This is a genomic window from Curtobacterium sp. KBS0715 (assembly GCF_005938005.2).
Classification (GTDB): Bacteria; Actinomycetota; Actinomycetes; order Actinomycetales; family Microbacteriaceae; genus Curtobacterium; species Curtobacterium flaccumfaciens.
Genome location: NZ_VCCA02000001.1, coordinates 903,696 through 1,015,525, shown reverse-complemented (window position 1 = coordinate 1,015,525; position 111,830 = coordinate 903,696). Strand labels below are relative to the sequence as shown.

General features: G+C 71.6%; 118 protein-coding genes, 1 tRNA gene and 1 pseudogene (2 of these 120 cut by a window edge). 44 read left to right on the top strand and 76 right to left on the bottom strand.

Features of this window, described 5'->3' with window-relative positions; translation table 11 throughout:
• On the top strand, positions 1-764 hold the 3' portion of the coding sequence (locus tag FFG40_RS05025) for a cytochrome c oxidase assembly protein (protein WP_138802450.1). The gene continues 1,282 nt to the left of window position 1, outside the view; the window shows 764 of its 2,046 coding nt (coding positions 1,283-2,046); its start codon lies beyond the left edge, outside the window; the stop codon is at positions 762-764.
• 36 nt (positions 765-800) lie between these two features.
• On the opposite strand, the gene FFG40_RS05020 is transcribed toward FFG40_RS05025, so the two are convergent.
• Both FFG40_RS05020 and FFG40_RS05015 read right to left on the bottom strand, forming a co-directional pair.
• A complete protein-coding gene (locus FFG40_RS05020) occupies positions 801-1,148 on the bottom strand; it encodes a hypothetical protein (RefSeq protein WP_027464937.1) in 348 nt (115 codons plus the stop codon).
• Entirely contained in the window at positions 1,138-2,247 is a 1,110-nt protein-coding gene (locus tag FFG40_RS05015) for a DUF6177 family protein (protein ID WP_138802449.1), read from the bottom strand. The genes FFG40_RS05020 and FFG40_RS05015 overlap by 11 nt, the downstream gene beginning before the upstream one ends.
• A gap of 195 nt (positions 2,248-2,442) precedes the next feature.
• Here FFG40_RS05015 and FFG40_RS05010 point away from each other — a divergent pair.
• The 8 genes from FFG40_RS05010 to FFG40_RS04975 all read left to right on the top strand — a co-directional run bounded on the left by FFG40_RS05010 (position 2,443) and on the right by FFG40_RS04975 (position 10,346).
• Positions 2,443-2,516: transfer RNA gene (locus tag FFG40_RS05010), tRNA-Gly, on the top strand.
• 14 nt (positions 2,517-2,530) lie between these two features.
• A complete protein-coding gene (locus tag FFG40_RS05005) occupies positions 2,531-3,145 on the top strand; it encodes a GntR family transcriptional regulator (RefSeq protein WP_138802448.1) in 615 nt (204 codons plus the stop codon).
• A gap of 179 nt (positions 3,146-3,324) precedes the next feature.
• Entirely contained in the window at positions 3,325-4,770 is a 1,446-nt protein-coding gene (locus FFG40_RS05000) for an MFS transporter (RefSeq protein ID WP_260678791.1), read from the top strand.
• Between the two features lie 79 nt (positions 4,771-4,849).
• On the top strand, positions 4,850-5,752 hold the full coding sequence (locus FFG40_RS04995; protein WP_138802447.1) for an ABC transporter substrate-binding protein: 903 nt from the start codon (positions 4,850-4,852) through the stop codon (positions 5,750-5,752).
• On the top strand, positions 5,749-6,738 hold the full coding sequence (locus FFG40_RS04990) for an ornithine cyclodeaminase family protein (RefSeq protein WP_138802446.1): 990 nt from the start codon (positions 5,749-5,751) through the stop codon (positions 6,736-6,738). Before FFG40_RS04995 ends, FFG40_RS04990 begins: the two co-directional genes overlap by 4 nt.
• A 46-nt stretch (positions 6,739-6,784) precedes the next feature.
• Positions 6,785-7,906 (top strand): FAD-dependent oxidoreductase, encoded by a 1,122-nt coding sequence (locus FFG40_RS04985; RefSeq protein ID WP_138802445.1) that lies wholly within the window; start codon positions 6,785-6,787, stop codon positions 7,904-7,906.
• Between the two features lie 210 nt (positions 7,907-8,116).
• Positions 8,117-9,163: a glycerate kinase gene (locus FFG40_RS04980; protein WP_260678790.1), complete on the top strand. Its 1,047-nt coding sequence runs from the start codon at positions 8,117-8,119 to the stop codon at positions 9,161-9,163.
• A 136-nt stretch (positions 9,164-9,299) separates the two neighbouring features.
• Positions 9,300-10,346 (top strand): NAD(P)-dependent alcohol dehydrogenase, encoded by a 1,047-nt coding sequence (locus tag FFG40_RS04975; protein WP_071404920.1) that lies wholly within the window; start codon positions 9,300-9,302, stop codon positions 10,344-10,346.
• A gap of 72 nt (positions 10,347-10,418) precedes the next feature.
• Here FFG40_RS04975 and FFG40_RS04970 read toward each other — a convergent pair whose 3' ends face one another.
• From FFG40_RS04970 to FFG40_RS04955, 4 genes are all read right to left on the bottom strand, one after another.
• Positions 10,419-11,864 (bottom strand): hypothetical protein, encoded by a 1,446-nt coding sequence (locus FFG40_RS04970; protein WP_138802443.1) that lies wholly within the window; start codon positions 11,862-11,864, stop codon positions 10,419-10,421.
• The gene (locus FFG40_RS04965) at positions 11,854-12,714 is read right to left on the bottom strand and encodes a TIGR03943 family putative permease subunit (RefSeq protein WP_138802442.1); all 861 of its coding nucleotides are present in this window, start codon (positions 12,712-12,714) and stop codon (positions 11,854-11,856) included. Before FFG40_RS04965 ends, FFG40_RS04970 begins: the two co-directional genes overlap by 11 nt.
• Positions 12,701-13,714 carry a permease gene (locus tag FFG40_RS04960; protein WP_138802441.1) on the bottom strand — a complete coding sequence of 338 codons (1,014 nt, stop codon included), beginning with the start codon at positions 13,712-13,714 and terminating at the stop codon, positions 12,701-12,703. The genes FFG40_RS04965 and FFG40_RS04960 overlap by 14 nt, the downstream gene beginning before the upstream one ends.
• A 73-nt stretch (positions 13,715-13,787) precedes the next feature.
• Entirely contained in the window at positions 13,788-14,366 is a 579-nt protein-coding gene (locus tag FFG40_RS04955) for a TetR/AcrR family transcriptional regulator (protein WP_260678789.1), read from the bottom strand.
• 106 nt (positions 14,367-14,472) lie between these two features.
• On the opposite strand from FFG40_RS04955, the gene FFG40_RS04950 reads away from it, so the two are divergent.
• On the top strand, positions 14,473-14,787 hold the full coding sequence (locus FFG40_RS04950) for a multidrug efflux SMR transporter (RefSeq protein ID WP_138802440.1): 315 nt from the start codon (positions 14,473-14,475) through the stop codon (positions 14,785-14,787).
• A 1-nt stretch (position 14,788) separates the two neighbouring features.
• The gene (locus FFG40_RS04945) at positions 14,789-15,142 is read left to right on the top strand and encodes a multidrug efflux SMR transporter (protein ID WP_071246233.1); all 354 of its coding nucleotides are present in this window, start codon (positions 14,789-14,791) and stop codon (positions 15,140-15,142) included.
• Between the two features lie 207 nt (positions 15,143-15,349).
• Here the strand turns inward: FFG40_RS04945 and FFG40_RS04940 are convergent, their stop codons facing one another.
• Both FFG40_RS04940 and FFG40_RS17030 read right to left on the bottom strand, forming a co-directional pair.
• Entirely contained in the window at positions 15,350-16,489 is a 1,140-nt protein-coding gene (locus FFG40_RS04940; protein WP_138802439.1) for an LLM class flavin-dependent oxidoreductase, read from the bottom strand.
• An 86-nt stretch (positions 16,490-16,575) separates the two neighbouring features.
• The gene (locus FFG40_RS17030) at positions 16,576-17,373 is read right to left on the bottom strand and encodes a phosphatase PAP2 family protein (protein ID WP_185974091.1); all 798 of its coding nucleotides are present in this window, start codon (positions 17,371-17,373) and stop codon (positions 16,576-16,578) included.
• Positions 17,374-17,713: 340 nt separating this feature from the next.
• Between FFG40_RS17030 and FFG40_RS17025 the strand changes: the two genes are divergently transcribed.
• A complete protein-coding gene (locus FFG40_RS17025; protein ID WP_185974090.1) occupies positions 17,714-18,160 on the top strand; it encodes a DUF4383 domain-containing protein in 447 nt (148 codons plus the stop codon).
• Positions 18,161-18,447: 287 nt separating this feature from the next.
• On the opposite strand, the gene FFG40_RS04925 is transcribed toward FFG40_RS17025, so the two are convergent.
• From FFG40_RS04925 to FFG40_RS04870, 12 genes are all read right to left on the bottom strand, one after another.
• Complete coding sequence (locus tag FFG40_RS04925; RefSeq protein WP_071246239.1) at positions 18,448-19,770, bottom strand: ATP-dependent RecD-like DNA helicase; 1,323 nt, start codon at positions 19,768-19,770, stop codon at positions 18,448-18,450.
• Complete coding sequence (locus FFG40_RS04920; RefSeq protein ID WP_138802436.1) at positions 19,767-21,809, bottom strand: cytochrome c oxidase assembly protein; 2,043 nt, start codon at positions 21,807-21,809, stop codon at positions 19,767-19,769. The genes FFG40_RS04925 and FFG40_RS04920 overlap by 4 nt, the downstream gene beginning before the upstream one ends.
• A gap of 190 nt (positions 21,810-21,999) precedes the next feature.
• The gene (locus tag FFG40_RS04915) at positions 22,000-22,287 is read right to left on the bottom strand and encodes an HU family DNA-binding protein (protein WP_017886454.1); all 288 of its coding nucleotides are present in this window, start codon (positions 22,285-22,287) and stop codon (positions 22,000-22,002) included.
• 290 nt (positions 22,288-22,577) lie between these two features.
• On the bottom strand, positions 22,578-22,883 hold the full coding sequence (gene rpsN, locus FFG40_RS04910) for a 30S ribosomal protein S14 (protein ID WP_017886455.1): 306 nt from the start codon (positions 22,881-22,883) through the stop codon (positions 22,578-22,580).
• A gap of 2 nt (positions 22,884-22,885) precedes the next feature.
• Entirely contained in the window at positions 22,886-23,056 is a 171-nt protein-coding gene (rpmG, locus tag FFG40_RS04905; RefSeq protein ID WP_017886456.1) for a 50S ribosomal protein L33, read from the bottom strand.
• A complete protein-coding gene (rpmB, locus tag FFG40_RS04900) occupies positions 23,056-23,292 on the bottom strand; it encodes a 50S ribosomal protein L28 (protein WP_027464952.1) in 237 nt (78 codons plus the stop codon). The genes rpmG and rpmB overlap by 1 nt, the downstream gene beginning before the upstream one ends.
• 375 nt (positions 23,293-23,667) lie before the next feature.
• On the bottom strand, positions 23,668-24,363 hold the full coding sequence (locus FFG40_RS04895) for an alpha/beta fold hydrolase (RefSeq protein WP_138802435.1): 696 nt from the start codon (positions 24,361-24,363) through the stop codon (positions 23,668-23,670).
• A 10-nt stretch (positions 24,364-24,373) separates the two neighbouring features.
• Positions 24,374-24,799, bottom strand: coding sequence for a Fur family transcriptional regulator (locus tag FFG40_RS04890; RefSeq protein ID WP_027464954.1), 426 nt, complete (start codon positions 24,797-24,799; stop codon positions 24,374-24,376).
• A complete protein-coding gene (locus tag FFG40_RS04885) occupies positions 24,796-25,734 on the bottom strand; it encodes a metal ABC transporter permease (protein ID WP_071246245.1) in 939 nt (312 codons plus the stop codon). The genes FFG40_RS04890 and FFG40_RS04885 overlap by 4 nt, the downstream gene beginning before the upstream one ends.
• On the bottom strand, positions 25,734-26,579 hold the full coding sequence (locus FFG40_RS04880; RefSeq protein ID WP_051596603.1) for a metal ABC transporter ATP-binding protein: 846 nt from the start codon (positions 26,577-26,579) through the stop codon (positions 25,734-25,736). The genes FFG40_RS04885 and FFG40_RS04880 overlap by 1 nt, the downstream gene beginning before the upstream one ends.
• A gap of 47 nt (positions 26,580-26,626) precedes the next feature.
• Positions 26,627-27,538 (bottom strand): metal ABC transporter solute-binding protein, Zn/Mn family, encoded by a 912-nt coding sequence (locus FFG40_RS04875; protein ID WP_111039737.1) that lies wholly within the window; start codon positions 27,536-27,538, stop codon positions 26,627-26,629.
• A gap of 127 nt (positions 27,539-27,665) precedes the next feature.
• Positions 27,666-28,934: a PTS transporter subunit EIIC gene (locus FFG40_RS04870; protein WP_176708081.1), complete on the bottom strand. Its 1,269-nt coding sequence runs from the start codon at positions 28,932-28,934 to the stop codon at positions 27,666-27,668.
• Positions 28,935-29,112: 178 nt separating this feature from the next.
• Between FFG40_RS04870 and FFG40_RS04865 the strand changes: the two genes are divergently transcribed.
• Together FFG40_RS04865 and FFG40_RS04860 are read left to right on the top strand one after the other, a co-directional pair.
• Entirely contained in the window at positions 29,113-29,349 is a 237-nt protein-coding gene (locus tag FFG40_RS04865; protein WP_111056696.1) for a PTS transporter subunit EIIB, read from the top strand.
• On the top strand, positions 29,346-29,798 hold the full coding sequence (locus tag FFG40_RS04860; protein ID WP_138802434.1) for a glucose PTS transporter subunit IIA: 453 nt from the start codon (positions 29,346-29,348) through the stop codon (positions 29,796-29,798). Before FFG40_RS04865 ends, FFG40_RS04860 begins: the two co-directional genes overlap by 4 nt.
• Positions 29,799-29,877: 79 nt before the next feature.
• Here the strand turns inward: FFG40_RS04860 and FFG40_RS04855 are convergent, their stop codons facing one another.
• Positions 29,878-30,612: a GntR family transcriptional regulator gene (locus FFG40_RS04855; protein WP_027464961.1), complete on the bottom strand. Its 735-nt coding sequence runs from the start codon at positions 30,610-30,612 to the stop codon at positions 29,878-29,880.
• A gap of 227 nt (positions 30,613-30,839) precedes the next feature.
• Here FFG40_RS04855 and FFG40_RS04850 point away from each other — a divergent pair, with 227 nt between their 5' ends.
• The 3 genes from FFG40_RS04850 (at position 30,840) to FFG40_RS04840 (ending at position 33,937) form a co-directional block, all read left to right on the top strand.
• Entirely contained in the window at positions 30,840-31,211 is a 372-nt protein-coding gene (locus tag FFG40_RS04850; RefSeq protein WP_138802433.1) for a lactococcin 972 family bacteriocin, read from the top strand.
• A 63-nt stretch (positions 31,212-31,274) separates the two neighbouring features.
• On the top strand, positions 31,275-33,302 hold the full coding sequence (locus FFG40_RS04845; protein WP_138802432.1) for a hypothetical protein: 2,028 nt from the start codon (positions 31,275-31,277) through the stop codon (positions 33,300-33,302).
• Positions 33,299-33,937, top strand: a complete 639-nt coding sequence (locus tag FFG40_RS04840) for an ABC transporter ATP-binding protein (protein ID WP_138802431.1) — start codon at positions 33,299-33,301, stop codon at positions 33,935-33,937. Before FFG40_RS04845 ends, FFG40_RS04840 begins: the two co-directional genes overlap by 4 nt.
• Positions 33,938-33,941: 4 nt before the next feature.
• On the opposite strand, the gene FFG40_RS04835 is transcribed toward FFG40_RS04840, so the two are convergent.
• The 5 genes from FFG40_RS04835 to FFG40_RS04815 all read right to left on the bottom strand — a co-directional run bounded on the left by FFG40_RS04835 (position 33,942) and on the right by FFG40_RS04815 (position 39,619).
• Positions 33,942-34,523: a GNAT family N-acetyltransferase gene (locus FFG40_RS04835; protein ID WP_035807952.1), complete on the bottom strand. Its 582-nt coding sequence runs from the start codon at positions 34,521-34,523 to the stop codon at positions 33,942-33,944.
• A 140-nt stretch (positions 34,524-34,663) separates the two neighbouring features.
• The gene (locus tag FFG40_RS04830; protein ID WP_138802429.1) at positions 34,664-36,292 is read right to left on the bottom strand and encodes a dihydrolipoamide acetyltransferase family protein; all 1,629 of its coding nucleotides are present in this window, start codon (positions 36,290-36,292) and stop codon (positions 34,664-34,666) included.
• A gap of 41 nt (positions 36,293-36,333) precedes the next feature.
• Positions 36,334-37,293, bottom strand: coding sequence for an alpha-ketoacid dehydrogenase subunit beta (locus tag FFG40_RS04825; RefSeq protein WP_111123571.1), 960 nt, complete (start codon positions 37,291-37,293; stop codon positions 36,334-36,336).
• 86 nt (positions 37,294-37,379) lie between these two features.
• Positions 37,380-38,516 (bottom strand): thiamine pyrophosphate-dependent dehydrogenase E1 component subunit alpha, encoded by a 1,137-nt coding sequence (locus FFG40_RS04820; RefSeq protein ID WP_138802428.1) that lies wholly within the window; start codon positions 38,514-38,516, stop codon positions 37,380-37,382.
• A gap of 23 nt (positions 38,517-38,539) precedes the next feature.
• Positions 38,540-39,619, bottom strand: a complete 1,080-nt coding sequence (locus FFG40_RS04815; RefSeq protein ID WP_071246258.1) for a histidinol-phosphate transaminase — start codon at positions 39,617-39,619, stop codon at positions 38,540-38,542.
• A 61-nt stretch (positions 39,620-39,680) separates the two neighbouring features.
• On the opposite strand from FFG40_RS04815, the gene FFG40_RS04810 reads away from it, so the two are divergent.
• From FFG40_RS04810 to FFG40_RS17365, 5 genes are all read left to right on the top strand, one after another.
• Positions 39,681-40,079: a phage holin family protein gene (locus FFG40_RS04810; RefSeq protein ID WP_027464967.1), complete on the top strand. Its 399-nt coding sequence runs from the start codon at positions 39,681-39,683 to the stop codon at positions 40,077-40,079.
• A 47-nt stretch (positions 40,080-40,126) separates the two neighbouring features.
• Positions 40,127-40,639, top strand: coding sequence for a low molecular weight protein-tyrosine-phosphatase (locus FFG40_RS04805; protein ID WP_017886476.1), 513 nt, complete (start codon positions 40,127-40,129; stop codon positions 40,637-40,639).
• Positions 40,636-42,021: an adenylosuccinate lyase gene (gene purB / locus FFG40_RS04800; protein WP_111053913.1), complete on the top strand. Its 1,386-nt coding sequence runs from the start codon at positions 40,636-40,638 to the stop codon at positions 42,019-42,021. The genes FFG40_RS04805 and purB overlap by 4 nt, the downstream gene beginning before the upstream one ends.
• A gap of 180 nt (positions 42,022-42,201) precedes the next feature.
• Positions 42,202-43,320, top strand: a complete 1,119-nt coding sequence (locus FFG40_RS04795; protein ID WP_138802427.1) for a hypothetical protein — start codon at positions 42,202-42,204, stop codon at positions 43,318-43,320.
• Positions 43,321-43,421: 101 nt separating this feature from the next.
• Positions 43,422-44,240 carry a L,D-transpeptidase gene (locus tag FFG40_RS17365; RefSeq protein WP_313900833.1) on the top strand — a complete coding sequence of 273 codons (819 nt, stop codon included), beginning with the start codon at positions 43,422-43,424 and terminating at the stop codon, positions 44,238-44,240.
• 114 nt (positions 44,241-44,354) lie between these two features.
• Here the strand turns inward: FFG40_RS17365 and FFG40_RS04785 are convergent, their stop codons facing one another.
• Positions 44,355-45,269: a LysR family transcriptional regulator gene (locus FFG40_RS04785; protein WP_138802426.1), complete on the bottom strand. Its 915-nt coding sequence runs from the start codon at positions 45,267-45,269 to the stop codon at positions 44,355-44,357.
• 72 nt (positions 45,270-45,341) lie between these two features.
• On the opposite strand from FFG40_RS04785, the gene FFG40_RS04780 reads away from it, so the two are divergent.
• Entirely contained in the window at positions 45,342-46,316 is a 975-nt protein-coding gene (locus FFG40_RS04780; protein ID WP_138802425.1) for an EamA family transporter, read from the top strand.
• On the opposite strand, the gene FFG40_RS04775 is transcribed toward FFG40_RS04780, so the two are convergent.
• Together FFG40_RS04775 and FFG40_RS04770 are read right to left on the bottom strand one after the other, a co-directional pair.
• Entirely contained in the window at positions 46,285-47,262 is a 978-nt protein-coding gene (locus FFG40_RS04775) for an epimerase (protein ID WP_138803428.1), read from the bottom strand. The two genes, FFG40_RS04780 and FFG40_RS04775, sit on opposite strands and share 32 nt — an antisense overlap.
• Before the next feature lie 303 nt (positions 47,263-47,565).
• A pseudogene (locus FFG40_RS04770) lies at positions 47,566-47,901 on the bottom strand (DUF4166 domain-containing protein); the annotation flags it as partial.
• Positions 47,902-47,988: 87 nt separating this feature from the next.
• On the opposite strand from FFG40_RS04770, the gene FFG40_RS04765 reads away from it, so the two are divergent.
• The gene (locus FFG40_RS04765; RefSeq protein WP_138802424.1) at positions 47,989-48,903 is read left to right on the top strand and encodes a cation diffusion facilitator family transporter; all 915 of its coding nucleotides are present in this window, start codon (positions 47,989-47,991) and stop codon (positions 48,901-48,903) included.
• A 99-nt stretch (positions 48,904-49,002) separates the two neighbouring features.
• Here the strand turns inward: FFG40_RS04765 and FFG40_RS04760 are convergent, their stop codons facing one another.
• A complete protein-coding gene (locus tag FFG40_RS04760; RefSeq protein WP_138802423.1) occupies positions 49,003-49,608 on the bottom strand; it encodes a hypothetical protein in 606 nt (201 codons plus the stop codon).
• Positions 49,609-49,738: 130 nt separating this feature from the next.
• Complete coding sequence (locus FFG40_RS04755) at positions 49,739-51,028, bottom strand: MFS transporter (protein WP_138802422.1); 1,290 nt, start codon at positions 51,026-51,028, stop codon at positions 49,739-49,741.
• A gap of 81 nt (positions 51,029-51,109) precedes the next feature.
• Here FFG40_RS04755 and FFG40_RS04750 point away from each other — a divergent pair, with 81 nt between their 5' ends.
• The gene (locus FFG40_RS04750; RefSeq protein WP_027464977.1) at positions 51,110-51,988 is read left to right on the top strand and encodes a LysR family transcriptional regulator; all 879 of its coding nucleotides are present in this window, start codon (positions 51,110-51,112) and stop codon (positions 51,986-51,988) included.
• Between the two features lie 72 nt (positions 51,989-52,060).
• Here FFG40_RS04750 and FFG40_RS04745 read toward each other — a convergent pair whose 3' ends face one another.
• From FFG40_RS04745 to FFG40_RS04720, 6 genes are all read right to left on the bottom strand, one after another.
• Complete coding sequence (locus FFG40_RS04745) at positions 52,061-52,813, bottom strand: hypothetical protein (RefSeq protein WP_138802420.1); 753 nt, start codon at positions 52,811-52,813, stop codon at positions 52,061-52,063.
• Complete coding sequence (locus FFG40_RS04740; RefSeq protein ID WP_081827229.1) at positions 52,803-53,342, bottom strand: RNA polymerase sigma factor; 540 nt, start codon at positions 53,340-53,342, stop codon at positions 52,803-52,805. Before FFG40_RS04740 ends, FFG40_RS04745 begins: the two co-directional genes overlap by 11 nt.
• A gap of 136 nt (positions 53,343-53,478) precedes the next feature.
• A complete protein-coding gene (locus FFG40_RS04735) occupies positions 53,479-53,742 on the bottom strand; it encodes a hypothetical protein (protein WP_027464979.1) in 264 nt (87 codons plus the stop codon).
• Complete coding sequence (locus tag FFG40_RS04730) at positions 53,739-54,398, bottom strand: DUF308 domain-containing protein (protein ID WP_051596596.1); 660 nt, start codon at positions 54,396-54,398, stop codon at positions 53,739-53,741. Before FFG40_RS04730 ends, FFG40_RS04735 begins: the two co-directional genes overlap by 4 nt.
• A gap of 143 nt (positions 54,399-54,541) precedes the next feature.
• Positions 54,542-56,524, bottom strand: a complete 1,983-nt coding sequence (locus FFG40_RS04725; protein ID WP_138802419.1) for a lectin-like domain-containing protein — start codon at positions 56,522-56,524, stop codon at positions 54,542-54,544.
• A gap of 101 nt (positions 56,525-56,625) precedes the next feature.
• A complete protein-coding gene (locus FFG40_RS04720; protein ID WP_138802418.1) occupies positions 56,626-58,272 on the bottom strand; it encodes a glycoside hydrolase family 13 protein in 1,647 nt (548 codons plus the stop codon).
• A 106-nt stretch (positions 58,273-58,378) separates the two neighbouring features.
• On the opposite strand from FFG40_RS04720, the gene FFG40_RS04715 reads away from it, so the two are divergent.
• The 5 genes from FFG40_RS04715 (at position 58,379) to FFG40_RS04695 (ending at position 62,286) form a co-directional block, all read left to right on the top strand.
• Complete coding sequence (locus FFG40_RS04715; RefSeq protein WP_027464982.1) at positions 58,379-58,945, top strand: NADPH-dependent FMN reductase; 567 nt, start codon at positions 58,379-58,381, stop codon at positions 58,943-58,945.
• A 174-nt stretch (positions 58,946-59,119) separates the two neighbouring features.
• Positions 59,120-59,632, top strand: coding sequence for a MarR family winged helix-turn-helix transcriptional regulator (locus FFG40_RS04710; RefSeq protein ID WP_027464983.1), 513 nt, complete (start codon positions 59,120-59,122; stop codon positions 59,630-59,632).
• Between the two features lie 113 nt (positions 59,633-59,745).
• Positions 59,746-60,252 (top strand): Dps family protein, encoded by a 507-nt coding sequence (locus FFG40_RS04705; protein WP_017886495.1) that lies wholly within the window; start codon positions 59,746-59,748, stop codon positions 60,250-60,252.
• A gap of 8 nt (positions 60,253-60,260) precedes the next feature.
• On the top strand, positions 60,261-61,061 hold the full coding sequence (locus FFG40_RS04700; RefSeq protein WP_111101471.1) for an SDR family NAD(P)-dependent oxidoreductase: 801 nt from the start codon (positions 60,261-60,263) through the stop codon (positions 61,059-61,061).
• A 31-nt stretch (positions 61,062-61,092) separates the two neighbouring features.
• Positions 61,093-62,286: an NAD(P)/FAD-dependent oxidoreductase gene (locus FFG40_RS04695; protein ID WP_138802417.1), complete on the top strand. Its 1,194-nt coding sequence runs from the start codon at positions 61,093-61,095 to the stop codon at positions 62,284-62,286.
• A 136-nt stretch (positions 62,287-62,422) separates the two neighbouring features.
• On the opposite strand, the gene FFG40_RS04690 is transcribed toward FFG40_RS04695, so the two are convergent.
• From FFG40_RS04690 to FFG40_RS04675, 4 genes are all read right to left on the bottom strand, one after another.
• Entirely contained in the window at positions 62,423-63,493 is a 1,071-nt protein-coding gene (locus FFG40_RS04690) for an alpha/beta fold hydrolase (protein ID WP_138802416.1), read from the bottom strand.
• Positions 63,494-63,563: 70 nt separating this feature from the next.
• A complete protein-coding gene (locus FFG40_RS04685) occupies positions 63,564-64,439 on the bottom strand; it encodes an SMP-30/gluconolactonase/LRE family protein (RefSeq protein WP_138802415.1) in 876 nt (291 codons plus the stop codon).
• Between the two features lie 160 nt (positions 64,440-64,599).
• The gene (locus FFG40_RS04680; RefSeq protein WP_027464986.1) at positions 64,600-65,433 is read right to left on the bottom strand and encodes a DUF1206 domain-containing protein; all 834 of its coding nucleotides are present in this window, start codon (positions 65,431-65,433) and stop codon (positions 64,600-64,602) included.
• 127 nt (positions 65,434-65,560) lie between these two features.
• The gene (locus FFG40_RS04675) at positions 65,561-66,727 is read right to left on the bottom strand and encodes an RtcB family protein (protein ID WP_138802414.1); all 1,167 of its coding nucleotides are present in this window, start codon (positions 66,725-66,727) and stop codon (positions 65,561-65,563) included.
• Positions 66,728-67,262: 535 nt separating this feature from the next.
• On the opposite strand from FFG40_RS04675, the gene FFG40_RS04670 reads away from it, so the two are divergent.
• Positions 67,263-69,083, top strand: coding sequence for a glycoside hydrolase family 15 protein (locus FFG40_RS04670; protein WP_138802413.1), 1,821 nt, complete (start codon positions 67,263-67,265; stop codon positions 69,081-69,083).
• Between the two features lie 46 nt (positions 69,084-69,129).
• The gene (locus tag FFG40_RS04665; RefSeq protein ID WP_138802412.1) at positions 69,130-69,732 is read left to right on the top strand and encodes a DUF1992 domain-containing protein; all 603 of its coding nucleotides are present in this window, start codon (positions 69,130-69,132) and stop codon (positions 69,730-69,732) included.
• Between the two features lie 211 nt (positions 69,733-69,943).
• Here FFG40_RS04665 and FFG40_RS04660 read toward each other — a convergent pair whose 3' ends face one another.
• The gene (locus FFG40_RS04660) at positions 69,944-70,624 is read right to left on the bottom strand and encodes a hypothetical protein (RefSeq protein ID WP_071247112.1); all 681 of its coding nucleotides are present in this window, start codon (positions 70,622-70,624) and stop codon (positions 69,944-69,946) included.
• A 212-nt stretch (positions 70,625-70,836) separates the two neighbouring features.
• Between FFG40_RS04660 and FFG40_RS04655 the strand changes: the two genes are divergently transcribed.
• The 6 genes from FFG40_RS04655 (at position 70,837) to FFG40_RS17020 (ending at position 75,943) form a co-directional block, all read left to right on the top strand.
• Positions 70,837-73,293 carry a phosphoketolase gene (locus FFG40_RS04655; protein ID WP_138802411.1) on the top strand — a complete coding sequence of 819 codons (2,457 nt, stop codon included), beginning with the start codon at positions 70,837-70,839 and terminating at the stop codon, positions 73,291-73,293.
• A gap of 93 nt (positions 73,294-73,386) precedes the next feature.
• Positions 73,387-73,716, top strand: a complete 330-nt coding sequence (locus FFG40_RS04650; protein WP_138802410.1) for a hypothetical protein — start codon at positions 73,387-73,389, stop codon at positions 73,714-73,716.
• Positions 73,697-73,912 carry a hypothetical protein gene (locus tag FFG40_RS04645; RefSeq protein WP_110893998.1) on the top strand — a complete coding sequence of 72 codons (216 nt, stop codon included), beginning with the start codon at positions 73,697-73,699 and terminating at the stop codon, positions 73,910-73,912. Before FFG40_RS04650 ends, FFG40_RS04645 begins: the two co-directional genes overlap by 20 nt.
• 33 nt (positions 73,913-73,945) lie before the next feature.
• A complete protein-coding gene (locus tag FFG40_RS04640; RefSeq protein ID WP_138802409.1) occupies positions 73,946-74,629 on the top strand; it encodes a fumarylacetoacetate hydrolase family protein in 684 nt (227 codons plus the stop codon).
• A 153-nt stretch (positions 74,630-74,782) separates the two neighbouring features.
• On the top strand, positions 74,783-75,757 hold the full coding sequence (locus FFG40_RS04635) for a sugar phosphate isomerase/epimerase (RefSeq protein WP_185974089.1): 975 nt from the start codon (positions 74,783-74,785) through the stop codon (positions 75,755-75,757).
• Between the two features lie 9 nt (positions 75,758-75,766).
• A complete protein-coding gene (locus FFG40_RS17020) occupies positions 75,767-75,943 on the top strand; it encodes a hypothetical protein (protein WP_185974088.1) in 177 nt (58 codons plus the stop codon).
• 337 nt (positions 75,944-76,280) lie between these two features.
• Here the strand turns inward: FFG40_RS17020 and FFG40_RS17015 are convergent, their stop codons facing one another.
• From FFG40_RS17015 to FFG40_RS04625, 3 genes are all read right to left on the bottom strand, one after another.
• Entirely contained in the window at positions 76,281-76,436 is a 156-nt protein-coding gene (locus FFG40_RS17015) for a hypothetical protein (protein ID WP_185974087.1), read from the bottom strand.
• A gap of 158 nt (positions 76,437-76,594) precedes the next feature.
• Positions 76,595-79,129 (bottom strand): ATP-dependent DNA ligase, encoded by a 2,535-nt coding sequence (locus tag FFG40_RS04630; protein WP_138802407.1) that lies wholly within the window; start codon positions 79,127-79,129, stop codon positions 76,595-76,597.
• Entirely contained in the window at positions 79,126-80,016 is an 891-nt protein-coding gene (locus FFG40_RS04625; protein ID WP_071245906.1) for an SDR family oxidoreductase, read from the bottom strand. Before FFG40_RS04625 ends, FFG40_RS04630 begins: the two co-directional genes overlap by 4 nt.
• Positions 80,017-80,150: 134 nt before the next feature.
• On the opposite strand from FFG40_RS04625, the gene FFG40_RS04620 reads away from it, so the two are divergent.
• A complete protein-coding gene (locus tag FFG40_RS04620) occupies positions 80,151-81,161 on the top strand; it encodes a Ku protein (protein ID WP_138802406.1) in 1,011 nt (336 codons plus the stop codon).
• Between the two features lie 13 nt (positions 81,162-81,174).
• On the opposite strand, the gene FFG40_RS04615 is transcribed toward FFG40_RS04620, so the two are convergent.
• The gene (locus FFG40_RS04615; RefSeq protein WP_138802405.1) at positions 81,175-81,987 is read right to left on the bottom strand and encodes a cupin domain-containing protein; all 813 of its coding nucleotides are present in this window, start codon (positions 81,985-81,987) and stop codon (positions 81,175-81,177) included.
• Between the two features lie 142 nt (positions 81,988-82,129).
• Between FFG40_RS04615 and FFG40_RS04610 the strand changes: the two genes are divergently transcribed.
• Positions 82,130-82,741 (top strand): antibiotic biosynthesis monooxygenase, encoded by a 612-nt coding sequence (locus FFG40_RS04610; protein WP_035809639.1) that lies wholly within the window; start codon positions 82,130-82,132, stop codon positions 82,739-82,741.
• On the opposite strand, the gene FFG40_RS04605 is transcribed toward FFG40_RS04610, so the two are convergent.
• From FFG40_RS04605 to FFG40_RS04580, 6 genes are read right to left on the bottom strand one after another with little or no spacing between them, the layout of a single operon-like run.
• Positions 82,738-83,349, bottom strand: coding sequence for a TetR/AcrR family transcriptional regulator (locus FFG40_RS04605; protein ID WP_185974086.1), 612 nt, complete (start codon positions 83,347-83,349; stop codon positions 82,738-82,740). The two genes, FFG40_RS04610 and FFG40_RS04605, sit on opposite strands and share 4 nt — an antisense overlap.
• Complete coding sequence (locus tag FFG40_RS04600; protein WP_138802403.1) at positions 83,346-84,056, bottom strand: DUF998 domain-containing protein; 711 nt, start codon at positions 84,054-84,056, stop codon at positions 83,346-83,348. The genes FFG40_RS04605 and FFG40_RS04600 overlap by 4 nt, the downstream gene beginning before the upstream one ends.
• A gap of 19 nt (positions 84,057-84,075) precedes the next feature.
• Complete coding sequence (locus tag FFG40_RS04595; protein WP_138802402.1) at positions 84,076-85,020, bottom strand: Ppx/GppA phosphatase family protein; 945 nt, start codon at positions 85,018-85,020, stop codon at positions 84,076-84,078.
• 51 nt (positions 85,021-85,071) lie between these two features.
• Complete coding sequence (locus FFG40_RS04590; RefSeq protein WP_138802401.1) at positions 85,072-85,932, bottom strand: ribokinase; 861 nt, start codon at positions 85,930-85,932, stop codon at positions 85,072-85,074.
• The gene (locus FFG40_RS04585) at positions 85,929-87,359 is read right to left on the bottom strand and encodes an MFS transporter (RefSeq protein WP_111057977.1); all 1,431 of its coding nucleotides are present in this window, start codon (positions 87,357-87,359) and stop codon (positions 85,929-85,931) included. The genes FFG40_RS04590 and FFG40_RS04585 overlap by 4 nt, the downstream gene beginning before the upstream one ends.
• Before the next feature lie 6 nt (positions 87,360-87,365).
• On the bottom strand, positions 87,366-88,397 hold the full coding sequence (locus tag FFG40_RS04580; protein WP_138802400.1) for a nucleoside hydrolase: 1,032 nt from the start codon (positions 88,395-88,397) through the stop codon (positions 87,366-87,368).
• Between the two features lie 162 nt (positions 88,398-88,559).
• Between FFG40_RS04580 and FFG40_RS04575 the strand changes: the two genes are divergently transcribed.
• On the top strand, positions 88,560-89,558 hold the full coding sequence (locus tag FFG40_RS04575; protein WP_259410996.1) for a LacI family DNA-binding transcriptional regulator: 999 nt from the start codon (positions 88,560-88,562) through the stop codon (positions 89,556-89,558).
• A 168-nt stretch (positions 89,559-89,726) separates the two neighbouring features.
• On the opposite strand, the gene FFG40_RS04570 is transcribed toward FFG40_RS04575, so the two are convergent.
• The 9 genes from FFG40_RS04570 to FFG40_RS04530 form a co-directional block, all read right to left on the bottom strand.
• On the bottom strand, positions 89,727-91,412 hold the full coding sequence (locus tag FFG40_RS04570) for an MDR family MFS transporter (RefSeq protein WP_138802399.1): 1,686 nt from the start codon (positions 91,410-91,412) through the stop codon (positions 89,727-89,729).
• Positions 91,409-92,029 carry a TetR/AcrR family transcriptional regulator gene (locus tag FFG40_RS04565; RefSeq protein ID WP_260678788.1) on the bottom strand — a complete coding sequence of 207 codons (621 nt, stop codon included), beginning with the start codon at positions 92,027-92,029 and terminating at the stop codon, positions 91,409-91,411. Before FFG40_RS04565 ends, FFG40_RS04570 begins: the two co-directional genes overlap by 4 nt.
• Positions 92,030-92,080: 51 nt before the next feature.
• Positions 92,081-92,563 (bottom strand): GNAT family N-acetyltransferase, encoded by a 483-nt coding sequence (locus tag FFG40_RS04560; protein ID WP_110858627.1) that lies wholly within the window; start codon positions 92,561-92,563, stop codon positions 92,081-92,083.
• Between the two features lie 120 nt (positions 92,564-92,683).
• Positions 92,684-93,373: an HAD family hydrolase gene (locus FFG40_RS04555; protein ID WP_138802398.1), complete on the bottom strand. Its 690-nt coding sequence runs from the start codon at positions 93,371-93,373 to the stop codon at positions 92,684-92,686.
• 54 nt (positions 93,374-93,427) lie between these two features.
• Entirely contained in the window at positions 93,428-94,069 is a 642-nt protein-coding gene (locus FFG40_RS04550; RefSeq protein ID WP_138802397.1) for an MBL fold metallo-hydrolase, read from the bottom strand.
• Between the two features lie 58 nt (positions 94,070-94,127).
• Entirely contained in the window at positions 94,128-94,553 is a 426-nt protein-coding gene (locus FFG40_RS04545; RefSeq protein WP_071245883.1) for a MarR family winged helix-turn-helix transcriptional regulator, read from the bottom strand.
• Between the two features lie 79 nt (positions 94,554-94,632).
• A complete protein-coding gene (locus FFG40_RS04540) occupies positions 94,633-95,205 on the bottom strand; it encodes a DUF3618 domain-containing protein (protein ID WP_138802396.1) in 573 nt (190 codons plus the stop codon).
• Positions 95,202-95,645 (bottom strand): phage holin family protein, encoded by a 444-nt coding sequence (locus tag FFG40_RS04535; protein WP_051597109.1) that lies wholly within the window; start codon positions 95,643-95,645, stop codon positions 95,202-95,204. Before FFG40_RS04535 ends, FFG40_RS04540 begins: the two co-directional genes overlap by 4 nt.
• Positions 95,642-96,478 carry a hypothetical protein gene (locus tag FFG40_RS04530; protein ID WP_138802395.1) on the bottom strand — a complete coding sequence of 279 codons (837 nt, stop codon included), beginning with the start codon at positions 96,476-96,478 and terminating at the stop codon, positions 95,642-95,644. Before FFG40_RS04530 ends, FFG40_RS04535 begins: the two co-directional genes overlap by 4 nt.
• A gap of 146 nt (positions 96,479-96,624) precedes the next feature.
• Here FFG40_RS04530 and FFG40_RS04525 point away from each other — a divergent pair, with 146 nt between their 5' ends.
• Positions 96,625-97,380: a glycosyltransferase family 2 protein gene (locus FFG40_RS04525; RefSeq protein ID WP_138802394.1), complete on the top strand. Its 756-nt coding sequence runs from the start codon at positions 96,625-96,627 to the stop codon at positions 97,378-97,380.
• 20 nt (positions 97,381-97,400) lie between these two features.
• Here FFG40_RS04525 and FFG40_RS04520 read toward each other — a convergent pair whose 3' ends face one another.
• Positions 97,401-98,009: a helix-turn-helix domain-containing protein gene (locus FFG40_RS04520; protein WP_138802393.1), complete on the bottom strand. Its 609-nt coding sequence runs from the start codon at positions 98,007-98,009 to the stop codon at positions 97,401-97,403.
• A 67-nt stretch (positions 98,010-98,076) separates the two neighbouring features.
• Here FFG40_RS04520 and FFG40_RS04515 point away from each other — a divergent pair, with 67 nt between their 5' ends.
• A complete protein-coding gene (locus FFG40_RS04515; protein ID WP_138802392.1) occupies positions 98,077-99,072 on the top strand; it encodes an NAD(P)/FAD-dependent oxidoreductase in 996 nt (331 codons plus the stop codon).
• Positions 99,073-99,132: 60 nt separating this feature from the next.
• On the opposite strand, the gene FFG40_RS04510 is transcribed toward FFG40_RS04515, so the two are convergent.
• From FFG40_RS04510 to FFG40_RS17220, 14 genes are all read right to left on the bottom strand, one after another.
• Entirely contained in the window at positions 99,133-99,798 is a 666-nt protein-coding gene (locus FFG40_RS04510; protein ID WP_138802391.1) for a pentapeptide repeat-containing protein, read from the bottom strand.
• A 34-nt stretch (positions 99,799-99,832) separates the two neighbouring features.
• Entirely contained in the window at positions 99,833-100,243 is a 411-nt protein-coding gene (locus tag FFG40_RS04505; protein WP_138802390.1) for a DUF6314 family protein, read from the bottom strand.
• 9 nt (positions 100,244-100,252) lie between these two features.
• On the bottom strand, positions 100,253-100,507 hold the full coding sequence (locus FFG40_RS04500; protein ID WP_138802389.1) for a hypothetical protein: 255 nt from the start codon (positions 100,505-100,507) through the stop codon (positions 100,253-100,255).
• On the bottom strand, positions 100,504-100,860 hold the full coding sequence (locus tag FFG40_RS04495; protein WP_138802388.1) for an SHOCT domain-containing protein: 357 nt from the start codon (positions 100,858-100,860) through the stop codon (positions 100,504-100,506). The genes FFG40_RS04500 and FFG40_RS04495 overlap by 4 nt, the downstream gene beginning before the upstream one ends.
• A 198-nt stretch (positions 100,861-101,058) precedes the next feature.
• Entirely contained in the window at positions 101,059-102,168 is a 1,110-nt protein-coding gene (locus FFG40_RS04490) for an NAD-dependent epimerase/dehydratase family protein (RefSeq protein WP_138802387.1), read from the bottom strand.
• Positions 102,168-103,361, bottom strand: coding sequence for a zinc-dependent alcohol dehydrogenase (locus FFG40_RS04485; protein WP_138802386.1), 1,194 nt, complete (start codon positions 103,359-103,361; stop codon positions 102,168-102,170). The genes FFG40_RS04490 and FFG40_RS04485 overlap by 1 nt, the downstream gene beginning before the upstream one ends.
• A gap of 145 nt (positions 103,362-103,506) precedes the next feature.
• A complete protein-coding gene (locus tag FFG40_RS04480) occupies positions 103,507-104,412 on the bottom strand; it encodes an aminoglycoside phosphotransferase family protein (protein WP_138802385.1) in 906 nt (301 codons plus the stop codon).
• A 101-nt stretch (positions 104,413-104,513) separates the two neighbouring features.
• Positions 104,514-105,101, bottom strand: a complete 588-nt coding sequence (locus FFG40_RS04475) for a TetR/AcrR family transcriptional regulator (RefSeq protein ID WP_138802384.1) — start codon at positions 105,099-105,101, stop codon at positions 104,514-104,516.
• Positions 105,091-106,611: an MFS transporter gene (locus FFG40_RS04470; protein ID WP_138802383.1), complete on the bottom strand. Its 1,521-nt coding sequence runs from the start codon at positions 106,609-106,611 to the stop codon at positions 105,091-105,093. The genes FFG40_RS04475 and FFG40_RS04470 overlap by 11 nt, the downstream gene beginning before the upstream one ends.
• Positions 106,612-106,683: 72 nt before the next feature.
• Positions 106,684-107,319 carry a DNA alkylation repair protein gene (locus FFG40_RS17010; RefSeq protein ID WP_071245862.1) on the bottom strand — a complete coding sequence of 212 codons (636 nt, stop codon included), beginning with the start codon at positions 107,317-107,319 and terminating at the stop codon, positions 106,684-106,686.
• On the bottom strand, positions 107,316-108,119 hold the full coding sequence (locus tag FFG40_RS04460) for a sulfite exporter TauE/SafE family protein (protein WP_138802381.1): 804 nt from the start codon (positions 108,117-108,119) through the stop codon (positions 107,316-107,318). Before FFG40_RS04460 ends, FFG40_RS17010 begins: the two co-directional genes overlap by 4 nt.
• Before the next feature lie 180 nt (positions 108,120-108,299).
• A complete protein-coding gene (locus FFG40_RS04455; RefSeq protein ID WP_138802380.1) occupies positions 108,300-108,698 on the bottom strand; it encodes a helix-turn-helix domain-containing protein in 399 nt (132 codons plus the stop codon).
• Entirely contained in the window at positions 108,695-108,835 is a 141-nt protein-coding gene (locus FFG40_RS04450) for a hypothetical protein (RefSeq protein WP_221935155.1), read from the bottom strand. Before FFG40_RS04450 ends, FFG40_RS04455 begins: the two co-directional genes overlap by 4 nt.
• Before the next feature lie 243 nt (positions 108,836-109,078).
• Positions 109,079-110,272: a peptidoglycan DD-metalloendopeptidase family protein gene (locus FFG40_RS17220; protein ID WP_138802379.1), complete on the bottom strand. Its 1,194-nt coding sequence runs from the start codon at positions 110,270-110,272 to the stop codon at positions 109,079-109,081.
• 159 nt (positions 110,273-110,431) lie between these two features.
• Here FFG40_RS17220 and FFG40_RS04440 point away from each other — a divergent pair, with 159 nt between their 5' ends.
• On the top strand, positions 110,432-111,830 hold the 5' portion of the coding sequence (locus FFG40_RS04440; protein ID WP_138802378.1) for a gamma-glutamyltransferase family protein. Its footprint extends 482 nt past the window's final position; the window shows 1,399 of its 1,881 coding nt (coding positions 1-1,399); it begins with the start codon at positions 110,432-110,434; its stop codon lies off the right edge, out of view.

Here is a 111,830-nt window from a genome sequence, read left to right as displayed (position 1 = left end):
TGATCGGCTGCGCCCTGTTCATCTGGACCACGTCGGCCGGCCCCGCCGTCTACGGCATGATCCACTTCTCGTCGCACATGCTCCAGCACATGCTGCTGATGATGTTCGTCCCGCTGCCGCTCGTGCTCGGTGGCCCGGTGCTGCTCGCGCTCCGCACCCTGCCGGTCCGGAACGACGGCTCACGCGGCGCCCGCGAGTGGCTCATGCTCTTCGTGCACTCCCGCTGGATGCAGTTCCTCGGCAAGCCCGCCGTCGCGGGCATCATCTTCGCCGGGTCCCTCGTGGTGTTCTACTTCACGCCGGCGTACCAGGCCGCGATGCAGTCGCACGAGTGGCACGTCGCGATGATCATCCACTTCGTCCTGAGCGGCTACCTGTTCTTCTGGGTCTTCGTCGGCGTCGACCCGGGCCCGCAGCGCCCGCCGTACCCGATGCTCATCATCACCCTGCTGGCCACCCTGGCGTTCCACGCGTTCTTCGGCGTCGCGGTCATGACGTCGCAGTCGGTGTTCGCGGTGGACTGGTTCCACGCGCTGGGCCAGACGAACGACGCCGCGCTGCTCGACGACCAGCACACCGGCGGCGGCATCGCCTGGGGTGCGTCGGAGCTCCCGATGGTGTTCGTGGCCCTGCTCGTCGTCCGGAACTGGATGCGCTCGGACAAGCGCGACGCGAAGCGCCTGGACCGCAAGGCCGACCGCGACGGTGACGCCGACCTCAAGGCCTACAACGAGCGCCTGGCAGCGATGAGCAAGCGGGACTGACCCGCGGTACCGGCCACACGGCAGGCACGGCCCCGGTCAGTCCCCGTGGACGATGCAGACCGCGTCGAGGTCCATCGCGGCCTCGAGGGCGGCCGAGATCCCCGATTCCCCGTCCGGGCCCGCGGGGGTCACGGTGTCGACCCACCACAGCGGCGTCGCCAGGGTCGGGGCGTCCGGCAGGATCCGCTCGACCTCGTCGAAGGAGTCCACCCGGCGCACGCCGAGCACGGTGATCACGGGGTGCGTGGCGTCACGGCAGACCTGCATCATCGGGCCGTCGTCGAGCGCCCGGACGCCCCAGGTCTCGTCGTGCAGCAGGAGCGCCTCCGCCACCTCGCGCGTCTCGACCGGCTGGCGGCAGAGGATGGTGACGTCACGCGGCACCGTGACCGCCCACCATCCGGTCGTCGCGGACGTGGCCGTCGAGCGTGCCCTCGTCGTGCGCGGGGTCGAGCGGTGCGCCGCCGACCAGCTGCAGGAAGCGGTCCTCGTCGATGCGGTCGAGGAACGACTCGAGCGCTTCCCAGCCGTCCTCGAAGCGGACGATCATCCCACCGTCGTCGGTCGCGTCGGCACCCGGACGGGCGGCCGGCCCGGAGCCGGCCGCGAAGGTCGCGGTCGTGGTGCGCGGCGGCGGCCAGACGCCGTCACGGTCCAGGAAGCCCGCGGCCTCGGGGCCCACGACGACGGCGAGCGGCGACGGTTCGCCGTGCGAGACGGCCCGCACCAGGTGGTCGGCGTCGCCTCGGCGCTGCATGACCACGCCGAACACGGGGACGACCTGGTCGGCGACCCGTTGCACGGCGTCGAACATCCGGTTCGCCAGCCCCGGGTCGGTGTTCTCCTCGGGCACGGTGAGCACGGCGGACATCGTCTCGACGACGACCCCGCCGACCAGGTGCGCGGTCATCGTCGCGGAGAACCCCTCGCCGACGGCGTACGAGGTCGAGATACCGGGCGCTTCGTGCTTCGCGTACTGCGTCACGACCCAGCGGTCCCAGGGCACGGTGAGCGGTTCGGCGGTGCCCCACCGGGTCGGGCAGGTGCCGACGGTGTGGCACAACGCCTCGATCGCGGAGCCCATGTCGACCGCACGGCCTGGGTGGTGCCGGAGGGTCAGGTCGATGCTGATCTGTCGCACCGAGTCGGCCGAGACCGGGTGCTCGGGCGACGGGGTGCCCACGAGTTCGGGGCCGCGGTGCACGAAGTCCTCGATGTCCGATGCGGCGACGCCGGTCCGGCCGTCACGCAGTGTGCCGTCGAAGTCGGACACCGCCCATGCGGCACCGTACGCGCCGAGCGCGTGCCGGAGTGCCGGGGTGATGGCCGCGGCCCGGCCGGTGCGGAGCACGACCGTCCGTCCGGCGTCCGCCGACCGGCGGAGCAGCGAGGCGAGCGCATCGGTCAGCCACACGACGGGCGAGGCGGACTCGACCACGATCGCCGAGCCGACCACGTCGTCGATGAGGGGATGCCTGACCATCCGGGTCCTCCTCGGTTCGGGGCTGGAACTCCCTGGACGGTACACACGGGGGCGACACCTGTCCGTCAGGCTGGCACCCTCACAGCGGAGACTCGGGAGGCGCGACACGCGCCGGCGAGACGGCGTACGGTGCGCGGTCGGCTGGCTTCCAGGCGAGAATCCGCTAGGCTTGCCGAGTCCCGTTCTGCGGGGCGCGCGAGTGTAGTTCAATGGTAGAACTCCAGCTTCCCAAGCTGGTAGCGCGGGTTCGATTCCCGTCACTCGCTCCAACTACGATCGAACCGTGGAGTCCAAGCCGGCATCGGTCCTCAAGGCCATCAGGGCCGAGATCATCAGCGGCTCGCTCGCACGTGGCTCGAGACTCAAGGAAGACGTGCTCGCGGAGCGCTTCGGCGTCTCCCGGGTTCCTGTCCGCGAAGCCCTCCGGCAGCTGGAGACCGAGGGCTTCGTCGTCGCCGAGAAGTTCAAGGGCGTCCGGGTCGCGGATTCCTCCACCGAGGTCGTCATCGAGTTGATGCAGATCCGGCGCGGGCTCGAGGTCCTCGCCGCCGAGCTCGCGGCCGACCGGACGGGCGGCGACTGCGCGGACCTGCTCCGGGCGGTCGGCCACGAGGGCCGCTCCGACCAGGAGGTCGAGGCCCAGTCGCCCCGGTTCGCCTTCCACGGCCTGGTGGCCCGGGCATCCGGGAACACCCGGCTCGAGACGATGATCGAACAGCTCATCCACCAGACCGCCTGGGCCTTCGAGCGCGTGACGCGTGAAGAGGTCGCCGCGAGCAGCGGGGACCACGCCGCCGTCGCGAACGCGATCCTGCGGGGAGCGTCGGTTCAGGCAGGGCTGCTGATGGATGAGCACCTGCGTCGCGACGAAGCGATCTACCGCGAACTCAGCGCGTAGAACGTATACGACGTCGGTTCGCGCGCGGGCGGGAACCCCGGCCGCATGTCCCACTTGGTGCGGTTCAAACAGGAGACGTCACGAAACGTCTTGCAGTCGAAACCAGCCCGAAACAGCTTTTCGTATACAAAAGAGTGACCGCACGGTGCACCGCTCACTCTTCCCCGCTGGAGTTACGAATGTCTGCTGTAACGCGCTCCACCGCACCAACACGCACCACCACCGACCAGCCTTCCGGAGGCGTCGGCTCCGCACTCGACTCGATCGGGTTCACACGAGCCCAGTTCTGGGTCCTCATGCTCATCCTCGCCGGTGAGTTCTTCGACACCCTCGAGCAGAACTCCATCGGCGCGATGGCCACCAACATCAAGGCCTCCCTCGCGATCGGCGACGTCCAGCTCTCCACCATCAACACCGCGACCGTCGTCGGTGGGTTGGTCGGCAGGCTCCTCGCCGGTTGGCTCGCCGACCGCTACGGCCGCCGGTTCTCACTCGGCCTGAACCTGCTCGTCTACACGCTGGGCGGCCTGCTGAGCGCTGCCTCCCCGAACTTCGAGATGCTGCTGGTCAGCCGCTTCATCGTCGGCATCGGTGTCGGCGGTGAGTTCATGATCGGCATCGCGATGCTGTCCGAGATGGTCGCGACCCGGTACCGGGGCGGACTCATCGCCACGATCAACGTCGGTGCAGGCGGCATCGGGAACTTCATCTCCTACGGCCTCTTCCTGCTCCTCCTCGGCCCGTTGGCCGTCCCGCTCGGCGGCGACGACCACGTCTGGCGCTGGAGCTTCGTGATCCTGGCGCTCCCCGCGCTGTTCGTCGTCCTGTACCGGCGCAAGTTGCCCGAGACGCCGCGCTGGCTCCTCTCGAAGGGCCGGATCGACGACGCGAACCGCTCGCTCGCGGTCCTCGCCTCGAACACCTTGACACCGCCTGCGGACGCCGTCGGCCCCGTCCGGCTCAGCCCTGCAGATCTCCCGCCGGTGTCCTTGCACGCCTCACCCGCAGCTGTGTTCCACCGGCTGGTCCTGCGCCGGACGATCGCCATCGGGGTCGCGTCGTGGATGGCCTTCGGGGTGCAGGTCACGCTGAACTTCCTCATGCCCACGCTGCTCGTCGAACGCGGGTACTCCGTCTCGCAGAGTCTGCTGTACACGATGATCATGAACGTCGGCTCGCTCCTCGGGTGCACCGCCGCCGCCCTGCTCGCGAACCGCATCGGGCGTCGACCGTTGATCGCCACCGCGGGGGTCCTGGGCTGTCTGACCGCACTGGCGTTCGCAGCGTTCGGGAACGACACCGGCGCGATCCTCGCCCTCGGCGCACTGTTCCAGTTCTTCACGATGCTGACGAACACCACGCTCGCGGCCTGGACCGCCGAGGTCTACCCCACGGCGATCCGAGCGTCCGGCGCCTCGATCGTGAACGGGATCGGCAACATCGCCGGCGCCGTGATGCCCTTCGCCGCGATCGCGCTCTACGGTTCCTGGGCCTTCGCCGGTGTCTTCGGACTCGCGGCAGCCATGTACGCGGTGCTCGTGATCGCGTCGCGGTTCGCCCCCGAGACGCGCGGTCGGTCCCTCGAGGACGTGAACGAGAACGTCCTCACCGCCAGGTCCACCTGAACCACCCGATCCACCCACACGATCCAGCGGTGTGCCGGGGAACGCCCGGCACACCGCACACCACGAACGGAGCACCACCATGGACACCCTGCAGATCTCGGCGACCGCGAACGGCCTCAACTACCTGCCCGAGTACGTCGCCGACCTGGGCGGCCTCTTCGCCGAACGCGGACTCACCGTGACCGCCACCGCTTGCGACCCGTGGACCGGCGTCCTCGACGACATCGACTCGGGTGCAGCCCACCTCGCGCTCGGGGGCCTCTGGGTGCCGGCGATGTACGCCGGCACCGCCCGTGAGTTGTCGGTCGTCGGACAGCTGAACGACGCCTTCCCGATGACCATCGTCGCGCGGAACGAGACTGCCCCGATCACCCTGGACTGGCTCGCGGGGAAGGTCGTGCTCGCGCCGGGTGCAGGCGGCAGCGCGCCGTACGAGTTCACTGCGGGGCTCGTCCGCGAAGCCGGTTTCGACGTCGCAGCGACCCGCTTCGTCCGCGACCTGTCGACCGCCATGCTCGTGGAGCTCTACCGGGGAGGCCTCGGTGACGCCATCATCCTCGACCTCGTCTCCGCCGAGGAGCTCGTGGCGGCCGGCGGCGGGTCGATCGTCTTCCGGCACCTCGATGCCGGCGGGGTGATGCCGAACAGCGTCTACTACACCCGCACCGACCGCATCGAGGAACTCGGTGACCGCGTGCCCCGGTTCATGGACGGCATCGCTGCGGCCATGCAGCGGATCACCGCTGGGCACGCTGACGCCGAGATCACCGCCGTGCTCGCAGCACGCTGGCCGGACAAGGACCAGTCACTGCTCCGACGAGCCGCCGACGAGATGGCGGCGGGCGGCGTGTGGGACTCCGCCGTCGTGGACCGTGATGCGTCCGACCGGTGGATGCGGATCCTGTTCGACGGCGGACTCACGACGCATGTCCCGTCGTACGACGAACTCCTCGGTTCGCCGAGCGCCGTCGCCGTCTCGTGACGCTCGTCCTCGAGGCGTCCGACGTCGCTGCTGCGCTCGCGGACGTCGATGTGCTCGAAGCCGTCGAAGCCGTCCACGCCGACCTCGGAGCAGGCCGGATGCAGCAACCGGCCCCGGTTGCCATGTCCGGTGCCGACGATGCGCTGTTCCTGCCGATGGCGGTGCGGTCCGACCGACTGGGTCTGGTGGCGGTGAAGCTCATGGCGGACATCCCGCACAACGCCTCCCGCGGCCTGCCGACCCAGCGGTCCACCATCTTGGTGTCGTCTGCGATGACCGGCGAGTGCCTGGGCGTGCTGGACGGCAAGGACATCACCCGCGCGCGGACGGCGGCAGCGTCGGTCGTGGCCACACAGCACCTCGCTCGATCGCACAACACGACGCTGGGGCTCGTGGGCGCCGGGAACCTCGCCGTCGAGCATCTGCGCGCGTTCGCGAAGGTCTGGCACTTCGAACGGGTGCTCCTCTGGTCTCGCTCCGCGGCGACGACCGGTCGGTTCCTCGAGGCCGTCGGTGACGACCTCGCTCGACGGTGCACCGTGGTGGGCGGCCCCCGCCAGGTGGCCGAGGAGTGCGACGTCCTGTGCACGCTCACGCCGTCGGTACGCCCGGTCGTCGAGGGCGGTTGGCTGCACGCGGGCCAGCACGTGAACGCCGTCGGCGCCCGTCCGCGCCCCACCCACCGCGAGCTCGACGGCCCCGCGATGGCGCGTGGGACGGTGTTCGTCGACAGCCGGGCCACAGCCTGGTCGAAGTCGGGCGACCTGCTCGAGGCCGTCGTCGAGGGCGCGCTCCCGCAGGACCTCCATACGACCGAGCTCGGCGAGGTCATCGTCGGACGTGCCGCCGGCCGGGTCGACGACGACCAGGTCACGGTGTTCGACTCGGTCGGGCTCGGTGCGCAGGATCTGGCGGTCGCCGCCCTGGTGCTCGAAGTCGCTCGCGAACGAGGCCTCGGGACCACGGTGCCGACCTCGGGCGGCTGATGGGGACGGTCGTGTCGGGGTCGGCGTGCCCGACTACGATCTCGACATGACCATCCCCGCACCGGCAACGCACGTCGTCATCGGTGCCGGGGTCGTCGGCGCCGCGACCGCCTACGCCCTCACCGCCCGCGGCGAGCGCGTCCTGCTCGTGGAACAGCACGCCCGCGGCCACCACCTCGGTTCCTCGCACGGTGCGACCCGGATCTTCCGGCAGGGCTACGCCGACCCGGAGTACGTCGCCCTGACCACCCGGGCGCTCGAACTGTGGGGAGCGCTCGAGGCCGCCGCCGGCGAGGAGCTCATCGTCCGCACGGGGGCCGTCGACCACGGTCGGCCCGAGGTCGTCGACGCGATCGCCGCCGCCCTCGCCGACGCGGACATCCCGCACGAGTCACTGCCCCCGGACCAGGCGGCGGCGCGCTGGCCCGGCATCGCGTTCGAGGGCCACGTGCTGACCCATCCCTCCGCCGGGCGCATCCGCTCCGACCGGACGATCGAGGTGTTCCTGACGCTGGCCGAACGGACCGGTCTCGCCGACCTGCGGTTCGACACGCGGGTCACCGGGCTCGAGGACCACGGTGACGACGTCACCGTGGCGCTGTCCGACGGCAGCGCGGTCCGTACCGCGTCCGTGGTGGCCGCGGTGGGCTCGTGGGCCCCCACGCTGGTCGGCGGGCTGCTCGCCGGACGCGGGGCGGGCCTCCCGGCCATCCGCGTCACCCAGGAGCAGCCGGCCCACTTCCCCAGCCACCTGCCGGACGCGGCCTGGCCGAGCTTCGTGCACTGGGCCGACGGCGACGACGTGTACGGGCTGCTGACGCCGGGCGAGGGCGTCAAGGTCGGGTTCCACGGCACCGGCCCCGTCGTCGACCCGGACCACCGGGACTTCGTGCCCGTGCCTGCCGAAGCCGAGCGGCTGCAGGCGTACGTCGCGCGGTACGTGCCGGGGGTCGACGCGACGAAGCCGACGTTCATCAGCTGCCTGTACGACAACTCCCCCGACGAGGACTTCGTCATCGACCGGGTCGGGCCGCTCACGGTGGCGACGGGGTTCTCCGGGCACGGCTTCAAGTTCGCGCCGCTGCTGGGCGAGATGCTCGCGGACCTCGCGACGGGCGGGGCGCCGCACCCGCGCTTCGCCCTGCCGGAGCCGGCGCCCGCGCCCTGAGGCCAGCGCGCGGGCGTTCGCGAGACGCCGGCGTGTCCGTTCGACGCCGCCATGTCGTCGAGACGCCGCCGGATCCGGAGGCGTCTCGAGGACAACGAGGCGTCCTGCGCACACGCCGGCGTCTCCCACACGCGCACACGCGCACACGCGCACACGAAGGCGTCTCGCACGCACGCCGGCGTCTGGCGACCGGCCACTACGGTGGGAGCCGTGCGCATCATCGTGGCTCCGGACTCGTTCAAGGGCACCGCGACGGCGGCGTCGATCGCTGCGGCGGTCCACGACGGCTGGCTGACCGAACGCCCCGACGACGACGTGGTGCTCGTCCCGATGGCCGACGGCGGCGAGGGCACGCTCGACGCCTTCGAGTCCGCGGTCCCCGGAGCCGTCCGGGTCCCCGTCGCCGTGACCGGACCGGCCGGCACCCCGGTCGCCACCCACTGGCTGCGGCTGCCCGACGGCCGCGCGGTGGTGGAGCTCGCCGCGACGAGCGGCCTCCCCCTGCTCGACGCACCGATGCCGGACACGGCGACGAGCCGAGGGTTCGGCGAAGCGATCGCCGCTGCGCTCGACGCCGGGGCCACGGGACTCGTGCTCGGCATCGGGGGCAGCGCGTCCACCGACGGCGGGCGTCCGGTGCTCGAGGCGCTCGGACTCGACAGCGAAGGATCCGGCACCGGCGGCCTCCGCGCACTCCCCCCGCTCGGCGTCACCGTGCTCACCGACGTGACCTCTCCGCTGCTCGGTCCGACCGGTGCCGCAGCCGTCTTCGGCCCGCAGAAGGGCATCACGCCCGACCGTGTGGCGTCGTTCGACGACCGACTCGCCACCTGGGCCGCACGCTTCCCCGACGTCGACCCGGACACCCCGGGCGCCGGAGCCGCCGGCGGTGTCGGGTTCGGCCTGCTGATGTGGGGCGCCACGCTCGCCGGTGGGGCCGCGGCCGTCGCCGAGGTCCTCGGGCTGCCGGCGCTGCTCGACGGTGCCGATGTGGTGATCAGCGGCGAAGGGTGCTTCGACGGCCAGAGCGCCGTCGGGAAGGTGCCCTCGGTGGTCCGCGACCTGACCGCGGCGCACGCTCCCGGTGCCCGCTCGATGCTCGTCGCCGGCGCGATCGAGGCCCCGCTCGACGACTACGCGGCCGCCGCGTCGCTCACCGTGCTCGCGACGCAGACCACCGGCGAACCCGACGACGCCCTCGCCGACCCGCTGCGCTTCGCCACGATCGCGGGGCAGCGGTTGGCCCGACTCGCCTGAGCGAGCAGAACGCCGCGACGCGCCCGTCCGCGGGCACAGGGGTGTCCTGGTTGTACCTCCCACCCGGCCGCGGCTGCGCGCACACTGGTCCCGGGCCGGAACCGGCCCGCAACGCACCACCCCCACGAGGAGATCATTGCGCACCGTCAACGCGTACGCGGCACCGTCAGCGACCGAGCCGCTCGTCAAGACCACCATCACCCGTCGGGACGTCGGCCCGGACGACGTCGCGATCGACATCGCCTACGCCGGCATCTGCCACTCGGACATCCACACCGTCCGCGGTGAGTGGGGTCCCATCCAGTACCCGCAGGTCGTCGGCCACGAGATCGTCGGCCACGTCACCGAGGTCGGCGAGAACGTCACCAAGCACAAGGTCGGCGACCGCGTCGGCGTCGGCTGCATGGTGAACTCGTGCGGCGAGTGCGAGAACTGCGTCGCCGGCCAGGAGCAGTACTGCCTCAAGGGCAACATCGGCACCTACGCCAGCGTCGACCCGGCCGACGGCTCGATCACCCAGGGCGGCTACTCGCAGGCCGTCGTGGTGAACGAGGACTTCGTCCTCCGTGTCCCCGAATCGCTCGACATCGAGAAGGTCGCGCCGCTGCTCTGCGCCGGCATCACCACCTACTCGCCGCTGCACCACTGGAACGCCGGCCCCGGCACCAAGGTCGCCGTCGTCGGCATGGGCGGGCTCGGCCACATGGCCGTCAAGATCGCCGTCGCGCTCGGCGCCGAGGTCACCGTCCTGTCGCAGACCACCTCCAAGCAGGAGGACTCGCTCCGCTACGGCGCGAAGGCCCACTACGCGACGAAGGACCCGGAGACGTTCGAGAAGCTCGCGAACTCCTTCGAGCTGATCATCAACACCGTCTCGGCGAAGATCCCGATGGGCGCCTACCTCGGCCTGCTCAAGGTCGACGGCACGCTCGTCAACGTGGGCGCTCCGTCCGAGCCGCTCGAGGTGCCGGCCTTCGCGCTCATCCCGCGTCGGCTCAGCTGGGCGGGTTCCGCCATCGGCGGCATCCAGGAGACCCAGGAGATGCTCGACTTCTGCGCCGAGCACGGGATCCTCCCGGAGACCGAGCTCATCAGCGCCGACCAGATCAACGAGGCCTACGAGCGCGTGCTGTCCTCGGACGTCCGCTACCGCTTCGTGATCGACGCGGCCACGCTGGCGTAGTCGTCACCACCTGAACGACTGGAGGCCCGGTACCAGCTGGTACCGGGCCTCCAGTCTGTCGTCTCGAGACCGTCAGCCGACCTCGTCGCCGGACGGCAGCGCGCCGCACCAGTCGACGGAGCCCGCGTCGATGCTCGCCTCGAGCGCACCGGAGGCCGCGTCGACGATGCTCACGAGCTCGCCGGCCGCCGACTTCGTCGCGACTGCGACGAACTGGCTGTTCGGGGACGGGCAGACCGCGGTGACGCTCGCGTCGTCCGGGATCGTCACGGGCAGCCGGGAGGCCCGTCCCCCGTCCACGCGCACGATCCGTGCCGCGATGGTGCCGTCCGACCGCACGTCCCCCAGCACCCGCAGGTACGTGTCGTCCGACAGCTGGGCGATGCGGCCGAGGACGGCCGCATCGGTGCTCGCGGCGGGCGCCTGCAGCGCCGACTTCGACCCGTCGGTCAGGTCCAACCGCTCGATACCGGTTCCCGTCTCGACGACGGCCGTGGTGCCGGTGCCGACGAAGCCGTGCAGGTAGGTGGCGCTGCCGAGCCGGACCGGGTCGGCACGCCCGCTCATGTCGACGAGCACCAGGTCGTCGCTGCCCGTCCGGACCAGCGCGCTCTCGGTCCGCGGCACGTAGGCCCACTGCCCGACGGTCATCGGCACGGCGCCCGTCTTCGGCTTGCCGTTCGCCGCGATCGCCGTGGGCATGTGGGTGCCCGTCATGTCGACCACGTACAGACCGGTGTTCCGGGACTGCCCGGTCGAGGTGTCGGCGTACTCGAACCCGAACGAGGCACCGTCGTCGGCCACGTGGAGCGCCGTGACGCGACCCTCGGAAGTCGGCAGGGTGAGGTGTTCGACGGGGGCGTCGGCGTCCTGCACACCACCGCTCAGCGCCACGATGTCGACGGACGAGCTGGCGTCCGTGCCGCTCACGACCACCAGGGAACGGCCGAGCCGGGCGTACTCGGAGATCGCGGTGCCCTCGTGGACGGTGGTGGCGCCGCCCGCGTCGAGGGATCGCCGGACGATGCGGTCCTTCGCCCCGGCCTGCCCCGGCACGAGTGCGAGCACGTCGGTGCTGCCGGTGCGGATCGCCGCGGTCAGGTCGGACGTGGCGCGCTGCCCGGGTGCCCGGACGTCCGCGACCGTCACGGTGTACTCGCGGTCGTACGCCAGGGGTCCGGCGAACTCGACCGCGATGGTGTTGCCGCTCGAGGTCACGGTGTGCGCCGCAGCCGGGCTGACCCGGACGTCGGCGGCGGCGACCTTCTGCAGCGCCTGGTTCGCCGTCAGGATCACCCGCTGGGCCGGACGGGTGACGAGGCCGGTCGCGTCGTAGGACACGTCGCGGAGCCGCGGGCCCTGCTGCGAGCCGACGACCGCGGCGAGCGCGGCGACCACGGCGAGGACCACCACGACGGCGACGTACCGGCGGTGGAAGCGGTGTGCGACGGGGCGGCGCTCGCGGCGCTCGTCTCTGCGCCGCTCGCGGGGCTGGTCTCCGCGGCGCTCAGAACTCATACGGGTCCTCGGGCTGCGCGATGTCGGTGATCTTCGCGGCCTTGACGACGATGCGGGCGTCGGCGGACTGGTCCGGGTTGGCGGCCAGGGCTCCGCGGACGGTGACCCACTGCCCCTCGTCGGGGACGGTCCCGGTGCCGTCGCCGGTCACGACGCCGAGGCCGACCGGTTGCGCGTCCACGGCGCAGCAGCTGATCACGAAGCGGGTGAGGGTGAAGGACCCGTCGTCGCCGGGCACCACGAAGCCGGACAGTTCGACCGGCTTGCCGACGAGGGCCGTGGTGTCGGTGGTCTGCCGGATCAGCGCGGCCCAGTCCTTGACGCCGTACTGCGAGGTGTCGACGCCCTCGCTGCCGAGCAGCTGCACTGCGGACTCGGAGCCGGTCGCGTTGGACAGGGTCGCGGAGTCCACGCTCCGCTGCTGGGCGGTGCGGGCGGACAGGGTCGTCGGCGGCAGGACGAGCATCGCGACGGTGACGCCGATCGTGACGACGGCGGCGGCACCGCCGAGGGCGAGGCGGACGGCGCGACCGCGGCCGGGGCGCGGCTCGTGGGCGTCGGCGTCGGCGTCGTGCCCGTGGGCATCAGCGGCGACGTGGGCGTCGGCGTGGTGCTCGTCCGCTTCGTCACCGTGCGTGTGGCCGTACCCGCGGGCGGTGGCCACCAGTCCGGCGATCGACGCGGGCACACCGACGGCGGCGAGCACGACCGTGAACACCGAGTACCGCGGGTTGATGTACAGGTCGAGGTGCCCGACCAGCGCGAGCCACAGCGTGCAGAGCGCCGCGGCCAGCACCGACCCGAGACCCAGGTACGCGGCCGCGTTGCTGCGTGCATCAGACGAGGACATTCATCACCAACCCGACGGCTCCGGCGAACAGGACGCACACGACGGACAGCAGCACCAGGAAGCGGACCCGGAACGTCGTGCGCAGCAGGGCGATCATCTTGACGTCGATGATCGGCCCGATGATCAGGAAGGCCGTGATCGACCCGGGCAGGAACGTCGACGCGAACGACAGCGCGAAGAAGGCGTCGACGTTCGAGCAGAGCGACACCGTCATCGCCAGCAGCATCATCGCCGCGACGGACAGCACCGGGTTCGAGCCGACGGCCACCAGTGTCGAGCGGGGAACAGCGACCTGGATCGCCGCGGCGAGCCCGGCACCGACGAACAGCGCCGGCATCATCGTCGCCGTCTCGCCGCCGAACTGTGCGGCGCTCTGCCGCCAGCGGTGCAGGCCGCGGGGCGCTCCGACGGCCGCACGGCACCGGGCCTCGAAGGCGGGGAGCAGCAGGTCGGCCGGACGGCGGTGCGCGGCGACGATCCAGCCGACGAGGTTCGCGATGACGAACCCGCCGACGATGCGCACCGGCAGGATCCACCCGGACCAGCCGAACGCCTGCGCGGTGCTGATGATGACGAGCGGGTTGAGGATCGGGGCCGCGACGAGGAACGTGACGGCCTCGGCCGGCGTGAACCCGCGCATCATCAGGCCTCGGGCGAGCGGGACGTTGCCGCACTCGCACACCGGGAACAGCATGCCGATCAGGGAGATCACGGCGCGACGGCCGAAGGCGTTCTGCGGCAGGACCTTCTCGAGCGCGCCGACCGGCACCCAGACCTCGACGACGATCGACAGCACGATGCCGAGCACCACGAACGGCAGGGACTCGACGACGACGCTGATCGCCAGCGTGAGGAAGTCCTGCACGACGTCCGGCAGCCCGGTCGTCCCGATGCTCGGGGAGAACAGCCGGATGCCCAGCAGGATCACGACGGCGAGCAGCACCAGGCCGGGGCCGGTGAGGCTCCGAGTGCGCTGCGGCGGCCGCGTGGTCGTCGTCACCGGGACAGGATAGGTGACGCGTCCTGCCCGGGGCTGCGCGCGCGCCCTCGCACGGTGCGAGGGGGCCGCGCGCTCAGCCCGCGGTGACGCCGTCCAGGTGTCGGTCGAGCACGTCGATCGCCCAGTCGCCGGACTCCCCCGGAGCCAGTCGGACGACCTGCATCGCGAGCCCGTCCAGGAGCGCGTGCAGACGGCAGGCCTCGTACTCCCGGTCGTCCGCCGGCACGCCGAGCAACCCGAGGATCTCCTCACACCACGTCCGCATCGCCGCGACGGTCCGGTCGAGCGTCGGCCGGAGCGCGACGTCGGTGAGCGCGGCGTTGCCGAGCGCCAGGTAGACCTCGAGCTCGATGACCCGCTCCTCGTCGAGGGGCAGCAGCTCGAGCACGATCCGGCGTGCCCGTCGGGCCGGCGTCAGGTCAGCGGGGATGGCATCGATGCGCTCGCGGATCCGGTCGAACACGAGCGTGATGGTGTGCTCGCGGACGCTCGCCTGGGTCGGGAACGTGTAGCGGACCGTGCTCGGCGGCAGTCCGGCCTCGGCAGCGACGTTCCGCACGCTGAGCGCCCCGAGGCCGTCGCGGGCGAGGACACGGCAGGCCGCCTCGGACACGGTGCGGCGCCGTTCGTCGACGTCCATGCTCCTGGCCACGACGCCATACTCGCACAGTCGTACGAACTCGTGCTACCGTCGATGTCGTTGTCGCACAGTCGTACGACAACGAGAACGAACGACTCCAGCAGGAAAGGACATCGTCATGGCATGGGCAATCCTCGTGCTCAGCGGCGTGCTCGAGGCCGTCTGGGCCACCGCCCTCAGCGCCTCGAACGGCTTCAAGAAGGTCGTCCCCACGATCGTGTTCGTCGCCGGGATGGCACTGAGCATGGTGGGGTTGGCGTTCGCGATGAAGAGCATCCCGGTCGGCACCGCCTACGCCGTCTGGGTCGGTATCGGGGCGTCCCTGACCGTGGTCGTCGCGATCCTCCGCCGACAGGAGGCCGCGTCCCTCGCCCGCCTCGCCCTGGTCTTCGGCCTGGTGGCGTGCGTCATCGGCCTCAAGGTGGTGAGCTGACGTGGCGTGGATCGTCCTGTTCGTCAGCGCCGCACTCGAGACCGTCTGGGCGACCGCCCTGGGCGAGAGCGACGGCTTCACCGAGCTCCGACCGACGATCGTGTTCGCCGTCACGATCGTGATCAGCCTGGTCGCCTTCGGCTACGTCCTCAAGCACATCCCGATCAGCACGGCGTACGCGGTGTGGACCGGTACCGGCGCCGCGCTCACGGTGCTGTGGGGCATGGCCACCGGCGCGGAGCCCGTCACCGTCCTTCGCCTGCTGTTCATCGCCGGCATCGTCGGGTGCGTGGTCGGCCTGAAGCTGGTGCCGGCCCGCCCCGCCGCGGAGCCCGCCGCCGAACTCACGCGCTGAGCGACAGCTCACGCACCAGCGACCCCGTGAAGTGTCGCTGACCCCGTGAAGCGAGTGCGGTCCGAGAACACGCGCCGAGACGGACGGGAGGCCCGGTGCCAGCTGGCACCGTCCCTCCGGCACGGCCGTCGTGCCGCTGGCGCGTCACGCCGGAACCGGCGGATGGGCCCACCTCCCGTCCGCTCGTGGTGGCGCTCACGGCACGCGTCAGACGGACGCACCCGTCCACTCGTCCTCGGCGGCGACGTGGTCGCTGCCGACCGTGCCGGCCGCCATCGCGGCAGCGGCACGTGCCGCGTGCGACGGCGGGTCCGACGGGACGTCGGCGGGGCGACCCTCGTCGTTCAGCTTGCGCAGCTCCGGCACGATGTCCGTCGCCAGGATGTCGATCTGCTCGAGCACCGTCTTGAGCGGCAGACCGGCGTGGTCGATGAGGAACAGCTGGCGCTGGTAGTGGCCGACGTGGTCCTTCATCGCCGCGTACCGGTCGATGACCTGCTGCGGCGAACCGACGGTGAGCGGGGTCTGGGCGGTGAAGTCCTCCATCGAGGGGCCGTGACCGTAGACCGGGGCGTTGTCGAAGTAGGGCCGGAACTCGTTGATCGCGTCCTGCGAGTTCTTCCGCGCGAAGAACTGCCCACCGAGCCCGACGATCGCCTGGTCGGCGCGGCCGTGCCCGTAGTGCTCGAAGCGCTGGCGGTACAGGCCGACCATCTGCTCGGTGTGCTGGATCGGCCAGAAGATGTTGTTGTGGAAGAAGCCGTCACCGTAGTAGGCGGCCTGCTCGGCGATCTCCGGCGTGCGGATCGAGCCGTGCCAGACGAACGGCGGGACACCGTCGAGCGGACGCGGGGTCGAGGTGAAGCCCTGCAGCGGCGTGCGGAACTTGCCCTGCCAGTTGACGACGTCGTTCTCCCACAGCTGGCGGACGAGTGCGTAGTTCTCGATCGCCAGGTTGACGCCCTGGCGGATGTCCTGCCCGAACCACGGGTAGACGGGGCCGGTGTTGCCGCGGCCCATCATCAGGTCCATGCGGCCGTCGGAGACGACCTGGAGCATCGCGTACTCCTCGGCGATGCGCACCGGGTCGTTGGTGGTGATCAGGGTCGTCGACGTGGACAGGGTGATGTCCTTCGTCTTCGCCGCCAGGTAGGCGAGCAGCGTGGTCGGCGACGAGGCCACGAACGGCGGGTTGTGGTGCTCGCCGGTCGCGAAGACGTCGAGCCCGGCCTGGTCGGCGTGCTCGGCGATCGTCAGGATGTCGCGGACGCGCTGGGTGTCGTCCGGCGTGGTGCCGCTCGTGGGGTCGGTCGTGACGTCACTGACCGTGAAGATGCCGAACTGCATGATGCGCCGCCTTTCGCGATTTCGATGCGTTTGCATCGACTTGCTGGGTACAACGTAGCGCACGCGTCAGCATTCCCGCTCCGCGGTCAGGCGGCCGGCAGCGTGGCCGGGTCGGTTCGCGCGGCGTGGTGCATCCCGTCGAGGAACCACACGATCGTCACGACCGCCAGGACGCTCGCACTGGACGCCAGCCGTCCCGCAACCAGGATCGCGGCGTGGTCGTGCGCGCCGCCGCCGGTCAGGCCGACCACGAGCGCCGCGACACCGATCGCCAGCGTGATCCCGGTCGCGACGAGGAGCACGACGCTCACCACCCGCCGCGGCCCCCGCCGACCGTCACGGTCGCCCCGGAGCCCGCGGTCGACCCGGGGCCCGACCGCCCGGACGATCCCGAGCCAGAACATCGCGATCGCGCAGGCCCCGATGATGTCGCTGACCCGGTGCCAGCCGTAGACCACGGTCTGGTTCGCCACGAAGACCGCGTACCCGGCGCCGACGATGGTCACCAGCGGGCGGAACCGACGAGGCGTGACCATCAGGACCGCGAACAGCGCCGCCAGCGCGATCGTCGCGTGCCCGGACGGGAACGAGTTCGGCGTCGTCGACTGAGCGATCTCAGGGCGCACGGCGATACGCTTGACGAGCGTCGAGGTGGCCGCCGACGCGAGCACCACGACCCCCGCGCCGAGTCCCACCGAGAGCCGCCGTCTGGCGAACGCCACGGCGACGGTCACGACGACGAGCAACAGGATCACCGGCACCGAGATGACGTTGAGCGCAGTGTCCGAACTGAACAGGTCGGACTCCCGGACCCCGCCGAGCGCGGCGTCCTCCGCTTTCTGACCGACCGGGGTCAGCACCGCGACCCCGTAGACGAGAGGCACGATCACGAACCCCAGAGCCGCCAGCGCAGCCCACCGCCCCCGCCGCGAGACCCACGGTCCGCGCGACTCGGATGCACTGCGCTCGGGTGTCAAGGTCACCGGGCTGGTCCTCCTCGGGGTGGTCGTCGTCGGGCTCGTCGCACGACTGGCGGCGGCGCTGCGATTGGGTCGGTCGGGGTCCGACACGATACCGTTGGAGCACCGGCCGGAGGCTGGGAACCGCACCCCCGTCGGCCGTGCACTGCGCGCTGACACGAGGGGATCCGTGATCCCCGCCGGGCCGTCACACCACGCGGGACCGACGCACGTCGCGTCGGCAGTGTACGAGGAGGAAACCGAAGTGGCCATCAAGGAACCGGGCATCATCGCCTCGCCGAACCGGGGTCTCGCACTCACGGCCGGCGGCGTCCTCGCACTCTGGGGCGTCCTGGGCTTCTTCTTCGCCGCCGACGGCGACCCGGGCTTCTTCAACCGCCAGGGCGGCATGCTGTGGAACGCGTTCGGCGTGAACCCGGCGCTCTGCCTGGTGTGGGTGCTGCTCGCCGCAGTGCTGCTCATCACCGGCCTCGGCAACACCGTCGGATCACGCAACGGCAACCTGCTCGTCGGGGTCCTGCTCGTCCTCTTCGCGGTGTACGGCTTCGTCTTCGTCGACACCTCGGCCAACGTCTTCGCCCTCAACACCACGGACAACGTGTTCCACGCCGTCGTCGGTGTGCTCCTGCTGCTCACCGCGCTCGGTGCCGACAAGGAGAACCTCCGCGCGCTGCGAGCGGCGCGCGCCTGACGCACCCGCTCGACCGCACTCCCCGACGCCCGTCTGCCGCTCCGGCAGGCGGGCGTCGTCGTGTGTGCGGGCGGCGGGTGTGGTCCGGCGGGTGTGTCGTCCGGTCACGACTCCCCGCTCAGGTCTGCCGGCCGGTCACGAACCGTCGGCTGCGGCGCCTCGGAGCGACAGAGCGTGACCGCTCGAGGCGGGACCGACGGGGAGTCGTGACCGCTCAACCGCGCCGCGCCGCGCGGAACGGACGGAACCCGCTCGGACGGCGTGGGGACGACCGCAGGTCGGACGCGTCAGTCGGCGTCGGGCTCGGCGTCGGGCTGCTTCTTCGGGGCCTCGAGCTCAGTGGCGACGATGCGTGGCGCCTCGGACATGAAGCGCCGGACGTCCAGGTCCACGATGATGTCCTGCGGCCGGAGCGGGCGGGTGAGGAACAACCCCTCGAGCGAGGTCAGCCGCGACAGCGCCACGTACGTCTGGCCCGCGCTGAACACCCGGTTGCCGAGGTCGACCACGGCCCGGTCGTAGGTGCTGCCCTGCGACTTGTGGATGGTCACGGCCCAGGCCAGTCGGAGCGGGAACTGCTGGAACTCCCCGACGGTGTCCTTCTTGAGTTCCTTCTTGTCCGCGTCGTACGAGTACTTGAACTTCTCCCACACCGACGGCTGGACCTCGAACGACTCACCGTCGACGTCGACCCACACGGTGTCGCGGATGGCCGTCACGATGCCGAGGGTGCCGTTCACCCAGCGCTGGTCGGCGTCGTTGCGCAGGAACATCACGTGCGCTCCGGGCTTCAGCTCGAGGGCTTCGTCGGCCGGGAAGTTCCGTCCGCCGAAGTCACCGTTGACGTCGGCCTTGGCGGTCTTCACCTTGCCGGGCAGCCGTTCGAGGGCCGCCTTGTTGATCCGGGCGACCGTGTCGTTGCGGGTCGCCAGGGTGATGGCGTCGTCCGGAGCCGGACGTGCCCCGGCGGTGTTGAGCTGCTCGGCGATGTCCGCGGTGACCCGGCCGTGCCGGACGGCGGTGAGCATCGCGGCGAAGGCGTCGTCGCGCTGCCGGTGCACCGTGGCGAGCTCGATGATGTTGAGCTCGGCCTCGAGCCACACCTTGGCGTCGAAGAACCACATCGACCGGTAGTGGTCGGTGAAGTAGGCGCGCTCGTCGGCGTCGCCGGGCACCGGGGGCAGCTGGTACGGGTCGCCGAACATCACGACCTGGACGCCGCCGAACGCCTCGAACTGCCGACCGCGGGCCTTGCGGAGCGAGCGGTCCATGCCGTCGAGCAGGTCGGCGTTGACCATCGACACCTCGTCGATGACCAGGGTGTCGATCGTGTTGAGCAGCTTGCGGGTGTCCGGGCCCTGCCGCAGCTCGGCGTCGGCGATGAGCCCGATCGGCAGCCGGAACAGCGAGTGGATCGTCTGGCCGCCGACGTTGAGCGCAGCAACCCCCGTCGGCGCGCAGATGACGACCTGCTTCTCGGTGTTCCACGACAGGTGGTTGAGCAGCGTGGACTTGCCCGTACCGGCCCGGCCGGTGATGAACACGTGGTCACGGGTGTGCTCGATGTACTCGAAGACCGCGCGCTGTTCGTCGCTCAGCTCGATGCTCATCGGGCGTCCGCCCCGGGCGAGGGTTCGAGGTCGTCGCTGCCGTCGTCGAAGTCCAGTTCGTCCTGGTCGGCCCGGGCAGCGGGCTCGGCGGCGGCGGTCGGACCGGCCACAGCTGCGTCGCCGGCAGCAGCTGCGTCGACGATGTCGACCGCGTCTCCGCCGTCACGCCGCAGCCGCACGAGCACCACCACGACCACGGTCACCAGGAGCAGCACCCCGGCGACGATCAGCACCAGGCCGGCCCTGGCCTGGTCGACGAGCGGGTCCGGCCCCCACGTCCGACCCATCGCGCCGAACCACGAGGCCTGCAGCAGCCCGAGCGGCCCGCGCATCGCGATGCCGAGCGAGACCGTGCCCGCCGCGATCACCACGGCACCGACGATCCGGACGACCGCGGCAGCCGTGGTCGGACGACGGTGCCCGGCGGGGATCGGTGTGCAGAGTGTCGGGACGGCCAGGAGCCCGACCAGCAGGAACACGACGTCGCTGACGGTGCGGCCGGTGGGGTCGCTCACCGACCACCGGACGGCGTCGGTCGCGAAGAAGGCCCACCACAGGGCCGCCGCGAGCAGGAACGCGGGGAACGGCTGGGCCAGGTAGCGCACGGACGGGTGCTCGACGACGACGTCGGTCCACTCACGCACGCCCGTGCTGTCGTCGTTCCGGGGGTGCACGGCGGCGCGGATCAGCGCGACGGGTGCCGCCGCCCACACCAGGGCGGGGACCACCAGGCCGAGCAGTACGTGGGCACCGACGTTCGCCGAGACGAGGAACCGGTCGTACTGGTGCAGCGAGCCCGAGGTCGCGACCACCAGGGACACGACCGCCAGGGCCGCGGCGATCGAGCGACGCGCCGGCCACCGAACGCCGCTCCGCCGCAGTCGCACGACGCCGGCCACGTAGGTCGCAGCGAGCAGCACGGCGGCCATCAGCCAGAACAGGTCGATGTTCCACTGGGTCAGCCAGCCCCACGCACCGGGCGCGTGCGGCAGCAGGTCGTCGGTCAGGAGCTCCGCTGGGCTCGGGTCGGTGGTCTTGCTCAGGGCGATCTGGTCGACCGGGGTGGCGGTCCGCCCGAGTGCCGCGGCGAACCCCGACGCCACACCCATCACCGCGAGCTCGACGACGATGAGGGTCCAGAAGGGCCGCTGCCGATCGGGCGAGGTGGTCAGCGCACGGATGACCCGACGACGCTGCACCGCGCCGAGGACCCCGATGGCGACGATCGCACCGATCTTCACCAGGACGAGCGTGCCGTACGGGGTGAACAGGTTGGACAGCGCCCCGACGCGGATCTGCGCCGACGCGGTGCCGGAGACGGCGACGAGCACGAAGCAGCCGAGGGCGATGCTCGAGTACCGGGCCACGACGGCAGCCAGCCGGTCGCCGGGCAGCACCCCGCGCAGCAGCACGAGCATGACGAGCCCACCGACCCACAGCGCCGCACCGACCAGGTGCAGCCCCAGTGCCGTCACGGCGGCGTCGTGGCTCGCGGTGCCGGCGGCGTGGCCCTGCTGCGCGAGCGGGATGAGGCCGATCATCGAGACGCCGGCGGTCAGGGCGACCATGCCCCGCGAACGGACGGCGAAGCAGAGCACCGTGACGGCCGCGGCGACGAGGACGGTCACGAGCCAGGCGAGCCCGAGCTCGGTGCCGGTGAGGAACACCCCCATCGACTGCCCGAACTGCTCGTCGATGCTGATGCGCGAACCGGCGACGCTGAGGAACGTGCAGAACGTGGCGACGGCCGACGCGACCGTCCAGACGCCACTGGCCCCGGCCGCGACGTCGATCGCGCGGTTCCACTCGGGGCCGGAGCGCGAGAGGCCGATGGTCGCCAGCGCGAGCCCACCGATCGTGGTGGCCGCGGACAGGTCGACGACGAGCCGGGCGATCGGCAGGCCGAAGCGGACGACGGGCCCCGGGTCGGCGATGAGTGCGGGGTTCGCGCCCCCGCCGATGACGAGTGCCGTGAGCAGCGCCACGAACCCGACGAGCAGGAGCACGGCGGGACCGGCGATGCGCGCGATCCGATTCACCCGTCAAGCCTAGGCGGTGCCCACCCGGCCGACGGACGAGGCGAGCCGATCTGTGCAAACCGGCACGAGCCTCCAGGCAGGACATGCGCACCGGGCGCACGCGCGCCCGACCGAGCACACGTCCACGCACGCGCCCCGGGAACGACGAAAGGGACGGCCGAAGCCGTCCCTCCCGATGCGCGGAACAGTCTTACTTGACCGCAGCCTTGAGCTTCGAGCCGGCGCTGACCTTGACCGAGTCGCTCGCGGCGATCTCGATGGCGTCACCCGTCTGCGGGTTGCGGCCGGTGCGGGCAGCGCGGTGCGTCTTCTCGAAGGCGATCCAACCGGGGATCGTGACCTTCGTGCCGTCGGCGACGGACGACGAGACGACGCTGAAGAGCGCGTCGACGACGCCGTTGACGGTGGCCTGGCTCTGGCCGGACTCAGCGGCGACGGCAGCGACGAGCTCGGTGCGGTTCAGTGACTTGTCAGCCATGGATGTCCTCCTCGGACTTCTTGCAGTATCGGTCGGACGCACGTGTCGTCCGGCGCCCGGAGCGGTTGCCCCGTGCCACGGTGCCAGTGGGCCGAGGGCCCGGCGGAACCGGAGTTGAACCTACCAGCCGCCGGGGGTGAAAACCGCCGACTCGCCCGGATTTCCGGGGTTGTCGGGGCTCCGAGGGGGTGCTGGAGGGGCAGATGTGACGAATGACGGCTCGCATGTACCCCGTACACAGCGAACGCCCCGCCACCAGGAGGTGACGGGGCGTCGTGTACTGCGAGTGCTTACCAGGAGCTCTTCGTGATGCCGGGGAGCTCGCCGCGGTGGGCCATGTCACGGAAGCGGACACGGCTGATGCCGAACTCACCGAGGTGGCCCCGGGGGCGGCCGTCGATGGCGTCACGGTTGCGGTACCGGATGGGCGATGCGTCGCGGGGCAGCTTCTGCAGGCCCACGCGGGCGGCCTCACGCGACTCGTCGGTGCCGTTCGGGTCCACGAGGGCCTTCTTCAGCTCGAGACGACGCTCGGCGTAGCGCGCGATGATGACGGCACGCTGGTTGTTCTTCGCGATCTTGCTCTTCTTCGCCATGCTTAGCGCTCCTCACGGAAGTCGACGTGCTTGCGGATCACCGGGTCGTACTTCTTCAGCACGAGTCGGTCGGGGTTGTTCCGACGGTTCTTCTTGGTCACGTAGGTGAACCCGGTGCCCGCCGTCGAGCGGAGCTTGATGATCGGACGGATGTCCTGACCCTTTTTCGCCATCAGATCTTCTCCCCACGGGCGAGGAGATCCTTGACGACGGACTCGATGCCACGTGCGTCGATCACCTTGATGCCCTTCGCGCTGAGCGTGAGCGTGACGTTACGACGAAGCGAGGGCACGTAGTACGTCTTCTTCTGCACGTTCGGGTCGAAGCGACGCTTCGTCCGGCGGTGCGAGTGCGAGATGTTGTGACCGAAGCCGGGAACGGCGCCGGTCACCTGGCACACTGCTGCCATGGTTTCCTCCTGAGTACCGTGCGACCGGACGGCCGCACCCAAGTTCACTTGCCTGGTGCACACGCGCACCGTCACCGGGGTGACCGTGCGAGGGGGTTGTGTGCACCGCCCAGGTCCGCATCGCCTGTCGAAGGAGAGCCGGACACCGCGCGACCGCGGCGTTCGCGACGGTCGGAGGGCTTGGAACAACGGGTCCGCCGCGCGGACGCGGAGAACCAGGGGTCCACGTTACGCGAGGACCGGGCGTGTCGCAAGCCGCGCCTCCAGGCCTGGAGGCCCGTGGCTGCCGGACAGGGCCGCTCACGCACCCGCGTTGGTCGCCCCCACGGCGTTCGAGTGCGCAGAAGGCACCGGCTGCCGGACGCGGACCCGGGCCTACGGCGCCTGCGTCGGCTTGGGCGCGAGCGCCTGCACCATCAGCTCCCCGAGCTGCTGCGGCGCCGTGAACATCGGCCAGTGGCCGGTCTCGAGCCCGACGATGGAGAGCTCCTCGGTCGCGACGAGCTCGGCCGCCCAGGCCTGGTGGTCCGCCACCATCGCCAGCAGCTCGGCGGCGGGGATCTCGCAGGTGATGACCGTCGCGGGGATCGCGTGCCGTGCGGGGTCGGCGTAGTGGAACCGGTCCGACGGCACCGAGGCCGGTTCGGGGATCGCCCGGTGCTCGACGTCCTGCCGGACCTCGGGCGTCATGCCCCGGACGGTGGCGGGTTCCCAGATGTCCCACGACGGCAGCGGTACGACCCCGTCGACCACGGGCAGCTCGTCGTTGACGCACCCGCCCTCGGGCCCCGGGAACGTGTCGACGTAGAGCAGGTGCGCGACGAGCGACGGGCGCTGGTCGGCGGCCATGTACGCGATCGGCCCGGCACCCGAGTGTCCGGCGAGCACGACCGGTTCGTCGGCGGACGCGACGTCGTCCAGGATCGCGACCAACGCGGCGACCTGCTCGTCGAGCGTGTCGCCGTCGCGCGTGACCGCCTGCACCGAGTGCCCGGCCTCGCGGAGCACCGGGGCGACGTCGTCCCACGCGCTCGCGTCGAGCCAGAACCCGGGGACCAGGATGACGTGCATGCGGGGCAGGTTACTCGTCGGTGGCGGCGGTCGCGCGGGCTGCCGTGCAGACGGCGCACTCGCCGAAGATGTCGACGACGTGGCTGGCGTTGGTGAACCCGTTGGCCGCGGCGACGTCCTGCGCCCACTGCTCCACCGGGTCCGCCTCGATCTCGACGGTCCGGCCGCAGTTCCGGCAGATCAGGTGGTGGTGGTGCGCGTCCGTCGTGCACGCCCGGTACAGCGATTCGCCGTCCTGCTGCAGCGAGTCGGCGTCGCCCTCGGTGGCCAGGTCGGCGAGGGCCCGGTAGACCGTGGCCAGACCGATGGTCGAGCCCTCGTCCCGCAGGTGCTGGTGCAGCGCCTGCGCGCTGACGAACCCCTCGGTCGAGTCGAGGGCTCCGCGCACCGCTTCGCGCTGCCACGTGTTCCGCTTGGTCTTCTGCACGGCGTTCATGCTGACACCTCTTCCTTCCGACCGGCTGTCGACGTCGTCCCGGCCTGGAGGCCCGGCTCGCCCCCGCCACGCTGGTTCCGGCCGGCGACGCGGTTGCGTCCCCGCCTGTCGCGTCGTGACCCGATGATCCGACAGACCACCCAGATCGCGAACGAGATCGTCGTCACGTACGGGCTGATCGGCAGGCCGCCGCCCAGTGCGAGCAGGATGCCACCGACGACCGACGTCACCGCGAACACCGTCGACAGCACGGGCACGACGACCGGGTGCGAGCTGAGGCGCAGGGCCGCGGCCGCCGGGGTGACGAGCAGGGACAGCACGAGCAACGCACCGACGATCTGCACCGACACGGCGGTGGCCAGTCCGAGCACGAGCATGAACACGATCGCGAGGGTCCGCACCGGGATCCCCGCGGCCGCGGCCACGTCGGGGTCGACCGAGGCGAACATCAGCGGGCGCCAGATGACGAGCAGCGTCGCCACGACGATCGCGGCGACCACGATCAGGAACGTCAGCTGCGGGTTGTCGACCGAGACGATCTGCCCGGTGAGCAACCCGAACTTGTTGGCGGCCCGGCCCTTGTAGAGCGCCAGGCAGAGGATGCCGAGCCCGAGCCCGAACGGCATGAGGACGGCGATGATCGAGTTGCGTTCCCGGGCACGCGACCCGAGGACGCCGATGAGCAGGGCGGCGATGACCGACCCGACGAGTGAGCCGGAGACGACGTTCACCCCGAGCAGCAGCGAGGCACTGGCCCCGGCGAACGAGAGCTCCGAGATGCCGTGCACGGCGAACGGCATGTTCCGGGCGACGACGAACGGGCCGATGAGCCCACCGACGATGCCGAGCACCGCGCCGGCCCAGATCGAGTTCTGCACCAGCACGAGGAGCTGGCCGTAGTCCTGGAACGAGAAGACGGTCGACAGCACGTCCATCAGATCCGCCCTTCGTCCGGCTGGTCGGCGTGCGGGTCGACCTCGCCCGGGTGGTGCTCGTGGGCCTCGTTGGCCCCGACGATGACGATGCGTCCCATGGTGCGGACGACGTCGACGGGCGTGCCGTACAGGTCGCTCAGGACGTCGGCGCGCAGGACCTCGTCCGGGGAACCGATCCGGAACCGACCCCCGGCGATGTAGAGCACGCGGTCGACGACGTCGAGGATCGGGTTCACGTCGTGCGTCACGAAGAGCACGGCGGCCTCGCGCTGCCGGCGCTCGCGGTCGATGAGCTCGGTGATCCCGCGCTGGTGCCGCAGGTCGAGCGAGATGAGGGGTTCGTCGCACAGCAGCAGGGCGGGGTCTGCGGCGATGGCCTGCCCGACGCGGGTGCGCTGCTGTTCGCCGCCGGAGAGCTCGGCGACGGGGGCGTCCGCGAAGGCGGTGGCGCCGACCTCGTCGAGGACCCGGTCGATGCGCATCCGGTCGGCCTTCGACGCACGTCGGATGCCCCACCGGTGCCCGGTCACGCCCTGGGCGATCATGTCCCGCGCGCGCAGGGGCGTCCCCGCCTCCATCAGACGCTGCTGCGGGATGTAGCCGATCTTCCGGTGGCCGCGGTGCACCGGCTGTCCGAGGAACGACATCGTGCCGCTCGTCAGCCGCTGCTGCCCGAGGACGGTACGGAGCAGTGAGGTCTTGCCGGCGCCGTTCGGGCCGAGGACCGCGACGAACTCCCCCGGCGCGAGGTCGAGGTCGAGGCCTGCCCAGAGCTTCCGGGCGCCGTACGACAACCCGGCGTCGCGGAGCGCGAGGACCGGACGAGCCGCAGCCCGGTCGTCCACCGTGGTGGTCGCCGGGCTGGGGGTCGCCGCTGCTGCGGTCGAGGTCGTCACTTCTGGAGCGCTGCCTTCACCGCGTCGATGTTCGCCTGCTGCCACGAGACGTAATCCTGCCCCTTGGGGAGCGTCTCCGTGACACCGACGACGGGGATGTCGTTCTGCTCGGCCGCCTTCTGGACCTGCTCGGTCTCGGGGCTGGACGCCTGGTTGTTGTAGGCGAGGAGCTGCACGCGCTTGCCGGTGAACAGCGCGAGGGTGTCGCGGAGGGCCGCCGGCGGGACGTCGTCGCCTTCCTCGATGGCCTCGGAGAAGTCCGGCGGGGTCTCGTTCTCGAGCCCCATCGCGTCGAACAGGTACCCGGGCACCGGCTCGGTGTACGCCACCTTGTCGCCGGAGTCCTGCTTCTTGACGGCGTCGGTCTGGGACTCGAGGTCCTCGAGCTTGGTGGTGAGCGTGGCGGCGTTCTTCTCGAAGGCGTCCTTGCCGCTCTCGTCGAGCGCGCTGAGGTCCTTCGTGACCGCCTCGACCAGCTTCACCATCGTCGGGTAGCTGTAGAAGACGTGCTCGTTGAACTCGGCGCTCCCGCCCTTGTCGAGCCCGGAGAGCTTCACGACGTTGATCGTGTCGGCCTTGGTGTCCGAGGCGTTCGCGAGCGTCGTCATGAAGTCGTCGTAGCCGCCACCGTTCTCGATGAGCAGGTCGGCCTTGGAAACGGAGAGCTGCGTGCGGGCGCTCGACTCGAACGAGTGCGGGTCCTGCGACGGGTCGCTCAGGATGCTCGTCACGGTGACGGCGTCGCCACCGATGGTCTTGACGATCGAGCCGTAGACGTTCGTGGAGGCGACGACGTTGACCGTGCCGTCACCGCTGGCCTCCCCCGAGGCGGACGAGGTGGCGCACCCGGTCAGGGCGAGCGCGGCGGCGCCGGCGACGAGCGGGAGGGCGAGGAGGCGGTTGTGCATGGCACGACGCTAACGCCTACTGATAACGATTGTCAAAACCGCTATGAGGGCTCTCAGCGCGACCAGGAGACGGACGGGAGGCCCGGTGCCAGCTGGCACCGGGCCTCCCGTCCGTCGGAACGCGCGTCTACGGCTTGGTGGCCGCGTCGATCGTGTTCTCGGCGATCGTGTCCTCTTCACGCCCGGGGGTGCGGAGGTTCCACTTCTTGATCACGAAACTGAACAGGAAGTAGTAGACGACCGCGTAGCCGAGGCCGATCGGGATGAGCCAGATCGCGCCGTCGGCCTTGCCGAAGTTCAGCACGTAGTCGATCGCACCGGCCGAGAACGAGAACCCGTCGTGGATCCCGAGGGCGTTCACCAGGGCCAGCGAGGTACCCGTGAGCACCGCGTGGATGACGTACAGCGGGAACGCCACGAACATGAACGAGTACTCGAGCGGCTCGGTGATGCCCGTGACGAACGAGGTCAGTGCGGCGGAGATCATGATGCCGCCGACGAGCTTGCGGTTCTGCGGCTTGGCGTTGCGCCAGATCGCGAGGGCACCGGCGGGCAGTGCGAACATCATGATCGGGAAGAAGCCGGTCTGGAAGATGCCGGCGGTCGGGTCGCCCGCCAGGAAGCGCGGGATGTCGCCGTGGACGATGTCACCGGCCGCATTGGTGAAGCTGCCCAGCTGGAACCACGGGAAGAAGTTGAGCAGCTGGTGCAGCCCGATCGGGATGAGCATGCGGTTCGCGAACCCGAAGATACCGCCGCCGATCACGGCGTTGTCGGCGACGGCGGTGCCGGCTGCCGTCAGCGCGATGTCGAAGTAGCGGTAGACGAACGACATCAGGACCGCGATGACGAGACCCGCAGCGGCCGTCAGGATCGGAACCAGGCGGCGCCCGGAGAAGAACCCGAGGAAGTCGGGCATCTTCGTGCGGTGGAACTTCTCCCACATCACGGCGGAGACGAGACCCATCACGATGCCGCCCAGCACCCCGTAGTTGATCGTGGCCTGCTCGCCGTTGGCGTTCTTGACCCCGGCGAGGACGACCGGCGACATCACTGCGAACACCTCGTACATGACCATGTAGCCGACGACCGCAGCGAGCGCGGTCGTGCCGTCGGACTTCTTGGCCCAGCCGATCGCGATGCCGACGGCGAACAGCAGCGGGAGCCACGTGAAGATCGCCTGGCCGGCGGCCGAGATGACCCCGGCGCCGGTCTCGAAGCCGGGAATCGCGCCGAGGAGGTCCGGTTGGCCGATGCGGTTCAGGATGCCCGCTGCAGGCATGACCGCGATCGGCAGGAGCAGACTCCGTCCGAGGCGCTGGGCCTGTGCGAACAGCCGTGACTGCTTCTTCGGCTTCTTCTTCTCCGGCACATCCGTGGCAGTGGTGGCGCTCATCGGAGGTCCTCTCGTCATTGGGTGGAGCTGTCGGGGTGAGTTGAGTCGTGCAGCCAGCGCAGGTAACCTCGGCGGTGTCGCCAGGTCCGGTCCTGTCCGGTCATGACCAGTTCCGTAGTCTGATCCGCGAGCGGACCGGTGTCAACCTGCGACGCAAACCCTTAACGAGGAGGAAACGATGGCCGACATCAAGGCAGCCGACATCATCGCCGCACTCGGCGGTGCCGAGAACATCGAAGAGGTCGAGGGCTGCATCACGCGCCTCCGCGTCGAGGTCGAGGACGGGGACCTGGTCGACAAGGCCGCCCTGCAGGCCGCCGGGGCCCAGGCCGTCATCGGTGGCGGTACCGGCTGGCAGGTCATCGTCGGCACGATCGCCGACAACCTCGCCCAGGACATCCAGGACGAACTGTGACCGTCGTCCGCACCCCGTTCGGCGGCCCGGTCGTCGCCCTCGCCGACGTGCCCGACCCGGTGTTCGCCGGGCAGCTCGTCGGTGCCGGCGTCGCGGTCGACCCCACGGGCGTCGAGGGCGCGGTCACCGCGGTGGCCCCGGTCGACGGCACCATCGTGAAGCTGCACCCGCACGCGTTCGCCCTGCAGGGCGCCGCTGGCACCGACGTCCTGGTGCACGTCGGCATCGACACCGTGAAGCTCTCCGGCGAGGGCTTCGAGCTCCTCGCGACCGAGGGCGACACCGTCACCGCCGGTGACCCCGTCGTCCGGTTCACCCCCTCGGTCATCTCCGCCGCCGGGTACTCGCCGATCTGCCCGGTCGTCGTGCTCGGCTCGACGCCGGACAGCGTCGACCAGGGGAAGGTCGGCACCACGGTGCTCGACGGCGACACCCTCTTCGAGGTCTAGGGCCACTTCCCCCTTCGAGAGCGACTGTGTGCTGCGGAACCCCCGCGGCACACAGTCGCTTTCGCGTTGCTGGGCGGGTCTACGCGACCGCGGGGGTCGCGGTGACCTCCATCTGCACGCGGTAACGGTCCGATCGGTACCAGCTGCGGGTGTGCTCCACGGGTCGTTCCCCCGCGTACGACACCCGGTCGAACTCGAGCACCGGTGCTCCGGTCTTCGTGCCGAGCAGAGTCGCGACGTCGTCCGCCGCCGGGTTCGCCGCGACCGTCTGCTGCGCGCGGTCGATCGGGGTGCCGTACTCCGTGGCGATGATCGAGTACACCGACCCGGACAGGTCGTGGTCGAGCAGGCCCGGGAACGCGTCGGCCACGAGCCAGGCGTCGTCGATCGAGACCGGGGCGCCGTCGGCCATCCGCAGACGCTTCACGTGGAAGGCCGGCACGTCCTGATCGATCCGCAGGGCCGCGGCGGTGTCGGCCGGCGGCACGCGTTCCTCGCGCACGAGCACCACGGTGGTCGGTTCGTGCCCCATCGCCCGCATCTCCTCGGTGAACGAGGCGAGGTGCAGCGTCGACTGCACGGGCCGGTGCGCGACGAAGGTGCCCTTGCCGCGGACGCGCTCGAGGTACCCCTCGTTCACCAGCTGTCCGAGGGCTTCGCGCACGGTGATCCGGGAGACGCCGTACTCGGCGATGAGCTGGCGTTCGGACGGGATCGCGGCGCCGGGAGCCAGGCGGGTCGTGACGAGGTCGAGCAGGATGCGCCGCAGCTGCTGGTGCTTCGGTTCGGCACCCTCGGTGATGCGGCTCGTCATGCGTCCCTCGTGCTCCGTTGCTGGTCCTGGGCGGTGGTCATGCGCGGACATGACCAGTGCCCATCACAGTAGCGAGTCAGGCCGGGAAGACCAACGTCGGCGATCCCTGCCGTGGTGGAACATGCATTTCAGATTCTTGACATCAGTACTGCACCGCTGCCACGATCGGTCGAGCCTCATCGGGGGGCACATGGGAGGAAACAGTCACGCACAAGTCCAGAACGAAGATGCTCGTCGGCATCGGTCTCACCGTCGGCCTGATCACGGGCACTGCGACGGCGGCATCAGCTGCGCAGTTCGAGGTCATGGGATCAGGGTCGGAAGCCGGCGGAGTCACCGTCGCCGCTTCCGGCCGAGGTGTGAGCGGTGAGACCAGCGGCATCGGCACCGACAACGACGGCGGGGGCGGGAGCTTCTGGCAGCGGGGCGTCGGGAAGGACGACACCTGGTCGAACTACTTCCGCGAGAAGCGGTGCCACGGCGCGACTGCCGTCGGCAAGAAGTCGAAGCGCGTCACGAACGTGCCAGGCGGACGGTACGCGATGGCGATGACACCGAAGGCGCGCAGCGGCAACAAGGCGTACTACCACAACTGCTGAGACCGGGAGCGGGCGGTCTCGAGCGACCGTCCGCTCACGCTCACGCTCGCCGCAAGGGGGACCATGAACATCCGATCGGTGACGCTCGCCTACTTCGTCCCGCCCCTCCTGGCTTCCGTCCTGGGCTTCATCGGCCTGGTGCAGGTCAGCGAAGCCGGCATCGTGGGCGCCTCGTCCGTGGTGACCGCTGCCGCCGGCGCCGAGACCAGATCGAACCAGCAGGTCGCGATCGCACTCGAGCAGGTCGCCGAAGCCGAGCACGCGACGATCGCCCGGGTGGTGGCGGACCGCGAAGCTCCGACGACGCGTCGCGTGGCGCTCGTCACCGACGCTCCCTCGAGCCGCGGAGCCAGCTGGCTCCTCGACGGGTACGAGGACTTCACGAGATCGATGGACACCACCGTCCGTCCGATGTCGGAACTCGACCAGTTCGACCCGACCGGCTCGTACTCGGTCTTCGGGGACGACGACGCTCGGCGAGCCGTCGTGCGTGCGCTGGAAGGCGCCGGGTACGAGACCAGCGCGGAGCGCGTGCCGCTCCTGCAGCGCATCGGCGTCACCGACGGCTTGGATCAGACCCTGGCCTTGGTCGGCGCACTCACCTCGGGATGCGTGGTGCTCTGCCTGATGACGACCGTCGGGGCCCCTCGCCGCAGCGCAGTCCGCCGACTGCACGGAGACACCAGAGCCGCCATCGTCTTCCAGGAGCTGGCTGACCTCCGGACCACCGTGCTCGTCATCGTCATCGCGGCACCTGTCGCCGCCATCGGACTCTGGCTCTACAACGGACTCGCTTCGGCGGCGACCCTCGCCGCCGCGATCTCCGTGTTCTGCGTGGGGCTGCTCGCGCCGGTCATCGTGGCGCACGCGATCGGCACGGTGCTCGCGTGTCGACAGCCGTTGGCCGGCGCTCTGCGGGGCGCTCGACCAGCGGGTGCGCTCCTGCTCGTCGCACAGATCGCACGGGTGCCCGCGCTCCTGTTGCTCGTCGCGGCCGTGTTCGAACTGACCGGGGCGGTGACCACCGCGCGACAGGGCACGGCTGAACGGGATCTGCGGGCGGCCGGCGAAACCGTCCAGCTCTGGGTCACCCCGGATCCTCGCCCTGTCGAGGAGCAGGCCTACTGGGACCGCATCGGCGACTTCGCCGGTGGGGCGCTCGAGCGGCGTGATGCGTTCCTCGCCGCAGCGGTCGAGGTGTCGAGTGGCCGAGGGAAGTCGACGGTTCCTGCGCTCGTCGTCGACCAGGGCTACCTCGACCTGCAGGAAGTCCGTTCCGAGGACGGGGCCCGCATCACCACCGACGACGCGGAGATCGCCGTGTGGATGCCTGCCGACAGTGGGCTCTCCCGCGATCGGCTCGTCGAGGGCTTGACCGACTGGCAGTTGCGGGACGCACCCGACGCCCTCCTCGAGCACGTCGCCGGTGGCACGCTGGCACGCCAGCAGGTCTACTCGTACCCGGACGACGCGTCGTCGCTCGCGTGGCTCGACGACGCCGTGATCGTGGTCGTCCCCACGCCGGTCGACGTCTTCTCGGCCGATGAACTCGGATCGTGGTTGTCGACCGGAGACGTCGTCTTCACGTCCCGTGCTGCCGCCGAGCGGTCGATCGGCGCGTCTGACCTCCGCGCCGAGTTCAGCGCGGTCGTCGCAGTGGGTCAGTCTGCGGCGGAACAGGCACGGCACGCAGCGACGACGGTGGCGATCGGGACGGGCACCCTGGTCAGCACCCTCGCCGTCAGCGTCATGCTCGGGATGGTCGCCACGATCGCGCACCGACGCCGTCACGGCCGTGCGCTGTTCGCGAAGTTCACCAGTGGCGTCTCGCCCGTCCGCACCGATGCTGGCCTGCTGACGATCGAAGCCGGTCTGGTCTCGATCTCCGTCATCGCCGTCGTCAACACCTGGTGGTCGCAACGCCCGGACGGGAGCGGGCTCAGATCGGCGCTCGACCCGGTCGCGCAGTCAGCCGGAGTCGCCGGGGCGATCGCACTCGTGGCGCTCGCGGCGGTGAGCGCCACGAGCCTCGTCGTCATGGCCGTCACGGCGCGGAGCACTGCACGCAACCGAGGGAGCGGATCACGATGATCGAGGTACGGAATGCATCGAAGCGTCGCGGAGGCCGCGCGCTGTGGCACGACCTGTCGTTCGAGGTGGCGGGCGGCGAGATCGTCGGCTTGGTCGGGCCGAGCGGCTGCGGGAAGTCGACGCTGCTCGACTGCATCGGGCACATCGATGCGCTCGACCTCGGCACGATCCGGATCAACGGAGAGTCAGCGGGTTCGATCGGGCGGCGGGCTCGACTGATCCGGCGGCGCCACCTCGGGTACCTGTTCCAGGACTTCGGATTGGTGCCGGACATGACGGTCCAGTCGAACCTCGACGTGGTTCGCCTGCCAGACGGACGGAGGAGACACCGAGGCCTCCGGACGGGCGAGGCCCTGGACCGTGTCGGTCTGGCCGGACGCGGAACGGACCGGGTCCACGAACTCAGCGGCGGCGAGCAGCAACGGGTCGCGATGGCGCGACTCCTGGTGAAGCGTCCGTCGGTCATCCTCGCCGATGAACCGACGAGTGCCCTCGACGACGGAAACGCAGCGATGGTGCTCGACCTGCTGGGCGAGCTGGCGGCTGACGGAGCGGCCGTCCTGATCGCGACACATTCTTCGTCGGTCGAAGCGCGCGCCGCACGGAGCATCAGGCTCAGCGGACCGGCCGGCTGACGGCTCAGGCGTTGGCGACGAGCCAGGCGAACTGCTCGTCGGAGAGCAGCCGGTCGGTCCAGACCTGCCCCTCGACCCCGGCGGCCGCACGGTTCTGCGCTGCGGGAGCCCCCTGCCACACCAGCGACAGCCCCGCACGACGCAGCACGGCTGCAGAAGCAGGATTGTTCGTGAGCACGCGGCCGGTCACCGGGACGTCCGGAGCGGTGTCGGCGGCGGCACGGGCGGCAGCGAGGGCGATCTCGGACGCGAAGCCCTGCCCCCATGCCGCGGGCGCCAGACGGTAGCCGAGGTTCCAGACGCCACCGGCGGTCATGTCGACCCCGCCCACACCGACGAAGGCGTGGTCGGAGGCGCTGCGGACCGCCCAGGACCCGAGGCCGTGGCGTGCACGACCGCCGATCTTGCGCTGCACCATGTCCACGCTCGAGCTCCGCGCCACGTGCCGACCCGTGGGCAGGTGCTGCCACGTGCGGGCGTCCGAGAAGAGCGCGTGCACGTCGTCGATGTCGGCCGGGGTCAGCGGGGTGAGCAGGAGGCGATCCGTTCGGATCTCCTGCGAGGGGGTCAGGAGCTGGTGGACCATGCACCGATCATGCCGCCGACCCCCGACATCCGTGTGAACACCACGCGACGTTTGCGGAAGCCCGCAGATGGTGAGCAGGAATGGTCGAGTGGCTCGAAGCAACCCGACCATTTCTGCTCACGAAGCGGAACGACCGGCGCTCAGTCGAGCAGGAGCGCGGGCTCCTCGAGCACCGAGGCGACGTCGTGCACGAAGCGGGACGCCACGTCACCGTCGACGACCCGGTGGTCGAACGAGGCACCGATGGTCGTCACCATGCGCGAGCGGACCTCGCCGTCGACGACCCACGGCTTCGGCTTGATCGTGCCCATGGCGACGATCGCGACCTCGCCCGGGTTGAGGATCGGGGTCCCGGTGTCCATGCCGAACACACCGATGTTCGTGATCGACACCGTGCCGTTGGCCATCTGCTTCGGCGTGGTCTTGCCGTCGCGGGCGGTCAGGGTGAGCTCCTCGAGCGCCTGTGCCAGCTCGAGCAGCGACATGTCCTGCGCGTCCTTGATGTTCGGCACGATGAGCCCGCGCGGGGTCGCCGCGGCGATGCCGAGGTTCACGAAGTGGTGGACGATGATCTCGCGGTCGGTCCAGGTCGAGTTCACCGAGCGGTTCCGGCGGACGGCCCAGATGACGGCCTTCGCGACGATGAGCAGCGGCGAGACCTTGACGCCGGCGAACGTCGGCGAGGCCTTGAGCCGCTTGACGAACTCCATCGTGTGGGTCGCGTCGACGTCGACGAACAGTGACACGTGGGGTGCCGTGAACGCGGACGTCGTCATCGCGGTGGCGATGGCCTTGCGGACACCCTTGACCGGGATCGTCTCGCTGCGGACCTCGCCCCACTCGGGCGTCTCGATGTTCCGGAAGACGCTGGCCTGCTTCGCGTGCCGGATGACGTCGTCGCGGGTGACCTCGCCGGCAAGACCGGTCGCGACGATCTCGGTCAGTTCGACGCCGAGGTCCTTCGCGAGCTTCCGGATCGGCGGCTTCGCCAGGACGTTGGTCGCGGTGCTCTGCTTGTGCGCGGAGCCCGTGCCGAGGGCGCTGATCGCCTCGGCGGTGCTCTCCTCGCCCGGGTCGACGGAGGCTTCGGCAGCCGCGGCGGTGTCCACACTGGAGGCGCGGCTCGCCTCGGCCGCGAGCGCTGCGGCCCGGCGGGCACCCGGCTTGCGACGCGAGGGCGACGAGGTCGCCGAGCCGTAGCCGACGAGGACGGCGCCGGAGGACTCGTCCGTGCCCTGGACGGAGGCGTCGACCGCGACCGGTTGGACCGGCGCCGCCGGTGCGGGGGCCGCAGCGGGGGCCGGCGCCACTGCGGCCGGAGCGGGGGCAGCCGGAGCAGGGGCAGCAGCGGCGCGCGCCGGAGCGGGCGGGGTCTGCGCGACCGGAGTCGACGGGGTGGCCGCGGCCGGCGGGGTGGACGCGACCACCGGCGAGACGGGTGCGGTCTGGGCGACGGGCGCCGCGCCTCCAGGCTGCTCGACAGGCTGTTCCGCGGGCGGCGTGAGGGCCGCACCGGAGGCGACCGAGGCGTCCGAGTCGACACGGATGATCGGCTTGCCGACCTCGACCGTGTCGCCCTCGGACACGAGCAGCCCCGTGACGGTGCCGGCGAACGGCGACGGCAGCTCGACGAGCGACTTCGCGGTCTCGATCTCGACGAGCACCTGGTCGACGGCGATCTCGTCCCCGATCGCGACGCGCCACTGCACGATCTCGGCCTCGGTGAGACCTTCACCCACGTCGGGCAGGGGGAATTCGGCGGCGGCCACTACGGCTCCTTCGCGGATCTGGTCGAGCTCGGTCGGACGGGTCAGTAGGCGAGGGCGCGGTCGACGGCCTCGAGGATGCGGTCGGCATCCGGCAGGTGCAGGTGCTCGAGCTTCGACACCGGGAACGGCACGTCGAAGCCGGAGACCCGGAGCGGCGGTGCCTGCATCGTGTAGAACGCCCGCTCGGCGACGGTCGCGGCGATCTCGCTGCCGACGCTGACGAAGCCGGAGGCCTCTTGTGCGATGACCAGGCGACCGGTCTTGCGGACGGAGGCCAGCAGCGGCTCCCAGTCGATCGGCGAGATCGAGCGGAGGTCGATGACCTCGCAGCTGGTGCCCTCGGCCTCGGCGATGTCCGCCGCCTGCATCAGGGTGGCGACCATGGCGCCGTGCCCCACCAGCGTGACCTCGGTGCCGGTGCGGGCGACGCGGGTCGTGTGCATCGGGACGTGGCCGTCGACCAGGTCCACCTGGCCCTTGGGCCAGTAGCGGGACTTCGGCTCGAGGAAGATCACCGGGTCCTTCGACGCGATGGCTTCCTGGATCATCCAGTAGGCATCGTTCGGGGTGCTCGGGCTGACGACCCGCAGGCCCGGGGTGTGCGCGAAGTACGTCTCCGGGGACTCCTGGTGGTGCTCCACGGCGCCGATGTGACCGCCGTAGGGGATGCGGATGACGACGGGCAGCGACATGTGTGCCGGCAGGCGGTTCGCCATCTTCGCGAGTTGCGAGGTGATCTGGTCGAAGCCGGGCCACACGAAGCCGTCGAACTGGATCTCGACGACCGGCCGGTAGCCGCGCAGGGCGAGGCCGATCGCGGTGCCGATGATGCCGGCCTCGGCGAGCGGGGTGTCCCGAACGCGCTCGGCGCCGAAGCGGTCCTGCAGGCCCTCGGTGATGCGGAAGACGCCGCCCAGCTGGCCGATGTCCTCGCCCATCAGCAGGACCTTGTCATCTGCTTCCATGGCCGCGGCGAGCCCGGCGTTCAGGGCCTTGGCCATCGGCAGGGTCGGGGTGGGGTCACTCGGGACCTCGCCGGCGCCCGGGTGGGAGCGCAGGGTGTAGTCGAAGAGCTGCTCGGTGGTGCTCATGCGTGGGCGCCCCCTTCGAAGCCGGCCTCGTACTGGGCGAGCCAGGCCTTCTGCTCGGCGATCCGCGGGTGCGGTTCGCGGTACACGTTGTCGAACATGACGTCGACGGACGGTGCGGTCAGGGCGACGGTACGGCGTCGGACGTCGGCGGCGATGTCCTCGCCCTCTTCGTCGAACGCGGCGAACTGCTCGTCCGTCGCACCCTTCGAGCGCAGGTACGCCTCGGACCGGACGATCGGGTCGCGGAGGACCCATTCCTCGAGCTCGCCGTCGGCACGGTACCGGCTCGGGTCGTCGGAGCTGGTGTGCGCACCGATGCGGTAGGTGTCAGCCTCGATGAAGGCCGGGCCCTGGCCGCTGCGGGCGTGCTCGGTCGCGACGACCGAGGCCGTGTAGGACGCGAGGATGTCGTTGCCGTCGATCAGGACACTCGGGATCCCGAAGCCGCGCGGTCGGTCGACGAGCGGCGTCGGTGACTGCACCGACACCGGCACCGAGATGGCCCAGTGGTTGTTCTGCAGGAAGAAGACGACCGGGGCCTTGGTCGACGCGGAGAACACGAAGGCCTCGTTCACGTCGCCCTGGCTGGTGGCGCCGTCGCCGAAGTAGACGATCGAGCAGGCGTCGCGGTCCGGGTCGCCCGTACCGACGTCGCCGTCGAGCTTCTGGCCGAGTGCGTACCCGGTGGCGTGCAGGGTCTGCGAGCCGATCACCAGGGTGGAGATGTGCGTGTTGCCGCGCTCGTCCGGGTCCCACCCGCCGTGGGTCTGCCCGCGGTACATCGCGATGATCTCCATCGGCTCGACGCCGCGGTGCATGGTGACGGCGTGCTCGCGGTAGGACGGGAACACGTGGTCCTGGGCGCGGAGGGCGAAGGCCGAGCCGGTCTGCGCGGCCTCTTGCCCGTGGCTGGGCACCCACAGGCCGAGCTGGCCGGTGCGCTGGAGGTTGTGGCCGGCGTGGTCGAACCGACGGGTCAGCACCATGCGGCGGTGCATCGCCAGCAGGGTCTCGTCGGGGATCGCCCGCGCGGCGGCGGCGAACTCGGCGTTCTCGTCGGTCTCCACGAACCGACCCTCGGGGTCGAGGAGCCGGACGGTGGTCGTCGCGGGAGCCGCGGCGCGGAATGACATGCGGGCCAGCGTAGCGCCAGGCACTAGTCGGCCACCTGGAGGTCCCCCACAAGTGAGCGGGCTGTTTGGAGGAGCGTTTCCACAGCTTCGTGCTCGCCGATCGAGATGCGGATGCCCTCTGGCGGGAAGGCCCGGACGATGATGCCGGCGTCCTCGAACGCGGCCGCCGCGGTGGCCGTCCGCTCGCCCGTCGGCAGCCAGAGGAAGTTGCCCTGGGCGTCGGGGACGTCCCAGCCCTGTGCCCGGAGCTCGACGACGATCCGGTCGCGCAGGGCCGCGATCTCGGTCACGCGCTCGAGCAGCTCGGCCTCGCGTTCCAGGCTGGCGAGCGCCGCTGCCTGGCCCTGGGCGGTCACGGACAGCGGGATCGCGCAGGCACGGACGGCGTCGAGCACGTAGTCCGGACCGAGCGCGTAGCCCACCCGGAGCCCGGCGAGCCCGTACGCCTTCGAGAAGGTGCGGAGGACCACGAGGTTGGGGTGCGCGGCGAGCAGCGGGTGGCCGTGCACGGCGGCCTCGTCCGTCACGAACTCGGCGTATGCCTCGTCGAGCACGACCAGCACCGACTGCGGCACCGCGGCCATGAACGCGTCGAACTCCGCGGCGGTCACGATCGGCCCCGTCGGGTTGTTCGGCGAGCAGACGAGCACCATGCGGGTGCGTTCGGTGACGGCCGCGGCCATCGCGTCGAGGTCGTGCCCACCGTCGGCGCGGTTCGGCACCTGCACGCTGGTGGCGCCGGCGACCGTGACGACGCCCGGGTACGCCTCGAACGAGCGCCACGCGTAGACGATCTCGTCACCGGGGCCGGAGGTCGCGCGGGCGAGTTCGTGCAGGATCGCGACACTGCCCGGGGCGACGTGCACCTGCTCGGCGGTCAGCCCGAAGCGGTTGGCCAGCACGGCGCGCAGGGCGAGGGCGGTGGCGTCGGGGTAGCGGTTGTACGAGGTCTGGGCCTGCACGGCCTCGACGACCCCGGGGAGCGGCGGGAACGGGTTCTCGTTGCTCGACAGCTTGAAGGCGGAGTCGGACGCCTGTCGCCCCTGCTTGTACGCGGGGAGGACGGCCACCTCGGGCCGGATGTGCACACGCTGCTCGCTCACGGGTTCAGGCTACCGGCAGGCCCACGGCACCCACGAGGGGAAGCGAGGGCATCATGGGCGCATGCGATTCCTCGTCCGCCTCGTCGTCAACGCCCTCGCGCTCTGGCTCACCACGCTGATCGTCAGCGGCGTCTCCGTCACGCCGTTCGGTGACGGCGGGACCACCGCGACCGTCCTCACCTTCCTGCTCGTGGCGTTCGTGTTCGGTCTCGTGAACGCGGTGATCGGCACGGTCATCCGGATCGTGGCGTTCCCGATCTACATCCTCACGCTCGGGCTCATCTCGTTCGTCGTGAACGCGATCCTGCTGCTCATCGTCGCGGGCATCTCGGACGCGTTCGGCTTCGGGCTCGAGGTCGACTCCTTCGGCTGGGGCATCGTCGGTGCCTTCGTGCTCGCGGTCTTCGCCTGGCTGATCGGGCTCTTCGCCCGCCCGGTGCTCAACCGCCAGCGGGCGTGACCCCGGCGGGCCTCGCGGAGGACCCCGCCCTGCGTCATGATGTGCTCATGACCCAGGACGTCGACGCCCCGTTCCGCGTCTCGTTCGTCTGCAGCGGCAACATCTGCCGCTCCCCCATGGCCGGTGTCGTCTTCGCGCAGATCGCCGCGGACGCCGGCCTCGCCGACCGGTTCCAGGTGGAGTCGGCCGGCACCGGTGACTGGCACGTCGGCGAACCCGCCGACGAGCGCACGATCGCAGCGCTGGCGGCGCGCGGATACGATGGCAGCAGGCATCGCGCCCGTCAGTTCGACCCGGACCGGTTCCCGGACCTCGACCTGGTGGTCGCACTCGACCGCTCCCACGAGCGCATCCTGCGTTCGTGGGCCCCGACCATGGACGACTCCGCCAAGGTGACGCTCCTGTTGCGGTACGACGCCGCCTGGCCCCAGCAGGCCGACGTGCCAGACCCGTACTACGCGGACCGGCACGAGTTCGACCGAGTGCTCTCGACCGTCGAACGGGCCTGCCGGGCGCTCTTCCACCAGCTCGAGCCGGCAGTCCGTCAGGGAGCCCCATGACCCCCCTTCCCCCGCAGCCGATCAGCCCGCTCGACGGGCGCTACTACCCGATCGTGCACACGGTGGGCGAGCACCTCTCCGAGGCCGGCCTCAACCGCGCGCGCATCGTGGTCGAGGTCGAGTGGCTCATCTTCCTGACCGACCACGCGATGTTCACCACCTCGCCGCTCAGCGTCGACGACAAGGCCGCGCTGCGCCGGATCGTCGAGACGTTCGGCCAGGACCAGATCGCGGAGCTCGCCGACATCGAGGCGACGACCCGGCACGACGTCAAGGCCGTCGAGTACTTCGTGCGCCGCCGGTTGTCCGAGCTCGGGCTCGACGCGATCGCCGAGCTCACCCACTTCGCCGCCACGAGCGAGGACGTCAACAACCTGTCCTACGCACTCACGGTGCGGGACACCGTCGACCAGGTCTGGCTGCCCGGCTTCCGCGCCGTGCTCGAGAAGCTCCGGACGCTCGCCGTCGAGCTGAAGAGCGTGCCGATGCTCTCGCACACCCACGGTCAGCCGGCCACCCCGACGACGCTCGGCAAGGAGCTCGCGGTCGTCGTCTACCGGCTCGAGCGCGTCCTCGCCCAGATCGAGGGCGGCGAGTACCTCGGCAAGTTCTCCGGCGCGACCGGCACCTTCTCGGCACACCTCGCCGCGGACCCCGAGGCCGACTGGCCCGCGCTGTCCCGCGAGTTCGTCGAGGGCCTCGGCCTGACGTGGAACCCGCTCACCACGCAGATCGAGTCGCACGACTGGCAGGCCGAGCTCTACGACCGGGTGCGTCACGCCAACCGGATCCTGCACAACCTGGCGACCGACGTGTGGACCTACATCTCGATGGGGTACTTCACCCAGATCCCCGTCGCAGGTGCGACCGGGTCGTCGACGATGCCGCACAAGATCAACCCGATCAAGTTCGAGAACGCCGAGGCGAACCTCGAGATCTCGTCGGCGCTCTTCTCGACGCTGTCCGAGACCCTCGTGACGAGCCGACTGCAGCGGGACCTGACCGACTCCACCACCCAGCGGAACATCGGCGTCGCGTTCGGGCACTCGCTGCTCGCACTCGACAACCTGCGCCGCGGTCTGGGCGAGATCGCCGTGAACGAGGCCAAGCTCGCCGACGACCTCGACCACAACTGGGAGGTCCTCGCCGAGGCCATCCAGACGGTCATCCGTGCCGAGGTCACCGCCGGACAGTCGAACATCGAGGACCCCTACGCGATGCTCAAGGAGCTCACGCGGGGCAAGCGGGTGAGCCAGCAGGACCTCATCGTGTTCGTGAACCGTCTGGACATCTCCGACGGCGCGAAGGCCCGGCTGACGAACCTGACGCCGGCGACCTACACGGGTCTGGCGGACGAGCTGGTCGACCACCTCGACGTCTGACGTCGAGGACCGACGTCCGGCGTCAGCCGACGCCGGACGGCGTCGGCTGACGTTCACGTGACACGCGACGCTCCCTCACGTAAGCTCGCGTCGGATGCTGGGGGGACCGCGACGTCGCGGAGCACGGAACCGGGTCCGCGCTGCACCCCGCTCGGGTGCTCGAACCGGAAGAACCCGTCCATGCGCCGTACCACCATCGTCACCGCCGCCGCGGTGACCGCGCTCGCAACCGCGCTCGTCGCCCTCCCGGGCGTCGCCACGGCCGAGAACGCGCCGAGCCCGACCCCCACCGCGTCCCAGCAGTCCATCACGGGCACGGTGGGCGAGGGCACCGCGGCGAAGGCTGCACCCCAGAGCCGCGCCGCGACGGCGGCCGGCACCGAGTGGGTCACCGCGGACGACCTCACCACCTGGACGAGCGGCGCCTTCCCGGCGACCTGGTTCACCACGGGCGGCACGCCCACCTTCGGTGCGAGCGGTGCGACGCTGTCGACCGGCACGCTCCTGGCACACACCACGACCGGCAGCGCCGCGACCGACCTCACCGACGTCCGCAGCACGGCGAAGGCGTCGCAGGACGGCCTGGGGCTCGGCACCGCCGACCTCATCGCGACCGGCGACGCGCGCTACGCGCTGGTGATCGACACCGCCGGTTCGACCGACAACGCCCCGGGCGACGGCGTCGTCCTGACCACCTCGGCCACCGGGCCCACCGCTGTCGACGGCACCTGGACCGCCACGCTGCCCGTCGGCACGATCGCCGCGGGCACCCCGGCGACCCTCGCCGCCTTCCAGGCCCAGTTCGCCGCGACCACGCCGGACGCCACGATCAACGCGTACGGCGCGCTGACGCTCACCGCCGCCGGCACGGTCACGGGGATCTCCCGGAACAGCGACGACACCTACTTCACCCCCGAGCCGACCGGCACGATCCGGGTGCAGACACCGACCACGTCGTCGTCGCTCCGCGACCCGGGCGTGCAGGTCACCGCGACCGGTTTCCTGCCGGGTGAGAAGGTGCTGCCCGCGATCCTGCTGCAGGACCTCGAGTACGTCGGTGCGGACCAGGTCCTCACCGCCGACGCGGACGGCAACGTCTCCGGGACCGTCACGTTCAGCTCCGACATCCCGGCCGGCGACGTCGCGTTCATCCTGAGCGGTGACGACAGCGGCATCCTGGTCAGCTTCGCCGTGACGGTCGTCGCCGACCCGACGACGCCGGGCACCGACCCCGCCCCGGTCGACGACCCCGCCCCCGTCGCGGTGCCGGTCCCGGGCAACGCGGCCTTCACCGGCTGACCCGCAGCACCGACCGAACCGACACCCACCGCGGTGTCCGACGGCGTCCGGCCAGTTCCACGCCGGGCGCCGTCGCCACGTCAGAACCGAGGAGCCGCACCGTGCCCCGACCGTCGTCACGACTCCGCCCCGGGCTGCTCGCCGCCGCCGTGGCGGTCGCCGTCGCCGCGGTGATCATCGTCCTGGCGCTGCGGCCGTGGTCCGCTCCGGCCGCCGCGCCCAGCCCGACGCCCTCGTCGGTCGCATCGAGCACGCCGACGCCCAGCCCGACCCGGGGACCGACCCCGACACCGACGCCGAGCGCCGCTCCGGTGGACGCGGTGCACGCGCCGGTGACGTCGACGGTCGCTGCGGTCCGTGGCGCGTCGATCGCGGTGCACGCCGAGCCCGGCGGCGCGGTCACGACCACCCTGCCGAACCCCCAGGCCTCCGGAGCCCCGCTCGTGTTCCTCGTGGTCGCGCAGCAGGACGGCTGGGTGCAGGTGCAGCTCGCGCAGCGTCCGAACGGCAGCACCGGCTGGGTGGAGGAGACGTCCGTCGACCTGTCAGCCGACCCGTACGCGATCGTCGTGACGAGGTCGACCAACACCCTCGAGCTCTACCGGGGCGGGAAGGTCGTCGACCGCTACCCCGTCGCGACCGGTACCGGTGGGACTCCGACCCCGACGGGGCACTTCGCGCTGACCGAGCTCCTCGCGCCGACCAACGCCGGGTACGGCCCGTACGCGTACGGCACGACCGCGTTCTCCGACGTGCTGAACTCGTTCGGCGGTGGTCCGGGGCAGATCGGGCTGCACGGCACCGATGACTCGTCGAGCATCGGCACCGACTCGTCGCACGGTTGCGTCCGCATGCACAACGCCGACATCACGGCGCTGGCGGAGCTCCTGCCGCTCGGCACGCCGTTCCAGGTGCGCTGACGTTCCAGGTGCGCTGACGTTCCGGGGGCGCTGACGTTCCGGGGGCGCTGACGTTCCAGGAGCGCTGACGTGGCCTGGAGGCACGGCGCGCGTCCGGCGGTGGGCGCCACCGTCTCAGGTGGTGACCTCCAGGGCGACGGCGACCAGCGCCTCCAGGACGGTGCGCACCACGGGCCGGACGGCACGGTCGGGGCGGACCAGTGCCTCGATGCGGCGTCCGGCACGGACGTCGGCGAGTTCCGCCAGGTGGAAACGCCCGGCGGCCCGCGTTCCCGACGTGTACCGCGGGACGAGTGCGATGCCGTGCCCTGCCGCCACCAGGTTCTCGATGACCGGCAGGTGGATCGTGCGGAACGCGACGCTCGGCGGGGTGTCCGTCGCCGCGGCCATCGCGTGCAGCACCCGGTCGATCGGGTACCCCTCCGGCACGCCGATCCAGCGTTCCCCGACGACCTCGTCGATGCCCACGCGTGCGCGGCCGACCAGGGCGTGCCCGGGCGGCAGGGCGACGTCGAGCGGTTCGCGCAGGAGCGGCACGGTGTCGACCGATCCCTGATCGGCCGGTCGGACGCCGTCCGACCGGTGCCCGACGACCACGTCGTGGTCCGCGGCGAGCGGTGCGAACTCCCCCTCGCCGACGTCCACGTCGACCAGGGTCAGCGCGATGCCGGGGTGCGCCTGCATCCGGGTGAGCACGCCGGGCAACAGCAGTTCGGCGGCGGACGGGAAGATCGCCAGGGACACCGGTCCGGTCGTGCCGCCGAGGTGTTCCTGCCAGGCGGCGTCCACCCGGGCGATGGCGGTCGCGACCCCGGGTGCCAGGCCGGCCAGGACCTGGCCGTGCGGGGTCAGGCGCACGCCGCGCCCGACGCGTTCGACCAGCGGGACCCCCACCTGCCGCTGCAGCGTCTGCAACTGCTGGGAGACGGCGCTCGGTGTGCGATGGGTGGCGTCGGCGACGGCCGTGACACTGCCACGCTCGGCGAGCTCGCGGAGGACCGCGAGCAGCTGCACATCGAAGTCGACCATGCAGGGACCCTACACCGTGCTTCGCGAAGGTTTCGATGGACCTACAACGTGCGGGCCGGGACGATGAGGAGCATGACCGCTCGTGACCGACTCTTCGCCGTCGTGGTGGCCGTGGTCTGGGGACTGAACTTCCCCGCGACGGCACTCGCGCTCGAGCACTTCCCGCCGTTCCTGCTCGCAGCGCTGCGGTTCACGATCCTGGCGGTCCCGACGCTGCTGTTCGTGCCGCGGCCGCGGATCCCGTTCGGGCGACTGCTGCTGGTCGGCCTCGGGCTCGGCGTGCTGCAGTTCTCGTTCCTGTACCTGAGCATGGCGTCCGGCATGCCGTCGGGGCTGGCCTCGCTCGTGCTGCAGGCCTCCGCGCCCTTCACGGTGGTGCTGGCCGGGGTGTTCCTGCGCGAGCGGCTGACCGGCCGGCAGGTCGTCGGGGTCACCGTCGCCGTGGCCGCCCTCGCCGCGATCGCCCTGCACCGCTCCCAGACCGCCGCGCTGCTGCCCGTCGTGCTCGCGCTGTGCGGTGCGCTCGGGTGGGCGATCGGCAACGTCGCGACCCGGCGGGCGGGCGCCGCGAACCCGCTGCACCTGACCCTGTGGTGGTCGGTCGTGCCACCCGTGCCGATGGCCGTGCTGTCGCTCGTGGTCGAGGGACCGGACCGCATCGGGGCCGCACTCGGCACCGCCTTCACGCCGACGGCGCTGCCGGCCGACCTCGGCCTGCTCTACATCGTGGTCGTCGCGACCCTGGTGGGCTACGGCATCTGGTCGCGGCTGCTGGCGACCTACCCCTCGAGCACGGTCGCGCCGTTCTCGATGCTCGTGCCGGTGGTCGGGGTGCTCGCGTCGTGGGCGGCCTTCGGCGAGGTGCCCGACCTGGTCGAGGTGCTCGCCGGCGCGGTCGTCGTGGCCGCCGTGCTGTGGTCGTCGCGTCCGGCGCGGGACCGCGGGCCACGACCGGGCCGGAACCCGGCGCCGGATCCGGCACCAGCTCCGGTCGACGGGGTCCCGGTGCCGGTGCTCAGCCCCGGTGCTGGCGGCGCTCCGCGATGATCCCGGCGAGCGCCCCACGCAGGTGCGGGTACCGGAACTCGTAGCCCGCCTCGGTCAACCGGGTCGGCACCACCCACCGGCTCTTCAGCACGAGTTCGGTCTCGGTGCGGATCGCGAACGACCCGAGTTCGAGCATCCACCGCCAGGTCGGTACCCCGAACCGGCGTCCGACGGCGTCGCGGATGGTCGCCATCACGGTGCGGTTGTCGGACGGGTTCGGGCTCGAGAGGTTCACCGGCCCCTCGATCTCCGGGTGGTCGCGGAGGAACCGGATGGACCCGAGGACGTCGGCGATGTGCACCCAGCTGAAGCGCTGCCGACCGTGCGTGGGCCGGTGGTGGTGGTACGTGCCGGCGCGGAGCCGGGAGCGCGTCGGCACCCACGGCCCGTCGTACTGCGGCCCGCCGAGGCCGGCCTGCGCGAGCCGGAGGAGCGGCAGCAGGGCGCTGCCGTCGCCGAACACGATCGCCATCCGGAGCGCCACACGACGGGTGCCGGGCAGGTCGGCGCCGAAGAAGGCGTCCTCCCACGCGCGGGCCACGGAGACCGAGAACCCCTCGCCGATCTCGCCGGTGGTCTCGTCCTGCGGGCGGTCGTCGGCGTGCCGGTAGATCGTCGCGGTCGAGGCGTTCATCCACAGCGGCGTCGGGTGCTCCGACGTCCGGATGGCCTCGGCGAGCTCGAGCGTGGTGTCCACCCGGGAGCGCATGATCTCCGCACGGTTGCGTCGGCCGTAGCGGCAGTTGACGCTCTTGCCCGCCATGTTCACGACCATGGCGGCGCCGTCGACGAGTTCCCGGATGCGCAGGGTGTTGCCCCACACCGCGTCGCCGGTCCGGCCGACGGTGACGACCCGGTAGCCCTCTGCCGCGAAGGCGTCCCGCAGGTACCGCCCCACGAAGCCGCTCGCTCCCGCGATCACGACGCGGCCCTTCTCGTCGCTCATCTCATCCCCGTTCTGTGTCCGGCGCGATCTCGTACCGGAACGCCCCCTCGTACCGGTACAGCGTGCCGAGCACCGGCGCGGTGAGCACCAGGGACACGCGCTGCAGGTCGGCTTCGTCATCGAATCGTTCTGCGCGCCCCGCTCGGCGGCAACGCGCCAGCGTTGCGCGGGGTGCGCCGGGCGAGCCTGCGAGCCCGGGTCACACGCCCGGGTACGAACCAGGCGCAGGGCGCCCGCGTCCGGGCCGTCAACGTCGACCCGCGCCCGCAGACGCGCGCTGACGCGCCCGCGGCGACCGAGGTGGTCGACCAGGCCGTCGGGTTCGGCGGTGATGGCGTCCACCATCGTGCGGGCTCCCGAGCGGAACCGGAAGGTGCGGTGCGCGCGGACGGCGGGGCGGGCCTCCAGGCCGGTGCCGGGTCCACGACGGACGCGAGCCGGGCGGTTCTCGACGGTGAAGGGCACGTCCCGTTCCCACACCGGGAACATGACGGCGTCGCGCGCGAACCACGCGAGGACCGGCCAGACCCACCGGCGCGGGGTGCCGACCACGGTGAAGACGCCCTCGCCGCGACCGACGTGTCCGGGCGGGACGGCAGCGAAGTACGTCCGGAGCCGGGGGTGCAGCCGGGCCAGCACCTCGGGTGGTGTGGACAGCTCGTAGGGCGACCGGCTCACGCTGACGATCCTGGCATGTCGTCAGTGCGGATCCCTACGATGTCGCACATGGGACACGACCACGGGCACGGCGTCGGGCACGCCTCGGAGCGCGCCCTGCTCATCGCGTTCTGCATCTCGGCGGGCATCCTGCTCGCCGAGGTCGTGGGCGCCGTGGTCACGGGTTCGCTCGCACTGCTCGTCGACGCCGGGCACATGGTCGTCGACACCGGCGGACTCGGCATCGGACTCGTCGCGACGCGGCTCGCCCGCCGGTCGCCGACCGCGCAGCGCACCTGGGGCTTCCAGCGGGCCGAGGTCCTCGGGGCCACCGCGCAGGCCGCGATCCTGCTCGCCGTCGGCGTCTACGTGATCATCTCGGCGGTCCAGCGACTCATCGTGCCGGAGGAGATCCACTCCGGGCCGCTGCTCGTCTTCGGCATCGTCGGACTCGTCGGCAACCTGGTGGCCTACGCGGTGCTGCTCCGCGCCTCGGGCGAGGGCTTCACCTCACGTGCCGCCCGGCTCGAGGTCCTCAACGACACCCTCGGGTCGGTGGCCGTCATCATCGCCGCGGTCGTGCTCATGCTGACCGGGTGGGAGCGGGCGGACTCCGTCGCCGCGATCCTGATCGGCCTGCTCATCCTGCCGCGGGCGATCCGGCTGCTGCGCGAGACCGCGAACGTGCTGCTCGAGTCGACGCCGCCGGGGCTCGACCTCGACGACGTGCGGGGCCACATCCTCGAGCTCGACCACGTCATCGCGGTCCACGACCTGCACGCGACGCTCGTGGCGACGGGGGTGCCGAACCTGACCGCGCACGTGGTCGTCGACGACCACTGCTTCTCGACGGCGCACGCCCCGGCGATCCTCGACGAGCTGCAGCGGTGCGTGGCGGAGCACTTCGACGTGCCGGTGGAGCACTCGACGTTCCAGTTGGAGCCGGCGTCGCACCGGCGGCACGAGTACGAGGTGCACGCGTAGGGTCGCGCGCTCGGGCGCCCAGCCCCGGTTTCGCGACGATCCACCAGGTGATCGACTCGTGGTCCGTCGCGGAACGGGTGGCCAGCGCCAGCGCCGGCGTCAGCAGTCGTCGGTGCGCGTGGGGTACGCCGTGATCACCCGGTCGGTGGTGGCCGAGACGATCACCTTGACGAAGGGCTCGTCGTCGGGGCGTGAACCGTCGTCGAACCGGACGGGTGCGGCGTAGCAGACCTTGCCGTCGCCGGCGTCGAGCGGGAACCCGGGGCGCGGGTCCTCGAGGGCCGTCTGCACCGCCGTGAGCATGGCGTCGTCCCAGTCGCGCGAGCCGTGCCCGGACACGACGTCCTGCCAGTCGGCGGTGTGCCGCACCCGGATGTGCTCGTAGCCCTGGGCAGCGGTGCCGCACTGCAGGGTGACGCGGCCCAGGGCCTCGGTCTCGTACTGCGCGACGGCCGCCTGGGTCGTCGTGTCGCACCGGCCGAGTGCCGTGCTGCCGGGCATGTCCGGCCCGGTGCGGGTGATCGTGACGGTGCCGTCGCCGGCGGCGGTCGGCGCATCCGCCGGGGTCCGTGAGGCCGAACCGGCGCCGATGGTCGGGTCGTCGGCACCCTGCCGTGCCGTCAGGAACAGCCCGCCGGCGAGGAGACCGGCGGCGACCACGGCCGCGATCCCCGTGATCACGGGACGGTTGCGGTTCCGGGGCACGTACCCAGTATGCCGGGAGTGCGTCCGCACGACGGAACCGGGTTCCGGACACGGCACCGCGCGATCGCGTGGTCCGGTGTCCGGAACCCGGTTCGGGGAGGCGACGGGCGGACGCCAGGCCCGTGGCGCGTCAGGCGCGCGCGGCCAGTCGGGTGCCGGCGACGACGGCCAGGACGGCGACGAGCACGACGTACCCGATCAGGACGGGGAGCGTCGGGATCACCAGCAGCGCCGCCCCGACGGCCACGACCGGCACGGTGAGCCCGGCGTAGGCGATGAGGAACGTGGCGGCGAGCACGCCGCCCCGACGCTCCGGCCCGACCAGTGCTGCGGCACTGCCGATCGCGGCGCGGAACAGCAGGCCGACCCCGGCGCCCGCGACGACCCCGCCGCCGATGAACCCGGCGACCTGCAGCAGGACCGCGGCGACGGCCAGGACGACCAGCCCGACGACCAGCAGCACCATGCCGAGCCGGATCTGCGCACGCTGCGACAGCCGGGCGAAGACGATCTGCGAGAGCGCGCTCGCGGCGAAGACCCCGAAGGTCGTGGCCCCGGCGGCCAGGCGGTCGGTGACGTGGAAGGTGGTGCCGAGGAAGCTCGGCGCGACCGAGGTGAAGAGGCCCTGCACGGCGAGCGCGGCGAACGCGGCTGCACCGGCGGCCCAGAACGCGGCACCCTGTCCCTCGGGAGCCTGCATGCGCTGCGGGCGGTAGGCCACGGGCTGCTCGGGGCGGCCGACCGTCTCCGGTGCTGCGAGCACCAGTACGAACGCGACGGCCAGCGCGATCACGAACACCACGTACGGGACCATGAGCGGCTGCCCGACGAACTCGGCGAGCGCTCCACCGACCAGGGCGCCGAGCGACAGCCCACCGAGGTTCACCGCCCCGGCGGCGACGCTCGCCCCCTTCGCGGAGTCGCTCGACCCGGTCGCACGGACCCGGAGCTCACCGAGGTGCGCCGTCGCGGTCGCCGTCAGCGTCCCGACACCGAGGCCGGTCACGAGCCGGGCGACGATGAGGCCGGTGACGTCGTTCCAGAGCAGGAACAGCACGGCGGCGACCAGCTCGAGGGCGATCGACACCAGGATGAGCGGGCGCCGCCCGTGCACGTCGCTCAGGTGTCCCGCCAGGTACAGCGACCCGACGACCCCGACCCCGTACGCCGCGAAGATCACGGTCGTGGTGAAGGTCGGGAACCCGTCGCGGGCCTGGTAGATGACGTAGAGGGGTGCTGGGACGGTCGCGAAGGCCATGACGGCGAGGAACGCGAAGGCGACGACCCAGAAGCCGAAACCGTGGCGCCGACGGGTGTGGACACGGCGTCCGCGCGGGGCGACGACACGGTCGCTCGCGGATGCGGGAGCGGCGGTGGTGGCGGGGACGGTGCCCGTCGGGGTGTCGGTGACGGTTGACATGCTCCGATAATCGCGCTCGGTGTGCATCGAGTCCAACGGATGCGCTTGATGTGCACGATCGATCTGTTCGATACTCGGACGATGGAGACCCGACTGCTCGAACAGTTCGTCACCGTCGCCGCCGAGGGCAGCGTCACCCGCGCGGCCGAACGACTCTGGGCGGCGCAGTCCACGGTGTCCGCGGGCATCGCATCGCTCGAGCGCAGCTTCGGGGTGCGGCTCTTCGACCGCACGGGCCGGCAGCTCGTCCTGACCCCCGCCGGCGAGGACCTGCTGCCCCACGCCCGCGCGGTGCTCGAGTCCCTCGACCGGATGCGCGACCTGGCCACCGCCGACGACGCCGACCTGCGGGGCCGGGTGCGGCTCGGCATCTTCACGAGCATGGACATCGTCGACCTGACGGGCGTGCTGCAGCGGTTCCGACGGCAGCACCCGCTCGTCGCCGTGGAGCTGATGACCTCGCCGTCGGGGACGACCGGGCTCGTGCAGGACCTGGTCGCCGGGCGGCTCGACATCGCCTACACGGGCCTGCCCACCGTGCCCGCCGGCGTCGTCGTGGAGCCGTTGCGGGAGATGCCGTTCCGGGTGTTCACCGCGTCGGACCACCCGCTCGCCGGCCGGTCGTCGGTGTCGCTCGCCGAACTCGCCGATGAACCCTTCGTCGACACGGCGCACGGGTTCGGCAACCGGATCATCCTCGACGGGGCACTCGAGCGCCTCGGCATCCGGCGGCGCATCGTCGCGGAGATGAACGACATGCCCGCCGTGATCCGGTTCGCCTCGGCCGGCCTCGGTGTCGGGGTCGTGCCGGACTCGGGGGTGCGGTACGACGGTGCGGTGCTCGACCTGGAGGACGAGGTCGAACCGCTCCGCATCGGTCTGGCGGTCAGGACGTCCCCGGAGCCGAGCCGCGCGGTCCGGACGCTGGCACGCGACATCGTGGCGGCGCGGGTGGGGTGACGCGGCGTCGGTGGGTGGACCCCACCGACGGACTGGAGGCACGGGTCGGGTCCGCCACGTGCCTCCAGGCCGTCAGTCCCCCCAGATCTCCCCGACCACGGCGTCCAGCAGACCGTTCGTCGGGAAGTTCGCCTGCCGGATCACGATGAAAGTGTCGTCGCGCAGGAAGAAGGTGGAGACCTGGTCGACCGGGCCGGTCTCGGCGCGGACGGACGACTGGCACACCCGGCCGCCGTCACGGTCCTCGCACTGGAGCGGACTGGTCGCGAGCACGTCCGCGGCCCCGGGCCCGGCCGTCCCGATGGTCATGGTCAGCCCGCTGACGTCCGCCCGCGGGTCGGCCCAGTTGCAGATGATCTCCGACTCCCCGTCCGCCCAGGTGACGTCTTCACCATCGCCGCCGGCCGTCCCGTCCTTCGCCTTCGAGATCTCGGTCAGCGGAGTATCCCCGAAGAGCCGCGTGTAGTCCTCCGCCGGCACCATGTCGCGGCAGGTCGCCGGGATCGTCGCCACGGTGGGGGTCGGGGTGGGCTTCGGGATCGGGGCGCCCGTGATCGGGGCGGAGCTCGGCGTGGTCGCGGACGGCGACGGTTCGGGCTGCTGGGTCTGGGTGGGAGCGGCGACCGGGTCGGCGTTCTGCTGCGACAGGGTCAGGGCCACGGCACCGGTCGCGGTGCCGAGTGCCAGCAGGGCGACGACGCCGACCACGACGCCCGAGCGACCACGACGTCGCTTCGGACGGGGCGTGGCGCGTTCGAGGACGTTCTGCTTCATCGAGACGAGCATGCGCTGCAGCTCGTCTCCCTGGGGAGGTTCAGTGTTCATCGTGCATCACCGCCTTCTTGAGTCGACGTCGGTTGCGGGAGACCCGCTGGGTGACCGCACCGACCGTGAGACCGAGGAGCTCCGCGGCTTCGGCGTAGGAGTACCCCTCGAGGAGGCAGAGCTCGCAGATGCGGCGGTCGAGGTCGGGGAGCGCGGCGATCTCGGCACGGACCCAGCGCAGGGTCTCGCGGGCCTCGTCGTGGTCGGCGGGCGAGGCGAGGTGCTCGGGGAGTTCGTCCGCGCGACGACGGGCCTGCTTGCGGCCGGTGTTGAAGGCGTGGTTGCGGCAGACGACGAGCAGCCACGGCAGCACGGTGTCCGCCGGCAGCTCGAGGGTCGCCGCCCGCTGCCAGAGCGTGAGGAACGCGTCCTGCACGATCTCCTCGACGTCGGAGCGGTTGTCCACGAGTGCCCAGGCGTACCGGGTGAGGGTGGCGGCGTACCGGTCGAACGCTCGTGCGAGCGCTCCGGTGTCCCCCTGTGCCATCGCACGGACGAGTCCTTCGTCCGTGTCGGTGCCGGTCGTCACGTCCACATCCCACCTCCTTCACCCAGAGGTGTCGGCAGGACCCGCGATCCTGACAGGACCGTTCCTGATTCGTGACCTCGGGCGTGTCCGGCGTCAGGACACGGTCGCCGCTGGGTCAGCCGTCAGCCGTCAGCCTTCAGTGGAAGTCGTCGCCGTCGCCCTCGCCCGGCGTCTTGTGTCCGCCGAGCATGTCGTTGTCGTCCTGCTCGCTCGACGAGGCGAGCTGCAGCATCGCGAGCACGACGACGACCACGATGAACGCAACGCCGAGGAAGATCACGGCCAGCTGCAGCTCCCGCGTCGAGAACAGCACGACGAGCCCGGTGAACACCGCGACGATCGCGGAGATCCCGAGGAGCTCGACCGGGCGCAGACGGTCACGACGGCTGGGGGTGGTCATGCGTGTGGTGCTCCGTCCGGGGCGACGGCCGGCGTGGCCGTGCCCCACTTGTGCGAGAGGCCGGCGATCACGTGGAAGACGGCCGTGATGGCGAGGTACGCGCCGAGCAGGCCGACGAGCACGATCGAGGCGTCGAGGGTGCCGGTGACCTGTTCCACGCCACCGAGCTGCTGGGAGTAGTCGGGCGGCGTGACGAGGAAGGCGACCGCGAGCAGCAGCGTGAGGCCGCCGATCGTGGTCCAGTCGCGAGCGAAGGGTGAGCGACGCCGGGCACGGAGCCCCTGCGACAGCTCGAGGGCCCCGGTCAGCACCGCGAACGCGACGATGACCGTGATGAAGGCCGGCAGTCCGAACCCGTTGCACGCGAACGCGGCGACCGCGGCGAGCAGGGTGATGACGGCCTGCAGCAGGGTCGTGCGACGCGAACGGCCGTCGAGGGGCAGTCGGGAGATCCCGGCGAACAGGAGCACGAGGCCCTCGACCAGGGCGAAGCCGCCGAACAGCACGAGACCGTAGCCCGCGGCGTGGTTGGTCGAGAAGGTGATGACCATCGCGACGACCGCTGCGGGGACCGCCCGGAGGATCGGGATCGGCCAGTACCGCGCGCGCTGGGTCGCGTCTTCCACGGTGGTGGCGTCGTCCACGGTGTCGGACACGAGACCTCTTTCGGGCATGCGGATCGTGGATCCGATCCTACCGCCGGTGGGGTGAACGCCCGACCGGCGGCGGCTCCACCCCCTGTGGACGTGCACACCCGTGCGCCGGGACGGCACCGCGTCCGGTGCCGTCCCGGCGGTGTTCAGGGCTGCTGCGGGTCGTCGGTCGGCGCGTCCCGGCGGGCACGACGTCGGGCGAGCCACCAGCACACGGATCCGACGGCGGCGGCCAGGGCGGCGAGCGCGGCGGCGAAGCCGACCCCTTCGGCGCCGGTGTAGGCGAGGGCTCCCACGGGCGCGGTGGCTCCGTGGTCAGCTGCCGGAGCACCCGCACGCCCGTGGTCAGCACCCGCCCCGGGGCCGTCGCCGGGGCCGCCCTCACCGGAACCGCCGGCACCGGATCCGTCCCCGTCGTCCGGTGCAGGACCGGTCGTCGGCGCAGGGCTCGGCGCCGGTCCGTCGTCGTCCGGGTCGACGACGATCGCCACACCGGTGGACGGGTCGCCCCCGTCCGGGTCGGTCGGCGAGGTCGCGGTCGCCACGTTCACCACGTCGGATCCGTCCCCCCGGTAGCCCGGATCGAGCACGGCGCGGATCCGGAAGGCCCGGGTCTCCCCCACGTCGAGCGAGACGTCGGATCGGCACGTCACGCGCTGCCCCTCGGCGGTGCACCCGTCGTCCGAACCGGCGAAGCGCATGGCCTCGGGCAGGTCGTCGACGGCCCCGACGTGCTCCGCGACCGCCGGACCCCGGTTCCGTGCGGTCACGAGGTACTCGACCTCGTCACCGGGTTCGACGGTCGACGGCGACACCGACTTGTCCGTCTCGACGTGCGCGACGGCCGCCGGTGCCGTCACGGTCGTGCTCGCCCGCGAGACGTTGTCCGTCTCGTTCGTGTCGGACAACGACGCAGGCGTGGCGATCGTGGCGACGCTCTCCAGGCTCCCCTCGGTGCCCGCGGCGACCCGCCCCTCGATCGTCACCACGGCCGAACCGTCGCGGGGCAGGGACAGGTCGGTCGCCACGTCACCGCTCCCCGTCGCGGTCGCGCAGGCGGAGCCCGCCGCCGCGGTGCACGTCCAGGTGACGTCTTGGATGCCGTCCGGCACGTCGACGTGCAACGGGCTCGGATCGGCGGCGTTCGGACCGGGGTTCCGAGCCGTGACGTCGTACCGGACGGGGTCGCCGGCCGTGACGGTCGCGGGCAGGTCGTGCTCGACCGACAGGTCCGCCGGCTTCCACACCTGCAGCGCGTCGACCTCGTGCTTGTCGACGTGGCTGCCGGTGGCCGCGGCGAACCCGAGGCGGAGCGTGCTCGGCAGCGGGGCCTGTCCGTCGCCGTGCAGCGGCACCGAGTCCAGCACCGTCCGCAGGGCCCCGCCGGCCTGGATCCGGACCGTCACGGCGAGGCCGCCGTCGGCCTCGGGCAGCAGGGTGACGCGGACCTTCCGCGGTGTGGCGCCGTCGGTCACCGTGCCGCCGGGGGCCGCGACGCCGGCGACGTAGCGGTAGCCATCGGTCCCGTCACCCGAACCGCGGACGACGACGTGGTCGGCCTGGGCACCCGGACCGGAGTCGTTGATGCGCGACGAGAAGTTGCCGTAGTGGTCGATCGCGACCGCGGCGAAGCCACCGGGGACCCCCGGCAGGTCGCACGGGCGTCCACCGCCCTCGGTCTCGGTGCTGCGGCAGGCGTACCCGAGGCCGGCGCCGTACGACCCGACACCCTGTGGTGCGGCCCCGTCGGCCAGGTAGAGCAGCAGGCCGTCGGCCCCGGGGTCGTCCTTCGCGGTGTACATGGCGTAGGTGAACTCGATCTCGAGCCCGGTGTCGGAGGGGAACGTGTCGTTCGTCGACCAGGAACCGGCCTGGTCCCGGACGTCGTCGGTGAGTCGCAGGCGGCCGTCGGACACCGCGGCGTCACCCTGCAGGGTGCCGCCGGACGCACTGGAGAACTCGTTGACGTAGGGGAAGTCGAGCGCAGCGGCGCTCGACTCGGACGGGAGCACGGCGGGCGCCGCGAGCACGCCGAGGGCGGTCAGCGCGGCGCCGACCGCAGCGAGGCGGCGGACGACCCGCGACCGGAGTGGTCGTGGACCGGATGCTGGAGGAGTGGGATCTGTCATGCCCCGATGCTCGCGATCGGGAGGTCACCCCCGGGCGGCGGCGAGACGATCTGTGGAACGCCACCACGGGCCTCCGGGCTGTGGAGGAAGAACCTGTCCGCTCAGGCCAACCACACCGTCGTCTCGCCGGGCAGCACACCGGGAGAGACCTCGTCGAGCGGTCCCGACGCGACGACGACCGTGCCGGCGGGCAACGGCACCGGCTCCGTGCCGAAGTTCGTGAACGACCGCCACCCGTCGTGCCGGGCGAACGCCACGACCTCGGAGCCGGACTCCAGCCACGTCAGCGCCTCCCCCTGCTGCAGCCGACGTCGTGCGGCCAGCGCCCGGCGGTACAGCGACAGGGTCGACCCGGGATCGCCGTCCTCGGCCTCGACCGAGGACTCCCCGAAGTCCTGCGGCTGCGGCAGGTGCGGTGCGACGTCCCCGAAGCCGAACGACGGCCCGGAGCGCGTCCACGGGATCGGCACGCGGCAGCCGTCCCGGCCCTTCACGGTGTGCCCGGTACGGAGCCACTTCGGGTCCTGCAGCAGGTCGCGCGGGATCGCGGCGGCCTCGTGCAGCCCGAGCTCCTCGCCCTGGTACACGTACGACGACCCCGGCAGCGCCAGCATCAGCAGCGTCGCCGCGCGTGCCCGTCGGAGCCCCCGTGCACGGTCGAGCTCCGGCGTCGTGCCGTCCGTCATGAGCCAGGCGTCGGTGTCGGTACCGTCCGGCAGGCCGTACCGGGTGGGGTGCCGCACGACGTCATGGTTCGACAGCACCCAGGTGCTCGAGGCACCCGAGTGCTCCGAGGCGGCCAGGTTCCGCTCGATGATCCGACGGAACGCCTCGGGCTCGAACGGGGCCTCGAGCAGGTCGAAGTTGAAGGCCTGCCCGAGCTCCGTCGGCCGGGCGTACAGGACGCGGCGGGGTGCAGGGGCCCAGGCCTCGGCGACCGCGGCACGGGGCGGCTCGTACTCGTCGAGCACCCGACGCCAGGTGGCGAAGATCTCGTGCACCTCATCGCGGTCGTACAGCGGGTCGGAACCGTCGAGCGGCAGGTCCTGCTCGTTCGACGGCCGGTACGGGGTCGACAGGTCCTTCGCCAGACCGTGCGCGACGTCCACGCGGAACCCGTCGACACCGCGGTCGGACCAGAAGCGCAGCGTGTCCTCGAAGTCGGCGCGGACCTCGGGGTTCGACCAGTCCAGGTCCGGCTGCTCGGGGGCGAACAGGTGCAGGTACCACTGCCCGTCCGGAACCCGGGTCCACGCGCTGCCGCCGAAGTTCGACACCCAGTCGCTCGGCGGCAGTTCCCCGGAGTCGCCGGACCCCTCGCGGAACACGTACCGCGCCCGCTCGGCCGACCCCGGCGAGGACGCCAGTGCGGCCCGGAACCACTCGTGCTGGTCCGAGGTGTGGTTCGGCACGATGTCGACGATGACCTTGAGGTCGTGTTCGTGGGCGGCCCGGACCAGGGCGTCGAGGTCGTCGAGGGACCCGAGCTTCGGGTCGACGGCACGGTAGTCAGCGACGTCGTAGCCCCCGTCGGCGAGCGGCGACGGGAAGAACGGGGAGAGCCACAGCGCGTCGACACCGAGCGACGCCAGGTACGGCACCCGGCTCGTGATGCCCGCGACGTCACCGAGCCCGTCGCCGTCGGTGTCGGCGAAGCTGCGTGGGTAGACCTGGTAGACGACGGCATCGCGCCACCAGGTCGGGTCGGTGGTTCGTGGCGTGCTGGCCGGGGTCCGAAGCGTGGTCACGTCGCCACCGTACCCAGGGGGCTGGGAATAGCGCCCCGTACGATCGCATTGGTTGTCGCTGACACCTTTCCGTCCAGCAACAGCATCCCGCAACAGAAGGAGCTCCATGACGAACGTCCTCGTCCTCGTCGGCAGCCTGCGCGCCGACTCCATCAACCGCAAGCTCGCCGAGGCCGCCGCGCACCACGCGCCGGAGGGCATCGAGCTGCACACCTTCGACGGCATCGTCGACCTGCCGTTCTACAACGAGGACATCGACGGCGACACCCCGCCCGCCGCTGCCGTCGCCTTCCGCGACGCCGTCGCCACCGCGGACGCCGTCCTGCTGATCACCCCCGAGTACAACGGCACGATCCCCGCCGTCCTGAAGAACGCGCTCGACTGGGGTTCGCGTCCGTTCGGCGCCTCGCCGCTGTCCGGCAAGCCCCTCGCCGTGATCGGCTCGGCGTTCGGCCAGTACGGCGGCGTCTGGGCGCACGACGACGCCCGCAAGGCCGCCGGCATCGCCGGTGCGAAGGTCCTGGAGGACGTCAAGGTCGCCATCCCGCAGTCGGTCGTCCGTTTCGCGGAGACCCACCCGCGTGAGGACGCCGAGGTCACGACGCTCGTGCAGGGCGCGCTCACCGCGCTCGCCGAGGCCGCAGCCGGCACGGACGAGCAGGCAGCCGCGTAACGCGACGAACCACCGGACACCAGGCCCGTGGCGACCCCGCCACGGGCCTCCTGTCCGTCCGGTGCGGACGCAACGGTCGTTGCGAACGCATCGGACGGTGCGGACGCACCGGACGTGGCGGAACCCGGGAGTCCGCTAGACGACCGAGATACGAGACGGGTTACCCTGAACGCCATGTCGACGCAGGAGATCACCGAGGCGTCCGGGTACTGGTTCCCGGACGACGACGCGACCCAACGCGGGGTCGCCGTGCTCAACGCCCTGCGCCGGTACCGATCCGCCGAGACGGCCATGCGCCGCCGGACCCGCGACTCGATGGGCATGGGCGAGACCGACCTGCTCGCCGTGCGCTTCCTGCTGCAGGCGCAGCGCTCCGGCACCGCCGTGAGCCCGAAGGACCTCGCCGCGTACCTGAAGATCTCGTCGGCCTCGACGACGATCCTCATCGACCGCCTGGTCAAGTCGAACCACGTCCGCCGCGACCCGCACCCCACCGACCGCCGGGCGCTCGTCATCACGCCGACGACCGAGACCGACGACGAGGTCCGCGCCACGCTCGGCGTGATGCACCGCCGGATGATGTCGATCGCCGAGGGACTCCCCGCGTCCGAGGCCCGGATCGTCGCCGGCTTCCTGGAGCAGATGCGCGAGGCCGTCGACCAGGTCGACCCCGCGCCGTCGCACTGAGCGGCACCGCGCCGGACGACCCCGGGGGACGCTGCCTCCGAGCGCACTGAGAGCGTGCACTGGGGCACCGCGTAGACCGGAACGGTCACACCGACGCGAAAGGAGCCACAACCATGCACGCTTCGGACAAGATGGCCAAGAACCTCCAGGCGGTCCTCGTGGACCTCATCGACCTGCACCTGCAGGGCAAGCAGGCCCACTGGAACATCCTCGGCACCAACTTCCGCGACCTCCACCTGCAGCTCGACGAGATCGTCGACGCGGCTCGTGAGTTCGCCGACGACACCGCCGAGCGCATGCGCGCGCTGTACCTCGTGCCGGACGGCCGCTCGGCGACCGTCTCCGCGGGAAGCCACCTCGACGCGTTCCCCTCGGGCGAGATCACCACGCACGACGCCATCGACCAGGTCACGCTCCGGCTGTACCAGGCGACCGGCACCATGCGCGACGTCCACGACGAGGTCGACGAGGAAGACCCGACGACCGCGGACCTGCTCCACGGCTTCATCGAGCGCCTCGAGCAGCTCGCGTGGATGGTCTCCGCCGAGAACCGCGCGCCCAGCACTCCGCTGGCCTCCGCCACCACGCCCGCCGTCGCCGACGCGTCGGCGCACGCGTAGGGGCCCGGGTGGACCTCGGTATCCAGGGCAAGACCGCACTCGTCTTCGGCGGCGACTCCGGCATCGGCTGGAACACGGCGCGCATCCTCCTGGCAGAGGGTGCGACCGTGGTCGTCACCGACATCGACCAGAGCCGTCTGGACACCAGTGCCGACCAGCTCGAGGCACCGATCGGCAAGCTGCACGCCTTCGCCGCCGACGTCCGGAGCGCCGAGAGCCTCGCCGCCCTGCACGACAAGGTGCGCGAGGCCGTCGGCGAGATCGACATCCTGGTGCAGTCCTCGGGCGTGACCGGCGCCCAGGGCATGTTCCACGAGATCGACGAGGCCGGCTGGGCGGAGACGATCGACATCGACCTGATGGGGCCGGTGCGGATCACTCGCGAGTTCATCGGCGACCTGCGCCAGGGCGGCTGGGGACGCATCGTCTACCTGGTGTCCGAGGACGCTTCGCAGCCGTACGACGACGAACTGCCCTACTGCGCCGCCAAGGCCGGGGTGCTCTCGTTCGCGAAGGGCCTGTCGCGCTCCTACGCCTCCGAGGGCCTGCTGGTGAACACGGTCTCTCCCGCGTTCATCCACACGCCGATGACCGACGCGATGATGGACAAGCGAGCCAAGCAGCGCGGGACCTCGTTCGACGAGGCCATCGGCAGCTTCCTCGAAGAAGAGCGGCCGTACATGGAGCTCAAGCGCCGCGGCGAGCCGGAAGAGGTCGCGAACGTCGTGGCCTTCCTGTGCTCCGACCTGGCCAGCTTCGTGAACGGCGCCAACTACCGGGTCGACTCCGGCTCGGTCGCCACGATCTGATCGTGGTGCCACAGCACCGCCAGGAGGCGTCATGACCGACTTCCGCTACCTCATCGTCGGCGGCGGGATGGTCGCCGACGCCGCTGCCCGCGGCATCCGCGAACTCGACACCGACGGATCGATCGGCATCCTCAGCGAGGACGTCGACCGGCCCTACGCGCGGCCCGCGCTGTCGAAGAAGCTCTGGACCGACCCGGACTTCAGCTGGGACGACAAGGTCGACCTGCACACCGAGGAGACCGGGGCGCAGTTCGTCCTGGGCGCCGCGGTGACCGCGATCGACCGTGCCGCGAAGACCGTCACGACGGCCGACGGCGCGACCCACGGCTACGAGCGGCTCCTGCTCGCGACCGGCGGGAAGCCCCGCGGGCTGCCGGGGCTGTCCCCGTCGGCACGCGTGCTCGACTACCGCAGCGCGTCGGACTACCGCCGGCTGCGCGAACTCGCGGACGCCGGAGCACACGTCGCCGTCGTCGGCGGCGGGTACATCGGCCAGGAGATCACGGCGGGCATCGTGCAGAACGGTGCGCGCGTGACACTGGTCGACCCGGACGAGGTCGTCGGCGGACGCATGTTCCCCGAGGACCTGGCACGGGCGTTCCAGCAGCGCTTCGTCGACCACGGTGTGGAGCTCCGCACCGGCCGCCGGGTGTCCGAGGGCACCGAGACGACGGACGGCGTGCGGCTGACGCTCGACGACGGCTCCGTGGTCGAGGCCGACGCCGTCGTCGCCGGACTCGGCATCGAACCCGCGACGCAGCTCGCCGCCGACGCCGGACTCACCGTCCGCGACGGCATCGTGGTCAGCTCGACGCTGCTCACCGACGACGACTCGGTCTTCGCGGCCGGCGACGTCGCCGAGTACCCGGACCGGATCCTCGGCACCCGCCGGGTGGAGCACGTCGACAACGCCCAGCAGCAGGGTCGGCAGGCCGGCCGCAACCTGGCCGACGCCGACGAGACCTACGACCACACGCCGATGTTCTACTCCGACGTCTTCGACATGGGGTACGAGGCGGTGGGGCAGGTCAGTTCGAAGCTCCGCACGGTCGAGGACTGGCAGGACCCCACCGTGACCGGCGTCGTCTACTACCTGGACGACGACGACACGGTCCGGGGCGTGCTGCTCTGGAACGTGTGGGACAAGACCGACGAGGCCCGCAAGGTCCTCGCCGAGGCGAACGCGCTGACGCCCGACATGCTGCCGGGCCGCATCGCGCCCTGACCGCTCGCCCGTCGCGGTGGTCGCGACGCCCTGGAGGCCCGGTGCCGGTCCGTCGGACCGGCACCGGGCCTCCAGGCGGTCGCCCGCAGATCGCGACGCGCGCTGGTTCGACGGTGTGCTGCTGCGACGGTGCTGGCTACTTCGACTCCGGCGCGACTTCGTCGACGACCGCCCGGCGGTCCGCCGGGTCGACCGGCAGGTCGTCGCCGTCCGCCATCGCGACGGCGTGCGCGGACTTGGCCGCCTCGAGCGTCTCGTCGTCGTTCCGGGCCATCCCGAACAGCTCGATGAAGCGCGACTTGACCAGCAACCAGGCGTCCCCCGGGCTGAGCCGCGCCAGGTCCGACGACGTCGAGTGGTCGCGCACCCGCTGCAGCGACGACACGCCCCGGTCGGGGATCCGGTGGTCGACGTGCGCCACCGCGAGCCGCGCGACCGCGTCGGCCTGTGCGTGCATGACCGAGTGTGCGCCGTCGACGACCTCGCGGAGGACCGCGTAGGGGAACACCCGCGCCAGCCGGCGGACCCAGTCCCGCGGCACCATCGCGTCGTGCTCACCGCGGACGATCAGGGTGCGGGCCTGCACGTGGGCGGCGCGCTCCTCGATCGGGAACGCGATCATCCGTGGCAGGACCTTCCGGAACCAGTGCCACCCGCACAGCGCGTACGCCGTGATGCCGTGCCACCGGACCGCGGCGGGCTCGTGCAGCGTCGACCGCAGGAACCGGAACGCCGACTGCCGGACCGTGCGTGCCGACGAGTCGACCACCGGGCTGATGAGCACGAGGTCGGAGATCCCCGGACGGCGGGCGGCGACCTCGGTGACGACCTGCGTGCCCATCGAGTGCCCGACCAGGACCGGGTCCTGGAGCCCGAGGTCGTCGATGACCCGTTCGACCGCGTCCGCGTAGCGCTCGATCGAGACCTTCCCGCGGAACCGCGGGACGCCGGCGAACCCCGGCAGGTCGAGCGCGTGCACCGGACCGTTCTCGTTGAGGTGCGGGGCGAGCCGCTCGTAGTAGGTCGACGCGATGCCCAGGCCCGCGACCAGCACGAAGGCCCGCGCGCCCGGCTCGCCGATCGAGCTCACCCGGACGTAGGTGCCGTCGACCGCGACCCGGTCCACCTGCACCGTGACGTCGGCGTCCTCGGCCTGGGCGAGCTCGCCGGCCGGGTCCGGCCGGCGTGCCTGGCGTTCGTCGTCCACGTGGGTCTCCTCCGGTCGAGCGGTCGCCCAGGATACCCGGCCGCCGTCCGCGCGGGCGGCGACGACGTGCTCAGCCGCTGAAGGTGTTCGCGGGGAACCCGTGCACCGTCGTCGGCACCGCGAAGACCGCACCGGACCGCGGCGCCTGCTCCAGGTCCTGCTCGGTGAGGTTCTCGCGGGCCGTCCCGACGAAGAGCGTCGACATGTCCGGACCGCCGAACGCCACCGAGGTCGGGTTGGCGACGGGGAGCTCCACCGTCTCCAGGTGCGAGCCGTCGGGCCCGTAGCGCTCGACGCGGGAACCGCCGTAGATCGCGCTCCAGAAACAGCCCTCGTCGTCGCGGACCAGGCCGTCGTGCGCGTGACCGACGATGAACGGCTCGAGTTCGCCGAGCTCGCCGTCCGCGCCGTACGACCCGCGGAAGACCGTCGAGGCGCTGGTGTCGGTGACGTACATCGTGCTGCCGTCCTCCGACCACTCCATGCCGTTCGTCACGCCGAAGCCGCCGCGGAGCACCCGGGTCGTGCCGTCGGCCTCGATCGAGTAGAGCGCCGCGTCGGGTTCGCCGGTCGTCACGTTCATGCTGCCGACCAGGAACCGGCCGAACGGGTCGCACTTGCCCTCGTTGAACCGGTTGCCCGAGGTGCTGTGGGTGACGCGGGCGATCTCGCGCTCCACGGCACCCTGCTCGTCCGTCACCACGACGGTGTCCCCGAGGGCCGCGACGAACCCGCCGGAGGCCCGGGGCTGGAAGCTCGCCAGCGGGGGCGGCAGCGGCACGCTCGACCGCACCGTGCCGTCGGCCTCGGCGGTGTTGAGGGTGCCGAGGGTGATGTCGGCCCACCGGAGCAGCTGTGCGGACGGGTCCCAGACGATGCTCTCGGCGAGGACCGCTCGGGCGTCGGCGAAGACGGTCGCGGGGCCGGTCGTGACGTTCGTGCTCATCGGCCCCGTCTACCGCGGGGACGGTCCGTGCTCGCTCAGGCGTGGGGGCGGCGGCGGCGGCGAGTTCACGGGCTGCGCGACACCTCACGCCCGCTTCGGCGCGTGAGGTGTCGCGCAGCGCGAAGGTCCGCGCCGGTCCGGTCGTCCGTGCACCCGCGGGTCAGAGGCGGGCGAACCGCGCGCGGAAGAAGCTGTAGACGCCGAAGGCCAGGAACCCGATGCCGATCGCGACGAGGACGAACACCCCACCGGGCATGCTCCGCACGGCGTCGAACGCGGCGTCGAGGCCGGTGGCCTGGTCGGGGTCGCTCTGCAGGCCGGCGACGGCGATGAGCACGCCCACGATGACCACGGCGATCCCCTTGCCGACGTACCCGACGACGCCGAGCACGGTGACCACACGGTCGAGCTGACCCGACGGTCGCGTGATCTGCTTGCGGAACGACCGGCGGCAGCCGATCACCACGAGGCCGATGCCGACCGCGACCGCGATCGCCCCGGCGAGGAGCAGCACGAACACCCCGCCCGGCGTCGCCAGGGTCTTCGCCGCGGCACTCTGCGACGAGCTGCTCGAGCTCGACCCGGCACCGAGCGCGTACGAGGCCGCCGAGTACGCGATCACGCCGTAGACCACGGCCTTCGCGACGTCCTTCAGCCGGGCGAGCCAGCCCCGGGTGGTGTCGGAACGGCCGCCGACGATCGCCTCGACGATCAGGCGCACGGTGAGTGCGGCGGTGCCGACGGCGATCAGCCAGAGCAGGAACACCCCGCCGGGGACCGCGGCGATCTGCTGCAGCGCACCGGACTGGTCCGTCTCGCCGCCGGAGGACGCGTTGCCGATCCCGAGCAGGATCGCCAGGTACCCGATCAGCAGGTGGACGATGCCGCTGCCGACGAACCCGGCGCGTGCCGTGACCTCGAACCAGCGGCTGTCGGCCGCTCGCCGGACCTGTCGTCCGGTTTCCTTCGCCGCGTGCTCCGCCGTGTCGCTCATCACGCCCCAGCGTGCCCGACGCGTGCCGTCCTGTCCGGGGCGCGCCGGGCCGTGCGGTCCGCCACGTGGCGGACGGGAGGCCCGTGGCGGTGCCGCCACGGGCCTCCCGTCCGTCGGTGGGCGCGTCTCAGTCGCCCTTCACGTTGACGACCTGCCGCAGGGTGTGCCGGATCGACACGAGGTCCTCGGCGTCCGCCATGACCTGGTCGATCGGCTTGTACGCCGCCGGGATCTCGTCGAGGAACGCGTCGGTGTCGCGGTACTCGATGCCGGTCATCGCCTCGCGCAGCTGCTCGTGGGTGAAGGTCCGCCGGGCCGCGCTCCGCGAGAACAGCCGGCCGGCACCGTGCGGGGACGACTCGAGCGAGGGCTTGTTGCCGAGTCCCTCGACCACGTACGACGCGGTGCCCATCGACCCGGGGATCAGGCCGGGCTGACCGGCCTTCGCCTGGATCGCACCCTTGCGCGACACCCACACGGACTTGCCCCAGTGCGTCTCACGCTGCGTGAAGTTGTGGTGGCAGTTGATCCGCTCGAGCTCGTCGACGGGCGTGCCGACGGCCTCGGACAGCTGCCGGACGACGCGGTCCATCATCTCCTCGCGGTTGAGCAGCGCGAAGTGCTGGGCCCACCGGAGCTCGGCGATGTACCGGTCGAACTCCGGCGTGCCCTCGACCAGGTACGCCAGGTCGGGGTCCGCCAACTGGATCCACCACCGCTCCATCGCCTTCTTGGCGACCTTGATGTGCCGCTGCGCGATCTTGTTGCCGACCCCACGCGATCCGGAGTGCAGGAAGAGCCAGACCCGGTCCTGCTCGTCGAGGGAGACCTCGATGAAGTGGTTGCCGGACCCGAGGGTGCCGAGCTGGTTCCGCCACCCGCCGTGCACGCCGTCCGGGTCGAACCCGGCGGTCTCGGCCATCGCCTCGAGCTCGGCGATCCGGGGTGCGGCGGTCGCCACGATCTTCCGGTTCGACGCACCGGCCGACAGCGGGATCGCGCGCTCGATCTGCTCGCGCAGGCCCTGCAGGTCCGCGGGCAGGTCCGCGGCGGTGAACTGCGTTCGGACCGCGATCATGCCGCAGCCGATGTCCACGCCGACGGCCGCCGGCATGATCGCGCCGAGGGTCGGGATGACGGACCCGACGGTGGCCCCGAGGCCGAGGTGTGCGTCGGGCATGAGGGCCAGGTGCGGGAACACGAACGGCATGCGCGCGGTCGTGCGGGCCTGCTGCTCGGTGTTGTCCTCGAGCATCGAGGCCCAGCTGAGCAATCGGTCGTTGATCTTCTTCATGGTGTCGTCTCGCTTTCGTGACGGTCGAGGTGACGGTCCGAGACGGTCGTACGCCGGGCCTCCTGGTCGTCGCCGGACGTGGCGGACGGAAGGAGGCGGTGCTGACGAACGCCCCGGGCCGGGTGGGCACGGGGCGTCGGGGGACGTCGCGTGCCTACGCGGGATAGCTGAGGGACCACTGCTGCTCGGGCAGCACGGCGGCCGCGGCGAGCTGGAGCTCGACGCGTTCCTCGTTGTGCTGCACGGCGCGCATGCGCGGTCCTTCCGGTGTGCCCGGGGCGGGCGGTCTGCCGATCGGCAGGAGGACGACGCTAGTGCGACACGCCCGGGATGCGCAAGTCACGTGGGCGTGTCGGCTGTGCTCTGGCGCTTCCCCGGCGTGCTACGGCGGTGCTCCGGCGGTGCTCCGGCGGTGCTCCGGCGGTGCTCCGGCGGTTCTCCGGCGGTTCTCCACAGGCTGGAGGCCCGGCGTGCGTTCTCCACGAGGGGTACGTCCGCCTGATGGTCGCCACCGGGGCCGGGGCAGGCTGGACGCATGACCGAGCGCACGCGAGACACCCCCGACGCGACCGAGAACGAGGAACGGACGAACGGGTACGTCCCGCTCCGTTCGTACGGCGCGATCGGCGACGGGCGGACGGTCGCCCTCATCGCGCTCGACGGCCGGATCGACTGGCTGCCGATCCCGTCGATGGACTCACCGCCCGTGTTCGCGAGCATCGTCGACGCCGAGCACGGCGGACACGTCGCCCTGCGGCCCGTGGACGACCAGGCGCAGGTGTCCCGCGCCTACCTGCCGGGCACGAACGTGCTCGTGACGACCTGGACGACCCCGTCCGGCACCGCCACCGTGACCGACGCCATGGTCACCGGAGTGGCCGGACGGCTGCCCTGGGCCGAGATCGGCCGCTGCGTGCAGGGGGTCGACGGCTCGGTCGAGATGGAGTGGGCGGTCGTGCCCGGCACGATCCTGAACACCGCGGAGCCCCGCCGACTCGACACCGCGAACGGCACGGTGATCGGCGTCGACGGCGTGACCATCGCGATCGTCGAGCAGGGCTTCGAACCGGTGCACGACGACGGGCCACGGTTCTCCGGGCGGTTCTCGACGACCGAGGGCTCGAAGTCGATCCTGACCATCGTCGGCACGTACGACGAGCCGATCTTCCTGCCCGAGCCGGAGCGCACGCTCGAAGGGGTCGACCGCACGATCGAGAACTGGTCGACCTGGTCGAAGGAGTTCAGCTACGACGGCCCCTGGTCGGACGCGGTCCAGCGCAGCGCCCTCGCCCTGAAGCTCCTGATCTTCTCCCCCACCGGCGCCATCGCTGCGGCCCCGACGACGAGCCTGCCCGAGGACCGCACCGGCGGCAAGAACTGGGACTACCGGTTCGCCTGGGTGCGCGACCTGGCGTACACGGTGCACGCGCTCACCCGCTTCGGCCTGCGCGAGGAGACGCACGCCGCCGTGTCGTGGGTGATGCGCACGATCGCCGAGCACGACGAGACGATGCCCATCTTCTACGGGCTCGACGGGTCGAAGAGCGACACCGTCGAGGAACGCGACGTCCCGGGATGGAACGGCATCGGACCGGTCACGATCGGCAACCGCGCCGGTGACCAGCTGCAGCTCGGGGTCTGGGGCGACGTGTTCGAGATCATGCGCCAGTACGTCCGAGCCGGCAACGTGCTCGACCGCAAGACGGCCGCGGTGCTGCAGGAACTGGCCGACGACGCGTGCCACCGCTGGGTGGAGCCGGACTCGGGCATGTGGGAGCTGCAGGAGGCACAGCACTACACGACGAGCAAGATCGGCTGCTGGCAGGCGCTCGACGCGGCGGTCGAGCTGCACGACGCGGGGATGATCGACGGCCCGCGCGAGAAGTGGATCGAGAACCGCGAGCTCATCGAGGACTGGGTCGCCGAGAACGGGTGGAACGAGGAGCTCGGCCACTACGTCATGTACCCGGGCACCGACGCGCTCGACTGCTCGATCCTGCTGCACGCGATGTCGGCGTTCGACCGCGGACCGCGCATGGAGTCCACGATCCGCGCCATCGAGGAGCAGCTGCAGCACGGGCCGCTCGTGTACCGGTACTCCGGCATCCAGGACGAGGAGTCCCCCTTCGTGGCGTGCTCGTTCTGGCTCGCCGCCGCGCTCGCGTGCGTCGGACGCATCGACGACGCGAAGCAGCTGATGGACGACATGGTCGCGCAGGCGAACGACGTCGGGCTGTTCAGCGAGATGCTCAGCGCCGTCGACGGGGACTTCATGGGCAACCTCCCGCAGGGGCTGTCACACCTGGCGCTCATCCAGGCCGCGCTGACCATCGAAGAAGTCTCAGAAGAGTCCTGACCGGGCTGGACGGCCCCTCGGGGGCGCGGGGCATCATGGTCTGACGATGAACGACGTCGATGCACGGATGGACCGGCTCCGCAGGGCCGCCCGTTACCGCTACCAGCAGCTCGTCGACCAGGAGATCGAGCGGGGGTCGCTCGATCCCGACGAGGTGCGCTCGGAACGTGAGGAGCGTCGGCTGCTCAAGGCCGCCGACGTCGCCGCGCACGCCCGGGCCCAGATCGCGGAGGCCGAGCGCCGCGGGGTCTTCGAGGGCAACCCGTACCACGGCAAGCCGCTGCCGGGCCTCGACGGGCAGCACGACCCGGACTGGTGGATCAAGTCGAAGATCGAGCGTGAGGACATCCGGGGCATCGCGCCGCCGGCCCTGGCGCTGCGGACCGAGGACGCCGAACTCGATGACGCCCTCGATGCCCTGTCGCTCGAGACCGACGTGCGCGACGTCCTCGTGGACTTCAACGCCCGGGTGAAGGAGGCCCGGCGGCAGCTGCTCGGCGGGCCGCCGGTGGTGACGCCGATGCGCGACGTCGAGGCTGAGGTGCTCGCCTGGCGGGAGCGCCGCGAGGCGCGCATGGCTTCTGCCGCGCGGGCTGCGGAGCAGGCGCGGCTCGAGGCGAAGCCACGGCGGTGGTGGCGGCGCGGCTGAGCGGCGCCGTGGTGCGGTCCGGTCCGGTCCGGGGGCGAGATTTCGCGCTGAGCGACAGTTCTCGCGAACGTGAGCGCGTGAGGTGTCGCCCAGCCCGTGACGACGGCGGCTGCCGCCGGCCCGGCGTGCGCCCGAGACGCTCGACGCGAAACGCAAGTCGGCCCGGACCGCGCTGCTGCGTGGTCCGGGCCGACTGTGGTGGTGCGGGGTGTTACTTGATCTGGGCGGTGATGGTGGCGGTGCCGACAAGCAGGCCACGCTTGACGGCGTCGGTGCCGAAGGTCTTGTTCAGCAGGCCCGCGGCGTCCTCGGAGATGTGGACGGTGGTGCCGGTGAGGATGGCGTTGTCGCCCTCGAGCTGGAGGGGCTTGAGGGAGCCGCCGTGCAGCTCGAACAGGAACGCGTTGGCCGCGGCGACCTTGCCGTTGACGAGGACGTCGCCGTAGAGCTTGGACGAGCCCGGGTTCACGACGAAGTTCTCCAGCGTGACGGTGGTGTCGCCGGCCTTCAGGGTCAGCCCCGAGTCATCGTGGTTCAGCAGGCCCTGCACGTACGGGCGGTAGTTGCCGTCCGGGGACCAGTAGGTGACCGACCCGGCGGTGATCGGGAACGACACCGACCCGTCAGCCAGGGTCGCGTCGCCGGAGACGCCGGGGGTGAGCTTCAGGGCGGTGAGGGCGTCGGTGAAGCCGGAGTCGAGCTTCACGGCGGTCGAGCCACCGAGGACCTCGGGGACCGAGGCGACGGGTGCGGGGATCTTCGACGACGACGAGGACACCGTGTGCACGTTCGGGGTCGCGGCCTGGGCGGAGGAGATCCCGAACGCGGCACCGCCGAGGACGAGGGCGCCGGTCGTGGCGAGGGTGATGGAGGTCTTGAGGCTCTTACGCATCGTGATCAGTCCTTTGCTCTGGAGGCGCTCCGGCCGGTGGCCGAATGTGCACGTGGTGTGCACGCTTGCTGTGTACAAGCTGCAGCCCGGCCAACTGTGACCGGAGAGCGCCCTGGGCGTTTGCCCTGTGCAAGTGATTCGGTACCCCCGCCCGAACGGTTTGGGACGAGTTTCCTGAGGTGCCGCAACCCGGTGTTTCGTACCGTGTACCCATGGCTCCAGCACACATCTCCACCACCGACCGGCTCCGGGCGGTCGACGCCTGGTGGCGCGCCGCCAACTACCTGACGGTCGGGCAGATCTACCTGCTGGACAACCCGCTGCTCACCAGGCCGATCGAACCCGACGACGTCAAGCCGCGGCTGCTCGGCCACTGGGGCACCTCCCCCGCACTGAACCTCGTGTACGCACACTGCAACGCGCTGATCACGGAGACCGGGCGCGAGTTCCTGTACATCTGCGGCCCGGGGCACGGCGGCCCGGCGATGAACGCGAACGCCTGGCTGGACGGCACGTGGAACGAGCTGTACCAGGACGTCGACCTGCAGCGGTTCTTCCGCCAGTTCTCGTTCCCCGGCGGCATCCCCTCGCACGCCGCCCCGGAGACGCCCGGCTCCATCAACGAGGGCGGTGAGCTGGGCTACTCGCTGTCGCACGCCTACGGTGCGGCGCTCGACAACCCGGACCTCGTCGTCGCGTGCGTGGTCGGTGACGGTGAGGCCGAGACCGGTCCGCTCGCCGGGTCGTGGCAGGCGCACACGTTCCTCGACCCGGTGTCCGACGGTGCCGTGTTGCCGATCCTCAACCTCAACGGCTGGAAGATCGCGAACCCGACCGTCCTGGCCCGCATCCCCGACGAGGACCTCACCGCGTACTTCCGCGGGCTCGGCTACGACCCGATCGTGGTCGACTCCCGCCGCGTCGACGACGACCCGTACGCGGTGCACGCCCTGTTCGACGGTGCCCTGCGACGCGCACTCGCCGGCATCGACGACATCCAGGCCGCTGCCCGCGCCCAGGCCGCCCGTGCCGCCGCGGGGCAGCCGGCCGGTGCCGCCGACCTGCGTCCGCGCTGGCCGATGATCGTCCTGCGCACCCCGAAGGGCTGGACCGGCCCGAAGGAGGTCGACGGCGAGCAGGTCGAGGGGACCTTCCGCGCACACCAGGTGCCGCTGCCCGCGGTGCGCGAGGACGACGGCCACCGCGCCCAGCTCGAGGAGTGGATGCGCTCGTACCGCCCCGAGGAGCTCTTCGACGAGGACGGCCACCCGGTCGGCATCATGACCACGATCCGTCCGACCGGTGACGAGCGGATGAGCGCCACCCCGCACGGCAACGGCGGTCGGCTGCGGACCGCGCTCGATCGGCCGCCACTCGAGCCGTACGCGGTCGAGGTCGGTTCCACGGCGTCCGCCACGGGCACGCTCGGCCCCTGGCTCGCCGCACTCATCGAGAAGAACGCCTCGACCTTCCGGCTGTTCGGCCCGGACGAGACGATCTCGAACAAGCTCGACGCCGTCTTCGACGTGACCTCGCGCGTCTGGCGGGCCCAGCGCGCCGCCGGCGACGAGCACCTCGCCGCACGCGGCCGGGTCACCGAGGTCCTGTCCGAGCACCTGCTCGAGGGGATGCTCGAGGGCTACGTGCTGTCCGGTCGGCACGGGATGCTCAACACCTACGAGGCGTTCGCCCACATCATCGACTCGATGGTCGGGCAGTACGCCAAGTGGCTGGAGTCCTCGACCGACATCGACTGGCGGGTGCCGGTGTCCAACCTGTCGCTCCTGCTCTCGTCGCACGTCTGGCGACAGGACCACAACGGGTTCTCCCACCAGGACCCCGGGTTCCTCGACGTCGTCGCGTCGAAGCAGCAGGACCTCGTCCGGATCAAGCTGCCGGCCGACGCCAACACGCTGCTCGCCGTCGCCGCGCACGCGATGGAGACCACGGACCGCATCGAGGTGATCGTCGCGGGCAAGCACCCGGAGCCGGTCTTCCTGTCCCTCGACGACGCGGTCGCGCACGCGGAGGCCGGACTCGGCGTGTGGGACTTCGCCGGCACCGAGCAGGCCGTCGGGAAGGTCGACGTCGTGCTCGCCTGTGCCGGTGACGTCCCCACGGTCGAGGCGATCGCCGCCACCGACATCATCCGGAAGCACGCTCCCGGCGTCGGGGTCCGCGTGCTCAACGTCGTCGACCTGCTGGCGCTCGGTGACCCGCGCAAGCACGAGCACCCGATCCCGGACGAGCAGTACGACGCGCTCTTCCTGCCCGGCACGCCCACGGTCTTCGCGTTCCACGGGTACCCGACCCTCGTGCACCAGCTGACGTACCGCCGGAACGGGCACGACGACCTGCACGTGCACGGGTTCCTCGAGCAGGGCACGACGACCTCGCCGTTCGACATGCTCATGCGCAACGAGATGGACCGCTTCGCCCTGGCCCACGATGCCCTGACGCGGGTGGACGCCGAGGCGCACGCCGACCTGCTCACGAAGCTGTCCGGAGCGCGGGACGCTGCGCGGACGTTCGCGTACACGAAGGGCGAGGACCACCCGTCGCTCGCGGGCTGGGAGTTCGCGGGCTGGCCCCAGGACGAGCCCGCCAGCGGCGGGACCGGCGGTGACCCCGGTGCGGGCGAGACCGAGGCGGCCGCACCCGGCAACTGACGCACTCCTCCACAGGCCGGGAGGCCCGGAGCACCCTCCACAGGACCGGTCACGCCCGCCGCGTGGCCGGTTCCTTGCTGTCAGGGTTCCGGCATGGACATCGGCTGGATCAGCGCGCTCGTGTCGGTCACGAGCGCGTCCGTCGCGCTGGGTGCGCTCGTCGCCTCGGTGCTCGACGGGCGCGCCGGACGGCGAAATGCAGAGTTCTCGGTGCACCGCGACCTGTGGTGGCAGCGTTGGTCATGGGTCGCCGACCGGGCGACCTCGGACGACGAAGGAGAGCGCGCGGCTGCGGGTGTGATGTCCGCTGCGCTGGTGACCCGCAGTTGGACGACCGCGGACGACCGCTGGGTCGGCCAGGCACTCGACGACCTGACCGCAGCGACGATCGAAGGAGCGAACGGTGATCTCGAAGCTGAGTGACAAGGACTTCAAGCGCTGGCTCGACGGACGCGAACTGACGACGCCCGCACTGCTGGCGGACCCGCACTACGGGCCCATGATGCGGGCGAAGGGCGCCGAGGAAGAGCTCCGTCAGGCGCGCATCGAATGGCGCGAACGCCAGGAGCGCGCACGGGCGCGGAAGCTCAAGGACGAGGCGTCCTTCGGTGAGAGCTGAACCGATGCTCTGCGCGCCTGCCACGCTGGGACCGTGACCGAACTCGTCATCCCGGCCCCGAGCCTCCCGACCGTGCCCACGACGACGGGCGCGCGTTTCCCCGTCCGCCGTGTGTTCTGCGTCGGCCGGAACTACGCCGCGCACGCCCGCGAGATGGGCCACGACCCGGACCGCGAGCCGCCGTTCTTCTTCACCAAACCGGCCGACGCGGTCGTGGTCGACGGCGCAGACACCCCGTACCCGCCGTTGACGCAGCAACTGGAGCACGAGGTCGAGCTCGTCGTCGCGATCGGCACCGGCGGCACGGACATCGCCGCCACCGACGCGCTCGCACACGTGTGGGGCTACGCCGTCGGGATCGACCTCACCCGCCGAGACCTGCAGGCCGAGGCGAAGCGACTCGGACGACCGTGGGACACGGCCAAGGGCTTCGACGCCTCGGCACCGATCGGGGCGCTCACCCCGGCGGCCGACGTCGACCCGACCAGCGGCGCGATCGAGCTGACGGTGGACGGCGAGCTCCGGCAGTCTGGCGACCTGACCGACCAGATCTGGTCGGTCGGCGAGACGATCGCGGCCCTGTCACGGTCCGTGGCGCTCGCGCCCGGCGACCTCGTGATGACCGGCACTCCTGACGGTGTCGGCGTGCTCGACCGCGGCGCCGTGCTCGTCGGCACGATCGCCGGCGTCGGCGAGGTCCGGACCCGGATCGTCTGAGGCACGTGTCGGCGATGTGTCGACGGGCTGGGAGCGTTCGCAGGCAGAACGGGTAATCCTTGGGCATCGTCGCGGGTGGGGCCCGCGGCGGACACGGGGCGGCGCATCGCGACGGGGCGACGCGGACACCCCGGGACTGCCGGAGGTACCACCGTGCTGGAACACGACCTGCTCGCCACGTCCTGGACGTGGGCGGGCGACGAGAGCGTCCGCGACCGGGTGCACGCCGTCGGCGCCGCCGGGTTCGCCGGCCTGTCGCTGTCCCTCGACGACCTGCACGAGGTCCGCGCGACGACGGGCTTCGCCGAACTGCGGCGCATGCTCGACGCCGCGGGCATCGTCTGGGTCCAGCTCGGACCGCTGGACCGTTGGTGGACGTGCACGAGCCGCACCCAGGACGAGGATGCCGACCGCGGTGTCGTGCTCGAGGCCGCGGCGACGCTGAGCGCCTGGCAGGTGGTGGCGCGCGCCGACACCTCGTTGCCCGGAGCCTCCCCCGCGACGATGGCCGACGACTGGGTCGTGCTCGCCGACCAGGCCGAGGCGGTCGGAGCGCAGCTCGTGCTCGAACCGGAACCGTGGTCGAACCTGCCCACGATCGAACGGGCCTCCCGTTTCGTCGCCGCCGCCGGACACCCGAACGGCGGCCTGCTCATCGACGCCATGCACGCACTCCGCGGCGGTTCCACCCTCGCGTCGATCCGGCAGGGCGTCGCACCGGGGGTCCTCGCAGCCGTCGAGCTGAGCGACGGACTGCTGCACACCCCGAGCGGGATGACCCTCGCCGAGGAGTCCCGGACGGCACGCTACCTGCCCGGTGCCGGAGCGTGGGACCTGCCCGGCTTCGTCCGGACCGTGCGCGAACTCGGGTTCGCCGAGCCGTGGGGCGTCGAGGTCCGGACCCCGGCGCACCGGGCGATGCCCGTCCGCGATGCGCTCCGGACAGCTGTCGCCGCCACCCGTGCGGTGCTCGACGCCGCTGATGCGTTCGGTGCCCCGGCCGCTCCCGCGATGCCCTCGACCCCCGCACCGACGTCCGCGGTGGACTTCGAGCCCCCGCACACCGGCCGCCCTGACCCGACCCACGATGCCCGTCGCCGGGACGCCGACACAGGGACGCCCGCGTAGGTTGCTGGCATGACCGATCAGGCAGCACACGACGACGACCTGCTCCGCCGTTCCCAGGAGGCCATCGACGAGGCCAAGGCCGCCGCGACCGAGGTGGTCGAACCGGAAGAGGACGAGCTCATCGAAGAGGACGCACCCGTGGCCGACCACGCGGTGCCCACCGACGGGCCTGCGCCCGCGGCCTGACGCGGTCCTGGTCCGACAGGATCCCGCGCACGGACGAGATCGCCGGGTGACCATCGAGGTCGCCCGGCGATTTTTCTCTGCCCCCGCGTGACGAAACGCTCACTCGGCACGTCTCACCAGTGGACCCACCGAGTGTCGCTTCGGCGAGCCCGGTGCGGGGCTTCGTGGTCGGTCTCCCTGAACCGGCTGGTCACGTGCCTCGGCGACGGTCCGTGCGCTCCCTGATCCAGCGTGCGGGCCGTCGGGTCTGTCGGGCCCGTCGAGCGGTCAGGCGTTCAGGGCTCCCCCGTCAGTCGTCGTCTTCGTCAGCCGTCGTCTTCGTCAGTCGTCGTCTTCGTCAGTCGTCGTCCTCGTCGGCGAGGAAGTCCGCGTACCGGACCTCGGTCTCCGTGGTGCCGGTGCCCGGTTCGACGGTGCGCTGCGACAGGTCGTCCCCCGTGATCGCGACGCGTTCTGCAGCCGTGTAGGGCGGCAGGTACTTGCTCGAGTTCATCCTCGGAGCCCCCTTCGTCCCCGCGAACGTAACAGCCGATGGCCGATTGTGGCCAGCGGTGCCGATACTGTCCCCCGCGGAGGCTCCGGACGGGGGACGGATGTTCGCCAGCGGCGGACCCCATGCGCACGCATGTGGCCCCGAAGGCGGGGCTCGGGTCAGGTCTCCCGCAGGACGTCGTCCGGGTCCTTGTCCACCCGCCACCCTCGCCAGGACGGTTGCCGGAGCCGTCCGTCGCCGGTCCACTCGGCGAACTCGACCTCGCCGACGCGCTTCGGCGTGACCCAGTGCGCATCACGCGCGTCAGGTCGTGGGACATCGACGAACGGCGGGGTCTTGCGCTCCAGCGGTGCGAGGACACCGGCGATCTCGTCGAGGTCGCGGTCACGGAACCCGGTGCCGACCTTGCCGACGTACTCCAGGCCGTCGGGGCCGGGCACCCCGAGCAACAGCGACCCGATCCCGCCGGCACGTCGCCCGCTGCCCGGTTTCCAACCGCCGACGACGACTTCCTGCGTGGCGTGGTGCTTGCGCTTCAGCCAGGCCTCGGACCGCCGTCCCTCGGCGTACTTCGACGACCGCTTCTTCGCGACGACGCCTTCGAGGCCCTGCTCGCGCGATGCAGCCAGTACCGCGTCGAGGTCGCCCTGCACCGCCGGCGGCACGTCGATCGCACCGCCGGGTTCCACGACCGTCTCGAGTGCCTGCCGCCGGGCGTCGTAGCCGAGCCGCGTGAGCTCGTGCCCGTCCGCCTCGAGCACGTCGAACAGCAGGAACCGCACGGGCGTCGTCTCCTGCGCGCTCCGGACCTCGCGCGCCTTCGTCAGGCCCATGCGGTTCTGGAGCAGCTGGAACGAGGGGCGGCCACGATCGTCGACGGCCACGATCTCACCGTCGAACACGCCGTCCACGCCGGCCCGCTCGCCCAGTTCCTGCAGCTCGGGGTACTGGGCCGTCAGGTCGTTGTCGTTGCGGCTACGCAGGGTCACCGACCCGTCGCGGACCGTCGCCAGGGCGCGCACCCCGTCCCACTTCATCTCGAACGCCCAGTCCGCCGGGTCCAGCCGGGGCTCGCCCTTGGCCAGGGTCGCCTGCATCGTCCGGCGCTCGGACGGCGGGGTCTCGGCGTCCGCGGCCCCGCTGATCCGTCGCTGCCCGGCGCGGTGTGCACCGCCGTGCCCGTCCGACGGCCGGTCCGCCCGTCGCGCCACCGCCTGCCCGGCAGAGCCGCCGCCGTCAGCCAGCCGTTCGGGTTGCTCCTTCGTGCGGTGGATCAGCCAGTTCTTCTCGTCCCCGCCCCCACGGCCGCGGGTGTGCAACAGCGCGAGGCGGCGAGCGCCACCGGCCCGACCGTGCAGCGTGACGATGACCTCCTGCCCCTCGCGCCACTTCTCGAGCTCGTAGGTGCCGTCGTCCCAGATCGTGACCGTGCCGCCGCCGTACTCGTCCTTCGGGATCGTGCCCTCGAACGCCCCGTACTCGAGCGGGTGGTCCTCGGTCTGCACGGCCAGGTGGTTCTTGCCCGGGTCGGTGGGCTCGCCCTTCGGCAGGGCCCAGCTCACCAGCACCCCGTCGTGCTCGAGCCGGAAGTCGTAGTGGTCGCGGGTGGCGTGGTGCTCCTGGATGACGAAGGTCGGAGTGCCGTCCTTCCGCACGGTGGGTGCACCCTCGGGAACGGGCTCCGGCGTCTTCGAGGCGTCCCGCTTCGCCCGGTAGGCGGCGAGCCGGTCACGTGCGGGCTGCTCGGCGTCGTTCGCGCGCTCGGTCCGGTCGCTGTCCCAGTGGCCGTGGTCGTCGCGCCCGACGGCCAGCGACGCGGAGGCGACCGGGTGCAGGAAGTCCCCACGGGCCTCCAGGCGTTCGAGGACCTCGTCCAACGTGAGCTGCGCGAGCCCGCGTTCCTCGAGCTCCTTCCAGGTGCGGGGTGCCGCGACCGTCGGCCGCTCGCGGCCGCGCAGCGAGTACGGGGCGATGGTCGTCTTGTTGCCGTTGTTCTGCGACCAGTCGACGAAGACCTTGCCCTTCCGCTCGGCACGGCTCATCGACGACAGCACCAGGTCCGGCAGGTCAGTCTCGAGGGCCTTGGCCAGCTCGTGGGCGACGTCGGAGACCTGTGCGGTCGTCGCCTTGCCGTCGAGGGCCGCGTACAGGTGGATGCCCTTGGAGCCGGACGTCACCGGGTACGGGTCGAGTCCCATGCCGTGCAGGATCTCGCGCGCGGCCACGGCGACCTCGACGCACTCGGGCAGCCCCACGCCCTCGCCCGGGTCGAGGTCGAGGACGAGCCGATCGGGGTTCTGCTGCGCGCCGCGGGGGCCGAACCGCCACTGCGGGACGTGCAGTTCGAGCGCAGCCTGCTGCGCCATCCACACCAGGGTCGGCAGGTCGTCGACGATCGGGTACTCGTTGTCGTGTTCCGAGTGGTGGATCGTGTGGTGCCGCACCCAGTCGGGGGCCGAGTCGGGCAGGTTCTTCTCGAAGAAGACCTTGCCCTCGACACCGTTGGCCCAACGCTTGCGGGTCACGGGGCGGTCCTTGACGTGCGGGATCATCCACGGCGCGACCCGCTCGTAGTACTCGATCACCCGGCCCTTCGTGGTGCCGGTCTCGGGGTAGAGCACCTTGTCGGTGTTCGTGAGCGCGAGCCGCCGATCGCCGACGAGGACGACGGTCTTGCGCGAGGCGGGACTCACAGCGCCACCCCGGTCGCTCCCGCCACCGTCAGGGTCGTGCCGGACGTGTACGACGACTCGGGCCCGGCCAGGTAGACGTAGGCGCTGCCGAGCTCGACGGGTTGGGCGGGACGGCCGAACGGGGTGTCCTGGCCGTACGCCGCGATCTCGTCGCCCGGGTAGCTGATCGGCTGCAGGGGCGTCCACACCGGCCCGGGCACCACCGTGTTGGCCCGGATGCCCTTGCTCGCGAGCTGCCGCGCGAGCCCGTTCGTGTAGGTGATGATCGCGGCCTTCGTCGCCGCGTAGTCGATCATGCGGTCCTGCGGCTGGTACGCGGACACCGAGCTGGTCGTGACGATCGAGCTCCCCGGCGCCATGTGCGGGACGGCAGCGCGGACGAGCCAGAACAGCGAGTACAGGTTGACCTTCATCGTCCGGTCGAAGTCCTCGGTGCTCTGCACGGTGATGTCCTCGTGCACCTGCTGGTGACCCGCGACCAGCACGAGCGCGTCCAGGCCGCCGAGCTCGCTGACGGCGTCCTGCACGAGGACGTCGCAGAAGGCCTCGTCCGTCAGGTCGCCGGGCAGCAGCACCGCCTTGCGCCCGAGGTCACCGATGACGTCGCGGACCTGTTCGAGGTCCTCGCGTTCCTCGGGCAGGGCGTTCAGGGCGACGTCGGCCCCTTCCTTCGCCATCGCGATCGCCGCAGCGCGCCCGATGCCGGAGTCCGCGCCCGTGACGAGCACCCGGTACCCGCGCATCCGCCCGGTGCCCAGGTAGCTCGTCTCGCCGTGGTCGGGGGCGGGGTCCATCGCACTCGCCAGCCCGGACCCCTGCTGGGTCTGCGCGGGGAACGGCGGACGGGGGAACTGGTCGCGCGGGTCCTGCTTGTCGAGCTGGCTCATGGGCCCATCGTGCTCGCGCCGGCCTCGCGGCGGCCCAGCGAACCGGACATCCGTGGAACGATCCCCCGGACGCGGACCTGTGGAGGAACCGACGGCTCCGGGCACGCACGCGTGCGGGCGGGCATCATGTGCGCATGAGGTCGATCTGGAAGGGCTCCATCGCGTTCGGGCTCGTCAACGTGCCCATCAAGGTCTACGCGGCCACCGAGACGCACGACGTGTCCCTGCACCAGGTCCACGACGAGGACAAGGGCCGCATCCGGTACAAGCGGGTGTGCGAGTTCGGCCACGAGGTCGAGTACGCGGACATCCAGCGTGCCTACGACGACGGCGACAAGACCGTGGTGCTCACGGCGGACGACTTCAAGCAGCTCCCCGAGGAGCAGTCGCACGAGGTCGAGGTGCTCGAGTTCGTGCCCGTCGAGCAGGTCGACCCGATGATGTTCGAGAAGACCTACTACCTCGAGCCCGACTCGCGCTCGCCGAAGGCGTACGTGCTGCTGCGCGAGACCCTGGCGAAGACCGACCGCCTGGCGATCGTGCAGTTCACCCTGCGGCAGAAGACCCGGCTCGGGGTGCTCCGGGTGCACGACGAGGTCATCCTGCTGCAGGGGCTGCTCTGGGGCGACGAGGTCCGCGCGGCCGACTTCAAGACCCTCGACACGACGGTGAAGGTCAGCGCCAACGAGCTGAAGATGTCGTCCTCGCTCGTCGAGAGCATGTCCACCGACTTCGACCCCGACCGCTACACCGACTCCTACCAGGAGGAACTGCAGCAGCTGATCGACGCCAAGCTCGAGGCCGGCGACGACATCGACACCGAGAAGACCTTCGGCGCCCAGGTCGACGACGACGACGACGACGAGGGCGGTGACGTGCTCGACCTGATGGCCGCCCTGCGTGCGTCCGTCGACAAGAAGCGGACAGGAGGCTCGGGGTCGCGTTCGTCGTCGACCGCTCGGTCGTCGTCCGGTTCCGGCTCGGGCACGTCCGGCTCCGGCAGGAAGGCGCCGGCGAAGAAGGCGCCAGCCAAGAAGGCCGCGGAGAGCACGGCCGAGAAGGCCCCCGCGAAGTCGGCGCCGAAGAAGGCCCCGGTCAAGAAGGCTCCGGCGAAGAAGCCCGCCGCCAAGAAGCAGGCGAGCTGACCGCTGGCGGGGGTCAGGCCGCGGTCGAGCCGCCGCCCGCCAGCCGCTCCAGGGTGGTGAACACCCCGACGTGTTCCTGGCGCAGGGCGGTCCACCCGGCACCGGTGTCGATCCGCTCCGGGTGCTCGACGAGCAGCGCGTACCCGTGCTGTGCCCGCGGCACCGGGTCGCCCGGCAGCCGGAGCTCCTGGGTGAACGCGCCGCTCGCCGCCTCGAAGGTCAGGGTGTGCGACGCGACGTTCCGGCCCCAGTCCGCGGACGGCCACGACATGAACGCGACGTGCCGCATCCCCTCCGCGGGATCGGTCGCCGAGACGTAGCAGCCGTGGTGGTCCTCACCCGGGGACAGGATCGTGTACGTGCCGTTGTCCCGGTAGACGAGCAGGGCCTCGGCGAAGGGCTTCGGGGCGTACATCGCGGTGTAGCGCAGGGCGTGGACGAACCGTGGCCGCCCCAGCGGGACCGAAACCACCGCGCTGCGGACCGGCCCCTCGCTCGGTGGCGCCTCGCCCGGGGTCGACGCCACTCCGCCTGCCGGGAGGTGGGCGACGTAGAGCAGTTCGGCGTCCTCCGTGCCGGTGCTGCGGCCGTCGTGCACGACGTGTGGCTCCTCGACCAGGGCCTGCCCCGGCCCGACGACCCGTGTCGCCTCTTCGGTGACGTGCGTCAGCGCGCCGCGCACCACCAGTCCGGTCTGACGCGCGTCATGGCGGTGCCAGCCGGTCGACGCACCCGTCGGGAGCGTCAGCCGCCGGAGCTCGTACGTGCCGCCGTCGGGCCCGTCGACGGTGGCGATAAGGGTGGTGATGGGCTCGGGATCGGTCATCGGGGTCCTCTCGGTGGCGCGTTCGCCAGATGATCGTCTTGCACTCGCCTGGGACGGTGGTCGAAGGACGACGCGGATCCGTTCAGCCGACGACCGCGGCACGTGTCACGAGCCGGAAACACGGGTCCGGGACACTGGTCGGATGACTCCACAAGAGCCTGGGAGCCTGCAGTCGTCATCCGAGACCGCAGGCCCGCCCGTCACCGTCTCCGTCACCCGCCTGGTCGAACCCGACCGCATCCCCGAGGTCACCCGCTGGGTGCAGTCCGGGGTGAACCTGGCGAACCGCTACCCCGGCTTCCTCGGCTCCGGGTGGGTGCGTTCCACCGCGCAGTCCCGCGAGTGGCACATGCTCTACCGGTTCGCCGACCACGACTCCCTGGCCACGTGGGAGAACTCCGACGACCGGCTGCGCTGGCTCGACCTGGGCCGTGACCTGGTGGTGGAGTCCCGCGTCGAGAAGCGCACCGGCATCGAGGGGTGGTTCGACGTCCCGCAGGACGCCCCGGCCTCGAGCGCTCCCCCGCGGTGGAAGCAGTCCGTGAGCATCTGGCTCGGCTTCTTCCCGGTGAACCTCGCGTTCACGTACCTGACGGCTTGGCTCGTCCCCGCGTTCGCGCACGTCGCGATCCTGCCCCGGGTGCTCATCACCACCGTCGTGCTCACGCCGATCATGACGTTCTGGGTGCTGCCGTTCGTGACGAAGCTGATCCGTCCGTGGCTGCTCGCACCGCCGAGGTCCGAGCGGGCCTAGCCGACGACCCCGAGCGGCACGGGCCCGTCGTGGCCGAGGGCGTCCCATCCGACCTGCAGCATGTGCGGGCGGGCCTCGGTCGCAGAGGCCTCGGTCTCGTACGTCAGCGCGAGCATCACGATCGCACCGAACGCCCCGGAGACCCGTGCCCGACGGTCGAGCGGGGTGGCCGTGGCGTCGGCCATGTCGATGCCGAACACGTCGAGGAGCGTCACTGCGACCGGTTCGAGCCGGACGCCGACGTCGTCCCCGCGCCGCAGGGTGAACGCCGCGAGCGCGAGTTCCGCCCACCCCGGCCGGGCGAGAGCGAGGTCGGCGATCCCTGCGAGCGCCGCGGCGTCGCGGGCCTCCCCCGCGGGGGCGGCGGCGACGACTGCCCGGATCGCCTCGGTCTGCGCGGTGCACTGCGCGAGCGCGGCCTCGACGAGCAGCTCCTTGCTCGTGAACCGGGCGAGGATGCCCGCCTTCGAGTAGCCGGCCTGGTCGGCGACGGCCTGCACGGCGGTGTCCTTGATGCCGCGGCGGGCGATGAGTCCGGCGGTGATGTCCAGGACGCCCCCGTTGATCTCCTCGGCGGAGGGCCGAGCACGGCGCGCAGGCCGGGTCACGCGCCGACCGCCGAGGCCCGTGCCGTCCGCAGGCGCCGGGTCCCCGCAACGAGCAGGGCGATCCCGGTCAGGAGCTCCCACGCGACGATCGTGTACACGGACGCACGCTCCCACACGCCGTCGGGGAGCACCTCGATCACCGTCGACGACGAGTCCACGAGGAGCATCACGAGGGAGACGAGGCCGACGATCCCGAGCACGACGCTCGCGACCCGGTAGGCCGTCGGCGCCCGCAGCGCCCGGGACCCGATGCCGGTCGTGAACGCCACGAGGTTGCCGGTCGTGATCGCTGCGGCGGCGCCGAGCACGTGGAACACGATGGTGCCGGCGTCGGTGCTCGTCTGGCTGCCGTGGAACGAGCCGACCAGGACCATCCCGACCAGGTGGACCACGGCGAGGACCGCGGTCGCCACCCGCGCACGGCGGGACGCGGCGCGGAACACCACGGCGGCGAGCACCGCTGCGATCCCGAACAGGACGCCCTGCCCGATGAACGTCGTGTTCATGAGCACGTGCAGCGGTGAGTCGATCGACCGCCCCTGGAACGTGCCGACGTCGGGGACGCCGAGGTCGGAGATGTAGTTGGTCGCGTAGTCGTAGCCGGGGAACGCCGACGCCGAGACGGCTTCGCCGACGAGCCAGCCGACCCCCGCCACCGTCCAGAGGGCCCCGGAGACCAGCGCTCCGCAAGTGTCCGTTTTGGTCATCTCCTGACCATATCGGTCACTACTGTGAGTTGCCCAGCACCGACAACTGGTCGAGCCGCTCGAGGATGACGCCCTCGCGCAGCGCCCACGGGCAGATCTCGAGCGCCGGCAGGTCGAAGATGTCCAGGCACGCCTCGGCGACGAGCGCCCCGGGCACCACCTGGTGTGCGCGGCTCGCCGAGACGCCCGGCAGCGCCGCGAGCTCGTCGACCGACATCGTGAGCAGCTCCGGCAGGCGCTGCCGCAGCACGTCGCCGTCGAGGGCACGGGGCACGAGCGGTCCGGCGGCCGAGGGCGCGGCCCCGCAGATCCGGGCGATCGACCGGAACGTCTTCGACGTCGCCACCGCTCGGTCCGGGCGGCCCGATCGGAGCAGCCGTCCGGCGTCCCGGGCGATCTCGACGCGGATCTCGTGCCGGATGCGGCGGACGTCGTCCTCGGTCGGGGTGCCGGCGGCGAAGTAGGAGCGCGCCAGGCGTGCGGCGCCGATCGGCATCGACCACGCGACGTCCGGTGCCTCGTCGGCACCGCCGGCGATCTCGAGCGAGCCGCCGCCGATGTCGAAGACCGCCAGGCGACCGGCGGACCAGCCGAACCAGCGGCGTACGGCCAGGAACGTCAGCCGGGCCTCGTCGGAGCCGGACAGGACGGCCAGTTCGACCCCGGTGGAGGCCTCGACGTGGGCGAGCACCTCCTCGGAGTTGCCGGCGTCGCGCACCGCCGAGGTGGCGAACGCGAGCATGTCCTCGCAGCCGCGCTCCTCGGCGACGCGGACGGCGTCGGCGACGAAGGTGGTCAGGGCGTCGATCCCCTGCCGGGTCACCGCGCCCGAGGCGTCGAGGTGCTCGGCCAGCCGCAACGGCTGCTTGAACGAGGACGCCGGCAGCGGCGCGGCGCCGCCGTGGGCGTCCACCACGAGCAGGTGGCCGGTGTTGGACCCGATGTCGAGGACTCCCACGCGCATGGACTCAACGCTAGTGGGCCGCGCGGTCACCCCACGGCCGGGAGGCCCGTCCTACGCCCGCAGGAACGCCTCCAGCTCGGCGGTGGTCGGGTACGAGGCCTGTGCGCCCGGCTTGGTCGCGGCGTACGCCCCGACCCCCACCGCGAACCGAGCGGCGTCGACGAGGGTGTCCCCCGCGGCCAGACGCAGCGCCACCGCACCCATGAAGGCGTCGCCACAGCCCGTGGTGTCCACGGGCTCGACCCGGACGGCGTCGATCGACACCGGCTCGGCACCCCCGTCGTGCACGACGCAGCCGGCACCGCCGCGGGTGACGATCGACCGGGCGACGCCGTGGTCACCGAGCGCCGCGGCCTCGTGCTCGTTCACCAGCAGCACGTCGGTCAGTTCGAGGAGCTCGGCCGGCACGGCACCGAACGGTGACAGGTTCGTGAGCACCGTGACGCCGGCGGCGTGCGCGGCCCGGGCGGCGGCGAGGACGACGTCGATCGAGACCTCGAGGCAGAGTCCGAGCACCGCAGCGCCGGCGAAGGCGTCGGCCGGCACGTCGTCCGGCGTCAGCGTGCCGTTCGCCCCGGCGGAGATCACGATGGTGTTCTCGCCTGCGGCGTCGACCGTGATGACGGCGGTGCCGGTCGCGACGCCCTCCCGGATCGCGACGTGCGTCGTGTCGACCCCCGCAGCCGCGACGGAGTCGCGGAGCAGCGCACCGTTCCCGTCGTCGCCGACCGCACCGATCATGCGCACCGTGCCCCCGAGCCTCCCGGCGGCCACCGCCTGGTTGGCGGACTTGCCGCCGGGCAGGATCGCGAGGTCGGAGCCCTGCAGGGTCTCACCGGGCTGGGGGAAGCGCGCGGTGCGGACCACCAGGTCCGCGTTGAGCGACCCGACGACGACGATGCTCTCGGTCAACGGACGGTCTCCTTCTGCGGGGCGACGGACGTGGTCTCGGCACCTTCCGGACGGGGGATGAGGAACGAGATCGCGAGCGCGACGGTCGTGATCGCGGCCCCGAGCAGCATGCCACCGGAGTACCCGGCGGTGCCCGCGGAACCGCCGACGCCGAGCGCGATCTGCAGCGCGGGCAGGACCGCGAAGCTGACCCCGGCACCGAGGTTGAACGCACCGGCGTTCAGGCCGGGCAGGAACCCGGGGTTCGACTCCGGCGACAGCACGATGCCCAGGCCGTTCAGGATGATGTTCGCGATGCCGGCGTAGGTGATGCCGATGAGCACGGTCGCGGTGACCAGCACGGGCAGCGAGTGCACGCCGACCAACGCCATCAGGACGGTCGAGACGATGCTGCCGATCAGCCCGACGCGCAGGACGGCGCGGTACCCGATGGTCGGGGCGAGGCGCCCGGCGAAGGGTCCGACGATCCACCCGACCAGCGCGTACGGGGTGAGGAACACGAGCGACGCCAGGTCGGGCTCCATCCCGAAGCCGGCGTCACCGTTCTGCGCGAGGCTCGTGACGAGTCCGTTGACCACGGCGAAGACGCCGGTCATCGTCAGGAACGTCGTCGCCAGGAGTGCCCAGGTCGCACGGCGCTTCAGGAACCTGGTCTCGACCAGGGGTTCCCGCACCCGCGACTCGACGGCCCAGAACACGGCGAAGGCGACGAGCGCGACGACGACGCCACCGACCACGAGCACGGGGTTCGCCGCGCCGAGCTTGCCGGCCTCGTTGAACGCCGTGAGCAGCGCACCGACGCTCACCACGAGGGGCACGACGCCGATCCAGTCCATCCGGGTACCGGCCGAGGGCTTCGACTCGACCCCCCAGACGGCGACCAGGAGCAGGGCGATCACGGTGACGACGGCGATGACCCAGAAGATCCCGCGGAACCCGAAGTTCGTCGCGATCCATCCGCCGGCCAGGGCGTCGACGCCCGCGATGCCGCCGTTCACGGCGGTCAGCAGCCCGAGGGCGGCGCCGTAGCGCTTCGGGTCGCTGATCTCGTTGCGCAGGACGAGCAGGCAGATGGGGACGACCGGACCGGTGACGCCCTGGATGATGCGACCGGCGAACAGCATCGGCACGTTCACCGCGAGCGCGGCGACGATGCTGCCGACGAGCATCACGGCGAGCATGCCGATCAGCACGCGCTTGCGGCCGACGATGTCGGACAGCCGCGGCAGGAACAGCGAGAACAGCGCCGCGAGCGTGAAGTACAGGGTCTGCGACAGGCCGATGGTGGCGTCGTCGGTGTTGAGCTCGCGCGCCATCGTGACGAGGGCGGGGCTGAGCATGCTCGCGTTCAGCTGGAACGCGATGCACGCGGCGAGGAGCGCGGCGGTGAGGGCGCCGATCGACTTCTTCGTCGAGGTGGTGGTCATGGGGGTTCAGCGCTCCGGGGTCGTGGTGATGCCGGCTTCGACGGCGTCGGCGGCGGCACGTGGGGTCCAGCCGGTGTCGGCCGTCTCGCCGATGCGCTCGAGGGCGTCGACGACGAGGTCCCAGAACCGGCCGTGGTCGAGCTCCATCGCGGCGCTCGTGCGGCAGTCCTCGGGCGCGGGGGCGCGGAAGTCGGCGACGGTCATGCCGAGGGTCAGCGCGCCCTGGGTCTCGACGTGGATCGGGACCTTCACGGCGCGGACGATCGTGGGGTCGATCACGTACGCGACGGCGCAGGGGTCGTGGACCGGCGGGGCGTCGAAGCCCTGGGCGTCCTTGTAGGTCTGGCCGAAGAAGTCGAGCAGCTCGCCGACGAACGCGGCGGGGGCGGTGCCGACGCCGGCGATGCGCGCGGCGACCTCGGGGGTGGCCAGGGCCTGGTGCGTCAGGTCGAGGCCGACCATCACGACGTCCCAGCCGGCCTCGAACACGATGGCCGCGGCCTCGGGGTCGATGACGATGTTGAACTCGGCGACCGGGCTCCAGTTGCCGACGTGCACGCCGCCGCCCATGAGCACGACCTGCTTGACGCGCTCGACGATGCGGGGTTCCTTGCGGGCGGCGAGGGCGATGTTCGTCAGGCCGCCGGTCGGCACGAGGGTGACCGTGCCGGGCTCGTGGGCCATCACGGTGTCGATGATCAGGTCGACGGCGTGGCGCTCGTCGAGGTCGAACGACGGCTCGGGGAGCATCGGGCCGTCCAGGCCGCTCTCGCCGTGGATGTCCGGTGCGACCTCGATCTGGCGCAGCAGCGGGCGGGCGGCTCCGGCGGCGAACGGCACCCCGGTGATGCCGGCGATGCGGGCGACCGCCAGGGCGTTGCGGGTGACCTTCGGCAGGGTCTGGTTGCCGACGACGGTGGTGACGGCGAGCAGGTCGATGGCCGGGCTGCCGTGGGCGAGCAGGAGCGCCACGGCGTCGTCGTGGCCGGGGTCGCAGTCGAGGATGATCTTCGCGGCGGACTGGGTCGCATCGGGCACGCTGGGCGCTCCACTTCTTCGGGGAATCGAGGTGAGTGCTCGACGTGGTGGGGATCCACGGGCCGGCAGAGCGCTGGCGACGCGGCGCGTCAAGCGTTTGACATCGAAACACGTCAAACGCTTGACGTCAAGTTCGACCACCGTGCTCGCTAGCATCGACGAGTGCCCTCCCCCGCCGCCCCGAGCCGTCGTGTGACCGCTGCGATGGTGGCCGAGCGTGCGGGCACGAGCATCGCCACGGTCTCCCTCGTCGTGAACGGCAAGGACCGCGGGCGGGTCTCCGCCCCCATCGCTGCACGGGTCCGCGACGCCGTGGACGACCTCGGCTACGTCGTCGACCACGCCGCCAGCTCGTTGGCGCGCGGCAGCGGCGACCTCGTCGTGTTCATCGCCCCCGACCTGTCGAACCCGTTCTTCGCCGAGGTCATCCGTGGCGTCCGCGACACCCTGGGCGACCGGTTCCAGCTCGTGCTCTCCGTCACCGAGCGGGGTGCACAGCCGGTCGCGGCCGACGTCCGGCGCTTCGAACGGCTCCGGCCGGCCGGCATCCTGGTCGACGCACCGGCCGCCGACGAGTCGATGTCGGCGAGCGTCCCCGTGGTGCTGCTCGACGCCCCCGGTGGGCCCGATGCGGTCAACTACGACCTCTCCACCGGCGTGCACGACCTCGTCGCCCACCTGCACGACCAGGGACACCGGCACGTGGGCTACCTCGACGGCACCTCGCGGGCTGCGACGTTCGGCGTGCGCCGGGAACTGTTCGAGCAGGCCTGTGCGGAGGCCGGCATCACGGTGTCCGAGGTCACCGCCCGCGCCGACCTGACCGTGGAGGCCGCGGCCTCGGCCACCGAGCACGTCATCGAGGCCTGGCAGGACGACGACGTCACCGCCGTCGTCGCAGCCGCGGACACCCTGGCCTACGGAGTCCTGCGGGTCGCCGGCGCGCTCGGCATCGCCGTCCCCGGCGCACTCGCGGTCGCGGGCTTCGACGACCTGCCGTCGTCGTCGGTCACCGCGCCGGCCCTGACGAGCGTGGCGCTGCCCGGCGCCGACCTCGGTCGGGCTGCGGCACTGCGGCTCCTCGCGACGCTCGACGGCACGGCCGCCGAGCCCGCGGCCCTGCCGACGCGGCTCGTGCCGCGCGCGAGCACCGGCGCGTAGCGCGGGGTCACCGCGACCTCACGCGCTCAGCGACACCTCACGTGCGCTGAAACGCGCGAGGTGTCGCTCAGCACGAAAGTCCGGCCGCGGCAATGAGCGCGACCGGATGACGGACGGGAGGCCCGGTGCCAGCTGGCACCGGGCCTCCCGTCCATCGGTCGGTCGCGTCTACCGGTCGGTGTCCCGCCCCGGTGCGGAACCCTCCGGAGCCGCCGCGTGCTCCGCACGCGCCGCGCGCTGCGCGCGCTCGAGCTCGTCGGCCTCGTCGCCGCCGACGGCCTCGCCACGGGCGACCATGCCGGCCGTGTCGGAGAGCGTGATCTGCGGCAGGAAGAGCGCGAGCAGGAACGCCACCGCGATGAACGGCAGCAGGTACCAGAACACCGGTGCGAGCGAGTCGGCGTAGGCGTTCACGACGCCGTCCTGCACCGCCGGCGGCAGGCCCGCGACGGTCGACGGGTCGATGCTCCCCGCCGAGGACGCCGCATCGGTCGCCGACCCACCGGCACCGCGGAACACGTCGGTCAGCGACGTCGTGAGCCGCGCGGTGAAGAGCGCACCGAAGACGGCGGTGCCGAGGGAGGCACCGACCTCGCGGAAGTAGTTGTTCGTCGACGTGGCGGTACCGACCTGCTCGGCGGGCACGGCGTTCTGCGCGACGAGGACGACCACCTGCATGATCAGGCCGAGCCCCGCACCGAAGACGAACAGGTACGCGCAGATCAGCCAGATCGGGGTGTCCGCCGCCAGCTGGGTCATCGCGAGCATCGCGATGGCCACCAGGACCGTGCCGACGATCGGGAACATCCGGTAGCGCCCGGTCTTGGTGATCAGGACACCCGAGGCGATCGAGGTGCCGATCAGGCCGGCCATCATCGGCAGCATCAGCAGGCCGGAGACCGCAGCCGAGGTACCCGAGGCCATCTGCAGGAACGTCGGGACGAAGCCGATCGCGGCGAACATACCGATGCCGAGCACGAGGCCGATGCCGGTGGCCAGCAGGAAGGTGCGGTTGCGGAAGAACGACAGCGGGAGCACGGGGTCCTGGGCACGGGACTCGACGAACACCAGGAGCGCTGCCGAGACGACGAGACCGGCGAACCAGGCCCAGGTCTCCGGGGCGTCCCAGCCGTGGTCCTTGCTGCCGCCGAACTCCGAGAAGAACACCAGGCACGTGGTCGCGGCGGACATGAACAGCACGCCGAGGACGTCGATGCGCTTCGTCGCCTTCTTGTTCGGCAGGGTCAGTGCGAACCACGCCACGAAGAACGCCGCGATGCCGACCGGGATGTTGATGTAGAACGCCCAGTTCCAGGTGAGGTGGTCCACGAAGAAGCCACCGAGCAGCGGGCCACCGATGGCGGACAGGCCGAAGATCGCACCGAGCGGACCGAGGTACTTGCCGCGCTGCGAGGCCGGGACGATGTCCGCGATGATCGCCTGCGACAGGATCATCAGGCCGCCGCCGCCGAGCCCCTGCATGGCGCGGAACGCCACGAGCTGCGTGAAGTCCGTGGCGAACGCGCACCCGGCCGACGCGATGGTGAACAGCGCGATCGCGATGAGGAACAGGTTGCGGCGACCGAGGACGTCACCGAACTTGCCGTAGACGGGCATCACGATGGTGGAGGCGAGCAGGTACCCGGTCGTCAGCCAGGCCTGGTGCGCGACGCCGCCGAGCTCACCGACGATGGTCGGCATCGCGGTGGAGACGATGGTCTGGTCGAGGCTGGAGAGCAGCATCCCCGCGATCAGGGCGGAGAAGATGATCCAGATGCGACGCTGCGTCAGGAGCAGCGGGCCGTCGGAGCCTGGGCGGGCACGCTTGGTGGTGCCCGGCGCGGTGGCGCTCATGTGGTGTGTTCCCGTTCGGTCGTGGTGACCGCCCTGAGCAGGCGGAGGTTCTCGGTGAGCAGCGCGTCGAACGTCGGTCCGGTGGCTTCGTCGAAGGCGTCGTCGAAGTACGTCTCCGCGGTCACCTTCAGCAGCGCGGCCGCGGCCTCGGTCACCAGGCGCGCCCGACGGTCGCCGGGGTCGTCCCACCCGAACCGACGGCGCACGGCCACGGTCACCCGGGCGAGCTGCACGTCGGTCGCCGACAGGAACCGCGCGACGAGCGCCGGTTCCCGCTCGAAGACCCGACGCACCATGGCCTCGTCGGCACGGACGAACCCGACCCGGCCGAACTGGTCGATCGCCAGCGCCACGATCGACCCGAGGGGGTCGAGCTCGCCGGGGACGATCCCGCCCGCGGCGTAGGCGTCGATCGCCTCGACGTCGGCGTTGAGCTCGATGCCGAGCACGGCGTCGTCCTTCGAGCCGAAGTGGTTGAAGAACGTGCGGCGCGACACCCCGACGGTCTCGCAGAGCTGCTCGATCGTGAAGCCGTGCAGCCCGTGTTCGACCGTCGCCCGACGTGCCTCGACGATCATGCGTCGACGCAGTGCGCGGGTGCGTTCGGTGGTGCTCACCGAGCAAGAATTGCACTCTCCTGCTGAAAGTGCAATACGGCTGGGAACGGGCTACAGGGCCTTCTCGAAACAGAACGACCACGGCATGGTCGCGACGTAGGGCTCGTAGACCGCGATCTGGTCCCAGCCGGTCTTGCGGTAGAGCGCCACGGCGTCGGGCTGCTTGTCACCGGTCTGCAGGATGAGCCGCGGGGCACCGAGTTCGCGACCGACGCGCTCGCACTCGTCGAGCAGCGCGGTGGCCGCACCCTTGCCGCGCGCCGAGGCGAGCACGATGAGCCGCTTCAGCTCGACCTCGTCACCCAGACGCCGGACGGCGATGTGCCCGACCGGTTCGCCGGACTCGTCGACGGCCAGGATCGACGTGACGACGGTCGACGGGTCGACGCTCAGCGCACGACCCCGCTCGGCGGTGACAGCAGGGTCCTCGCCGGCGTTCGCCGACCCGTAGCGCTCGTGCATCTCGTCGTCCATGCGGGCGCGGAGCACCACACTGCGGGGGTCGTCCCAGGACACGCGTTCGATCGTGATCACGAACGTCGATCCTGGCACGGGCGACCGACGACGCGGAAACCGAGGCGCCCGTCAGGCGCGACCGGCGCCGCCCGTCGGGCACGACCGGCGCCGCCCGTCAGGCGCGACCGGCGCCGCTCGTCAGTCGCGCTGGCCGAGTGCCGCGATCGGGCCCTCGCCGGCGCGGAACGCCGCGAGCACGGCCGCCGCGTCGTCGTACACCTCGACCGCGCCGGCACCGCGGAGCTCGTCGCCGCCGATGCCGCCGGTCATCACGCCGACGCACTGCACCCCCACCTTGCCTGCGGACTCGACGTCCCACATGGCGTCCCCGACCATCACGGCGTCGTCGGCGGAGACCCCGGCCTTGTCGAGTGCGACCCGGATGATGCCGGGGTCCGGCTTCGCCTGCTCGACGTCCTCGGAGCTGGTCTCGGCGGTGACCCACGCACCCGCGTCGAGCAGGTCGCGCAGGCGGGCGAGTTCGTGCTCGGGCGCACTGGTCGCCAGGACCACGGCGTGCCCCGCTTCGGCGACGGCATGCAGGAGTTCGCGCGCACCCGGCAGCAGCCGGAGCCGCGGCATCTGCTCGGCGTAGTAGGCGGCGTGGAACTGCTTCGCGGTGTCGCGGGTCTCCTGGGACGCATCCGGCAGCAGCGTCTCGAGCAGCTTCGCCGAGTCCATCCCGATCGCGCGGTGGATCCGCCAGGCGTCGACGGACTCCCCCGCCGCCAGGAACGCCCGCCACCACGCGTCGATGTGCGCGTAGTTCGAGTCGGCGAGGGTGCCGTCGATGTCGAAGAGGACTGCGGTCGTGGGTGCGTCGGCCATCCCACCATGCTGCTCGGGAGGCCCGGATCGCCTCCCAGGGGCCGCCCGCGTCCGTCAGACGGTGATCGTCTCCCCCGCCGGCAGGATCAGGACGGGCACCGGCCCGAGACCGTCGGACCCGAGGAAGCGCGCGGCGGACTGCTGGCCGAGCTCGCTCAGCATCGCCTCGTGGATCTGCACGGCCCGCTCCGGCGCCACGGCTCGCACGTAGTCGACGGCCTGGGCGGTGTTCGTCCACGGCCCGCTCGTCGGCAGCAGCAGGGTCGGCACCGGGACACCGGGCTCGAGGTACGCGTCGCCCGGGTGGAACACCGCGTCGTCCACCAGGTAGCCGACGTTCGCGGTGGACGGGATGTCGGGGTGGATGACGGCGTGCTGCTCGCCGAAGACCCGGACGGAGAACGGTCCGACCGCGATCGTGTCGCCGGCGTGCACCGCTTGGACCCGGCCGTGGTGTTCGCCGAGCTGCTCGACGACGGTCTCCGGACCGCGGACGACGAGGTCCGGGTTGGCGGCGAGTCCCGCGCGCAGGGCGTCGATGTCGAAGTGGTCGGGGTGGTCGTGCGTGACGAGGACGCCCGCTGCTCCGCGGACGAGGTCGACGGCCTCGGGCGTGAACACCCCGGGGTCGATGACGAGGGTGACGCCGTCCTGCTCGAGGACGACGGTGGCGTGGTTGTACTTCGTCAACTCCATGCGCACAACTGTACAGCCGTGTTGTACTTCTCGGGCTCCCGGGAAGGTGAGGGGTCGTTCAGTCGGCCCGACGCGCGACCCGCTCGAACAACTCGGGCAGACGGCGCAGCAGCGCACGCTCCTCGGCGTCGGTCTCCTCGCGGATCGCGTCGGCCAGCCAGTCCGTGCGGGCGTCCATGTCCCGCTGCAGTGCGGCCCGGCCGGCGTCCGTGATCCGGATGACCGACGCTCGGCGGTCGGTGTCCGACGCCGTCCGGTCGACGTAGCCGAGCTCGGCCAGTTCGCCGACGGTGCGGGACTGCCCCTGGTGCTTGACCCCGCGGCGGCGCGCGAGTTCCGCGATCGTCATCGGTCCCTCGCGGTGCAGGAACCCGAGGGTGGTGGTGTGCGTGGCCGGCAGCGCGTCCGCCTCGCGTCGTGCGGCACGCACGACCCGGCCGATGGACTGCCGGAGCTCCGCCGCGAGCTCGTCGATCGGGTCCATGCCCGGAACGCTACCGCGTCACGGACAGGAGGCGCGGTGCCAGCTGGCACCGCGCCTCCTGTCCGTCACGGGCTTCCGCTCAGCTGCTGCGGACGTCGTCCGCAGCACCCTGCGCGTTGTCCTTGACGTCGGACGCGGCCCCCTGCGCCTCGCCCTTGACCGCCTGCGCGGCGTCCTGCGCGGTCCCCTTGAGGTCCTGCGCGTGCTCCTTCGCCACGTCGCCGAGCTGCGAGCCGACGTCCTTCGCCTGCTCCTTGACCTCGTCGACGAGCGGTGCAGCCTTGTCCTTCAGCTCACCGGCGAGCTCTTCTTCCTTCTCGGTCGTCGGCAGGAGCGACGACACCAGCCAACCGGCGCCGAACGCGATGAGGCCAACGGCCAGGGGGTTGCCCTTCGCCTTCTCGACGCCCTTCTGCGCGACGTCCTTCGCCTGGCCGGTCGCGCCCGAGGCGGAACCGGAGGCGCTCGAGCGGGCCGACTGGGCCGCGCCCATCACGGACTCGCGGACGTCCTGGAACCGGCCCTTCACCTTCTCGCTCTGGCGGTGGGCGATGGACGACGGGCTGACCTTGTTGGCGAGGGCGTCGACGTCGGAGCCGAGTTCGCCGCGGGTGCGCTCGATGTCGGCGCGGATCTCGTCTGGGGTGCTCATGGCTTCCTCCCGGTGTTGGGCTTGAGTGTCTCGGGGACTTCCTTGGCGGTCTCGACCGTCTGCGGGGCGCCCTTGATCTCCTTGATCTCCTTGCGCCCGCGGACGGCCAGGATCGCGGCGACGATCGCGTAGACGACCGCGATGATCAGGGCGGACCAGGCGTTGCCGATCAGGTAACCGAGGCCCCACCACGCGGCGATCGACAGGAACAGCAGGGCGAACACGGCGGTGAGTCCGGCGCCGCCGAACATCCCGCCCGCCTTGCCGGCCTTCTTCGCGGAGTCGGTCAGCTCGGCCTTCGCGAGGGCGACCTCCTGCCGGAACAGGCTGGAGAGGTCGCGCGACACGTCGGACAGCAGCTCACCGAGCGGTGTGGTCGCAGCGCGCTCCTCGGGCGTCGGTTCGCCCAGGGGTGTCGCGCCGGGGACGGACTGGCTCATACGCCACTCCCCGATCCGGTCGTGCCGTCGCCGGCCTCCTTCTCGTGCTTGACCTCGGTCGCGAGCGCCTTGGTCAGGCGGCCGGCCAGCAGGCCCGCGCCCGTGGCGATCGCGATGAAGGTGCCGGGGCGCTTCGCGGCGAAGGTCTTCACCTCGTCGAGCAGCGAGCCCGGGTCGCGGTTCTCGAGGAACCCGGCGGCGGACGTCGCGCGGCCCGACAGGTCGCGGACGACCTTCGAGGCCACACCCTGCTCGTCGTCGTTCTCAGCCATGCGCCCGAGCTGCTCGCCCAGGGAGCGGAGTCCGCCGGCAGCGCGCTGCTGCTGCTCGCCGGCCTGCTGCTTGAGGTTCTCGGACGCCTGGCCGTAGAGCTGCTTGGCGTGGTCGGTCGCCTCGGAGGCGACCTTCGACGCCTGCTCCTTGGCGGTGCCCGCGACGTTCGCGGCCTTCTCCTTGGCATCGCCGGCGACGTCCTGCGCGGCACCCTTCGCCGCATCGGCCTTGCCGGAGCCGCTGCCATCGCCGCTGGCGCTGCCAGAGCCGCTGGAGCCGCTGACGCCGTCGGCGGAGCCAGCGGACGCGGCGGACGGGACGGCGGGGAGCTGCTCGTCGGCCGGGACGGCGTCGAGGGGTGCGTCGAACGGAACCTCTGCGGCGCTCTCGCCGTACGGGTCGTCGGTCCGGGGCGCACCGGGGTCGGTGGGTCGCGCGGCGGGGCGACCGCTGGCGTACGACGGCACGCTCACGCCGGGGGCGACCTCGCCCCCCTCGGAGGCTGCGGTGCGGTCGTGGATGGGCGTCCCGGAGTCGTTCCCGGGTGGGTTCGTGGTCATGGTCGGCCTTCCGGTTGTCGTCGTCCCCGGCGTGCACCGGGGGCGTTTCGCAACGAACCTCCGCCGTGCCCTCTTGGGCCTGTCCCAGGATCACCGGGAAACGCGGTCCGGCAATCCGCACAGGCGACAGCCGGTTGGATCGACGGGTGCTCCGTGTCTCGGTCGTGATCCCCGTGCGGGACGATGCCGTGCACCTGCGCCGGTGCCTCGCCGCCCTCGCGGCCCAGACCCGGCCGGCCGACGAGGTCGTCGTGGTCGACAACGGCAGCACCGACGACAGCGCGGCGATCGCCCGGGACGCCGGCGCGGTCGTGGTCACGGAGCCGGTGCGCGGGATCGCCCGGGCCTCGGCGCGCGGGTACGACCGGGCGTCCGGCGACGTCGTCGTGCGACTCGACGCCGACTCCGTCCCACCGCCGTCCTGGATCGCCGACGCCGTCCGCCTGCTCGCCGACCCCGAGGTCGTCGCGGTCACCGGTCCGGGCCGGCCCCGGAACGGCGGCTCCGTGGTGCGCCGACTGTGGGACGCCGTCTACATGGGCCCGTACTTCGTGCTGATGTGGAGTGCGCTCGGACACCCCCCGTTGTTCGGGTCCGCCATGGCGATGCGCCGGTCGACCTGGGCCGCGGTCGGGGGGCGAGCGCACCGGGACGACGCCGAGGTGCACGACGACGTCGACCTGAGCATGCAGCTCGACCCGGCCTGGCGGGTGGTGGCCAACCCCGTGCTCACGGTGCAGGTGTCCGCGCGACCGTTGTCAGGCCTCCCGTCCGTCTGGGTGCGGACGCGACGCGCCTTCCACACGTTCCGCGTGAACGGCCGGCGGGCCAACCCGGTGCGCCGGTGGGCACGTCGGCTGCGATCGCGGTCGCGGTCGCGGCGGTGGTGGCGCAGCCGCTGACGACGGCTCCGGTCAGCCGGTCACCGAGCGGGTCGGGACCGCACGTGCGCCCGCTCGCCCTGCGGCCCGTACAGGCACAGCACCTCGGTGACGGAGTCGGTCACGTTGCCCATCCAGTGCGGGGTGTGGGTGTCGAACTCGGCGACCTCACCGGGACCCAGGTCGAGATCGTGCTCCCCCAGCACCAGCCGGAGCCGTCCGGACAACACGTAGAGCCACTCGTAGCCCTCGTGCGTCTTGAGCGAGGGTTCCCCACCCGGGGTGTTCGGCGGGAACAGCTGCTTGAACGAACGCACCCCGCCGGTCCGCTTCGTCAGCGGGACGACCACGCGGCCGCCGTGCACCTCGGGCTTCATGTGCACGCGCGGGTCGCCGGTCTGCGGTGCGCCGACCAGGTCGTCGAGGGGCACCTGGTAGGCCCGGGCGAGGGGCAGCAGCAGTTCCAGCGTGGGCTTCCGCTGGCCGGACTCGAGCCGCGACAGGGTGCTCACCGAGATCCCCGTCTGCGCGGACAGTGCCGCGAGCGTGACGTCGCGGTGGGCGCGCAGCGCGCGGAGTCGGGGGCCGACCCCGTCGACGACGTCGGCCGTCGTGCGCGGGACGACCGGTCCCGAGGTGCTGTGTGCCATGCGGGCCATGTTGCCACATCAGCAAACTTCGTTGCCGTTCTCTCGTGACCGGCCGCATGATCAGCGCATGCCTGGACACTTCGACGTCATCGTCATCGGCGGCTCGGCCGCCGGCCTCTCCGCCGCCCTGATCCTCGGCCGTTCGCGGCGCTCGGTGCTCGTCGTCGACTCCGGCGAGCCCCGCAACGCTCCGGCGGCCGGCGCACACAACTACCTCGGCCACGAGGGCGTCGCGCCCGCCGAGCTGATCCGCATCGGTCGCGACGAGGTCGCCGCCTACGGCGTCCAGGTCACGGCCGGGAGGGTCGTGGCCACGTCCGCCACGACCGGTGACGGTCACGACCCGGTCGGCTTCTCGGTCACGCTGGACTCGGGCGCGGTCGTCACGGCCCGCAGACTGGTCGTCGCCTCCGGCGCCGTGGACGTCCTGCCAGAGGTCCCGGGCCTGGCCGCACAGTGGGGGCGCGGGGTCGTGCACTGCCCGTTCTGCCACGGGTGGGAGATCCGCGACCAGCGGATCGGGGTCCTCGCAACGACGCCGAACGCCGCACACCACGCGCTCATGTTCCGGGCACTGAGCGACCGGGTGACCGCGTTCCTGACCGATCCGGCCCTGATGGACGACACCACCCTGGCCGGTTTGGCGGCCCGCGGCGTCTCGGTGGTTCAGGGCCCGGTCGCCGCCGTGGTCTCCGAGGGCGACCGGCTGACCGGGGTCCGGCTCGGCGACGGTTCCTTCGTCGAGCTCGATGCCCTGGCCACGGCGAGCCGGCCCGAGGCGCGGGTGGACTTCCTGTCCGGGCTCGGCCTCGCCGCCACCGACCAGTTCATGGGCGACCACCGCTTCGCGACCGCGCTGACCGTGGACGCCGCCGGGCAGACCACCGTGCGCGGGGTGTCCGCGGCCGGCAACGTGACGGCCCCGATGGCGACGGTCATCGCGTCGGCTGCTGCCGGCACCCAGGTGGGCGCAGCGGTGCACGGCGACCTGGTGCAGGCCGACCTGGCCGCGGCGCTGGCCGGGGTCGGCGCGGGCGCTGTTTCGGGCGCTGTTTCGGGCTGAGCGACAGTTCGCGGGGCCGGTCGGGCGTGCAGTGTCGGTGAGCGCGAAACTCGGCGTGGGTCAGTCGACGCGGTAGCCGGCCTGCGCGGCCAGCAGCGGTGCGAGCGTGTACAGCTGGTCGGCGCCGATCGTGGCCCCGCGGAAGCCCTCGAGCCGCTCGACCCGATCGAGGTCCGCTGCGCGCAGGTCCACGTGGTCGATGCGGGTGTTCGACCCCTCGGCGGCGCGGATGCTGCTGCCGTCGAACGACACCCGCAGCAGCTTCGCGTCGGCGATGTCGAGCTCGTCGATGACGCAGTCACGGAACACCACGTCGGTGATCGTCGAGCCGCGCAGGTTCACGAACCCGAACTTCATGCCGACGAACTCGACGCCGTTCAGTCCGGAGTCGTACAGCTCCGCCGAGCCGACCCGACCGCCGGAGACCCGGACCTCGCGCCACGAGCTACTCGACGCCCGCAGGATCGGGGCGTCGAGCGAGTCGATGATCGAGTCACGGACCCGGAGCCCACGGAAGTCCGCGTCGTCGCCCCGGAACGTGTCGATGACACACTCCTCGATCTCCAGGTCGGGCAGCCGCTCGCCGGCCAGGTCGAGGACGTCGATGCGCTTGCCCTCGATGCGGTCCCCCGTCAGGACGTCACCGGGAGCTGGCGCCCAGTCCTCGAGGTTCGTCGGTTCGGTCAGGGTGATGCGCGGGGCGTCGGTGCCGGAGGAGCGTGCCATGCCCCCAGTCTGGCGGTGGCCGCCGACTCCCGGGTCACGACCGCGGTCGGGTGAGGACGCTGTCCAGCCGGTAGTCCTTCGCCGGGCCCCGCGCTTCCCACCGCACCGTCCAGCGGTCCCCGTCGCCGTCGAAGGCACCCGTGTAGGCGTCGGGAGCGCAGGCGTGGGCGACGCTCGTGCCCCAGACCCAGTCGTGGAAGACCCGACCGTCGGAGAAGTGCACGGTCCAGCCGCCGTCGGGACCGCGCCGGAGGATGAGGGTCCGGGACACCGGGGTGGACCGGCCGTCGAAGGTCATCACGCCGGACTCGTCCCAGCGCACCTCGTCGTCGCCGACCCGGGTCAGGGTGGTGGTCCCGGTGACGACCCCCGTGGCACCGGCACGGTGGTCGTGCACGGTGCGGTGGAGGTCCCACACCCCCAGCAGGTCCGTCGGCAGCAGCACCGGACCAGGCTAACCGCGCAGGGCCTCGGCCCGCGCGGCTCGGCGCTCGTCGTCGGTGATGACACCGCGGGCGTGCAGCTCGTCGAGTTCGAGGAGCCGCTGCTCCGGCGAGGTCCGACGGGCACCGTGGGGACGCCGACTGCGGACGACCGCGATGCACACGGCGACGATGACCGCGATGACGACGAGCGCCATCAGCAGGGTCCAGACGAGGTCGTAGACCGGCGGGATCAGGGGGTTGCGGACGTCTTCGGAGGCGATCATCGTCCGCGCAGGGCCTCGGCTCGGGCGCTGCGGTGCTCCTCGTCGGAGATCACACCGCGCGCGTGCAGGTCGTCGAGTTCGGCGAGGCGCTGTTCGAGCGGCTTGTCCGGAGCGAGCGTGCGACTCTGCATCGCCTGGTACGCGATGTCCTCCTGCATGGTGAGCGGGTTCTGACCACGGTCGGCCATCCGCTTGCCCCGGTAGAGCGTGAGGATGACGATCGTCAGGGTCGTGAGGATCATCAGCGCCGCGACGACCCCGAAGGCGATGCCGAACCAGCCGCCGAACAGGTCGGGCATCCCCGACTCCCCCGGCCCCTCGAGCTCACTGAACGCGGACCAACTGAGCACCATCGCGCTCCCCCTTCTCACAACGACGAGCGAAGCGTAGCGCGAGACGGGGAACACGAGCGGACGTTCCTTCCCAGAACGCCCGCGATGGAATGTGAAACCGGGCGTACCTGGTCAGAACTTCCGACCCGGTACGCCCGAAACCACCCGGTACGCCCGGGGCGACCAGGCAGCGCCGACCCCCGGCCAGCCCGAGCCGGGTCAGCCGCGGAGCGGCCCCGACCCCGGAACGTTCGCACCGTCCGCGAACCCGGCCACGAGTGCACGCAACGCTTCTTCGGAGGTGTGCCGGGCCTCCCATCCGAGCACCGACCGGGCACGGTCGGTCCGCATGATCGGCACCCCGGCCGCGATGTCGATCCACCCGGCGTCCGTCGGCTGCAACCGCAGCCGCCACGTCACCGTCACGATCCCGCGCAGCAACCGCAGGGGGATCCGCACGGCACCGAGCATGCCGAAGGCCCGGGCCAGTCGCGGCGGGTTGAGCACGGGCGAGGCGGCGATGTTGAACGCCCCAGCTGCCCGTCGGTCGACGGCGCGCCAGTAGGCGTCGGCGACGTCGTCGGCGTGCACGGCCTGGAACACGAACGGGTACGGCAGCGGCAGCACGAGCCAGCGGATCCACCGCACGATGGACATCGGCACGAGGTGTCCGAGGAACAGCCCCCGGATCTCGGCCGCGGCGTCCCGCTGGAAGATCAGCCCCGGGCGCAGCCGGGTGACGGTCACGGAGGGGTGTTCGGCCTCGAACGCGTCCATCGCCGCTTCGTTGGCGGCCTTGTGGATCGAGTACGTCGCCGTCGGGATGCCGTCGGCGGGCCAGCTCTCGTCCACGGGGGTGCGCTTGCCGTCGACGTCCACCCCGCGGTAGGCGCCGACCGAGGACGCCACGACGACCTGGGGCACCTCGGCGCGCGCGACGGCTGCCAGGACGTTCGCCGTGCCGGTCACGTTCGTGCGGTGCTGCGCCGGGATGTCGTGCGTCGGCTGGAGGGCCCACGCCAGGTGGATGACGGCGTCGGCGCCCTGGAACACGGCCGTGAGCTGGTCCACGGCGTCCGCGGCACCGACGTCGACCGCGTGCCAGACGGCGGCGGCGTACGGCTCCGCGCGCAGGTCCGGCAGCCGCCGGGCGACGCCGACGATCTGGACGCCGACGGCGTCACGAGCGGCGACGCCGGCGGCGTCACGGGCGGCGACGCCGGCGGCGTGACGGCCGATGTCACCGTCGCCGTCGGCGCGCACGGCCGCGAGCCGACGGAGCACCGCCGTCCCCACGTTGCCGGTCGCGCCGACGACGACGATGCGCATCAGGCCGCGGCCATCGCGGGGTCGAGCACGACCTTGACGCAGTTGTCCTGCTTCTTCTGGAAGACCTCGTACATGTGCGGGGCGTCCTCGAGCGAGACGCGGTGGGTGGTGAGGTCGAGCGTGCCGAGCGGGTCCGACGGGTCGGAGACGAGCGGCATGATGTCGTCGATCCAGCGCTTCACGTTGCACTGGCCCTCGCGGATGGTGATCTGCTTGTCGAACAGCGTCATCATCGGCATCGGGTCGGCCATGCCTCCGTAGACACCGCTCAGCGAGACGGTGCCTCCGCGGCGGACGAGGTCGATGGCCGCGTGCACGGCGGCCAGCCGGTCGACACCGGCGGTCTCGATCGCCTTCTGCGCGAGCTTGTCGGGCAGCAGGCCGGCGGCACGCTGTGCGAAGCCCGCCATCGGGTTGCCGTGGGCCTCCATGCCGACGGCGTCGACGACCCCGTCGGGGCCGCGGCCGTCAGTCAGGTCGACGAGCTCGGGCACCAGGTCCTTCGTCAGGTCGAACACCTCGGCGCCGTGCTTCGCCCCCAGGTCACGGCGGACCTGCTCGGGGTCGACGGCGAGCACGCGGTAGCCGAGGTGCTTGCCGATGCGGGCGGCGAACTGGCCGACCGGGCCGAGGCCGAGCACGGCGAGCGTGCCGCCCTCGGGCACCTGGGCGTACTGCACGGCCTGCCACGCGGTCGGCAGGATGTCGCTCAGGAACAGCCAGCGGTCGTCGGGGGTGCCGTCGTCCGGCACGACGATGGGGCCGTAGTCGGCGTGCGGCACGCGCAGGTACTCGGCCTGGCCACCGGGGACCTGGCCGTACATCTTCGTGTAGCCGAACAGCGAGGCACCGGTGCCGTACTCGGTCACCTGGGTGGTCTCGCACTGCGACTGCAGGCCGTGCTGGCACATCCAGCAGTGGCCGCAGGAGATGTTGAAGGGGATGACGACGCGGTCGCCGACCTTCAGGTTCGTGACGCCGGATCCGACCTCTTCCACGATGCCCATCGGCTCGTGGCCGAGGACGTCGCCGCGGTCGATGTACGGGCCGAGCACGCGGTACAGGTGCAGGTCGGACCCGCAGATCGCCGTGGAGGTGATCCGCACGATCGCGTCGGTCGGCTCCTGGATGGTCGGGTCGGGGACGGTCTCGACGGACACCTTCTCGGTGCCCTGGTAGGTCAGTGCGCGCACGTTGCGTTCCTCTCGTGGTCGCTTCGAGCCGGCCTGGAGGCACGACTCGCGTTCCCCTCCTCGGTACGCGCCCGCCCCGTGGACGCTCCCAGCCCCGCGTCCCCCTCGCGCACGTCGGCGCGGGTCGGCAGCCGTGGCCGCGACCTCAGGCGAGGACGGCCGCGAGGACTCGCTCGTGCTCGTCGCGACCGCCCGGTCCGGCGCTGCCGGCGAGCATGATGAGCGCCTTCCACAGCGTCCATCCCCGTGCACGCGCCCACGTGTCGTCGTCCAGGTCGACGGCCTGCCGGAACACCCGTCGCGCCGGGCCGTCCAGCATCGTCCACGCGAGCACGAGGTCGCACGCCGGGTCCCCCACGCCGCACGTGCCGAAGTCGATCACCGCACACAGCCGCCCTGTGTCGTCGACGAGCAGGTTGCCCGGGGAGACGTCTCCGTGGAACCAGACGGCCGGCGCCTCCCACCGGCTGGCGAGGGCCTCGGCCCAGACCGCTTCGCACGCGCCGCGGTCGACGACGCTGCCGCCGGTCCTGCCGCTGTTGCCGCTGCCGCCGAGCGTGTCGAGCGCCGCCCGCACCTCGGCGTCGTACACGGACGGGTGCTCCCCGCGGTGGAACGAGTGCGCGCCGGCGGTGGGGCCGCCCATCGCCGGGATGCTCCGGAGCTGCCGGAGCACGGCACCGACCTCGGCCGCGAAGCGCTCGTGGTCGAGGTCGTCGACCTGCACGGCGGGCACCCCGTCGAGCCACCGCCGCACCGACCACGGGAACGGGTACCCCTGGCCTGGTTCCCCGAGCGCCACGGGCTCCGGGACGGCGACGTCCAGCCGCCTGGCGAGGTACGGCAGGACGTCCTGCTCCTTCTCGACCGCGGGCACGTAGCCGGCCGCGCTCGGCAGTCGCACCGACAGGGCGTCCCCGAGGCGGTAGGTGCGGTTGTCCCAGCCCTGGTGGTCGACCTCGCGCACGGGCAGGTCGGCCCAGTCGGGGAACTGCTCCGCGACGAGTCGTTCGACGAGTCCGGCGTCGATCCGGGGCACCTCGGTGTGCATGCCCGCAGCCTAGGCGTCGGACCGGGACGGCGGCGGTGGGGCCGGTGCGCGCGGGCGGCCAGCGGCGGGGCGGACCCGCGCCGGGCCTCCCGGCCGTCGCCTCAGGAGGGTTCTGCCAGGGCGAGCAAGGCGTCGCGCGCGACCGCGAGCTCCCGCTCGTCCAGGTAGGGCGGCATGCCGACCGCGGCCGCGAGGCCCTCGGCCGCGTGCCGGACCACGAGTGCGCGGTCCTCGGGCAGGCCGTCGCGTGCGAACAGCGTCCGCCAGTGCTCGGCGTCGGCGGCGACGGCCGCGGCGATCCCCGGGACGGCCATCAGACCGGGCCAGTGCGACGACGGTGCGAACAGGTCCATCGCCTGCTCGCTGCCGCCGCAGAGCGTCCGGACGTAGGCGCGCAGGACCTTGCCCGGTCGGTTCTCGGCGAGGTCCACGTGCTGCATGACCTCGTCCGTGAACGCGGCCAACCCGTGCTCGACGACCGCGAGCAGGAGTTCGTCCTTCGACGGGAAGTGGTGCAGCAGCCCGCTCTTCGAGACGCCGGCTTCGGTCGCGATCTCGGCGACGCTCACCCGCGTACCGCGCTCGGCGAGCAATCGGCGTGCGGACTCGAGCACGGCCTGCCGCGTGCGCTCGCGGTCGCGGGAGCCGTCGGTGCCGGTGCCGGGGCCCGTGCTGCGGTCAGTGGTCATGCGGTCCATCCTGCCGGTTCGGGATGACCCGGAGCGCGACCACGGCGGCGACCGCGAGCAGCACCGCGGCGCAGACGGAGGCGAGTTGCATGCCACCGGTGAACGCTTCACGGGCGTGCTCGAGCACCGGCGACCCGGGTTGCAGTGCCTGGCTCGCCGACGCCAGCGACCCCCGGACCCGGTCCGCGACCCCCGCACCCAGGCTGTCGCCCGTGAGGTCGAGGTTCGACCGGTAGAACGCGGTCTGCAGCGACCCGAGCACCGCGATGCCGAGCGCGACGCCGAGTTCGTACCCGGTCTCCGAGATCGCCGAGGCGGCGCCCGCACGCTCCCGCGGAGCCGCGGCGACGACCGCGTCCGTCGCCAGCGTCATCGACACCCCGACGCCGAGGCCGACCACGGCGAGCGCGATGGCGATCCCCCAGTAGGTCGGCAGCCCCTCGGCGAAGGCGAGTCCGGCCATGCCGACCGCGGCGACCGCCAGCCCGAGGCCGATGGAGCGACCGGGGCCGACGCGACGGGAGAGCAGGCCGATCACGGCGATGACCGCGATGGACGCCAGGGTGGCCGGCAGCTCCGCGGCTCCGGCGAGCAGCGGGGTGAATCCGCGCACCAGCTGCAGGTACTGCGAGAAGAAGAACAGCAGACCGCTCAGCGCGAAGACGGACAGCGAGTTTGCGACCACCGCACCGGAGAATGCCGGGATCCGGAACAGCTGCAGGTCGATGAGCGGCGTGGTCAGGCGTTTCTGCCGCCGGACGAACCACCAGCCTGACGCGAGCCCGAGCAACGCGGTCGCCGGCACCGTCCAGTCGAACCCGTGCCCGGCGACGTGCTTCACGGCGTAGACCAGCGGCACGATCGCGAGCACCGAGAGCACCGCGGAGAGCAGGTCGATCGGGGTCCGGGCGCCGCCGCGGGACTCCGGCAGCAGGAACGCCCCGGCGACGACGATCACCGCGATGACGGGGAGGTTGATGAGGAACACCGAGCCCCACCAGAAGTGTTCCAGCAGCGCCCCGCCGACGAGTGGTCCGGCCGCGGCACCACCGGTCGCGCCCGCGGACCACACCGCGATGGCGGTGGTGCGCTGCCGCGGGTCGCGGAAGATCGTGCGCACCAGCGACAGCGTCGAGGGCATCAGGGTGGCGCCGGCGACGCCGAGGAGTGCCCGTGCGGCGATGAGCAGCTCTGGGCTCGAGGCGAAGGCCGCAGCGGCCGATGCCAGTCCGAACGCGACGGAGCCGAGGAGCAGCAGGCGCTTCCGACCGATCCGATCGGCGACGTTGCCCATCGTGACGAGCAACCCGGCGAGTGCGAACGAGTAGACGTCGCCGATCCAGAGCACCTGGGTCGCGGTCGGGTCGAGGTCGGCGGTCAGCGACGGCACCGTCAGGGCCAGCACGGTGCCGTCGATCGCCAGGAGCACCACGGCCAGGGTGAGGACGCCGAGGGACGTCCACTCACGGACGGAGGCGCGGTGGGTCGGGGTGGTGCTGGTCGTGGTCATCAGTCGACCGTAACCGACCATTTGGTCGGTTGAGCAGACTGCACAGTCGGTTCACAGCACAGCGCCGCTCCGTCAGCCCCGCAGCCGGTCACGCTCCCCCGGCGGCAGGTGCTCGGTCGCGGTCCGGCGGGCGGCCGGGCTGAGGAACCGGCCGCTCTGCTCGAGGAACGCCACGAGTGCCGGCTCGGACGCCCGCTTCCCCGTCTCGCGCAGGACGAGACCGAGCGCCGACTGCACCGTCTCGCTGCGCTCCCGAACCAGGCGCCCGGCGATCCCGAGCGGCACCTCGGCGTCGCCCTGCTTCACGAACGCCAGGGTCGCCACGACCGCGATCCGGCGGACCATCGCGACGTCGGACTTCGCCAACGCGAACAGCGGACCGGTCGAGGCGCCCACCAACGGGGCGCCGACGAGTTCCTCGGCGGCCAGGTCGACGAGCACCGGGTCCTCGAACCGCTCGGCCTTCGCCGCGGACAGGTACTCGTCGGTGAGCTCCGGGTCCGGGTGCGCCCGCATCGCCTGCACGAGCAGCAGGACGGCGACGAGCTTCGCGCCGTCGTCCTCGCTCCAGAGCAGCGCCGAGCGCTCCCCCTCGTCGAGGTCGTGGAACTGCCGCGCGACCCGGCGGGCCGCGGCGACGTCGCCGGTGGTGCGGGCGAACGCCGCCAGCACGGCTTCCGCGTCGCGCCCTGCCGGGAGGCCCGTCACGCGATCTCCCCGTCGCTCGCGTCGTTCTGTGGTGCCCTCCGACGGCCGCGGCTGAGCACGATGACCGCGACGACCACCAGGAACGCCGCGAACAGCCAGGTGCCGACCTGCGGGTCGACCAGGCGCGCCAGCACGGCGCCACCCGGCGAGCAGACGGCGGCGGCGATGCCGACCGTCAGCCCCACCCGCAGGTCGACCGCGCGACGCCGCAGGTTCGCGACCGTCCCGGACAGCGACGTCGGCACCATCGTGAGGAGCGACGTGCCCTTCGCCAGCAGGTCGCCGGCGCCGAGCACGACCTCGAGCCCCGGCACGATGACGACCCCGCCGCCGACCCCGACGAGCCCGGACAGCACGCCCGACAGCAGCCCGAGCAGCAGCAGGACGATCGCCTCGACGACCCCGAAGTGCACCTCGCCGCCGCGGGTCGGCACCGTGGTGAACAGCGACACCAGCACGACGGCGATGAACCCGACGAAGATCCACGGCAGCACGCGGAGCGGCAGGGCACGGAGCAGCCGGGCACCGATCGGCGCGCCGACGACGCTGCCGACCGCCAGGGTCAGGGCCGCGAGCCAGTGCACCTCACCCTGCACGGCGTAGGTGACCGCACCGACGACGGCGGCGGGGGCGATCGCCACGAGCGAGGTGGCCGAGGCCCGACGCTGGTCCATCTGTGCGAAGGCCATGAGCGCCGGCACCACGATGACCCCACCGCCGACGCCGAACAGCCCGGACAGGACCCCCGCCAGGACCCCGATCGCCACCAACACGAGCACCGTTCCGCCGCGCTTCCTCATCCCGCCCAGGCTAGCCGCGCGCGACACCTTGCTCTCGCACGGTGCGAGGTCCCGCGCTCGGAGTGCAGGAATGGTCGGCTGCCCGAGGGCGAACCGACCATTCCTGCTCACGAAGCGAACGTCAGCTCGCGAAGCGCTCAGGAGCTTCCCGAATCGCTGCAGCGCGCGGGGGATGTCGTGTCAGGAGGCGACCAGCGCCGGCTCGCCCTCGCGCACGAGCTGGTGCACCCGCTGGTACGAGACGCCGAGGACGACCGCGATGTCCCGCAAGGTGAGGCCGTCGTCCTTCAGAGCGACAGCGATCGCCCTGCGGAGCGAGAGCGCCCGGGCTTCCTTCGCCTCGGCCTCGGCGCGCAGTGCGGTGGCTTCTTCGAGCGAGCGCGCTAGGGCCGGTTCGAGCTCGGCGCGGATGACCACCGTGATGTCATCCTGATCGACGTCGGCGACGAAGGCGATCGCCTCACGCTGTGCATCGGCAGCGAAGTCGAGCCGACGAACCTGTGAGATCGCGCCGGGGAACTGGTCGTTCTGCACGATCCACCAGTTGCCCTCGCGATGCGCACGTGACGTGTAGGTCATCGCCACCACCCCTTCCCGAGCTCCCGCTCGAACTGCTTGAAGAACGCCCGAGCGGTGCCGTCGGCGATCTCGGAGTGCCGTCCGACGGTGCTCCGAGTCGACCCGACGACGATGCCGGTGTGGTTCGTGAGTTCCACTTCCCGTACTCGAGACCGGCCGAACGCGCCGCGATCTTGAGACGCTTGAGCACCGCTTGACGCTTCACAGCCTATGTCTACTGCCCTTGATCGTTCAAGGCAAGGGACATAGACAGAGCGGGATGCCGTCCTTCGCGCACGGTGCCCGGAGCTGCATCGAGTGAGCAGAAGAGGTCGAGTGGCGTACAGCCACCCGACCTCTTCTGCTCACTCGACGCACGGCACCAGCACGCCCGCCCCTCGTCAGCGGAAGTGCAGGGTCTTCAGCGGGTCGACGAGGCTGCCGTTCCGCCGCGTCTCGACGTGCACGTGCGGACCCGTCGACTGCCCGGTGTTGCCGGACTTGGCGATCTCGGTGCCGAGCTTCACGATCTGACCCTTCTTCACCTCGATCTTGCTGAGGTGGGCGGTGAGCACCGTGGTCATGCCGTAGGTCACGACGATGTAGTTGCCGTACGCGCCGTCGTTCGCCACGGTCTTCGTCACCGTTCCGGTTCCCGCGCCGTACACCGCGGTGCCGACCGCGACCGGGGCGTCGGTGCCCTGGTGGTAGCGCGGGACGTGTCCGGCGCCACGGTCGTCGCCGTACCGGCCGGTGATCTTCGTGCCCTTCACGGGCCAGGCAAGCCCGGTCACGGGACGGCTCGACCACACGCGGGTGTCCTTCGCTCCGTAGATCACGAGGTTGCCGTCGACCTGCAGGAGCAGGTTGCTCGAGCCCGCGGTGGTCGTCTTCGTCGTCCACAGCGCGACCTTGCGCGCCGGGTCCTTCGACCAGATCACGAAGTTCCCGTTCTTCTGCAACTCTGCCCAGGCCCCGGGGTGGCCACCCGTCTTGGTGTGCCAGACCACTGCACCGTTCACCCGCTGCACCAGGTTGCCGTCCGCACGCATCTCGAGCGTGCGGTTGGTGCTCGCATCAGAACGCAGCACGGTGCCGCTCAGCAGAGCGCCGCCGGAGCTGATCCGGTCCTGGAACGTGTTCCACTTCACGACGACGGTGGTGCCGGCGAGCAGCGCCATGGTGCCGTCGGCACGGACGGCCAGCGCGGTCGAGTTCGCTCGGCCAGCCGAGGCCCAGCGCGCCACGCGCTTGCCGTTGCGCATGATGTCGAGTGCGCGGTCCCTCCCCACGACCGCGTAGACGTTCGAGGAACCCGCGGTGTTCGAGGCCCACAGCACACGGTTCCCGATGCCGTACTCGACCAGGTTCCCGTCACCCTGCATGATGAGCCGGAACTGACCGTTCGGCGAGGTCACCTGGTCACCGGGCAGGAGCTTCGTGCCGGCCGGTACCGACCCGACCCACACGGCGGACGCCGCGGCGGGCTCGGCGGTGGCGACGAGCGCACCCGCCGCCAGGGCCAGTGCCATCACGGCGCCGGCGATGCGTGGGAGTCGGCGCGCACGTGCGACGGTCGACGGAGTGGTGGTCATGGATCCCCTGCCCTGGAACCGACCGTGCGAGCGCCCGGTCGTTCGGCGCTCGCCCTGCACGAGTCGCCGAACGATGTTCGCTTTTCTGCACGGGGTGCACAACCCCTTGGACTGGGGGTGTACAGCACGGAGCCGATCGCCGCGGGACAGGATGGGACCATGTCGACGCCGAACCCCGCCTTCGTCCCGCCCGCAGCGCAGACCACCCGCCCGGACCTGCGGGGCACGTTCGGGATGACGGCCTCGACGCACTGGATCGCGACAGCCACGGCCCAGTCGGTGCTCGAGCGCGGCGGCAACGCCTTCGACGCGGCCGTCGCCGGGGCCTTCGTCCTGCAGGTCGTGGAGCCGCACCTGAACGGCCCCGGCGGTGACCTGACGGCGGTCTCCGCGACGGCAGTGAACCCCGTGCCGACGGTGCTGGTCGGTCAGGGCCCCGCCCCCGAGGGCGCGACCCCGGAGCACTACCGCGCCGAGGGCCTCGACCTGGTCCCCGGCTCCGGCGCGCTGGCCGCGACCGTCCCCGGTGCGGTCGACGCCTGGCTGCTCCTGCTCCGCGACCACGGCACGTGGGAGCTGGCCGACGTCCTCGCCCCCGCGGTCGGGTACGCCCGCGACGGACACCCGGTCGCACCTGCGGTGGTCCGGACGATCACCGCAGTGCGCGAGCTGTTCGAGCAGCACTGGCCCACCTCCGCCACGCAGTGGCTGCCGGGAGGCACGGTGCCGGTCCCCGGGGACCTGGTGCGCAACGAGGCACTCGCTGCAGTGCTCGACCGGCTGGTCGAGGCCGGCGCCGGTGCCGGCAGCCGGACCGGCCGCATCGATGCGGCCCGGTCCGAGTGGGCGGAGGGGTTCGTCGCCGAGGCGATCGACCGGTTCGTCCGCGAACCGCACCGGCACGCGTCCGGCACCGACCACGCGGGGGTCATCCGGGCGTCCGACCTGGCGGCGTTCCGGGCGTCGTACGAACCCGCGACGACCGCCGAGTTCCGCGGCTGCACGATCGCCAAGACCGGGCCGTGGGGCCAGGGGCCGGCGCTGCTGCAGACCCTGCGGCTGCTCGAACCGCTCGACGACGCCCTGCTCGACCCGTCGACCGAGCTCGGCGCCCACACGATCGTCGAGGCGCAGAAGCTCGCCCTCGCCGACCGTGAGGCGTTCTACGGCGACGGCGAGGTCCCGATGGACGTCCTGCTCTCCGACGCCTACGCCGACGAGCGCCGTGCGCTGATCGGCGAGCGGGCCTCGGCGGAGCTCCGGCCCGGAACGATCGCCGGGGTCGAGCACGCGCTGCCGCCGGTCCGGACCTCGTACGACTCCTCCGGTTCGGTCGGGGTGGGCGAACCGACCGTGCAGGTCGCCCGTGACGCCGAAGCCGGCACCGAGGCCCCGCAGGCCGCTCCGCTCGAGGACCGCGGCGAGCCGTTCGTGACGCCCGACGGCGAGACCCGCGGCGACACGTGCCACATCGACGTCGTGGACCGCTGGGGCAACATCGTCAGCGCGACCCCGTCCGGCGGATGGCTGCAGTCGTCGCCGACGATCCCCGAACTCG

Coding starts and splice junctions, on each gene's coding strand:
- FFG40_RS05015 (WP_138802449.1), bottom strand. CDS start 2,247: ATGGTCAGGCATCCCCTCATCGACGACGTGGTCGGCTCGGCGATCGTG.
- FFG40_RS05000 (WP_260678791.1), top strand. CDS start 3,325: ATGTCTGCTGTAACGCGCTCCACCGCACCAACACGCACCACCACCGAC.
- FFG40_RS04995 (WP_138802447.1), top strand. CDS start 4,850: ATGGACACCCTGCAGATCTCGGCGACCGCGAACGGCCTCAACTACCTG.
- FFG40_RS04985 (WP_138802445.1), top strand. CDS start 6,785: ATGACCATCCCCGCACCGGCAACGCACGTCGTCATCGGTGCCGGGGTC.
- FFG40_RS04970 (WP_138802443.1), bottom strand. CDS start 11,864: ATGAGTTCTGAGCGCCGCGGAGACCAGCCCCGCGAGCGGCGCAGAGAC.
- FFG40_RS04965 (WP_138802442.1), bottom strand. CDS start 12,714: ATGTCCTCGTCTGATGCACGCAGCAACGCGGCCGCGTACCTGGGTCTC.
- FFG40_RS04950 (WP_138802440.1), top strand. CDS start 14,473: ATGGCATGGGCAATCCTCGTGCTCAGCGGCGTGCTCGAGGCCGTCTGG.
- FFG40_RS04940 (WP_138802439.1), bottom strand. CDS start 16,489: ATGCAGTTCGGCATCTTCACGGTCAGTGACGTCACGACCGACCCCACG.
- FFG40_RS04925 (WP_071246239.1), bottom strand. CDS start 19,770: ATGAGCATCGAGCTGAGCGACGAACAGCGCGCGGTCTTCGAGTACATC.
- FFG40_RS04915 (WP_017886454.1), bottom strand. CDS start 22,287: ATGGCTGACAAGTCACTGAACCGCACCGAGCTCGTCGCTGCCGTCGCC.
- rpsN (WP_017886455.1), bottom strand. CDS start 22,883: ATGGCGAAGAAGAGCAAGATCGCGAAGAACAACCAGCGTGCCGTCATC.
- rpmG (WP_017886456.1), bottom strand. CDS start 23,056: ATGGCGAAAAAGGGTCAGGACATCCGTCCGATCATCAAGCTCCGCTCG.
- rpmB (WP_027464952.1), bottom strand. CDS start 23,292: ATGGCAGCAGTGTGCCAGGTGACCGGCGCCGTTCCCGGCTTCGGTCAC.
- FFG40_RS04895 (WP_138802435.1), bottom strand. CDS start 24,363: ATGCACGTCATCCTGGTCCCCGGGTTCTGGCTCGACGCGAGCGCGTGG.
- FFG40_RS04890 (WP_027464954.1), bottom strand. CDS start 24,799: ATGAACGCCGTGCAGAAGACCAAGCGGAACACGTGGCAGCGCGAAGCG.
- FFG40_RS04885 (WP_071246245.1), bottom strand. CDS start 25,734: ATGGACGTGCTGTCGACCGTCTTCTCGTTCCAGGACTACGGCCAGCTC.
- FFG40_RS04875 (WP_111039737.1), bottom strand. CDS start 27,538: ATGCACAACCGCCTCCTCGCCCTCCCGCTCGTCGCCGGCGCCGCCGCG.
- FFG40_RS04870 (WP_176708081.1), bottom strand. CDS start 28,934: ATGAGCGCCACCACTGCCACGGATGTGCCGGAGAAGAAGAAGCCGAAG.
- FFG40_RS04865 (WP_111056696.1), top strand. CDS start 29,113: ATGGCCGACATCAAGGCAGCCGACATCATCGCCGCACTCGGCGGTGCC.
- FFG40_RS04855 (WP_027464961.1), bottom strand. CDS start 30,612: ATGACGAGCCGCATCACCGAGGGTGCCGAACCGAAGCACCAGCAGCTG.
- FFG40_RS04850 (WP_138802433.1), top strand. CDS start 30,840: ATGCTCGTCGGCATCGGTCTCACCGTCGGCCTGATCACGGGCACTGCG.
- FFG40_RS04845 (WP_138802432.1), top strand. CDS start 31,275: ATGAACATCCGATCGGTGACGCTCGCCTACTTCGTCCCGCCCCTCCTG.
- FFG40_RS04840 (WP_138802431.1), top strand. CDS start 33,299: ATGATCGAGGTACGGAATGCATCGAAGCGTCGCGGAGGCCGCGCGCTG.
- FFG40_RS04835 (WP_035807952.1), bottom strand. CDS start 34,523: ATGGTCCACCAGCTCCTGACCCCCTCGCAGGAGATCCGAACGGATCGC.
- FFG40_RS04825 (WP_111123571.1), bottom strand. CDS start 37,293: ATGGCCAAGGCCCTGAACGCCGGGCTCGCCGCGGCCATGGAAGCAGAT.
- FFG40_RS04820 (WP_138802428.1), bottom strand. CDS start 38,516: ATGTCATTCCGCGCCGCGGCTCCCGCGACGACCACCGTCCGGCTCCTC.
- FFG40_RS04810 (WP_027464967.1), top strand. CDS start 39,681: ATGCGATTCCTCGTCCGCCTCGTCGTCAACGCCCTCGCGCTCTGGCTC.
- FFG40_RS04805 (WP_017886476.1), top strand. CDS start 40,127: ATGACCCAGGACGTCGACGCCCCGTTCCGCGTCTCGTTCGTCTGCAGC.
- purB (WP_111053913.1), top strand. CDS start 40,636: ATGACCCCCCTTCCCCCGCAGCCGATCAGCCCGCTCGACGGGCGCTAC.
- FFG40_RS04795 (WP_138802427.1), top strand. CDS start 42,202: ATGCGCCGTACCACCATCGTCACCGCCGCCGCGGTGACCGCGCTCGCA.
- FFG40_RS04785 (WP_138802426.1), bottom strand. CDS start 45,269: ATGGTCGACTTCGATGTGCAGCTGCTCGCGGTCCTCCGCGAGCTCGCC.
- FFG40_RS04780 (WP_138802425.1), top strand. CDS start 45,342: ATGACCGCTCGTGACCGACTCTTCGCCGTCGTGGTGGCCGTGGTCTGG.
- FFG40_RS04775 (WP_138803428.1), bottom strand. CDS start 47,262: ATGAGCGACGAGAAGGGCCGCGTCGTGATCGCGGGAGCGAGCGGCTTC.
- FFG40_RS04765 (WP_138802424.1), top strand. CDS start 47,989: ATGGGACACGACCACGGGCACGGCGTCGGGCACGCCTCGGAGCGCGCC.
- FFG40_RS04755 (WP_138802422.1), bottom strand. CDS start 51,028: ATGTCAACCGTCACCGACACCCCGACGGGCACCGTCCCCGCCACCACC.
- FFG40_RS04750 (WP_027464977.1), top strand. CDS start 51,110: ATGGAGACCCGACTGCTCGAACAGTTCGTCACCGTCGCCGCCGAGGGC.
- FFG40_RS04745 (WP_138802420.1), bottom strand. CDS start 52,813: ATGAACACTGAACCTCCCCAGGGAGACGAGCTGCAGCGCATGCTCGTC.
- FFG40_RS04735 (WP_027464979.1), bottom strand. CDS start 53,742: ATGACCACCCCCAGCCGTCGTGACCGTCTGCGCCCGGTCGAGCTCCTC.
- FFG40_RS04725 (WP_138802419.1), bottom strand. CDS start 56,524: ATGACAGATCCCACTCCTCCAGCATCCGGTCCACGACCACTCCGGTCG.
- FFG40_RS04715 (WP_027464982.1), top strand. CDS start 58,379: ATGACGAACGTCCTCGTCCTCGTCGGCAGCCTGCGCGCCGACTCCATC.
- FFG40_RS04710 (WP_027464983.1), top strand. CDS start 59,120: ATGTCGACGCAGGAGATCACCGAGGCGTCCGGGTACTGGTTCCCGGAC.
- FFG40_RS04705 (WP_017886495.1), top strand. CDS start 59,746: ATGCACGCTTCGGACAAGATGGCCAAGAACCTCCAGGCGGTCCTCGTG.
- FFG40_RS04695 (WP_138802417.1), top strand. CDS start 61,093: ATGACCGACTTCCGCTACCTCATCGTCGGCGGCGGGATGGTCGCCGAC.
- FFG40_RS04685 (WP_138802415.1), bottom strand. CDS start 64,439: ATGAGCACGAACGTCACGACCGGCCCCGCGACCGTCTTCGCCGACGCC.
- FFG40_RS04680 (WP_027464986.1), bottom strand. CDS start 65,433: ATGAGCGACACGGCGGAGCACGCGGCGAAGGAAACCGGACGACAGGTC.
- FFG40_RS04675 (WP_138802414.1), bottom strand. CDS start 66,727: ATGAAGAAGATCAACGACCGATTGCTCAGCTGGGCCTCGATGCTCGAG.
- FFG40_RS04670 (WP_138802413.1), top strand. CDS start 67,263: ATGACCGAGCGCACGCGAGACACCCCCGACGCGACCGAGAACGAGGAA.
- FFG40_RS04665 (WP_138802412.1), top strand. CDS start 69,130: ATGAACGACGTCGATGCACGGATGGACCGGCTCCGCAGGGCCGCCCGT.
- FFG40_RS04660 (WP_071247112.1), bottom strand. CDS start 70,624: ATGCGTAAGAGCCTCAAGACCTCCATCACCCTCGCCACGACCGGCGCC.
- FFG40_RS04655 (WP_138802411.1), top strand. CDS start 70,837: ATGGCTCCAGCACACATCTCCACCACCGACCGGCTCCGGGCGGTCGAC.
- FFG40_RS04650 (WP_138802410.1), top strand. CDS start 73,387: ATGGACATCGGCTGGATCAGCGCGCTCGTGTCGGTCACGAGCGCGTCC.
- FFG40_RS17020 (WP_185974088.1), top strand. CDS start 75,767: ATGACCGATCAGGCAGCACACGACGACGACCTGCTCCGCCGTTCCCAG.
- FFG40_RS17015 (WP_185974087.1), bottom strand. CDS start 76,436: ATGAACTCGAGCAAGTACCTGCCGCCCTACACGGCTGCAGAACGCGTC.
- FFG40_RS04625 (WP_071245906.1), bottom strand. CDS start 80,016: ATGAGCCAGCTCGACAAGCAGGACCCGCGCGACCAGTTCCCCCGTCCG.
- FFG40_RS04620 (WP_138802406.1), top strand. CDS start 80,151: ATGAGGTCGATCTGGAAGGGCTCCATCGCGTTCGGGCTCGTCAACGTG.
- FFG40_RS04615 (WP_138802405.1), bottom strand. CDS start 81,987: ATGACCGATCCCGAGCCCATCACCACCCTTATCGCCACCGTCGACGGG.
- FFG40_RS04610 (WP_035809639.1), top strand. CDS start 82,130: ATGACTCCACAAGAGCCTGGGAGCCTGCAGTCGTCATCCGAGACCGCA.
- FFG40_RS04600 (WP_138802403.1), bottom strand. CDS start 84,056: ATGACCAAAACGGACACTTGCGGAGCGCTGGTCTCCGGGGCCCTCTGG.
- FFG40_RS04595 (WP_138802402.1), bottom strand. CDS start 85,020: ATGCGCGTGGGAGTCCTCGACATCGGGTCCAACACCGGCCACCTGCTC.
- FFG40_RS04585 (WP_111057977.1), bottom strand. CDS start 87,359: ATGACCACCACCTCGACGAAGAAGTCGATCGGCGCCCTCACCGCCGCG.
- FFG40_RS04570 (WP_138802399.1), bottom strand. CDS start 91,412: ATGAGCGCCACCGCGCCGGGCACCACCAAGCGTGCCCGCCCAGGCTCC.
- FFG40_RS04555 (WP_138802398.1), bottom strand. CDS start 93,373: ATGGCCGACGCACCCACGACCGCAGTCCTCTTCGACATCGACGGCACC.
- FFG40_RS04550 (WP_138802397.1), bottom strand. CDS start 94,069: ATGGAGTTGACGAAGTACAACCACGCCACCGTCGTCCTCGAGCAGGAC.
- FFG40_RS04545 (WP_071245883.1), bottom strand. CDS start 94,553: ATGGACCCGATCGACGAGCTCGCGGCGGAGCTCCGGCAGTCCATCGGC.
- FFG40_RS04540 (WP_138802396.1), bottom strand. CDS start 95,205: ATGAGCACCCCAGACGAGATCCGCGCCGACATCGAGCGCACCCGCGGC.
- FFG40_RS04535 (WP_051597109.1), bottom strand. CDS start 95,645: ATGAGCCAGTCCGTCCCCGGCGCGACACCCCTGGGCGAACCGACGCCC.
- FFG40_RS04530 (WP_138802395.1), bottom strand. CDS start 96,478: ATGACCACGAACCCACCCGGGAACGACTCCGGGACGCCCATCCACGAC.
- FFG40_RS04520 (WP_138802393.1), bottom strand. CDS start 98,009: ATGGCACACAGCACCTCGGGACCGGTCGTCCCGCGCACGACGGCCGAC.
- FFG40_RS04515 (WP_138802392.1), top strand. CDS start 98,077: ATGCCTGGACACTTCGACGTCATCGTCATCGGCGGCTCGGCCGCCGGC.
- FFG40_RS04510 (WP_138802391.1), bottom strand. CDS start 99,798: ATGGCACGCTCCTCCGGCACCGACGCCCCGCGCATCACCCTGACCGAA.
- FFG40_RS04500 (WP_138802389.1), bottom strand. CDS start 100,507: ATGATCGCCTCCGAAGACGTCCGCAACCCCCTGATCCCGCCGGTCTAC.
- FFG40_RS04495 (WP_138802388.1), bottom strand. CDS start 100,860: ATGGTGCTCAGTTGGTCCGCGTTCAGTGAGCTCGAGGGGCCGGGGGAG.
- FFG40_RS04490 (WP_138802387.1), bottom strand. CDS start 102,168: ATGCGCATCGTCGTCGTCGGCGCGACCGGCAACGTGGGGACGGCGGTG.
- FFG40_RS04480 (WP_138802385.1), bottom strand. CDS start 104,412: ATGCACACCGAGGTGCCCCGGATCGACGCCGGACTCGTCGAACGACTC.
- FFG40_RS04475 (WP_138802384.1), bottom strand. CDS start 105,101: ATGACCACTGACCGCAGCACGGGCCCCGGCACCGGCACCGACGGCTCC.
- FFG40_RS04470 (WP_138802383.1), bottom strand. CDS start 106,611: ATGACCACGACCAGCACCACCCCGACCCACCGCGCCTCCGTCCGTGAG.
- FFG40_RS04460 (WP_138802381.1), bottom strand. CDS start 108,119: ATGAGGAAGCGCGGCGGAACGGTGCTCGTGTTGGTGGCGATCGGGGTC.
- FFG40_RS04455 (WP_138802380.1), bottom strand. CDS start 108,698: ATGACCTACACGTCACGTGCGCATCGCGAGGGCAACTGGTGGATCGTG.
- FFG40_RS17220 (WP_138802379.1), bottom strand. CDS start 110,272: ATGACCACCACTCCGTCGACCGTCGCACGTGCGCGCCGACTCCCACGC.